At 67.5% G+C, this 115,343-nt stretch carries 92 protein-coding genes and 10 pseudogenes (2 of these 102 only partly in view); 36 read left to right on the top strand and 66 right to left on the bottom strand.

The window, feature by feature from the left end:
- The 14 genes from ABZ848_RS35815 to ABZ848_RS35750 form a co-directional block, all read right to left on the bottom strand.
- Positions 1–2,251, bottom strand: partial view of a BTAD domain-containing putative transcriptional regulator gene (locus ABZ848_RS35815; RefSeq protein WP_360838715.1) — the 5' portion only. It extends 533 nt beyond the left edge of the window; 2,251 of the gene's 2,784 nt are visible here — the first part of the coding sequence; its start codon is at positions 2,249–2,251; its stop codon lies beyond the left edge, outside the window.
- A 43-nt stretch (positions 2,252–2,294) separates the two neighbouring features.
- The gene (locus ABZ848_RS35810) at positions 2,295–2,744 is read right to left on the bottom strand and encodes a pilus assembly protein TadG-related protein (protein WP_360838714.1); all 450 of its coding nucleotides are present in this window, start codon (positions 2,742–2,744) and stop codon (positions 2,295–2,297) included.
- Positions 2,741–3,121: a TadE/TadG family type IV pilus assembly protein gene (locus ABZ848_RS35805; RefSeq protein ID WP_360838712.1), complete on the bottom strand. Its 381-nt coding sequence runs from the start codon at positions 3,119–3,121 to the stop codon at positions 2,741–2,743. Before ABZ848_RS35805 ends, ABZ848_RS35810 begins: the two co-directional genes overlap by 4 nt.
- A 50-nt stretch (positions 3,122–3,171) precedes the next feature.
- Positions 3,172–3,585: a TadE/TadG family type IV pilus assembly protein gene (locus ABZ848_RS35800; RefSeq protein ID WP_360838711.1), complete on the bottom strand. Its 414-nt coding sequence runs from the start codon at positions 3,583–3,585 to the stop codon at positions 3,172–3,174.
- A 3-nt stretch (positions 3,586–3,588) separates the two neighbouring features.
- Complete coding sequence (locus tag ABZ848_RS35795) at positions 3,589–3,786, bottom strand: hypothetical protein (RefSeq protein WP_360838710.1); 198 nt, start codon at positions 3,784–3,786, stop codon at positions 3,589–3,591.
- Between the two features lie 43 nt (positions 3,787–3,829).
- Positions 3,830–4,729, bottom strand: a complete 900-nt coding sequence (locus tag ABZ848_RS35790; RefSeq protein ID WP_360838709.1) for a type II secretion system F family protein — start codon at positions 4,727–4,729, stop codon at positions 3,830–3,832.
- Positions 4,726–5,640, bottom strand: a complete 915-nt coding sequence (locus ABZ848_RS35785; RefSeq protein WP_360838707.1) for a type II secretion system F family protein — start codon at positions 5,638–5,640, stop codon at positions 4,726–4,728. Before ABZ848_RS35785 ends, ABZ848_RS35790 begins: the two co-directional genes overlap by 4 nt.
- Positions 5,640–6,989, bottom strand: a complete 1,350-nt coding sequence (locus ABZ848_RS35780; protein ID WP_360838705.1) for an ATPase, T2SS/T4P/T4SS family — start codon at positions 6,987–6,989, stop codon at positions 5,640–5,642. Before ABZ848_RS35780 ends, ABZ848_RS35785 begins: the two co-directional genes overlap by 1 nt.
- On the bottom strand, positions 6,986–7,843 hold the full coding sequence (locus tag ABZ848_RS35775) for a hypothetical protein (RefSeq protein ID WP_360838704.1): 858 nt from the start codon (positions 7,841–7,843) through the stop codon (positions 6,986–6,988). The genes ABZ848_RS35780 and ABZ848_RS35775 overlap by 4 nt, the downstream gene beginning before the upstream one ends.
- Positions 7,840–8,529, bottom strand: a complete 690-nt coding sequence (locus ABZ848_RS35770; RefSeq protein ID WP_360838702.1) for an SAF domain-containing protein — start codon at positions 8,527–8,529, stop codon at positions 7,840–7,842. The genes ABZ848_RS35775 and ABZ848_RS35770 overlap by 4 nt, the downstream gene beginning before the upstream one ends.
- A gap of 92 nt (positions 8,530–8,621) precedes the next feature.
- Entirely contained in the window at positions 8,622–9,170 is a 549-nt protein-coding gene (locus ABZ848_RS35765; RefSeq protein WP_360838700.1) for a hypothetical protein, read from the bottom strand.
- Between the two features lie 296 nt (positions 9,171–9,466).
- Positions 9,467–10,033, bottom strand: coding sequence for a hypothetical protein (locus ABZ848_RS35760; RefSeq protein ID WP_360838699.1), 567 nt, complete (start codon positions 10,031–10,033; stop codon positions 9,467–9,469).
- Positions 10,034–10,274: 241 nt separating this feature from the next.
- A complete protein-coding gene (locus ABZ848_RS35755; RefSeq protein WP_360838697.1) occupies positions 10,275–10,751 on the bottom strand; it encodes an ATP-binding protein in 477 nt (158 codons plus the stop codon).
- A 390-nt stretch (positions 10,752–11,141) separates the two neighbouring features.
- Positions 11,142–12,080 carry an ATP-binding protein gene (locus tag ABZ848_RS35750; protein ID WP_360838695.1) on the bottom strand — a complete coding sequence of 313 codons (939 nt, stop codon included), beginning with the start codon at positions 12,078–12,080 and terminating at the stop codon, positions 11,142–11,144.
- A 331-nt stretch (positions 12,081–12,411) separates the two neighbouring features.
- Here ABZ848_RS35750 and ABZ848_RS35745 point away from each other — a divergent pair, with 331 nt between their 5' ends.
- From ABZ848_RS35745 to ABZ848_RS35735, 3 genes and pseudogenes are all read left to right on the top strand, one after another.
- Entirely contained in the window at positions 12,412–12,882 is a 471-nt protein-coding gene (locus ABZ848_RS35745) for a hypothetical protein (RefSeq protein ID WP_360838693.1), read from the top strand.
- Positions 12,883–12,907: 25 nt separating this feature from the next.
- Complete coding sequence (locus tag ABZ848_RS35740) at positions 12,908–14,251, top strand: hypothetical protein (RefSeq protein ID WP_360838692.1); 1,344 nt, start codon at positions 12,908–12,910, stop codon at positions 14,249–14,251.
- Positions 14,252–14,660: 409 nt separating this feature from the next.
- Positions 14,661–15,043, top strand: a pseudogene (locus tag ABZ848_RS35735) (hypothetical protein); the annotation flags it as partial.
- Between the two features lie 95 nt (positions 15,044–15,138).
- Here the strand turns inward: ABZ848_RS35735 and ABZ848_RS35730 are convergent.
- Entirely contained in the window at positions 15,139–15,414 is a 276-nt protein-coding gene (locus ABZ848_RS35730) for a hypothetical protein (RefSeq protein WP_360838690.1), read from the bottom strand.
- A 152-nt stretch (positions 15,415–15,566) separates the two neighbouring features.
- Positions 15,567–16,310, bottom strand: coding sequence for a hypothetical protein (locus ABZ848_RS35725; RefSeq protein ID WP_360838689.1), 744 nt, complete (start codon positions 16,308–16,310; stop codon positions 15,567–15,569).
- A gap of 212 nt (positions 16,311–16,522) precedes the next feature.
- Here ABZ848_RS35725 and ABZ848_RS35720 point away from each other — a divergent pair.
- Positions 16,523–16,939: pseudogene (locus ABZ848_RS35720) on the top strand (transposase); the annotation flags it as partial.
- A gap of 54 nt (positions 16,940–16,993) precedes the next feature.
- Here ABZ848_RS35720 and ABZ848_RS35715 read toward each other — a convergent pair.
- The 6 genes from ABZ848_RS35715 to ABZ848_RS35690 all read right to left on the bottom strand — a co-directional run bounded on the left by ABZ848_RS35715 (position 16,994) and on the right by ABZ848_RS35690 (position 25,852).
- The gene (locus ABZ848_RS35715; protein WP_360838726.1) at positions 16,994–18,121 is read right to left on the bottom strand and encodes an ROK family transcriptional regulator; all 1,128 of its coding nucleotides are present in this window, start codon (positions 18,119–18,121) and stop codon (positions 16,994–16,996) included.
- A 215-nt stretch (positions 18,122–18,336) separates the two neighbouring features.
- A complete protein-coding gene (locus ABZ848_RS35710) occupies positions 18,337–19,098 on the bottom strand; it encodes a phytanoyl-CoA dioxygenase family protein (protein ID WP_360838688.1) in 762 nt (253 codons plus the stop codon).
- A gap of 59 nt (positions 19,099–19,157) precedes the next feature.
- Entirely contained in the window at positions 19,158–20,054 is an 897-nt protein-coding gene (locus tag ABZ848_RS35705) for an aminoglycoside phosphotransferase family protein (RefSeq protein ID WP_360838687.1), read from the bottom strand.
- A gap of 111 nt (positions 20,055–20,165) precedes the next feature.
- Positions 20,166–21,419: a 6-phospho-beta-glucosidase gene (locus ABZ848_RS35700; RefSeq protein WP_360838685.1), complete on the bottom strand. Its 1,254-nt coding sequence runs from the start codon at positions 21,417–21,419 to the stop codon at positions 20,166–20,168.
- Positions 21,420–21,586: 167 nt separating this feature from the next.
- Positions 21,587–22,771 carry a cytochrome P450 gene (locus tag ABZ848_RS35695; RefSeq protein WP_360838683.1) on the bottom strand — a complete coding sequence of 395 codons (1,185 nt, stop codon included), beginning with the start codon at positions 22,769–22,771 and terminating at the stop codon, positions 21,587–21,589.
- A 6-nt stretch (positions 22,772–22,777) separates the two neighbouring features.
- On the bottom strand, positions 22,778–25,852 hold the full coding sequence (locus ABZ848_RS35690) for an amino acid adenylation domain-containing protein (protein ID WP_360838682.1): 3,075 nt from the start codon (positions 25,850–25,852) through the stop codon (positions 22,778–22,780).
- 172 nt (positions 25,853–26,024) lie between these two features.
- On the opposite strand from ABZ848_RS35690, the gene ABZ848_RS35685 reads away from it, so the two are divergent.
- Positions 26,025–28,970: a beta-ketoacyl synthase N-terminal-like domain-containing protein gene (locus tag ABZ848_RS35685; protein WP_360838681.1), complete on the top strand. Its 2,946-nt coding sequence runs from the start codon at positions 26,025–26,027 to the stop codon at positions 28,968–28,970.
- Between the two features lie 317 nt (positions 28,971–29,287).
- Here the strand turns inward: ABZ848_RS35685 and ABZ848_RS35680 are convergent.
- Positions 29,288–29,443, bottom strand: a pseudogene (locus tag ABZ848_RS35680) (IS5/IS1182 family transposase); the annotation flags it as partial.
- Positions 29,444–29,641: 198 nt separating this feature from the next.
- Here ABZ848_RS35680 and ABZ848_RS35675 point away from each other — a divergent pair.
- Positions 29,642–30,447 (top strand): annotated as a pseudogene (locus tag ABZ848_RS35675) (IS5 family transposase).
- A 102-nt stretch (positions 30,448–30,549) separates the two neighbouring features.
- Here the strand turns inward: ABZ848_RS35675 and ABZ848_RS35670 are convergent.
- A complete protein-coding gene (locus tag ABZ848_RS35670) occupies positions 30,550–31,740 on the bottom strand; it encodes an IS110 family transposase (RefSeq protein WP_360838679.1) in 1,191 nt (396 codons plus the stop codon).
- A 390-nt stretch (positions 31,741–32,130) separates the two neighbouring features.
- Between ABZ848_RS35670 and ABZ848_RS35665 the strand changes: the two are divergent.
- Positions 32,131–32,819, top strand: a pseudogene (locus tag ABZ848_RS35665) (transposase family protein); the annotation flags it as partial.
- A 76-nt stretch (positions 32,820–32,895) separates the two neighbouring features.
- Here the strand turns inward: ABZ848_RS35665 and ABZ848_RS35660 are convergent.
- Together ABZ848_RS35660 and ABZ848_RS35655 are read right to left on the bottom strand one after the other, a co-directional pair.
- Positions 32,896–33,618 carry a methyltransferase domain-containing protein gene (locus ABZ848_RS35660; RefSeq protein ID WP_360838678.1) on the bottom strand — a complete coding sequence of 241 codons (723 nt, stop codon included), beginning with the start codon at positions 33,616–33,618 and terminating at the stop codon, positions 32,896–32,898.
- Between the two features lie 20 nt (positions 33,619–33,638).
- Entirely contained in the window at positions 33,639–34,997 is a 1,359-nt protein-coding gene (locus tag ABZ848_RS35655) for a coproporphyrinogen-III oxidase family protein (protein WP_360838676.1), read from the bottom strand.
- 362 nt (positions 34,998–35,359) lie between these two features.
- Here ABZ848_RS35655 and ABZ848_RS35650 point away from each other — a divergent pair, with 362 nt between their 5' ends.
- The 3 genes and pseudogenes from ABZ848_RS35650 to ABZ848_RS35640 all read left to right on the top strand — a co-directional run.
- Entirely contained in the window at positions 35,360–36,634 is a 1,275-nt protein-coding gene (locus tag ABZ848_RS35650) for an MFS transporter (protein WP_360838674.1), read from the top strand.
- 12 nt (positions 36,635–36,646) lie between these two features.
- Positions 36,647–37,321, top strand: a complete 675-nt coding sequence (locus ABZ848_RS35645; RefSeq protein ID WP_360838672.1) for an HAD family hydrolase — start codon at positions 36,647–36,649, stop codon at positions 37,319–37,321.
- Between the two features lie 27 nt (positions 37,322–37,348).
- Positions 37,349–37,837 (top strand): annotated as a pseudogene (locus ABZ848_RS35640) (TauD/TfdA family dioxygenase); the annotation flags it as partial.
- Between the two features lie 141 nt (positions 37,838–37,978).
- Here the strand turns inward: ABZ848_RS35640 and ABZ848_RS35635 are convergent.
- On the bottom strand, positions 37,979–38,746 hold the full coding sequence (locus ABZ848_RS35635) for a PIG-L family deacetylase (RefSeq protein ID WP_360838670.1): 768 nt from the start codon (positions 38,744–38,746) through the stop codon (positions 37,979–37,981).
- An 88-nt stretch (positions 38,747–38,834) separates the two neighbouring features.
- On the opposite strand from ABZ848_RS35635, the gene ABZ848_RS35630 reads away from it, so the two are divergent.
- Positions 38,835–39,983, top strand: coding sequence for a glycosyltransferase (locus ABZ848_RS35630; protein WP_360838669.1), 1,149 nt, complete (start codon positions 38,835–38,837; stop codon positions 39,981–39,983).
- A 38-nt stretch (positions 39,984–40,021) separates the two neighbouring features.
- Here the strand turns inward: ABZ848_RS35630 and ABZ848_RS35625 are convergent, their stop codons facing one another.
- Positions 40,022–41,017 (bottom strand): BadF/BadG/BcrA/BcrD ATPase family protein, encoded by a 996-nt coding sequence (locus ABZ848_RS35625; RefSeq protein ID WP_360838667.1) that lies wholly within the window; start codon positions 41,015–41,017, stop codon positions 40,022–40,024.
- Positions 41,018–41,189: 172 nt separating this feature from the next.
- On the opposite strand from ABZ848_RS35625, the gene ABZ848_RS35620 reads away from it, so the two are divergent.
- Complete coding sequence (locus ABZ848_RS35620; protein WP_360838666.1) at positions 41,190–43,148, top strand: translation factor GTPase family protein; 1,959 nt, start codon at positions 41,190–41,192, stop codon at positions 43,146–43,148.
- Between the two features lie 54 nt (positions 43,149–43,202).
- Here ABZ848_RS35620 and ABZ848_RS35615 read toward each other — a convergent pair whose 3' ends face one another.
- The 8 genes from ABZ848_RS35615 to ABZ848_RS35580 all read right to left on the bottom strand — a co-directional run bounded on the left by ABZ848_RS35615 (position 43,203) and on the right by ABZ848_RS35580 (position 52,587).
- Positions 43,203–44,519 carry a condensation domain-containing protein gene (locus ABZ848_RS35615; RefSeq protein ID WP_360838665.1) on the bottom strand — a complete coding sequence of 439 codons (1,317 nt, stop codon included), beginning with the start codon at positions 44,517–44,519 and terminating at the stop codon, positions 43,203–43,205.
- Between the two features lie 15 nt (positions 44,520–44,534).
- Entirely contained in the window at positions 44,535–45,260 is a 726-nt protein-coding gene (locus ABZ848_RS35610; protein WP_360838663.1) for a LamG-like jellyroll fold domain-containing protein, read from the bottom strand.
- Positions 45,261–45,383: 123 nt separating this feature from the next.
- The gene (locus ABZ848_RS35605; protein ID WP_360838661.1) at positions 45,384–46,412 is read right to left on the bottom strand and encodes an alpha/beta hydrolase fold domain-containing protein; all 1,029 of its coding nucleotides are present in this window, start codon (positions 46,410–46,412) and stop codon (positions 45,384–45,386) included.
- Positions 46,409–47,308, bottom strand: coding sequence for a TauD/TfdA family dioxygenase (locus ABZ848_RS35600; protein WP_360838659.1), 900 nt, complete (start codon positions 47,306–47,308; stop codon positions 46,409–46,411). The genes ABZ848_RS35605 and ABZ848_RS35600 overlap by 4 nt, the downstream gene beginning before the upstream one ends.
- Before the next feature lie 23 nt (positions 47,309–47,331).
- A complete protein-coding gene (locus ABZ848_RS35595) occupies positions 47,332–48,687 on the bottom strand; it encodes a thymidine phosphorylase (RefSeq protein ID WP_360838657.1) in 1,356 nt (451 codons plus the stop codon).
- Positions 48,684–50,003 carry an aminotransferase class III-fold pyridoxal phosphate-dependent enzyme gene (locus ABZ848_RS35590; RefSeq protein WP_360838656.1) on the bottom strand — a complete coding sequence of 440 codons (1,320 nt, stop codon included), beginning with the start codon at positions 50,001–50,003 and terminating at the stop codon, positions 48,684–48,686. The genes ABZ848_RS35595 and ABZ848_RS35590 overlap by 4 nt, the downstream gene beginning before the upstream one ends.
- Positions 50,000–50,740: an alpha/beta fold hydrolase gene (locus tag ABZ848_RS35585; RefSeq protein WP_360838654.1), complete on the bottom strand. Its 741-nt coding sequence runs from the start codon at positions 50,738–50,740 to the stop codon at positions 50,000–50,002. Before ABZ848_RS35585 ends, ABZ848_RS35590 begins: the two co-directional genes overlap by 4 nt.
- Positions 50,737–52,587: a non-ribosomal peptide synthetase gene (locus ABZ848_RS35580; RefSeq protein WP_360838652.1), complete on the bottom strand. Its 1,851-nt coding sequence runs from the start codon at positions 52,585–52,587 to the stop codon at positions 50,737–50,739. Before ABZ848_RS35580 ends, ABZ848_RS35585 begins: the two co-directional genes overlap by 4 nt.
- A gap of 509 nt (positions 52,588–53,096) precedes the next feature.
- On the opposite strand from ABZ848_RS35580, the gene ABZ848_RS35575 reads away from it, so the two are divergent.
- The 4 genes from ABZ848_RS35575 to ABZ848_RS35560 all read left to right on the top strand — a co-directional run bounded on the left by ABZ848_RS35575 (position 53,097) and on the right by ABZ848_RS35560 (position 58,269).
- A complete protein-coding gene (locus ABZ848_RS35575; protein ID WP_360838650.1) occupies positions 53,097–55,034 on the top strand; it encodes a prolyl oligopeptidase family serine peptidase in 1,938 nt (645 codons plus the stop codon).
- A gap of 109 nt (positions 55,035–55,143) precedes the next feature.
- Entirely contained in the window at positions 55,144–55,437 is a 294-nt protein-coding gene (locus ABZ848_RS35570) for a phosphopantetheine-binding protein (RefSeq protein ID WP_360838648.1), read from the top strand.
- Between the two features lie 4 nt (positions 55,438–55,441).
- Positions 55,442–56,953 carry an amino acid adenylation domain-containing protein gene (locus ABZ848_RS35565; protein WP_360838646.1) on the top strand — a complete coding sequence of 504 codons (1,512 nt, stop codon included), beginning with the start codon at positions 55,442–55,444 and terminating at the stop codon, positions 56,951–56,953.
- Complete coding sequence (locus ABZ848_RS35560) at positions 56,950–58,269, top strand: condensation domain-containing protein (protein WP_360838644.1); 1,320 nt, start codon at positions 56,950–56,952, stop codon at positions 58,267–58,269. Before ABZ848_RS35565 ends, ABZ848_RS35560 begins: the two co-directional genes overlap by 4 nt.
- Here ABZ848_RS35560 and ABZ848_RS35555 read toward each other — a convergent pair.
- The 3 genes from ABZ848_RS35555 to ABZ848_RS35545 are packed head-to-tail and all read right to left on the bottom strand — an operon-like array spanning position 58,256 to position 60,728.
- Positions 58,256–59,473, bottom strand: a complete 1,218-nt coding sequence (locus tag ABZ848_RS35555; protein WP_360838643.1) for an aminotransferase class I/II-fold pyridoxal phosphate-dependent enzyme — start codon at positions 59,471–59,473, stop codon at positions 58,256–58,258. The genes ABZ848_RS35560 and ABZ848_RS35555 overlap by 14 nt on opposite strands.
- Positions 59,474–59,520: 47 nt before the next feature.
- Positions 59,521–60,258: a thioesterase domain-containing protein gene (locus ABZ848_RS35550; RefSeq protein WP_360838724.1), complete on the bottom strand. Its 738-nt coding sequence runs from the start codon at positions 60,256–60,258 to the stop codon at positions 59,521–59,523.
- A gap of 8 nt (positions 60,259–60,266) precedes the next feature.
- Positions 60,267–60,728, bottom strand: coding sequence for a VOC family protein (locus ABZ848_RS35545; protein ID WP_360838641.1), 462 nt, complete (start codon positions 60,726–60,728; stop codon positions 60,267–60,269).
- 771 nt (positions 60,729–61,499) lie between these two features.
- On the opposite strand from ABZ848_RS35545, the gene ABZ848_RS35540 reads away from it, so the two are divergent.
- Positions 61,500–62,024, top strand: a complete 525-nt coding sequence (locus ABZ848_RS35540; protein ID WP_360838640.1) for a transposase — start codon at positions 61,500–61,502, stop codon at positions 62,022–62,024.
- A 642-nt stretch (positions 62,025–62,666) separates the two neighbouring features.
- Here ABZ848_RS35540 and ABZ848_RS35535 read toward each other — a convergent pair.
- The 10 genes and pseudogenes from ABZ848_RS35535 to ABZ848_RS35490 all read right to left on the bottom strand — a co-directional run bounded on the left by ABZ848_RS35535 (position 62,667) and on the right by ABZ848_RS35490 (position 71,712).
- On the bottom strand, positions 62,667–63,611 hold the full coding sequence (locus tag ABZ848_RS35535) for a phytanoyl-CoA dioxygenase family protein (RefSeq protein ID WP_360838638.1): 945 nt from the start codon (positions 63,609–63,611) through the stop codon (positions 62,667–62,669).
- 700 nt (positions 63,612–64,311) lie between these two features.
- Positions 64,312–64,506: a hypothetical protein gene (locus ABZ848_RS35530; protein ID WP_360838637.1), complete on the bottom strand. Its 195-nt coding sequence runs from the start codon at positions 64,504–64,506 to the stop codon at positions 64,312–64,314.
- 2 nt (positions 64,507–64,508) lie between these two features.
- A complete protein-coding gene (locus ABZ848_RS35525) occupies positions 64,509–65,315 on the bottom strand; it encodes a hypothetical protein (protein ID WP_360838727.1) in 807 nt (268 codons plus the stop codon).
- 63 nt (positions 65,316–65,378) lie between these two features.
- Positions 65,379–65,741 (bottom strand): annotated as a pseudogene (locus ABZ848_RS35520) (transposase); the annotation flags it as partial.
- Positions 65,742–65,809: 68 nt separating this feature from the next.
- Entirely contained in the window at positions 65,810–66,769 is a 960-nt protein-coding gene (locus ABZ848_RS35515; protein ID WP_360838635.1) for a Gfo/Idh/MocA family oxidoreductase, read from the bottom strand.
- Positions 66,770–66,772: 3 nt separating this feature from the next.
- Entirely contained in the window at positions 66,773–67,567 is a 795-nt protein-coding gene (locus tag ABZ848_RS35510; RefSeq protein ID WP_360838633.1) for an inositol monophosphatase family protein, read from the bottom strand.
- 293 nt (positions 67,568–67,860) lie between these two features.
- Positions 67,861–68,344: pseudogene (locus ABZ848_RS35505) on the bottom strand (transposase).
- 368 nt (positions 68,345–68,712) lie between these two features.
- Positions 68,713–69,297, bottom strand: a complete 585-nt coding sequence (locus ABZ848_RS35500; RefSeq protein WP_360838631.1) for a group II intron maturase-specific domain-containing protein — start codon at positions 69,295–69,297, stop codon at positions 68,713–68,715.
- Positions 69,298–69,335: 38 nt separating this feature from the next.
- A complete protein-coding gene (gene ltrA, locus ABZ848_RS35495) occupies positions 69,336–70,571 on the bottom strand; it encodes a group II intron reverse transcriptase/maturase (RefSeq protein WP_360838722.1) in 1,236 nt (411 codons plus the stop codon).
- A gap of 613 nt (positions 70,572–71,184) precedes the next feature.
- The gene (locus ABZ848_RS35490; protein WP_360838630.1) at positions 71,185–71,712 is read right to left on the bottom strand and encodes a reverse transcriptase domain-containing protein; all 528 of its coding nucleotides are present in this window, start codon (positions 71,710–71,712) and stop codon (positions 71,185–71,187) included.
- A gap of 125 nt (positions 71,713–71,837) precedes the next feature.
- On the opposite strand from ABZ848_RS35490, the gene ABZ848_RS35485 reads away from it, so the two are divergent.
- Together ABZ848_RS35485 and ABZ848_RS35480 are read left to right on the top strand one after the other, a co-directional pair.
- A protein-coding gene (locus ABZ848_RS35485) for an IS5 family transposase (protein WP_360838720.1) occupies positions 71,838–72,643 on the top strand; the annotation gives its coding sequence in 2 pieces (ribosomal slippage) (positions 71,838–72,177 and positions 72,177–72,643; 807 coding nt in all).
- A gap of 264 nt (positions 72,644–72,907) precedes the next feature.
- Positions 72,908–73,707, top strand: a pseudogene (locus tag ABZ848_RS35480) (IS21 family transposase); the annotation flags it as partial.
- Between the two features lie 1,092 nt (positions 73,708–74,799).
- On the opposite strand, the gene ABZ848_RS35475 reads toward ABZ848_RS35480, so the two are convergent.
- Both ABZ848_RS35475 and ABZ848_RS35470 read right to left on the bottom strand, forming a co-directional pair.
- Positions 74,800–75,825 carry a hypothetical protein gene (locus tag ABZ848_RS35475; protein WP_360838628.1) on the bottom strand — a complete coding sequence of 342 codons (1,026 nt, stop codon included), beginning with the start codon at positions 75,823–75,825 and terminating at the stop codon, positions 74,800–74,802.
- 487 nt (positions 75,826–76,312) lie between these two features.
- Entirely contained in the window at positions 76,313–77,104 is a 792-nt protein-coding gene (locus tag ABZ848_RS35470; RefSeq protein WP_360838627.1) for a hypothetical protein, read from the bottom strand.
- 71 nt (positions 77,105–77,175) lie between these two features.
- On the opposite strand from ABZ848_RS35470, the gene ABZ848_RS35465 reads away from it, so the two are divergent.
- The gene (locus ABZ848_RS35465; protein WP_360838625.1) at positions 77,176–77,685 is read left to right on the top strand and encodes a hypothetical protein; all 510 of its coding nucleotides are present in this window, start codon (positions 77,176–77,178) and stop codon (positions 77,683–77,685) included.
- 55 nt (positions 77,686–77,740) lie between these two features.
- Here the strand turns inward: ABZ848_RS35465 and ABZ848_RS35460 are convergent.
- The 3 genes and pseudogenes from ABZ848_RS35460 to ABZ848_RS35450 form a co-directional block, all read right to left on the bottom strand.
- Positions 77,741–78,332 (bottom strand): annotated as a pseudogene (locus ABZ848_RS35460) (transposase); the annotation flags it as partial.
- A 56-nt stretch (positions 78,333–78,388) separates the two neighbouring features.
- Positions 78,389–78,751, bottom strand: coding sequence for a hypothetical protein (locus ABZ848_RS35455; protein WP_360838624.1), 363 nt, complete (start codon positions 78,749–78,751; stop codon positions 78,389–78,391).
- 264 nt (positions 78,752–79,015) lie between these two features.
- Positions 79,016–79,258 carry a hypothetical protein gene (locus tag ABZ848_RS35450; RefSeq protein ID WP_360838622.1) on the bottom strand — a complete coding sequence of 81 codons (243 nt, stop codon included), beginning with the start codon at positions 79,256–79,258 and terminating at the stop codon, positions 79,016–79,018.
- A gap of 217 nt (positions 79,259–79,475) precedes the next feature.
- Here ABZ848_RS35450 and ABZ848_RS35445 point away from each other — a divergent pair, with 217 nt between their 5' ends.
- Positions 79,476–79,682, top strand: coding sequence for a hypothetical protein (locus ABZ848_RS35445; protein WP_360838621.1), 207 nt, complete (start codon positions 79,476–79,478; stop codon positions 79,680–79,682).
- 14 nt (positions 79,683–79,696) lie between these two features.
- On the opposite strand, the gene ABZ848_RS35440 is transcribed toward ABZ848_RS35445, so the two are convergent.
- The 5 genes from ABZ848_RS35440 to ABZ848_RS35420 form a co-directional block, all read right to left on the bottom strand.
- Positions 79,697–80,095: a hypothetical protein gene (locus tag ABZ848_RS35440; RefSeq protein WP_360838620.1), complete on the bottom strand. Its 399-nt coding sequence runs from the start codon at positions 80,093–80,095 to the stop codon at positions 79,697–79,699.
- 83 nt (positions 80,096–80,178) lie between these two features.
- Positions 80,179–86,712 (bottom strand): RHS repeat-associated core domain-containing protein, encoded by a 6,534-nt coding sequence (locus ABZ848_RS35435; RefSeq protein ID WP_360838619.1) that lies wholly within the window; start codon positions 86,710–86,712, stop codon positions 80,179–80,181.
- 92 nt (positions 86,713–86,804) lie between these two features.
- Complete coding sequence (locus ABZ848_RS35430; protein WP_360838617.1) at positions 86,805–90,365, bottom strand: LamG-like jellyroll fold domain-containing protein; 3,561 nt, start codon at positions 90,363–90,365, stop codon at positions 86,805–86,807.
- A gap of 226 nt (positions 90,366–90,591) precedes the next feature.
- Positions 90,592–91,179: a DUF2637 domain-containing protein gene (locus ABZ848_RS35425; RefSeq protein ID WP_360838616.1), complete on the bottom strand. Its 588-nt coding sequence runs from the start codon at positions 91,177–91,179 to the stop codon at positions 90,592–90,594.
- Positions 91,180–92,031: 852 nt separating this feature from the next.
- Complete coding sequence (locus ABZ848_RS35420) at positions 92,032–93,420, bottom strand: cytosine permease (RefSeq protein WP_360838614.1); 1,389 nt, start codon at positions 93,418–93,420, stop codon at positions 92,032–92,034.
- Between the two features lie 103 nt (positions 93,421–93,523).
- Between ABZ848_RS35420 and ABZ848_RS35415 the strand changes: the two genes are divergently transcribed.
- The 3 genes from ABZ848_RS35415 to add are packed head-to-tail and all read left to right on the top strand — an operon-like array spanning position 93,524 to position 96,194.
- Positions 93,524–94,114 carry an XRE family transcriptional regulator gene (locus ABZ848_RS35415; RefSeq protein ID WP_360838612.1) on the top strand — a complete coding sequence of 197 codons (591 nt, stop codon included), beginning with the start codon at positions 93,524–93,526 and terminating at the stop codon, positions 94,112–94,114.
- Positions 94,114–95,199, top strand: coding sequence for a 2-oxoglutarate and iron-dependent oxygenase domain-containing protein (locus ABZ848_RS35410; protein WP_360838610.1), 1,086 nt, complete (start codon positions 94,114–94,116; stop codon positions 95,197–95,199). The genes ABZ848_RS35415 and ABZ848_RS35410 overlap by 1 nt, the downstream gene beginning before the upstream one ends.
- Positions 95,196–96,194 (top strand): adenosine deaminase, encoded by a 999-nt coding sequence (add, locus tag ABZ848_RS35405; protein WP_360838608.1) that lies wholly within the window; start codon positions 95,196–95,198, stop codon positions 96,192–96,194. The genes ABZ848_RS35410 and add overlap by 4 nt, the downstream gene beginning before the upstream one ends.
- Positions 96,195–96,443: 249 nt before the next feature.
- On the opposite strand, the gene ABZ848_RS35400 is transcribed toward add, so the two are convergent.
- Positions 96,444–97,358, bottom strand: coding sequence for a LysR family transcriptional regulator (locus ABZ848_RS35400; protein ID WP_360838606.1), 915 nt, complete (start codon positions 97,356–97,358; stop codon positions 96,444–96,446).
- A 527-nt stretch (positions 97,359–97,885) separates the two neighbouring features.
- Here ABZ848_RS35400 and ABZ848_RS35395 point away from each other — a divergent pair.
- From ABZ848_RS35395 to ABZ848_RS35380, 4 genes are all read left to right on the top strand, one after another.
- The gene (locus ABZ848_RS35395; protein ID WP_360838604.1) at positions 97,886–98,623 is read left to right on the top strand and encodes an SDR family oxidoreductase; all 738 of its coding nucleotides are present in this window, start codon (positions 97,886–97,888) and stop codon (positions 98,621–98,623) included.
- Positions 98,624–98,703: 80 nt separating this feature from the next.
- Entirely contained in the window at positions 98,704–100,014 is a 1,311-nt protein-coding gene (locus ABZ848_RS35390) for an FAD-dependent oxidoreductase (protein ID WP_360838602.1), read from the top strand.
- A 225-nt stretch (positions 100,015–100,239) separates the two neighbouring features.
- Complete coding sequence (locus ABZ848_RS35385; RefSeq protein ID WP_360838600.1) at positions 100,240–101,244, top strand: threonine/serine dehydratase; 1,005 nt, start codon at positions 100,240–100,242, stop codon at positions 101,242–101,244.
- On the top strand, positions 101,244–101,612 hold the full coding sequence (locus ABZ848_RS35380) for a RidA family protein (RefSeq protein WP_360838598.1): 369 nt from the start codon (positions 101,244–101,246) through the stop codon (positions 101,610–101,612). Before ABZ848_RS35385 ends, ABZ848_RS35380 begins: the two co-directional genes overlap by 1 nt.
- Positions 101,613–101,775: 163 nt before the next feature.
- Here the strand turns inward: ABZ848_RS35380 and ABZ848_RS35375 are convergent, their stop codons facing one another.
- The 5 genes from ABZ848_RS35375 to ABZ848_RS35355 all read right to left on the bottom strand — a co-directional run bounded on the left by ABZ848_RS35375 (position 101,776) and on the right by ABZ848_RS35355 (position 105,602).
- Positions 101,776–102,489: a GntR family transcriptional regulator gene (locus tag ABZ848_RS35375; protein ID WP_360838596.1), complete on the bottom strand. Its 714-nt coding sequence runs from the start codon at positions 102,487–102,489 to the stop codon at positions 101,776–101,778.
- 80 nt (positions 102,490–102,569) lie between these two features.
- The gene (locus ABZ848_RS35370) at positions 102,570–102,959 is read right to left on the bottom strand and encodes a PPOX class F420-dependent oxidoreductase (RefSeq protein ID WP_360838594.1); all 390 of its coding nucleotides are present in this window, start codon (positions 102,957–102,959) and stop codon (positions 102,570–102,572) included.
- A gap of 101 nt (positions 102,960–103,060) precedes the next feature.
- Complete coding sequence (locus ABZ848_RS35365; protein ID WP_360838592.1) at positions 103,061–103,867, bottom strand: amino acid ABC transporter ATP-binding protein; 807 nt, start codon at positions 103,865–103,867, stop codon at positions 103,061–103,063.
- Positions 103,868–103,872: 5 nt separating this feature from the next.
- Positions 103,873–104,688: an amino acid ABC transporter permease gene (locus tag ABZ848_RS35360; RefSeq protein WP_360838590.1), complete on the bottom strand. Its 816-nt coding sequence runs from the start codon at positions 104,686–104,688 to the stop codon at positions 103,873–103,875.
- Positions 104,689–104,729: 41 nt separating this feature from the next.
- On the bottom strand, positions 104,730–105,602 hold the full coding sequence (locus ABZ848_RS35355; protein ID WP_360838588.1) for a transporter substrate-binding domain-containing protein: 873 nt from the start codon (positions 105,600–105,602) through the stop codon (positions 104,730–104,732).
- 479 nt (positions 105,603–106,081) lie between these two features.
- Between ABZ848_RS35355 and ABZ848_RS35350 the strand changes: the two genes are divergently transcribed.
- From ABZ848_RS35350 to ABZ848_RS35315, 8 genes are all read left to right on the top strand, one after another.
- Positions 106,082–107,131 carry a proline racemase family protein gene (locus tag ABZ848_RS35350; protein ID WP_360838587.1) on the top strand — a complete coding sequence of 350 codons (1,050 nt, stop codon included), beginning with the start codon at positions 106,082–106,084 and terminating at the stop codon, positions 107,129–107,131.
- Between the two features lie 46 nt (positions 107,132–107,177).
- Entirely contained in the window at positions 107,178–108,422 is a 1,245-nt protein-coding gene (locus ABZ848_RS35345) for an FAD-dependent oxidoreductase (protein WP_360838586.1), read from the top strand.
- A gap of 151 nt (positions 108,423–108,573) precedes the next feature.
- On the top strand, positions 108,574–109,491 hold the full coding sequence (locus ABZ848_RS35340; protein ID WP_360838584.1) for a dihydrodipicolinate synthase family protein: 918 nt from the start codon (positions 108,574–108,576) through the stop codon (positions 109,489–109,491).
- The gene (locus ABZ848_RS35335; RefSeq protein WP_360838582.1) at positions 109,491–110,564 is read left to right on the top strand and encodes a proline racemase family protein; all 1,074 of its coding nucleotides are present in this window, start codon (positions 109,491–109,493) and stop codon (positions 110,562–110,564) included. The genes ABZ848_RS35340 and ABZ848_RS35335 overlap by 1 nt, the downstream gene beginning before the upstream one ends.
- Entirely contained in the window at positions 110,564–112,063 is a 1,500-nt protein-coding gene (locus ABZ848_RS35330; protein WP_360838580.1) for a gamma-aminobutyraldehyde dehydrogenase, read from the top strand. Before ABZ848_RS35335 ends, ABZ848_RS35330 begins: the two co-directional genes overlap by 1 nt.
- A 19-nt stretch (positions 112,064–112,082) precedes the next feature.
- Positions 112,083–112,856, top strand: a complete 774-nt coding sequence (locus tag ABZ848_RS35325; RefSeq protein ID WP_360838579.1) for an SDR family NAD(P)-dependent oxidoreductase — start codon at positions 112,083–112,085, stop codon at positions 112,854–112,856.
- Positions 112,853–113,611, top strand: a complete 759-nt coding sequence (locus ABZ848_RS35320) for an SDR family oxidoreductase (protein ID WP_360838578.1) — start codon at positions 112,853–112,855, stop codon at positions 113,609–113,611. Before ABZ848_RS35325 ends, ABZ848_RS35320 begins: the two co-directional genes overlap by 4 nt.
- Positions 113,612–113,674: 63 nt before the next feature.
- Complete coding sequence (locus ABZ848_RS35315) at positions 113,675–114,595, top strand: ornithine cyclodeaminase family protein (RefSeq protein WP_360838576.1); 921 nt, start codon at positions 113,675–113,677, stop codon at positions 114,593–114,595.
- Between the two features lie 9 nt (positions 114,596–114,604).
- Here the strand turns inward: ABZ848_RS35315 and ABZ848_RS35310 are convergent, their stop codons facing one another.
- Positions 114,605–115,343, bottom strand: the 3' portion of a protein-coding gene (locus ABZ848_RS35310) for an SDR family NAD(P)-dependent oxidoreductase (protein ID WP_360838574.1). 113 nt of this gene lie beyond the right edge of the window; 739 of the gene's 852 nt are visible here — the last part of the coding sequence; the start codon falls outside the window, past its right edge — the gene reads right to left on this strand; it ends in the stop codon at positions 114,605–114,607.

Raw genomic sequence — 115,343 nt, 5'->3', positions numbered from 1 at the left:
TTCCGGTCGCGGTGCGCAGGGCGCGGCGTACAGCGCGGCGCAGGTTTTTCAGCGCGTTCTGGTCGCTGCCGGGGGCGAGGTGGAGCTTGTCGGCGATGTCAGAGGCGAGGAGCCCGGTCGGGTGGGCCGCGAGCAGGGCGAGGAATTCGTGGACTTCGCCTCGCAGATTGGTGCCGACGGGGTCTTGGTGGCCGCGGGCGTAGAGGGTGATGGGCCCGAGGACGTGAAGGCGTACCGGCTTGGTCTGCGCCGGCCGCGATGTCTCGACCGCGTGCGGGCGGGCGACCGCGTCATCCGCCTCGGGTTCGGGTTCGGCCGGGCTGTGGGGGTGCTCATCGTCGGAGCGGGGGCTGGGGGTGGAGAGGATCCGCAGGCGGGGGCGCTGGCCGTGGGCGGTGAGGAGGACTTCGGTGACGTCGCGGCCGGCCTCGGGTGTGAGGTGGAACATGCGGAGCGGGCCGTTGCGTTGGCCGGTGGTGGTGCCGTCAACGGCGATGTGCCAGGAAGCGGCGCCGGGCAGCAGGTCCCCCAGGGTGAGAAGGATCAGGGTGCCGGGGCGGCTACGGGCAGCCAGAGCCTGGAGCTGTCCGGTGTGGGCGGCGTCCGGCGTGGTGAGCAGGAGCAGGGTGCCCGGGCCGGTCTCCGGCGTGGTGCCGACGGTCGTCAGCCCGGTCAGTGCAGGGACGGCGTCCTGCTCGTCGCGGGTGCGGGCGTGGGCGATCAGGTGTCGTTCGGCGGCGCGGATGGCTTCGGCGGTATCAGCGCTCTGGGTCAGGGCCGTGAACTGCGTCGGGAGCCCGGGCAGCAGGCTCTCGGCCAGGTCTTCAGGGACGAGTGCAGTGATGCGCGGGGGTGCGGGGCGCTGGCGTTCGGCGGCGGTGAGGATGCCTGCCAACAGGGCGCGGGCGGCGCCCTCGGCGCCGGGACCGGTCCAGGCGCAGCCGCCGGGCAGGGCCAGTTCGTCGAGCGGGACCTCGGCGTTGTCCCGGACGCCGATGGTGACGGTGCTTGTAGGACGGGGTGGTTGGGGCGGGGTGCAGCGGGTGATGAGGGCGTCGGGGTCGTGCGGGCGGCGGGCCCGGGTGGCAGCGTGGGCGGCTTGTGCGGCCTTGTCCACCAGGGGGCTCAGGGCGGGCACGTCCGTTTCCGCGTCGGGCTTCCGCAGTCGGTGTTGGTGCCAGTGCCAGTAGCGGCGCGCGGCCAGTAGGCCCGCTGCCGCCGTGATGCCGATCAGGCTCGCCTCCCCCAGGCCGATGGCGGCCGAGCCCCGATCTGTGTCTGGCTTCCGGGCAGCGGTCTCATCGTGGCGGTCGGCCGCCGCAGGGGTGTGACCACCATCTGCTGACTGGTGAGTTCCCATGTTCTGGTTGGGAGTTGGCCGAACGGGCGCAGTCTTGGTGGGCGGCGGAGAAGGAAGTGGAGACGCCGTATCTGGGGCAGGTGCTGGCGACGGGGTGACGGTCCGGGCAGCGGGGATGGTCAGTTGCCATCCTGGCCGGATCAAGTCGGGGTCGCTCAGCCTGGCTCCGTCGTTTTGGACTCGGTCCTTGTTCAGCGCGTAGATCCGCGGCCACTTGAGGGCATCTCCCATGTGCGTGCGCGCGATCTCCCACAGCGTGTCGCCCGCAATCACCGTGTATTCGATGTGCTGGGCTGCCTCGGTCTTGCCGGACGGGCTTGAGTGCCGCGAGCCCGGTCCGACCGTCGTGGCCAGCTCTTGGGCCGTCGCGGCTGCACCAGGCGGGGCAAGTTGTCGGCCGGGGACGGGGACGAGAGGGGCAGTCGCGGCGACGTTCGCCCGTACCTCAGCTGGAAAGGAGGGCTGCTGGGCGTCGGCCGGCTGCGGGCGCCACAGGCCGATCAGGGCGATGACGAGGGTGCCGACGCACAGTGCGGCGAGCGAGCCCTTCACCGACAGGGCGGCGACATGCTCGTCGTGCGTGTGGCGGTCGCGCAGCAACTGCGGGAGATGCGCCGAGTACCAGACGGTCTCGCGAACCACGGTGCCGACGAAGGCGGCCCAGCACACCCAGCCCGCCAGGGCCAGCAGGTCGATCATCAAGGGGTCGCTGACCGGCTGCATCAGCCGCTGGCCGAACTCGCTGAGGGAGGAGACGTGTTCGGGCCATGGCAGGCCGGCTTGCCACAGGACGTAGGGCATCCCGGCCAGCAGGGCGAGCGTGACGGCCAGGGTTCCGCCCGCCGTGACGGCCGCGGTCAGCCGCTGGCGGAGCTGCGGAGGATGGATCATCGCCTGTTCGCTCTCTCGGCCGGGAGAAGGTGGTGAACGGCCCCTATGGGGCGGTGCGTTCGGCGTGCGCGGAGCCGGTCGCGTGCACGGTGAGGGTGCGCAGGCCGATCAGCTGCAGGATCTGGGTGTGTTGGTGGTGAGTGACCCGGACGGTCACGGCATCGCCCTTGACCGAGGCGGTGCCGCTGTCTCCGGTGGAGGCGATGTACGCGCGGGCCGCCGCCGCGGCCTTGTCGCGTACGAGCCGGACGTCGCCGCCGCGTCGTAGCTGGCCGACGTCCAGTTGCTGGGCACCGGTGCGGGCGGCCTCCTGGGCCGCGTCGAGTGCCTGGGCCTTGCCGGCCAGAGCGAGCCCGCCGTCGACGACGATCCCGGCGAACAGCCACAGCGCGGCGAACACGCCGACGACGAACGCCGTGACCTGCCCACGCTCGTCACCGGCCGTCATCCGGGCGCGAGCCTGGGCCAGATGGCCGCGCATGGCTTGCTTCACGGGCTGCTCCTGAAGGTGTCGACCACGGAGAAGTCCGTGTCGACCAACGTCACGTGGCCGGGCATCCCGCTACGGGTGAGACGCCCCAGGTCCGCGGTGCAGGAGACCCGTGCCGTCACGGTGGCTCCCGGTGTGAGGCCCCCGGTGGCGAGATGGACGCTCGGGTGCGTGCACGCCGCTCCTCCCTCGCGCAGGGCTGTGCCCGCCGCGCGCTCGGCCTGGGCGCGGGCTTCCTTGTCGGTGCGGGCCAAGGAGGCGGCGCGGGCGGCCTGGTGGGCGGCGTCCGCTACGACCAGCCGGGCATCTACGAGCAGGCCGAATGCCACCACGACCAGAAGCACGAGAACCAGGAGCGGCGTGACCAGTACCAATTCCACCGCCGCCGAGCCTCGTTCCCCGTCGTCTCGCCCACGGTGCGCCGACCCGATCATGGCCGCTCTCCGCCGGGAGTAGTGATCTTCTCGGTGGGTCCGGAGGCGGTTCCGGAAGCGTGCAGCACCAGCCCCGGGACGGGGAGCACCCGGATCACCGTCCCATTCACGCGCACAGTGGTCTGGGCAGCGGTGCGTTCGACCGCGATGGACGGAGCGGTCAGGACCCGGCCGCCCAGCGCGGCGAGGCTGTTGCGCGCCTGCGTCCGGCCATCCGCCGCGGTGCCGTCCTCGACGCGGGCAGCGGCCAAGGCCCGCCGGGCGGCGAACTGGGCGATGTGCCGTGCGTGCCAGACCAGCGCGAACTGCACGACCAGCAGGGCCATCAGCAGCAGCGCGGGGACGACGAGTACCAGCTGGGTGCTTGCCGCCCCACGGTCACTGCGCAGTCGGCGAAGGAGGACGGTCACGAATTAGCCGCCCAGGTCGATGCCGTTGGCCTTGGCTGTGACCTTGGCGACGATGATGCCCACCACGGTCAGGGCCAGGATCGCGAGCAGGGCGGTGACCACGATGGTTTCGGTGCTGTAACCGGCGTCTGAGCGGGCGTGCCGTCGGACCTCGGCCAGGTGTGCGCGTACCAGGCGGGCCAGGATGTCGAGTGGGAACATGGCGAGTGCTCTTTCTGCTGGCTTTCGTACGGTTGGGGAGGCGTCAGCTGATCGACATGACGTTGGCGAGGGCCGGGTAGCCGATCAGCAGCAGAAACGCGGCGAACAGCCCGACCACGGGCAGCGACATCTGCTCGGTGGCCGCCTGCGCCGCTCCGTCGGCCTCCGAGATCCTGCGTCGGCGCATCGCGCGCGCCTTCGCCGCGAGCGAGCCGCGGATCTTGGCGCCCTCGCTGCCCGCGAGGTTCAGTGTCGAGGCAAGTTCCGTAAGATCTCCTACGTCCAGTTGGCGTCCCAGATCGCCCAGGTGGGGCCAGGGGCTGGTCCGGGTGAGCTGCGCGACGTTGAGGGCGTGCCGCAGTCTCGCCGCCGCCCACCCCTGAGGCGCGGCGACGGCTTGAGCGAGGGCCTGCTGGATGCCGGCGCCACCGGCGAGCGCGATCATCGTCAGGTCCAGGACGAGGCTGAGGGTGTGGCGCATCTCGCGGCGTCGCCGCGCGGCCTGCTGGCGAACCGACAGGTCGGGGGCGAAGAACAGCACGATAGCCAGTGCGAGTGAGCCGGCCAGCGACACCCACCAGCCCGCCGCGATGCCGGTCCCCAGCCGTAGCAGCAGCGCGGCGGCCCACGGGGCGAAGAGTCCGGCGATGGCGCAGACCGCCTTGCCCGCCAGGTGTTGCTCCTCGTTGGTGCCGCATACGGCCAGGTCCGCGCGCAGCGAGGGGGTGGGGAAGCCGAGCGCCCGCACCAGCGGTACGGCACGAGTGCCCAGCCGGGTGGCCCACTCCGCCTCTTCCGTCTCATGAAGATGCGAACCCTCAGGCAGGGCAGGCGTGTTGAGGAGGGTGAGGACGTCAGCGAGGGTGGCTCGGGGCGGGCGCAGCCCGTATACGAGAGCGGTCGCCCCCGCGCCGAACAGCGCACCGAGCAGCATGACGATCACCGTGTACCTCCCAGCTCGGCGCTCGCCGTGGAGCGGGATGTGGCCGAACCGATGAGGCGAACCGGGTCGTCGATGCGGCCGATTACGGTCAGGTAGGTGAAGCTCGCAGCGAACAGCACGCCGACGACCGCGAGCACCGCCTGCCCCGTCAGCGTGTCGAAGGGGCCCAGATAGGGGCGGTTGAAAACCACGAGCCCCACCACCATGCCCAACGTCACGCTCACCGTGACCCGCACCCCGGTGCGTACGCTCGCTCGTCCGGCGTCGATGCGCTGCCTTATGGCCACCTGCTCGCGCACCGATTCCGCCAACTCACCCAGCAGCGGGGCGAGCTGGCTGGCCTGCTGCTCCGCCGCCATCACCAGCGCGGCCACCAGCACATCGGCCAGTGGATCATCGACGTCCTCAGCGAAGGCGCGCAGCGCGGCCGGCAGAGGGTGCCCCGAGCGGACACCGGCGGCCAGTCGGCGCAGTTCCGTCTCCAGTGCGGCCGGGGCGATGTCCGCGGTCGCCAACACCGCCTGTTCCAGACCGGCCGCCGCGGAGAGGGTGTCGCGCAGCATTTCTGTCCAGGTGGACAGCGCCTCCATCCGTTCCGTACACCGAGTCGCGGCCCGGTCCGGACCGAGCAGGCCGGGCAGAGTGAGCAGGGCGACCGTGGTCAGCACCGCCGCCACCGGCCACGTCGTCAGTGCCCCGGCGACCACTCCGGCCGTCGTCGCGAGCACCACGCGCCGCGTCGTCCATTGCGCAGGCAGCCGCGCTGCCAACGTTCGCCACGGACCGGTCCGCTTCTCGCGCGCCGCGCGCCGCACCGTCCCGTAGCCGATGGCCACCAGGCCGAGGCCGAACACCGCCCCGCACGCCACTGCGGCCCCCGCCCAAGTGGCGGCGCCAAGCTGGCCGCCCATTACGCCGCCCCCCACCGCTGGACAGCGGCGCCGTGGGTATCCAGCCCCGCCGCGATCAGGTCATCGAGGGTTTCGCTGCGCAGTGGTGCGGCGGGCATCGCACGCCCGTCGGGGCCGGGCCGGTAGACCTCGTTGGAGACGATCTGCTGTCCATCCGCGTCGATGACCTCGCGCACCGAGTCGATGACCCGCCGCCCGGTGGCGTCCCAGCCCAGGTGGACGACGAAGTGGACCGCGGAGGCCACCATCAAGTTCGTCGCCTCCAGCGACAGCCGCTCCGGGGACTGCGCCGCGTAGGAGGCGAACTTGGTGAACACCCCGCGCGAGGTGGAGGCGTGGATGGTGGACAGCGAACCGTCGTTGCCCTGGCTCATGGCGTTGCACATCGGGATAACCTCGGCTCCGCGGATCTCTCCGACGATGACCCGATCCGGGGACATCCGCAGTCCCCACCGCACCAGCTCGGCCTGGTCGATGCCGCCCTGGCCCTCGATGTTCGGCTCGCGGGCCTGCATGGCGACCACGTTGGGATGCGCCACCGGATCGGCGTCCAAGCCCAGTTCGAAGGTGTCCTCGATCGTCACCAGCCGCTCCTGGGGCGGGATCTCGTGGGCGAAGGCCCGCAGCACGGTGGTCTTGCCGACATTGGTGCCGCCGCCGATGACGATGTTCTTGCGTGCCCGTACCAGGGCCCGCAGGAACGCGGCGAGCTGCGGATCACACACGCCCAGCCGTACCAGCTCCGCCATGGAGGCGGCCGGGAACCGGTGGCGGCGAATCGTTAGCGACACCCGCCCGGTCACCGCCATCACCGCGAACAGCCGGGACCCGTCCGGCAGTTGCAGGTTCAGGCGAGGCATGCCCCGGTCGAAGCGGCGTTCCTCGCCGCCCGTGCGAGCCGCGAGTGCACGGACAAGCTCCACCAGTTCCTCGTCGGACGCGGCCACCGGTCGCTCGCGGCGCCATCCTCCTGCAGCGTCCTTGACCCACACCACATCGCAACCGTTGATACAGACGTTCTCGACTGCGGCATCGGCCAACAGCCGCTCCAGACCGCCCGTGCCGAACAACTCGTCCTTGACCGCCTGGGCAATTCGTTCCTCGGCCGCAGCGTCAATCACCGGACCGCCTTGAGCCAGGGCATGACGACGCTGCTCCCGCAGTTCCTCGGCCAGCAACAGCCCCACGGTCGCGCGGCGTGCCGTTTCATCCTCAGCCGGCAAACCCGCCGACTCACGCTCGCCCGCGTAGGCGGCCAGCCGGGCCGCCACCCGCTGTCGCACGAAGTACGACAGCTCCCGCTCACCGCCGCCTGGCCCTACGCTCGGTGGCATCAGCTGCTCGCTCATGACCTGCTCTCCTCCGGTTCCGGTACCCGAACCAGATCCGACCGGCTCCGCCCGCCGAGCTGCGGCCCACCGTCCCCTGTCACGCGATCGCCATCCTCAGCCGTCGTCCTCGGCCCGTTTCCCGGCGGCGCGGTCAGCTGACGGGCCAGCGTCCGCGCGGCGGCCACCAGCAGCGGGGGCCGGAACCCGGTAGTGCGCCGCACGCCGTGCTTGGAGCTGTTCATCGCGGCCGCACTCTTGGCGTCCCAGGGCAGGAAGTGCACCCGCCGGATCCCCAGCGTGCTCGCGATCTCCTGTGCCGGGTACGGGCACGGCCCGACCACGGCGAGCGCCAGCCGCCCGGCATACGCGTCAACGTCCAGGCCGTACACCGACACATGGGTCAGCGGCTCGGCTCCGCCTCGCGCCACCAGCACCAGTTGGTCGGCCGCCTCCAGCAATGGCTCGACATCATCGCCAAGGCGGCCGACGTCCAGCAGTACTGTGCCCCGGTCGTGCTCGTCCCCCAGCAGCACACGCTGCCCGGCCACGCTGGCCAGCAGCCTTACGGCTTCCCGGCACGGGCCACGCCCGGGCACCGCGGCCACCACCCTTACGCCGAGGGGCAGTTCAATCGCTGCCCCGAGCAAGGATCCTGGGTGCGGCTTGCCGGCCGCCGCCGCGACATCCAGCAGCGAGGGCGCCATCGGAAGACCGAAGCGGATCATGAGGTCACCGCCGGACGCGTCCGCCTCCACCATCACCGGCCGCACCCCGCCGTCCGCCTCGGGCGGCCACGTGGCGGCCAGGGCCAGGGCCGTCGTCGTCACCCCCGGCGCGCCCGTCACCGACCCCAGAACGACCAGCCGCCTCACGGAGCCTCACGCCCCTCAGCGGGCAGCACCACGACACGCGGATGTTCCAGCTGCGCCGCCCGCCGCGCCGCCCCGGTCTCCACCAGCACCGTCACCACCCGCGGCCCGCCCGCCGACTCGGGCTCGCGTACACCCGTCACCGTCCCCGCTACCGCCGAGGCCGCCTGCTCCTCCTCGTCGTCCGCCACCGCGGCACCGGCCGGACCGGCAAGGATCGCCACGCGCTCCCCGCGAGCAAGATCCGGGGGCGCCCCGCCCGGCTCCACCGCGAGTGCCACTTGCGAGAACCCCTTCGGAGGGAAGCCCGCACTGGCACCCACCTGTCCCGCTGACAGCAGCGACCCGGCCACCAGGGGGACCTTCGCCTCTCGCCCCAACACCGTGGCCCGGTCCGTGACGCGCACCACGCCAGTGTCCGCCGTCACCTCCACCGCGCGCAGATCGCCCGGCCTGAGCACCCAACCGACCGGCACATCGCGGGCCAGCACCAGAACCTGCTGCCGCTCCCCCACCTCCTGCGCGACCAGCGTGAAGCCGACCGCCGAGACCGCCACCGCTCCCACCCCGGCCCACACCCAGCCCAGCCTGCGCCGCCGGACGCCCGTCACCGGCGGCGGCTGCTCCGGGCCGGACCAGCGCGCGCCCGGCACCCGGACGCCGCCGCCCTTCACAGCAGAAGAGGACATGGAGGGATCCACAATTCACCTCACGATCAAGAGAATTCCAACGTCCACCGGCCCGGCCCGCCCGCTCCGGACACGCCGCCATCTGAGTCCCGTCAGCGCGTGACGACGGCCTGCACCTCGTCAACCACCAGCCGCCGCTGCGCGGTCATCACCAGCCCCGGCACCACCCCGGACTGCCCGGCCCCCTGCCACTCGACGTCCCAGGTCACCTGCACCGACACCGTGTACGCCCTGCCCGGCACGGACAGCGACGCCCGCTGGTAGGTGTAGCCGCAGTCAGGCGACGACGCCTTGGGGCTGTACGTGTCCGTATAAGGCGTCCCCGGCCCCCGGCACACAACCTGACCGCCCTCGCCCATCGACCACACCGCCATCTGCGGACGAGCCGTCGCAGTCACTTTCACACCGTCCACCGCAGCCGACGTAGACACCGGCCCCCATGTCCTGCCTTCCACCCACATCCACGTGGGCACATGGACCACCTGCATCAGGTCCTCGCCCGGACTCGTACGGATCACCGGCTTGGGCAGCTTCAGTCGCTTCACCGCCTGTTGGACGACCACCTGCACGTGAACCTGGTGCGCACCGCCCGGTTTCGGTTTCTTCGCCTTGTCGCCATCGAAGCGCGGCAAGATCCCCATGCCACCGCCCAAGTCGTAGTCCCAGCCGCTCGATGTGACGGTGGGCGGCCCCTTCGGCCCTCCACTGCCGCCACCGCCAGGATTCGCCGCCCTTCCATGAGGAACCGGCGGGCTCTTCCGTGAGCTGCGCGGTTTCCTCGTTACGCTCTTGGCTTCCGCATCACAAGCACCTGGGACGCAGGCGACTCCTGCGTACTGCGACCCGGTACCGTCCGCTCGAGCCGGGACGAAGGACGCGACAGCGAGCAGCGCCAGTGTGCCCGCGGCTGCACTCCCGACCGCCACTGGGCTGCGGGTCAACATGACCCGGCCTCATGCATGTATAGGTCCGTGACCTTCCAGACCCCTCGGCTGCGACGAACAGTCGCGTCGGCCTTGAAATGTCCACCCGGGACGTCGTTCTTCAACTCGCCGTTCAGCTTGTACTGCAGCCAGCTCCGGTCGTCCACGCAGTCCACGAGCACCACCTCACGACCGTTCGCCGACACCACCTCGGGATGCACCCTGGGTGCACCCTTGCTGACGACCTGCTCCTCCTTGGACTTCTTCAGCCCGTACTTCATCAGCGCCAGCGCGCCACCGGAAGCGTGATCGTCGAGCATCGGAGAGGCTGCGTCGGACGTCTCGGAGGCTCGGGTCAGGTCCCGCCACATGGCCCGGTAGGCGTCCAGCGCTGCCGCGTGCTCCGCATCCTGCGCAGGAGTCACCGTTGACTCGGCGGTCCCCTCCGGCAGGGGCTTGGCATCGGACGAACCGTCTACGCAGCCCGCCAGTAGCAGCCCTGTGATCGCCGAACTAACCCCGGCTAAAACCATGTTGACTCGCCGTCGCGCCCTCAACTGCCCCTCACCTTCCGTCACCATTCACAATCAGTCGACCACCCTAAGTGATCAGATGCGACTGGAGTTACCCGGTGCTGCGTCGATCAATCGCGACAGGAAGGGTGAATTCCGCCTTACCTCCGTCCCGTTACTTGACGATAGGCGCCCCTAATGCCGGTATCGCCCAGGAAACGGCGGGGTGCTTGTCGCTCGAACGAGCGACAAGCACCCCGCCTTCAAGGACGCCTCTACGGCGAGAGAGTCGGGCACTACGAGAGTCCGACTAGATCGCGGGGGCGGCCGGAAGCGCGAGCCAGGCCGTTTTCGTGCCCCTCCGGCTTCGGAACCCCCATGCGCCCTTGGTCAGTTCGTGGACGATGTGCAAGCCTCGCCCCCGCTCGGACAGCAGCGCGCACAGCGCCTCCAGGCCGCCACCACGGTTCTCCTCGGCCGGGGAGAACGGCGCCTCCTCCGAGAACTCCGGAATCGTCGGGATACGGGGATCATGGTCCTCCACCTCGCAGATGACCGACGCGTCGGTGCGCCGCAGCCGCATCTCGTACGGCCCCACTGCGTGTTCGGTGGCGTTGGCGACGAATTCGGAGACAGCCAGTACCGCATCGCTGATCACCTCGCCGTCGTAGCCGAGCTGGTCCAGGGCGCAGCGCAAGGCAGCGCGAGCACGTGCAGGGGCATCGGGGGTACAGCTTGTCCAGCGCCACACGAGACTCGGGGTTGCACCGAGGTTGTACGCGCTCATGACTGGGCCCCCCGGGCTGCGTGGCGCCCCCGTACGACGCGGCGGTGGCGGCCTCGTCCGGGGCGTACGCAATCGCGCGCCTCGACGAGCGCGAACGAGCCAACCGCCGGCACGAACGGCAGCAACAGCACAGCGGTGAACAACGTCGGCACCACGACACGGACCTCCCCGGTGATCGCGACTGGGACACGACCACGACACCGTGGGTGCGTGAAGAGCGGAACCCCTCTCTGAACAGCGCTTTCGAGGACTCTGCACCCCACTACACGGCTCCGTATGGTGGCGGTTGATCACGGCTTGGACCACGACTCGGAGGCAGGCGAAGAGACGGTACAGAGAGCTCACTCGGCACGATCGGAGAGACGAAAAGCCGCACGGCGGAACCGCTCTTCATCGCACGCCAGGTGATTGACGGGGTTCTACTGTCCGAATGGCGTGCAGGGGTGCTACAGCCTGGGCGCAACCGAGCAGGAGTCGGTTCGCAGCCAGTCCGCGGTCCACATACAGGTCGACTTCACCCAGGGACGCGCCGATGGCCAGCGGGTCGAGTCCGATGGCAACGGCCAGCTCGCCACGCTCGGTCAGCAGCCGGGCGAGCCGGGGATGCGCTGGTACTTGTACACCAAACGGCGAGTCTTCGGGACGCAGCAGGATACGGGCGCCGCGGTGGATCGTGGCCCTCGGCCCGATATCGGTGAGCTGCTTTCCGGCCTCGACGAGACCGAAGGCGTCGGCGAGGGCCCGCATCTGCTGCTCGATCCGCTCGGCGGTCTCGCCGGGGCGCCGGGCCGACGGGTGCGCAAGCAGGACGATCCCGAGCGGGTCGCCGTGGGCGTCGGCGCCGATCCACGTCCAGACGCCGAGGGAGGCAAAGAGTCCAGCCGATACAGGCACCGCCTCAGCGTGGACACGCGTCAGCCGATGATCATCGAACGGTACGGCGGGGGTTTCGAGTTTGAACTCGGCCCAGACCGCTTTGTCAGCCCCTTCACGGGAGGCGCCCCAGTCGTCGGCGAGGGCGGCGACGAGGAAGAGGCCGCGCCCGTGACAGTCGTCGGCGGCGGCGTCCCGCACGGTGGGGATTCCGTCACCCTGGTCGTGCACTTCGACGCGCAGCCTCTCCCGGCCACGTGTGACCCGAATCCGGAACTCCTGGCCGCCGGAAGTGCCATGCTCGATCGCGTTCGTGGCGAGTTCGGAGACGCAGACGCGGACGTCGTCCAGTCGATCGCCGAGCTCCCATGCGATGAGGGCTTCGGCTACGAAGGACCGCGCATGCGCAACGGAGGCCGGCCGGCGGGTGAAGTGTCTCTCGCGTGTCTGCTCCACCGGCCGCTTACCTCCGCCTTGCGGTGTCACGAGAACGGCTGTCACCCGGGAGAGCAAGGAGGAAGGCAAGTCGCTGCGCGGTGCCGGTTTCGTCGCCTGCCTGGCCCAGCTCGTACCCCCAGCAGGTGACGTAGTGTCCGTCGCGGACGCCGACGGCTTCGGCCAGGATCGGATTGAGCGGGTTCATCACGCTCACTGTCCGATCATCTGCGTCTATGACAGTGAGTCCACGTGCCCTGAGGTGCTCCGCGAGAATGGCCGGTGCGGTAGTCGCGTCCATGCTCCGATCTCACCGCAGCCTCGTGCGGTCCGGCGTCTGACAACCTATGACATGGAGTTGATCATGCCTCTGACGGTGACGATTACCGGCACGCGGTCAACGGGTCACCGTGAACTCTCCTGGTACGTCGAGCTGTTCGCGAAGTTTCTGGGCCCCTTCGCTGGCGACCAGGCCCACTTTCACATCGGGGGTGCGAAGGGGATCGACAGTCTGTCCCTGCTGTGGCTCGCGGGAAACTCGAAGGCGAGGATCACGGTTGTTGCCCCGGGCACGGTCGCGCAGCAGCCGGCCGAGGCACGGCAGGCGATCCAGCGCTGCCGGGACCGGATCGCCGAGATCGTCGAGCTGGGGGCCGAAGTGCTGGGGACCCCGGCGTACCACGCACGCAACTGTTGGATGGTCGACCGCTCCGACATGGTCGTGGGCTTTCCGCTCGCAGGTCCCGAAGGTACGTCCGGAACCTGGCAAACCCTCGACTACGGTGCCCAGCAGGGGAAACCTCGCCTGATCGTGCCCGTGTAACCCATACAGCGGGCATTATGAGGGCATGACCGCGCACGACCGGCGCGTCGGCGCCACCACGCTGAAGCGGCTCAGGCTGTCCCGCGGCTGGTCCCTCGCAGACACCGCACGGGCAATCATCGACGCGGCCTCCCGGCTCGGACAGCCCTTCGGCTCCAGCGTCGCCAGCGTGCAACGGTCCGTGGCTCGGTGGGAGAGCGCGACCGCGCCGATCTTGCCCGGCGAGCGGTATCAACTCCTACTTGCCCACGTCTATGCACGCGATCCCGACGGTCAGCACAGCCTCGGCCTTGGCTCGGACTTCGCCGAACTCCTCAACGCCCTTGCCCACCTGGGGGAGAGCGAGCGTCGACTCCACGAACTGCGCGCGCTGCTCGTTCGTACGGCCACCGACGCCGGCGGTGGCTTGCTCGCCCTGCTCGGGCCGACGACGCAGCACGCCATGCACGCGGCGCTCACCGATCCGACCCGCGTCGACGGAGAACTGCTCGCCGGCATGCGCGCGGCCATCGGCGACGTGAACCGGCAAGTCGGCAGCATCCCGTTCGTGCGCCTACAACTGTTGCTCGCCCCCGTCGTTGAATCCTGCCGCCGACTGCTCACGGATACCGTAGCTCCGCCCCTGCTGAGCGAGCTGCGTTCGATAGCCGCGCAGGCTTACACCCTGGCCGGCCGTCTCGCCTTCGAGACCCGGGACGACGAGGCCGCCCGTGCCCTGTACTCCGCGGCCACCGACACCGCTGGCCGCATCGGCGACCCGTGGCAACGCGCCGTCGTCCATATGAGCCACGCCTTGGTCACCCTGTACTCGACGCCCGGCATCGACGCCGCACGCGCCCTCGTCGACGCCGCTGTACGGGACGCACGAACCGGTGCGAGCATCACTGTCCGAGGCCGCGCACACGCACTACAGGCAGAGATCGCCGCGCGCGCCGGGGCCAGGCGCCACGCGCAGGCCGCGCTGTCGCTGGCGTGGTACGACATGGACGGCGACCGGGACGGCGATCCGTCGTCGAGCAGTTTCTCCCCTGCCCACCTGCGCGGCTTCGACGGGCTGTGCGAGCTGTACGTCGGCGATCCAGCAGCGGCGCACGACGCGTTCGCCCGCTCTGCCCAAGCGCTCACCAGGCCACGTGAACGCGTGCAGCGCGCCATCGTCACCACCGATCAGGCGCTCGCCCGAATCCGGCTCGGCGACCCGCGCGCCGCCGCCGAACTACTGCACGAGTGCATCGACGGGGCATCGAGCACAGGCGGGCGAGTCGCGACCATCCGGCTGCGCCGGGCACGGCATGAGCTGCGCACATGGCGCGCCGAAGACTTCGTCGCCGATCTCGATGACCACCTGATCGGTGCTCTTGGCGCGTAGGCCTGCGGGTCGCGCTCCGCCATCGCCCAGGCGATGGCCACGCGGCAGGTGATGGTGTCCCTCGTGGTCCCGGAGCCCGAGCCCGGACACCAGGAGGCAGGAAACCCGCCAGTAGCTATCCAAGCGTCGCGACGGTGGTCTTCGCGGCAGGTCTTCTTTGCCTTGTCCTCTCTGAAGTTCCTGTCTATTAATTAGCCCGAAAAGTAGATGTATGTGACATTCAGCCTGCTGCTTACGCCGGGGGCGGGGACGATCTACCTACCGTCACGCATCCAGCGCCCCGGAGCGGCATTGTCAGAAGCTGTTGTCGTTCCGAATCTGAGGGCGATGTTTTCGCTGGTCAGGCATAGGGTTGGCAAATCGGTGGGAGTGGTGGCGTGTCGTGTCGTCGCTCCCCGGGAGGTCGCTGATGCCGTCAGTGGTCGGACTGCTGGAACAGCATGAGCTCGCTGCTCGACGTCGTGCCGAGGAGTTGCATCAGGAAGCCGATCGCATCCAGGCCGAGCTGGCCGCGGCCGAGGAGGAATGGCAGGAGTGGGCGATCGCCCGCTGGCGAGTGGGCACGTCCTGGCTCCGGACGGCGGCAGCATCACTGTCGAGGAGGTCGTCCCCGGCCCGGTCGCGGGCTCGACGTCCCGGCAGGCGGCGAGGGCGAGGTCGCAGGTGCCGGTGTGGCGTGAGGGGCTGGCCTGGTCTGTGCTGTCGGTGGACTACCAGCGCATTCTTGGGGCGCTCGCCGACCGGGACCGGCTCCATCGAGGGCCGCTGAGCTGCCAGGAGTTGGCCGTGTTGTGCACGAGATCCCTCGCCTGAAGTCCTGGCGAACCCTGGGAAGTTGACTCCGCCGACACCAAGATCCCCGACAGAGTCAAGCTAACGAAGCACCACTAGTTGTTGCTGGTCTGAGGTTGAAGGTGAAGGCCGAGGGCGCCGAGGTGCGCTCCGGCGGGCCATGACCCACCGCCGTACCTGGGCTCGTCGCCGTCGAAGAGCGGGACGGCGGGAAGCTGTGCGGCTGCCCAGTCGTAGACGCGGGGGTCTTTGGCGTCCTCCCCGCACGAGCGCCGATCCCAGGAGTAGCCGGGCTCATCGCCGGTGAGCTGGTCGATGCGCCAGCAGGCGACGAGGGACTGCGCGCCCTGGTCCAGCACGGTTTCACCCACCTGAAGAACTGGCGGACTCTCACCGCCTCCCCATTACCCCGCCCGCGCTACCCACCTCCTTGATCTTCGCGTCCCGACCCGCGCAAGCCGGACATGGTCTACGGAATGCCCGGCCCATCACAGATCACCACGACGGTTGCGTATCTTGCTGCTCATCCTTCCTGGTCAAAACCATGCTCACTGATCAAGGCCTGGATGTCAGCGATGCCAACGTTCCGCCCGGTGCCGTTCGGGCGGAATGTGACCTGCCAGCGGAGGTGCCTAAGCCGCTCAGATTCAGTCTGCACGGAAGTTCGCAGGACAGCTAACGCTGGGTCGAGGACCCATACGCCATCGCGATAGAGCGCGAAGCCGAGCCGAGCCCATGCCTGGCTAAGTCCTGGGCAGCGGGTCTCGTGGGGCATCCCGTCACTGTCTTCAAAGTCTTCAAGTTGGAGCGCATTGGGCAGGAGGGCGATCACGCCCGATTCGCGGCAGAGATACTCCAAGGCTATGCCGGCCAGTAGGGTACCGAGGCCGTGACCACGCAGACGATGATCGATTTCCGCGCGATCTATGATCCAGGCCTTGCCTGCGACGAAGAGGCTCTCCCATAGGTCGTCTCGGAAGTCTCCTGTGACGGGATCGTAGAGGGCCTGACCAATGGTGGAGAGGTCTCGGCTAAGTTCGCTAAGCATGACGGCCGCGTTGTCACACGCATAGTGGTCAACTAGGAGTAGACGGATATGGCCGATGCGCACGCCTGATGCGTCCTTGGACAAGTGCATGCCGACTTCCCATGTCTGTACAGGGCTGCCAGTGCATCCGATCTTGTGCTCACTGGAGTAGGTGAGGGTGAAGTCGTCAATGCCGAGCGTCTCGATGACGGTGAGGGATGCTTCGCTTCGTCTGGTCATGGAAGAAGTCTGAACCATCCAGGGAGAAAGGAGCCTTGGGCTGCCGGGCGGACGAGGGAGCCGCTGTTCGACATCGCCTTGTCTACCGCTCGGTGTGGCGGAGCCGTCTGTGGAGTACGCGGCGGACGGGGGCCTCCCCCTGAATGGTGATGAGGACGGTCGCGGTCATCGAGCAAGGCCGACGTTGCAGCATCGGTCGGGAAGGCACGCCCGTGCTTACGGTAGTCAACGAGGACGGCACCACGCCAAGCAGCAGCTCGCTGCTGGATGAGATCGTCCGAGAAGGCACACGGCAGATGCTGGCCGCCGCGCTGGAGGCCAAAGTCAACGCCTACACAGCCGAGTTGGCTGATGAACGCGACGACAAGGGGCGCCGCCTGGTGGTCCGCAACGGTTATCACCAGCCCAGGAAGGTCACCACCGCGGCTGGCATGGTCGAGGTGAAGGCACCGTGGGTGAACGACAAGCGCGTGGAGGAGGCCACGGGCGAGCGCAAGCGGTTCTCCTCCGCGGTTCTGCCGCCGTGGTGCCGCAAGTCGCCGAAGATCAGCGAAGGGCTGCCGCTGCTCTACCTGCACGACTTGTCCTCGGGTGACTTCGTGTCCGCGCTGGAGCAGTTCCTGATCAGCGCCAAACGCAAACAATTACTTCACCCACCCGGTCGGGGACAATTCGCCTGGGCTTTACCCCTCACCGAGCAGCGCCTCCCGGGCCGCGTCGCGGCCCGACAGACGGGCGCCCTCCAGGACCGCGTCGCCGCCGAGGGTGGTGGCCCTGACCTCCGTGAGCACCGGGGTAAGGGTCGACAGGCAAGCGGCGACGCGAGCGGCTAGGGCCGGGCCGCCCGCGAGACCGAACTCGCCGCCCAGGACGACACAGCCCGGGTCGAGCACCGCCACCACGGCTGCTGCGCCCAGGGCAAGCCGTTCGGCCAGGACCTCCAGGAAGGTTTCGCCGACGGCGCCCGCCACCGCCTCCTCCACCGGCCCCACGAACCCGTGCTCCGCCACCAGCGACGCCACCGCCTCGCGCCCGGCGAGGGCCTGGAAGCCGCCACCGCAGTCGGTGGCGGAGGGCAGACCAGAAGTGCCGGGTACGGGCAGGAAGCCGATCTCGCCCGCACCACCGGACGCACCCTTGCGCAGTCGGCCATCTAGGACCACTGCGGCGCTGACGCCCGTGCCCAGCCAGAGCAGCACGAAGGAGTCGAGGTTCCGGGCGACGCCCCGGCGCTGCTCGGCGACGGCGGCCAGGTTGGTCTCGTTCTCGACCAGGATCCGAGCGGACAGATCCCGCTGGAGCGTGGCCACCAGTTCCCGGTGCCAAGCCGGCAGGCCGCTGGTGTCGCGCAGTTCGCCGGTCACAGGGGAGGCCAGGCCGGGGGCGCCGACTGTCACGGTGTGCAGCTCGGCCGCGCCCACCTCGCAGGCCGCCTGGCGCAGTTCGGCGACGGCCGTCTCGGGCGCGTCCACCGGAAGCGAAGTCCGGGTGAGGGGCCGGCCGAGCAGGTCGGTGACGACCGCGGTCGCGCTGTCGGTGCGTACGTCGATGGCGGCGAGGAAGGCGCGGCGGGCGCCGATGCCGTACAGACGGGCGTTGGGTCCCCTCTGCTGTACGCCGGACTCGCCCACCACCTCGATTATCCCGGCCGCCGCGAGCCGCTCGACCAGGTCTGCGACCGAGGGACGCGAGAGGCCGGTCAGCGTCTTGAGCTGGGCGGCTGTCAGGGGGCCCTGGTCCTGCAGGAGCCGAAGCGCCAGCCGGTCATTGATCGCCCGAGCGGTGCTCGGCGAGGCGGGGGCGGGAACCATTGGAGTCACGGAGGTTCCTCCTAGGCCGCCAGATGGACGGGAGATATCTATCAGGGAAGTTTCCTTATAATTTGAGCCCCATGACGACACCTGGGGAACACGACCTCACCTCTCTGCCCCGGCCAGCCTGTGTTCCCGCCCCGGGGACCGGGGGCACGGCGGACGGTGACGTTCCGGTCACGCCGCGCCGCCCGGGTACTACGTCCTCCGCAATCTCACGCCCGAGCTTCCAAGTGTGCCACGTCGAGGGCGGCCTCACGCAGTCCCAACAGGTCGAACGTCGGCTCCGACAGGTCCGCGGCGAGGGACGAGGGCAGTGTCGTCCAGTCGTAGTGCGTCGGGATGTCCGGGTGGGTGTAGGCCACGTGGATGCTCCGGCGGTCGGATCCACTGCTGTTCGGCCGACCACTGTGGATGAGGTGCGAGTTGTGCATGATAACGGCACCACGTGGCGCCTCGACTATGACCTCGTCCGGATGCGAGTCCATCGGGTCTCCCATCCGGGCAAGTGCGGCGGTGTCGTCCAGGTGGGAGCCCGGGATGACACGCGTCGCGCCGTTCTCCGCGGTGAAGTCATCCAGACACCAGATTGCGTTGCACTTGTCGAAGGGCCGCCCGCGCCGACGGTCGAGGACGTGCAACGGCTGCCCCGCCGCACCCGCCGCGGGAGAGCGGCCGTTGATCAGATTGAGCAGGAGCCGCGGTCCGACCATCAGGCGCGCGGCGTCAAGAATCAGCGGGCGCAGAAGGCCATCCTGCACCTTGGCCGAGTAGCGCAGGGCGTTGTCGACAAAGCGGACGCCCTTCTCGGAGTCACTGATCTCGTCAAGACGATAGGCCTCCCACGCGGTGTCCATCTCGTCGCCCAAGTCGTCGCATTCCTGCGGAGTGAACACGTCGAGGAGGACCACATATCCTTCGGTTTCAAGCTGCTCGCGTTCCCTGGGCGTCAGTGCAGTACGGGTCAAAACGTTCATCCTCCAGCGTCACAAATACACATTGCTGCCGAGCCCCTCGTGGTCGCGGTGCTCGAAACTCAGACCTTGGTGTTCGCGACGATCCGGTCGAGAGTTGTTCGACCCATGTTGTACATCGCCGGATTGGTGTCGATGTAGTACCAGATCGCGCCCATGCACTGTTCGAACGCCCACGCCTTGCTGCGCTCCCATTCCAGGTCGTCACAGCCCAGCTCCTCGCGGAACACCGCGCGGGACGTGTCGTCGAGCAGGTGCCAGGCGGAGATGACGTCCAAGGCCGGATCGGCCGGTGCGAAGTCACCGCTGTCGAGAACGCCAGCCAGCCGACCTCTGTCGACCAGAACGTTGTTGGGAGTCAGATCCCCGTGCGACATCACGTCACCCGACGTTCTGGAAAGTTCACGGAAGTGGCTCCAGAGCCTGCGGAGAAGGGGCACGTCCAGCAGGCCCTCGCTCTTCTCGAAGCAGAGCTCGACCCATTCATCGTGACGGGACAGTTCGCCCCCCCGCTTCTCGCCGTGGAACGTGCGGCCTTCGGTGTCGGCGGTCCGCAGCCCCTTGATGAGACCCGCGAGGTCGCGGGCGAATTCGGCGGACCCGCCGAAGCCGGCGGTGGCGACATCTCCTGGCACCCACGTCTGCACCGACCACGGCAGCGGGTAGCCACTCCCCGGCTTACCGAGAGCGACGGGACGAGGAGCCGCGACCGGACAGTGGTCCGCGAATCGCTGCGAGGCTCGGGCCTCGCGCTGGAGCGTCTCCAGGCACACCTCGGGATCCACCAACCGCAGCGGGAAACGCGCCGCCAAGTCGTCGCCGATGCGGAAGATGGCATTCACTGTACCGCTCGACGTCAGACGCCGGATCCGCAATCCATTCCATTCGGGAAACTGGGTGGCAATGAGCTCTTGGACAGCTTCGTCTTCCATGATGATCTCGCCATCGTGCATGGTCATGCTTTGTGTGTCCGATCTTGGGTCAGTGGTACCGGCCTGCGCCTGGCCATTCCGTCCGATATCGATGAGAGCGGCGCACCCCATGGTGACTGCCGAGTGCGCGGACCGGTTTCAACGAGCCCATGCCAGATGCTCGGCATTGGCCGCGATCAGCTTGTCCGTGAGGACTTCCGCCGCTTGATGCTGACCGATCAGCGGGTGCGACAGCAGGGCAGCGTACACACGCTCACCGCCTCCGCGTATGGCCGCGTCAAGGGCCAGATCCTCGTACGCGCTGACCGCGGCGATGAGACCGGACAGTCCAGGCTCGACTCCGGCGATCGGCCGGGGGTGAGCGCCTTCCGTGTTCACATCGCATGTCACCTCGATCACGGCGTTGTCAGGCAGGAACGGCAGCGTGCCGTTGTTGCACACGTTGACGGCGTGCGGACCCGCCGTGCTCGGATTCAGCAGCGAGGAGAGCAACCCCACTGCGGCCTCTGAATAGTAGGTGCCACCCCGCTCTTCCAGAAGCTTGGGCTTCTTGGTGAGCTGGGGATCGGCGTACATGCGCAGCAGTTCGGATTCGATGGCTGCGACCTGCTCACCGCGAGTGGGCCGACCCGTCTCCTCCCGGACCACCTCATCGTGACAATAGTAGTAGCGGAGATAGTAGGACGGCAAAGATCGCGTGGATCGCAGGATCCTAGGAGGCAGCCCGACCTTGGCGGTCAGCTCGTCGGGCCGGGACTCCAGCAACTCGGGCAGGCGGTCGACGCCGTCGACGTAGACGGCCGTCTCCCACGTCAGATGGTTGAGTCCGACGTGTTCGAGCAGGACCGACGACGGCTCGACATCCAGCAACTGGGCGATCCAACGCTCAAGCCCGATGGCTACGTTGCACAGACCCACCGCGCGGTGTCCGGCGTCCAGCAAGGCGCGGGTGACGATGCCGACCGGGTTGGTGAAGTTGACGATCCAGGCGCCCGGCGCCGCCAGTCGCGCCGCGCGCTCGGCGATGTCCAGCACCACGGGGACCGTGCGCATCGCCTTGGCCAGCCCGCCGAAGCCGGTGGTCTCCTGGCCGACGCATCCGCACTCCATCGGGAGGGTCTCGTCGCTGATCCGGGCCTGCTGCCCGCCGACGCGGAGCTGCAGGATGACCACGGAGGCATCGCTGAGGCCGGCGTCGAGGTCACTGGTCCACGTGACCCGGCCCGAGGCCCCGTAGTCGCCGAAGATCCGGCTAGACAGTCCACCGATGACTTCGAGGCGATCGACGATCGGGTCGACAAGGCATAGTTCCGCTTGCGGGAAAAGGCGAGCGAATCCGTCAACGAGTTCCGGTGTGTACGTCGACCCACCGCCCACAACTGCGATTTTCATTCCTGACTCCTGCAATCTTCACCACGCGGCATGAAGCAGATTCGAACAAGAATAAAAGAACGCCGTTGCCTGTCAAGGCAATTGGGCTTCACATAGCCGTAGTTCGGGCGGTTCCGGCTCCCGTCGTCGGCCGCCGGCTAACCATCCGGATTTCCTTCACCCGACGATTACCTCAGCGCAAGACGCATGGGCAGCCGGGCCGGCCCGTTGACGGCGATCGATGCTAGCGGAGTAACGGGTCCGGTCTGCTCGAAGGCGGCCACGGAGGTAACCAACTCCTCAAGCAGAATGCGACTCTGATGGCGCGCCATTATCTGGCCGATGCATACGTGCGGGCCAAAGCCGAGAGCGAGGTGACGGTTGGGTTTGCGGCGGAGATCAAACTTCTCCGGCCCCTCGAACTCCCGCTCGTCGCGGTTGGCCGAACGCACCCAGAGCACAACTCGCTCACCCTTCCGGATCCGGCATCCTTCCCGTTCCATGTCGCTCGTGGCGGTTCTCATGCTGTGCGTCGCGCTGCTGCCCCAGCGCAGAATCTCTTCCACGGCGCTCGCCTGAATCTCAGGGTGCTCGCGGAGGTCGTGCCACTGCTCGGGATGGGCCACCAGCGCCGCCATCCCCGCGGCCAGCGACAGGCCCGCGTTCTCCGAGGCGCCCAGGAGGTTCTCGCAGTTGAGGAGCACCTCCGTCTCGGTGAGGAGCTCTTCGTCGACCTCACCTTCGAGGAGAAGGCTGATCGCGTCGTCGGACGGTCCTTTGTCCCGCTGCTCCATCAGGTCGATGACGTATCGGGTCAACGGCACATGACTCGTCATCGGCTTGGCCGCGGCGAATGCCTCCTCGATCCACCGCACGGCCGTGTCGAGATCCGCGTCCGGCACACCGAGCAGGCGGGCGATCAGCAGGCTCGACAGTCGCCCGGCGACGTCGTGGACGAAATCGAATTCCCCGCTCTCCGCGGCCCGGAACAGCACGTCGCGCACGTCTGCACGCAGGCGATCCGCCAGGGCGCGCGCATTGCGCTCGTTGAAATGCGGGGCCAGAATGGTACGTAGGCTACTGTGCCGTGGTGGGTCCGTCAGGGCGAGGGTGAGTCCTGCGCCCGGGTCCTCGCCGTTTACGTACGCGCGCAGGAGGACTCCCCCGGCGGAGCTGAATCGTTCGGGGTCGGCGTAGACGGAACGGACGTCCTGATACCGCGTCACCGACCAGAACGCCGGGTACCCGTCGGGCTCGTGACGTACCCATGGGTGACGGTCTCGCATCTCACGCCAGACATCGTCCGCGCTTCCGTCCGCGTGTGTCAGAGGATCGAGCAGCGCGTCGGCTGCCGCGTACGAGGAATGCGTCACGGCGACTCAGCCTTCCATCTTTCGTATGTGGTCGAGGAAGACGCTCAGCAGCGTACGGGCGACCGCGGTCGGCACTGCCGCGATGTGGTAGGTCACCTCGATAAGGACGCTTCCGCCGTCAGCCGGCCAGATCTCGCAGTGCAGTTCCATCGGCACATCGAGGTACGGCAGGCGCAGGCGCGATACCGCGAGTCCGTTCAGGCGCAGGTCGGCCACCCGGTTGTCCTGGAGCGCGAACATCATCTGGAAGATCGGTGTACGGCCGCGAGGGCCCGGTCCGATCAACTCGACCAGCCGGTCCGACGGAGCCTCTTGGCACGCGAGCGCGGACTCGATCCGCCGTGACGTGAAGTCGATGGCCTCACCGAACGAAACGTCATGGCCATCACGCAGGGATGGGCCGTTCAACCGGATGGGGACGATGGCCAGTTGGCAGCCTATTGCCCGCTCGTCCCCTACCGAGACCCGGTCCGCGACCGGGACCCCCACCGCTGTGTCGGTGACGGCGAGCGCCTCGGCGAGTGCCCATCCCCACGCCGTCAGCAGCACGGTGAACGGGGTGGTGGCTCGCTCGCGGGCCACTCGGGACACGGCCGCGTACTCCTTGGAGGTCAGCTGTTCGATGAGGGCCTCGACTCCGAACCCAGTTGTGGGCGGCGCGACTTCAGACCAGGTGATCTCGGGAACACCGCGAAATGTGTATGCCTGTGCCCGTAGTTGTCCCTCGACGTCCGCGCTGTCTGACTTCATACGGCGCAGTTGGGTGAGCTGGGTCAGTCCGGGGGGCGGTGGGGCCTCCACCTCGCCGTTGTAGGCCCGGCTGAGATCGTCCGCGAGGACGGCTTCAGACCAGCCGTCGAATGCCACGTGATGGAAGCTGCACCCAAAGACACTCACGTCGCCGGCCAGCACCGGCACGATGGCCGTGCGCCAGACGATGCCTTCTTCGGGAGCGAACGGCAGGGCTAGTTCCGCCTTGAGGGCCTCGACCGCGGCCTCGAAGGAGTTCGTGGGGCAAAGGACGTTCAGGGGTGGCGCGTCGATGTCGGTGGTCGCCATGTGCGGTCGCGGCTCCAGCGTGTACTCAGCCCGCAGCGGCTCATGGCGATCGTGCACGGCCACCACGGCCCGGTCCAGCGCTTCGAGATCGACCTGACCGGTCAGGGTCCAACCGACCAGGCAGTGGTTCGTGAGTCCTTCCGGCTGGACGATGTCACGCAGGAGGAAGGCAGTCTGCACCTGGCTCAAATCGAGGTCGGCGACCGGCTGCGGCTCGCGCCGCTCCTCTTCGATCGCGCCGCGCAGCCAGGCCGTCAGGCCGGACACGCTCGAGTCCCGGTAGAACTGCGACAGCGGAATCACCTGGTGCGTACGTTGCCCCAGCCTCGCGCAGAGCCGGCCCGCGTCGAGCGACGATCCGCCCATGCCGAAGAAAGATTCGTCGTCGGGGACGTCGGTGCGGCCCAGCACTTGGGTGAACGCTTCAGCGACGACGTCCCTGAGCTCGTCGCTCGACGGTTTCACCGCCTTCGCGACGACGTCCCGCCGCTCCGGTATGCCGGAGGCATCCGGCTCAGGATCGTCCGAGAGCCATTCGAGCAGGCGCGCCTCACTGACCTTTCCCCTGTCGTTCAGGGGAAAGTCGTCGATCACCAGCACACGCGCGGGGCATTGGTACGACGGCAGGTGCTCTTCGATCAGCCTGCGCAGGCCGGGAAGCCGGTCACCCCTTTCACGAGGCACGCAGAACGCCACGAGTTCGCAAGCGTCATCGAGCGCCGTCCGGCGTGCCACGACACGGCAGTCGACGACGCCGGGAGAAATATTGAGGACGGCCTGCTCAACATCCGCCGGTTCGACGCGGTTGCCCCGCACCTTAACCTGCCGGTCGGCACGTCCACGGAACTCCAGCAATCCGTCCGGCGACCGCCACACTCCGAGGTCGCCGGTGCGATACACCCGGGTAGGACGACCGTCGAGGACGTACGTGGCAAAGCGTTCCGCCGTCAGTTCTGGGTCGCCGAGATAGCCGATCGCCAACCCGTCACCCGTGATGCAGATTTCCCCCTCTTCGTCATCTCCGCATTCCCGATCCCCATCGAGTACGTAGATGCGTGTCGCGGGCACGCACAGGCCGAGGGGAATCCCTCCCGGGCGGAGGTGGTCCATGGGCATGACACGGTGGGTACTCGCGAAAATCGTGCTCTCCACAGGTCCGTACCCATTGGTGAGTTCAATTACCGGATGTGCTTCAAGGAACCTGCGCACGTGGTCGACCGACAGCCGCTCGCCGCCCACCATCACCTGCGACAACCCGGAGAAGGAGCTGAGGTCCTCGTCAACGATCATATTGAAGACACTGCTGGTCAGCCAGACCGTGTTCACCCCGTCCTCGGCGACGCCCCGCCGCAGCAAGTCCGGCGTCAGGAAAGGCTCTTCGATGATGACGCTGGTCCCACCCCGCAGCAGGGCGCCCCAGAGCTCCAGGGCAAAGGCGTCCCACGGTGTCGCCGCCGCCAGTGTCATGACCGTCCGCTGGTCGAAGCACGCGAACGTGTCGTCGACGAACAGCCTGGAAATTGACCGGTGCGGAACGACGACGCCCTTGGCCCGTCCTGTCGTACCGGACGTGAAAAAGACACAACACGCCTCGTCCGAACCTACCGCGACGGGACGGAAGTCGACCGGCGGCCGTGCGTCGTACGACGCTCTGCTCCCGGAATCCGTCAACTCCCCGGCAGGCGGGGTCCACACCGACAACCCCAACTCGTTCGCGGGGTCATCGTCGATGACCATCGTCGCTTCGAGGTCGCGGACCACCGACAGAAGACGGGGCTGGGGCCACTGGGGGTCCAACAAGGCAAATGCCGCACCGGCCTTGAGGACCGCCAGCAAAGCCGTTATGAGTCTCATACTGCGCGGCAACAACACCGGAACCAGCGTTCCGGGTCCGACGCCACGCATCGCCAGCTCCGCGGCCCACCGAGTCGAGGCCTCGTCGAGTGCGGCATAAGTCAAGTCGCGGCCATGGGCACGCAATGCGACGCTGTGCGGCGAACTCGCCGCCACGCGCGCCACCATTTCATGGAGTCCGCCCCCCATGACCAATTCTGCCGTATTAGTTGGGACTTGCGCCCCGTCAACCGGCCTCATTGATACGCCCCTCGTGGTATAGCAATGTCGGATTCGACAGTAACTGCCCGATCAGACAAGGCTCGTTGATAGAGTGACAATTTTGGTTACAGTAACACTCATGATGCGCGACACCTCCCTTGATGTTGCTGTGGTTGGCATGGTTGCCCGCTTGCCAGGCCCAACCGACTTCCGACAGTGGTGGGACGGGATTGTCGAAGGCCAGACATTCCTCGCCTCGATACCTCGTGATGAACTGCTGCGGCGTGGCGTTCCGGCCCACCACGTGGACGACCCCGCTTATGTCCCGGTGCACGGCGTGTTGAGGGGAGTGGACAGGTTCGACAACGACTTCTTCCGCATAAGCCCGCGCGAGGCGGAGCGGATGGATCCGCAACACCGACTCGCGCTCGAACTGGCGTGGCAGGCCCTGGAGGACGCCGGCGTGCGGCCGAATGGCGACGCACTCCGGACAGGAGTGTTTGCCTCCAGCACCGGAAGCACGTACCTGCGATGGATCCTAGCCCGACAGCAGCCCGATCCGGGTGCCATGGACGATCTGATCCACGGTACCGAGCCGGACTTCCTCGCCAGCCGGATCTCCTACAAACTCGGTCTCACCGGCCCGGCCATGGCCGTTCAGACGGCATGCTCCTCCTCGCTCGTCGCGGTCCACCTCGCCGTCCAGGCGTTGATCAACGGCGACTGCCGGCAGGCCCTCGTGGTCGCCACGGGCATGAACTATCCGCAGGCCGGTTACATCCACCTGCCCGGAGGCGTCCAGTCCGCAACCGGCCGTTGCCGACCGTTCGACAGCGAAGCCGACGGTGTCGTCGGCGGCTCGGGAGCTGCCTGCGTCGTACTGCGTCTTCTGAGCGATGTGAACGAGGACGAGGTCGAGCCGCATGGTGTGATCCTCGGCACGGCGATCAACAACGACGGATCCGGCAAAGCCGGCTACTACGCGCCTTCACCCGAAGGGCAGGAACGTGCGATCCGGGAGGCGATCCGCACCGCGGACATCGACGCGTCGAGCCTCGGCTACCTCCAGATGCACGGCACCGGCACCGCAGTCGGCGACCCCCTGGAATGGAGCGCGGCCAGCTCGGCACTGACGGCGGAGGGCGCCGCCCCCGGGCAGATCGCGGTCGGCGCCGTCAAGTCGAACATCGGGCACCTGGACGCCTGCGCCGGCCTGGCGTCCCTCGTCACCACCCTGTCGGTACTCAAGAGCGGCACGGTGCCCCCCATCGCCAGCTTCAGCCAGCTCAACCCCCTCATCGCCGACCCGCACTCGCCGCTCTTCGTTCCGGACCGGGCGATGCCCTGGACCGGTACGAAACCCCGTCGGGCCGGGATCAGCGCCTTCGGCATCGGAGGCACCAACGCGCACGTCATCGTGGAAGCCGCGCGCCGATCGCCCGCGGTCACCGCGACGCCCCGGTCCGACAGTGCGGACGGACCACGCGTCCTCCCCGTGTCCGCCGCCAGTGCCGACGCCCTGACGCGTACGACCGAGGCCCTTGCCACCTGGCTCGAAGCGGAGAAGCCGGCGCTCGCCGATGTGGCACGGACGCTGGTGACGGGCCGCGCCGACCTGAGCCACCGACGGGCTGTCGTCGCATCCACGGTTCAGGAGGCGGCGAGTCTGCTGCGCCGGCGGCAGGAAGATGGCTCGCAGGCGACGACGACTCCGCCCGTGATCTTTGCCTTCCCCGGCCAAGGGGCGCAGTCGCCCGGCATGGCGAACGCCTACCACCGGGTGCTGCCGGGGTTCTCCGCCGCGCTCGAATCGTGTCTCCAGACCCTGCCGCTCGGCCTGCGGGACCGCGTGAGCCAGGCCTTGGACAATAGCGAGTTCCCGGCGGACGAACTCAGCCGCACCGAACTCGCCCAGCCCGCCATTCTCTGCCTCCAGGTCTCGGCCGTGTCAGCGCTGCGAGAGCTCGGCGTGAAGCCATCCGCCGTCCTCGGGCACAGCCTCGGAGAAGTGGCCGCCGCCACCACGGCCGGCGTGCTCGACATCGGCGCGGCCGTCGGCTTCGCGGTCGAACGCGGCAAGGCGATGCAGGCGTGCCCGCCGGGCAGGATGCTGGCACTCGCCTGCTCCGAAAGTCAGACCAGGGCCCTCATCGCGGGTACGGAGTTGGAGATCGCGGCCGTGAACGGCCCCGAGGCCTGTGTCGTCGCAGGGACGGAGGAGGAGCTCCAGCTCCTCTCCCAGCGCATCGACACCGGGACCTTCCAGCGCCTCCTCCGTACGACCCGCGGTTTCCACAGCCGGCTCATCGATCCGGCGCTCCCCGCGCTGCACGACGCCGTGTCCGAACTTACGAACATGCCAGCGACGTGTGTGTTCGCCTCCGGCCGTCGCCCCGACGTGTACGAGGTCGGCGATATCCCGGACCCCGGCACGTGGGTCGAAGCGGCCCGGTCGGAGGTGCGCTTCGGGGATGCCCTCACGGCGTTGGCCGCACGATTCCCGGGCGCGGTCGCCATCGACATCGGACCGGGACGCCCCCTGGCTCCCCTGCTGGACGCGGCGGACCTGCGGACGGCCGCCCTCGGCTCACCCAAGGCGGACACGTCCAAGCACGCCATGCTGGCCGGGCTCGCGGATCTGTGGGCTGGCGGGTACCCCGTCGCGCTCTCCGACCTCACTCCCCCGGCCCGCGCCGTCCACCTGCCCGTCTATCCGTTCGCAGGGCCCCGGCACGTCCCGGAGGTGGCCGCCACCGCCCCCGTCACGGTGCCGACCGTCTTCGTCACGACGCCAGGGGCGGACTCCCTCGTGAGCTCCTCGGCCGATGCCGAGCCGGCCGTACCCGCCACCACGGACCCCGGCACCCTCGTCCATACGAGCTGGCGTGAGCTCTTCGGCCACGAGAACCTGACCGACTCGACCGACTTCTTCGATATCGGAGGAGATTCACTGTTGATCACTCGGTTGGTCAGAAAGCTGAACCTCGCCCTCGGCATCCGGATCCCCATCCGCGATCTCCTGCACGCGCGAACGCTGGGCGGGCACGTCTCGGTCGTCGCCGAAGCCCTGCGGGCGCAGAGCTGATGCAGTGATTCCTAATGCTGTTTGTAAAGCCGCGTGAGCGGCGGGAGGCACGGCCTCGTAGGTCCCGTCGTTGGGTAGGAGTGTCCAGAGAACGTTGACGCGGCGGCGAGCCAAGGCGAGGCGGGCCAGGATGTGACGTTTACCCTCGGAACGTTTGTGGCCGTAGAATCGGCGGGAGTCCTCGCAGTGGCTTTGTATCTCAGTGCGGGAGTCGTTTCAAGGTGATGCCGGGAGTCACCTTCTGACCGAGTTTGCGACGTCGGTTTGTTTCGACGTCACCCGGGCCAGAGAACCTCGTACGCCGACAAGGTAGGCCACAGGGTGGAGTGTTCGCGCAGGTACACCAGGCCGCCCAGAGCACGCTGGTGCGGGCGGAGATTGCAGCGCCGGTCGCCCTCACGGGTGACGGCCAGCGTGCTTACCCACTCCACGAGTGCATGGGGCAGGTCGAGTGCGGCAGGATAGATGACCAACGAGGCCCCCGAGCAGCGTGGTTGAGACGTCAGACATCTCGATCATCAGCCCGGGGGCCTCGCTCGTTGTGCTTTGCAGGCCGTCACCTGATAGGAGGCCAGCTCGAAGAAGCTCAATGAACCTCTTTCATCCTGTCTCGCAGGTGTAAATAGGCTGGTGGGCAGGGGCGTGACAGGGCAGGGCCCCTCGTCGTTGGCGTGGTGATCTCACTCATCACACCGGCGACCGAGGGGCCCTGTTGGTTCCGTATCCTTCCATGCTCGATGTCCCGTACGAGCTCGTCGAGCATGTCTCCTGGCTCATCTACGCCCGAAGGCGTGAACTTCGTTCCCCCTGGCGGAAGTTGAGCTGCTTCAGGCAGGCCCTGCTCACCCTGGCGCATCTACGCAAGAACGAGACGTACCGGCAGGTCGGCGCCGGATTCGGCGTGTCCGAGGCGACCGCCTGGCGCTACGTCGACGAGACGATCGAGATACTCGCCTCCTGGGCGCCCGGCCTGCACGAAGCCCTGACCGGACTCGGCGAGGGCGACTTCGTCATCGTCGACGGCACCCTCATCCCCACCGACCGCATCAAGGCCGACGAGCCGTACTACGCCCAGAAACACAAGCAGCACGGCATGAACGTCCAGGTCATCGCACGGCCGGACGGCACCCCGCTCTGGTTCTCCCGCGCGACACCAGGGCGCACCCACGATCTGACCGCCGCGCGAGCCCACGGCATCGTCCAGGCGTGCCTGACCCGGCAGATCCTCGTGCTTGCGGACCGGGCCTATCAGGGCGCCGGCGCCACCGTTCGCACCCCCTACTACCACCACCGCGAACAACCCGAGCACTATCAGCAGTTCAACCGCGATCACGCCCGACTGCGAGCTCCCGGAGAACGCGCCTTCGCACAGCTGAAGACCTGGCGACTCCTCCGACGCGCCAGATGCTCCACACGCCGCATCGGCACCATCGTCCAAGCCGTTCACACCCTGATGACCTGCACGTATTCAGGATGAAAGAGGTTCAATGACGGTCGGCCTGAACGGCGCCTTGGGGCTAAAGGCTGTTTCGGGCCATCGAGCTGTTTCAGAGTGGCCACTGATTCCTAATGCTGTCTGTCAAGCCACAAGGGGCGGTGGAGGTGTCGGTTCGTAGCAACGTCCGTCGCGTAGGAGGGCCCAGAGGACGTTGACGCGGCGGCGGGCGAGGGCGAGGACGGCCTGGATGTGGCGCTTGCCCTCGGCACGTTTGCGGTCGTAGAACCGGCGGGAGTTCTCGCAGTACCGGATGCTGAACAGCGCCGAGATGTAGAAGACACGCTGGAGTCTACGGTTGTAGCGCCGAGGTCGGCGCAGGTTGCCGCTGATCTTCCCGGAGTCGCGGGGAACCGGGGCGACGCCGCCGAAGCCGGCGAGGCGGTCGGCGGTGCCGAAGACGGCCATGTCGCCGCCGGTGGCGGCCAGGAACTCGGCGCCGAGGATGACACCCAGGCCGGGCATGCTGGTGACCACGTCGAAGGTGTGGTGCTCTCGAAACCGGGCTTCGATGGCCTTGTCGAGCTCGGCGATCTGCTGGGTAAGGCTGATCACCTCCGTCGCCAGCGTGCGTACCAGTTCGGCGGTCAGCTTCTCGCCGGGCAGGCTGGTGTGCTGGCGTTCGGCAGCCAGCAGGGCAGTCTCGGCGAGCTGGTTGGCACGGAGGACCTTGCGGTTGCGGAGCCAGGTGACCAGGCGTTTCACGCCGAGCCGGCGAAGGGCGGCCGGGGTCTGATAGCCCGTCAGTAACGTGAGCGGGCCGGTGTTGGTTAGATCCAACGCCCGTTCCAGGCCGGGGAAGATGCCTGTGAGGTGAGCTCGGAGGCGGTTGACGGTACGGGTGCGGTCGGCGACCAGGTCCATGCGGCGGCCAGTGAGGAGCTTGAGGTCGGTGATCGTGTCGTCACTGGTGCGTACGGGATGCAGGTCGCGTCGGACGCGGACCTGGTCGGCGATGACGGCGGCGTCCTTGGCATCGGTCTTGCCTTCGCCGCGGTAGCTCTCGGAGGCGCGATGGATGGTCCGGCCGGAGAGGTAGTGCACCGGCTGGTCGTGATTGAGGAGGAGCGCGATGGTCAGGGCGGCTCCACCGTCGGCCTGGTCGATGCCCCAGGCCACCTCATCGCCCAGAGCCAGGACGTCGGCGAGGAGTTCGAGCAGTTCGGGCTCGTCGTTGGCGACGCGACGTGACAGCAGCCGATGGCCGCTCTCATCGATCGCGACGCAGTGGTGGTGGGTCTTCCCTGCGTCGATGCCGGCCCAGATGGCGATCATGTGGTGCCTCCGTGCGGTGTAGTACTGATCCTTCCCACGGACGACCTCGCTGTCGGGTCCCTACTCAGCGATCATTCGCATTTCCTAATTGGCAGCCGAGTCGTCGTGGAGTGCCGGGCGGCCAATCAGTGGGAGCCACGTCATCGGCTATCAGGTGACAGCCACACCCGGCACTCCTGGGTGGGTGAACCGTACGAAGGGCTCACCGCCTCCCAGAGGAAAACGTAGGGATCGGGTGACGCCGGTGAGGTCGAGTTGAGGGCCGCAACACACAAAGCCCCCGTGCCGTTGGGGGAGGTGTTCGAAGTCTCAACCCACAGGCACAGGAGCCGCGCTGGTTCCGTATTCTGCGCACTCGACCTGCCCCATGCCCTGGTCGAGTGGGTCACCATGCTCATCGTCACCCGTGAGGGTGACCGCCGCTGCAAGCTCCCGCCGCACCAGCGTGCCCTGGTCGGCCTGGAGTACCGGCGCCGGCACGACACCCTCGCCCAGCTCGCGGCCAGCTTCAACATCTCCGTCGGCACCGCTCACGCCTACACAGCAGCCATCGTCGACCTGCTCGCCGACCGCGCACCCAGCCTGCTGCGCGCCCTGCGCGAGGCCGTCCCGGACTACGCCCTACTCGATGGCACCCTGGCTGAATGCGAACGGGTCGGCGACAGCCGCGCCGACTTCTCCTACAAGCACCGTCGGCACGGGGTGAACGTACAGGTGGTCACCGACCCGGACGGGCGGCTGGTGTGGATCTCGCTCGCTCTGCCCGGCCGCGCACGACCTGACCGCGGCCCGCACTCACCGGATCATCCGCACCTGTGAGCGCCAAGGCATCCCGATCCTCGCCGACCGAGCCTATATGGGCGCCGGACCCATGGGTGACGACGGCCTTCAGACACCCGCTGGGCCGTGGCCGCACACCCACCCAACAGACCATCAACCGCGGGCTGTCCGCAGCCCGGGCACCGGTCGAGCGCGGCGTCGCACGCCTGAAGTCATGGCACATCTTCCGCAGATCCCGATGCAGCCCGAATCGAATGACGTCAATTGCCGCCGCCATCCTCACCTTGGAGCGGCAACGCAGAAAGCGCTCATTGTTGGTGACCATGCAGGGCACCGCGCTCTGGGTTGGTCTGAGTGCAGCAGCCCGACAGCAGGTCACGGCTTGCGAGCGTGGAAGCTCCAGTCTCGGTCACGCAGCCCCGGTCGTGCGTTTTCGTCGTAGTTTGCTGTCACTTTCACATCGACGAATCCGACATCCTCCAAGACAGCGGCGAACTCTTCCGGAACCCAGTGCTGTGTCCGGAAGGTATGCAGTTCCGAACCTACGAAGCGACCCGCTGTCCACTTCTCGTACTTCACGTACTCGTGCATCTGATTGAGCGAGGGGTCGAAGGTGGAGTGGATGATCTCCACGGTCAATGCGTCGTCTCCTTTCCGCCATAGTTTAAGCGGCTGAGGCCCTGTCAGTAGACCGGGGATCTCCAGGTCGAGAATCAGTAGGCCGCCGGAAACCAAGGACTTCGCGTAGCACTCGAGCGCCCGACGGGCATCCTCGCGGCTGAGGTTCGTGATAGTCCCAGCGGGAATGATGACAGCATCGTAGGCCTGTATACTGGCAAATGATGCCATATCACCCATGTGTAGCGTCGGGTTCAGGCCGAATGACTCGCAGTAGCGGCGACAGATCCGGATCATGTCAGGAGAGTGCTCGAGGCCTTCCACATCAAGGCCCGCCTGAAGCAGGCGGATGAGAATGCGGCCAGTGCCTGAGCCGACCTCGAGAATTCTGCCCGATACTCCTTGGAGATGCTTCGTATAGTACTCGACGTCTCCGTAGGTATGGCCGAGCGGCGCCTTCGCGTCGTACGCCTCCGCCACCAGCGGTCCGTAAAACCAATTCATTGACCCTCGCTTTGAATGTCGAATGCAACACCGACCAGTGAGGATGGCGCTGCTTCCCGCTCGTCAGCTTCGACGAAAATGTGGACAATGTTCGGAATTAGGACGCGGCCGTGATCGGTCAACTCGAGGATTCCATCGGACTCACTTATCAGGCCAGCGTTCGCCACTGCTTCCAACTGCGTCGGAAATACGGAATCCAGCCGCTCGCCAAATTCCAACTCAAACGCCGCCGGATCGACGTATCCGCGTTTGAATCCTCGGATGACATGCTGTCTCATCGACTGTCCAGGCGTTCTCTTGCATCCGCTGTCGACGGGTGCCCCTCCTCCGTGGATGACGTCCAGGTATCTGGCGATCGATGACACGTTGTTCCATGAGCGATGTCCCACGGTCGACCGAGAGCTGACTCCAAAACCCAAGACCGGACTACCCGACCAGACGGTGTCCAAGTACGAGCTGTAGGGGGCAGTCGTTCGAGGGGACAGCCACGCGCTGGCCGCCCCGGGGCGATAGCCGTGGCTTCGCAAAACATCGAGGGCCTGCAGGTGGAATTTCAGCTCGTCCAGCCGTTCAGGAAGTGGTAGTTCACCCCGTGATCGCCAGTGGTGGAAGACGGTCTTGGGCCAGATTTCTAGCCCGTACAGCGTGACAGCGTCGACATCCAAACCTGCAGCCAAATCCACGCCCTCCAGGAAAGAATTCCCCGATAGTCCAGGAAGGGGAAAAATCAGGTCCAAATTGACGAAGACTTTGTCGTTAATTTCACCCGAAGTGAGAGTAGCAAGAGCCTCCAACGCGCGGGTTGCGTCATGGTCACGATTCGCGCGAGCTAGAACCTCGTCCTCAAAACTCTGGACGCCTACGCTGAATCTGGAGAAACCTACATCGACCAACTCTCTCGCCTTGGCCGGGTTTACAGTCGCGGGATCGAACTCGACCCCAATTTCCGCGTCGGCAGCGACTGGGTACGTCTCACGAAAGGCGTCGAGGATTCTCGCCAGCTGTTCGGATTCAAGCAATGCAGGGGTGCCGCCGCCAATGTTAATCGACTGGAACGTCGACCGCGGCATGGGCAATTTATCGGGCGCCGACTTTATCTCCTGGACGAGAGCGCGGACATAACGCTCGCGAACGTCGTCATTGTGGGTCGTGGTCACTGCGAAGTTACAGAAGTGGCATTTCTTGGTGCAGAATGGTATGTGGGCGTAGAGCGCTGCCGGTGACTCCTCGAAGAAGGTGGTGGGGTCGATCGGCAGATAGCTGACTGGATAGGCGTGAATGTTCGTTGAGGGCCTGACCTGTGCCGCTACTTTACGGTAGGGCGCAGGGCTCTGTTTGGGGGTCTTTATGTCCATTGGATGGCCCCTCAATGCTTGGAAATAGTCCGGCGGAATATAGCCTGGGATTTTCTTAACTTGCTTGCAGTGTCGGGTTGTTGGGCTTGGGGACGGGACAGGCTCCTGGTGAACGGGTGAGCCTTGACTGCGAGTCATCCTGCCACGAGCTTCCACGTGCTTGTCTACCCAGTTCCTTCTAAGGGAGTTCCGGACCGCTGTCGCCCGCGCCATATCGTGCGAGCGGCGGCAGACACGGACGTGCGTGCGTACCTGCGCTTTCCGGGACCAACCTCAAATGGCCCCCATTCCGCTTCAACTGCCCTTTTCAGACAGTCAAATTGGGCAGGACCGTTCACTCACCCCTATGGTTGAATGCCCCCATGACCGAGCAAGATCATGCTGAGCCACGAGTCCAGATCGGGCGGGGAGAGCTCTTCCGTCAGCCACAGTTCCGGATCTTGCTGCTCGCCCGAAGTATCTCGTTCTTCGGTGACTCACTCGCTCCGATCGCCATACCCTTCGCCGTGCTCGCCGCCGAAGGCAGCGCGATCGACGTCGGCATCGTCCTCGGCGCGGGCACCGCGACCAAACTGATCCTCCTTCTGACGGCCGGAGTCATCGCCGACCGCCTGCCCCGGCGCCTCCTGCTCATCACGAGCGACGTGCTCCAGGGCGTCGTCATGACAGCGATGTGCGTCGTCCTGCTAACCGGGAACTACTCACTCTGGCTGCTCGTCGTCCTACAGATCCTCTTCGGTGCTGGAATGGCCCTCAACATGCCAGCGTTCACTGGCATCCTGCCGCAGGTCATCGACCCAGCACATGCCCAGGCCGCGAACGGGTTGCTGTCCGTCACCCAGTCCGCGGCCCAGATCGGAGGCCCGGCGTTCGCTGGCATCCTCGTGGCTGCGGGAAGTCCCGGCATCGCGCTCGGGGTCGACGCCGCCACCTTCTTCGCTTCGGCGCTCCTGCTCCTCGGACTGCGCGTCTCCACCCAGCGCGCTGCCGAGACGATGCACTTCCTTCGCGACCTGAAGGAGGGATGGCGGGAGATGACCGGCCGACGGTGGTACTGGGTATGCCTGTTGGCCCACTCCGGGTGCAATTTCTCGATCGGCGTGTTCTCGGTTCTCGGCCCCGTCATCGTCAGTGGCCACGGAGGTGCAACAGGTTGGGGCCTGGTAAGCACTGCAGGTGCGATCGGCAGTCTGATCGGTGGAGTGGTCGTCATGCGACTGTGGCTGCGCCGCCCGCTGGTCTACGGCAACCTGGCCGTGTTCCTCTACGCGCCGAGCCTGCTGCTACTCGTTCAACCGTCACCGGTCTGGGCCATCATGATCGGCTCCGGAGTCGCCGCCTTCGCCATCTCGATCCTCAACGGCGCGTGGAACTCGGTGGTCCAGCAGCTCATCCCGGAGGCAATCCTGTCACGGCTCTCCTCCTACGACTGGCTCATCTCCTTCGCGACCCTGCCACTTGGCTACACGCTCGCCGGCCCTCTTTCGGAGACGATCGGTCAGTCCAACGTCCTGGTGGGAAGCGCGCTCCTGCTGGCACTGCCGTGCGCCCTCACCGTCTTCGATCCGACCATCCGAGGGATCCGCGCGGACCGCAGCGGACAGATCATCAAAGCCGAGCTCGTCAAGGCAGTTTGAGGAAGGCCGCTCATGACACCCTTCGCGGTATTCGATCTCGATGACACGCTGGTGGATTATGTCAGCGCCATCGACGCCGCCTTCGTCGCACTGGCCGAGGAACGCGCCCTCGGACCGGAAGGCCTGGCGTTCCTCCGTGCCGAGCAGGAGAAACCCGGCACGCCCGAGGAGTCCTGGCAGGCGATAGCGGACCGCTTCGGCTTTCCGGAGTCACCCGACGAACTCACCCGCGCCTTCGCCGAGCGATTGCCGTCACTCTGCCAGCCCTACGAGGGAGCCATCGACGGTTTGCGCGCACTGCGCAACGCGGGATGGCGCACCGCACTGCTGACGAACGGCGCGGAGGCCGAGCAGCGCATCAAGATGAGCACCGGACTAGACGGCCTCTTCGACGCGTACTGCTTCACCGACGCGGAGACCGCCCGCAAGCCGGACCCCACCGTGTTCCAGATCGTCGCTGACCGCGCCGACGCCGAGTTGGAAGGGGCATGGATGGTCGGCGACTCACTGAGTGCCGACATCGCCGGAGGCGCCGCCGTCGGCATGCGAACCCTGTGGGTTTCCGGAGACCGCGTCGCGCCGGCCGGAGGTCCTACGCCGGACGTCACCGTTTCGACCATCGCGGAAGCCTTTCCCCTTCTCCTGCGCATCGACACGCATTCTCGGAGCAACAGGTTCCTCACCTGACCGAATAACCGATGGAGTTCGACGGCCGTGTCACTACTGGACAGTGAATTCACCGACACAGAGAGCTGTGTCGGGCCGATCGTGGTTCGAAGGCTGGCAGGATTCAGCAGCGCTGAGGTGGAGGGCGTGGATGCTGCCGCGCCGCTTTCGGAAGCCGCTGTGGTGGCCGTACGCTCGGCGCTGCTGGCCCACAAGGTGATCTTCATTCGAGGTCAGCATCTCGACTACGAGAGCCTCAGCGCCTTCGCCGGTCAATTCGGTCCGCTCACTCCGGGGCATCCCATTTATCAGGCGTCAGCGGTTCACCCGCACGTGCGGCTGATGGACTCCCGGGGCGACGGCACCCAGGCGAACTACTGGCTCACGGATCTCACCTTCATCGAGGCGCCGCCGGCTTTCGCGTTCCTGCATAACATCGTCTGCCCGCCGGTCGGGGGCGACACGATCTGGGCCAACACGGCAGCCCATGCTGGCGACCTGGCCATCTGGGACAGCCAGGCGACCGTGCGCTACACCGTCCTCTACTACGACACACAGCACCGAAGTGGCTTCCGGGTGACGGTTCAGGGCGAGGCTCCCGTCGAACTCAACGGTGAGGAAGGGTTCGCCCTTCCTCACCCCTCGATCCGGCCGCCGAAGTCTGATGCCGCTGGGAGGTCAGCCCGCCGAAGGACGCCAGACGACCTCCAGGGCGAGGAGGCCGTCGACCCCGAGCAGCGGCTGCGGCACGGCGACCTCGTCCATGCACGCCACCAGCGACAGTTGCGAGGCGTGACACAGTACGGCGCGCCGCTTGGCCTCCCACAGCTTCCCGGTGACCGGGACGCCGCGCGGGAGATCGAGCCCGTGCTCGTAGCGCCCGCCGAGCACACGCACCTCGGACGGCCATGCCTCCGGCGACGTCAGGAACGTGCTTCCCTCGTCGGCGTAACTGGACAGAGCCGCGGCGTACGGCAGGTCGGCGTAGAAGAACGGGCGGACGCCGCTGTCCGTCCCGAGCGCGGCTATCGACTGGTCACGGACTCGGCCGTGGTCCGGCTGGTTGATCCCCGCGGGCAAGTAGAGGTCGGCAGTCGCGGCCGCCCGGCGGACAAGCTCGTCCAGTCCTACGAGCGGCTCGTCCGGCTGGCGGTAGGGGCTGTCCGGGTTCACCAGAAGGATCTGGTCGGCACCCAGGCACTCACAGGCGAGGGCGTCCTCCCGCACCCGCGTCTCGTAGGCGTCCTCGGGTGCCGAGAATCCACAGTCGTAGTCCCACGACGACACCTTCACGCCAGCCGGCGGCCGCCCGCCGTGAACCGTCACCACGGCGACTGGTCCAGGGGCGGTCATCAGAACCGCGCTCAGCGAAAGGGCAGCATCATCGAAATGCGGCGACACGACCACCGTTCGATAGCGGCTGAGATCCACGCTCGGGGCACTCATCATTTACTCCGGATTCACTCATCGGCTTTGAACAGACTGTTTCTACTCACCACTTCGCATACAACTGCGCCCAGGCGAGAGGGAATTGATGAAACTCAGTGTATGCATACCCTATAAGGCGCGACTGGACAATCTCCGTATCGCGCTCGAAGCTCTGGCCCATCAGGCGATGGGCCCGTCTGAGTTTGAAGTCGTCATCGGCGCAATGGAATACAGCACCGGTCTCACCGAATTGTGCGCTCAGCTCGAGGGCCGCCTGGACATCGTCACGGTGAACTCGTCGCGTGATTTTCATATCCCTCTGGCGCGCAACCTCGCCATGCGCAGCGCGACAGGCGAGGTCATCGTCCAGATGGACGCCGACACCCTGCTCCCGCCGACGGCGCTGCGCGATCTGTACGACCGGCATTTCGCCTTCGGTCAGCAGACCTGTGTGGTCGGGCAGGTGGTCGGCTACGCGAACAACGAGGACGGCCCGGTCGAGACCGTCGAACTGCGCCCCTACAGCGACCATCTCGCGGCGCTGGAGGAGCTCGCCTCGGCACCGGGCTGGCCGGCCGACCCGCGTTTCCAGGTCCCCCACAACATCCCATGGGCCTTTGCCTGGACCGGGCTGATCGCCGTGCCGAGGACAGCCGTCGTCGCCCGGAACCTCTACTTCGACGAGACCTTCCGCGGCTGGGGTGTGGATGACCTGGAATGGGGCTTCCGGGTGTGCGCGAGCGGACTGCCGATCACCTTGTCCCCCCAGGTGTACGCGCTGCACCTGCCGCACGCCCGGGATCCGCTGGCCAACCAGCGGACGGAGGGGCGGAATTACGAGCGCTTCCTGGCCAAGTGGCCGCGCCGCGATGTTGAGTTGTGCCGCTTCATCGGCGACACGCGCGCCAACTCGGCATGGCCGGAGTACCTGGACGCGCTGGCAGCCGCCAGTGGCGCCAGAACGCTCGGCCTGGCCGTGGGCACTGTCAAGGGCGAGCGGGCGGCACGCTTCGGCATTCCGCTCGATCGGACCGACAAGCCGGTCGGCGTCGAGCACACCACGGGGTTCGACCTCACCGAGCATGTCACTGTCCTTCCGCTGACGGGGCTTTCGGTGCCCTTCCGCTCACAGGAGTTCTCGACCGTGTGGCTGGAGGAGTCCATTTGGCGACTGCCGGAGCCGTACCTGTCAGGTGTCGTCACTGAAGCCAAGCGGGTGGCGCGCGATGCCGCGCTGCACACCGGCGACCGCTGAGAGGCCCGTCGATCCCGGACAGGACCCGGATTCCGTATTCAGGGGCGTGACACCGCGCTCTGGGCGAAGGCCTGCCGCACCGCCTGCTCCGATTCGGTACCGGCACCCAGCCGGTCGAGCCCGAGCATGACAGCGCCGACCAGGGGATCGGTGTCGATGACGACGATGGTCGAGGAGGGCGAGAACGCCGCGACGCCCTCCTCGATCGTCGACAGCAATACGGGATTGCGCGCGGCCAGCACGCTCCCGCCGAGGAGCACCGTCGTCCCCCGCTCTCTGACGCCGAGGCGGTCCATGGCCACCCGTGTCATGGCGCAGATCTCCTCGCCCTGACGGCGAACGAGAGCCTTCGCCACCGGATCGCCCTTCTCGGCGATTTCGAGGAGGACGGGCGTGCAGTGGCGCACGTCCACGGTGGTGAGCCGCTCGTCGCGCAACCGCACAGCCACCTCGCGCATCGAGTCCAGGGCTAGGTGATCTAGCAGGGCCTGGACGAGCGCTGTAGGCTCGCCCCTCCCGTCCTCGGCCCTCATCGCGTACCACAGGGCAGCCATGCCCAGGTCGTTACCGCCACCCCAGTCGCCGGACCGGTCCCCGAACGCGAGGAACCGGACCTGACGTCCGTTCGGTCCGACCCCGGCACAGTTGATGCCGGTGCCGCAGACCACCGCCACACCCTCGTCCGGTACGCCGGCGCGCAGCACCGCCAGGGTGTCGTTGCGTACCAGCACATCGTCGGCCCAGGGCTTCGCCCGCAACAGGGAGGCGAACTCGTCCTCTTCCTCAGGGAGGTCCAAATGCGCCATACAGGCACTGACGACGGTACGCTCCTGACCGCCGCCGATCCGACCGACGAGGTCCGCGAGACGATCGAGCCAGACAGTCTTCGGCTCCGTCTCCTGCATGCCGGCGCCACGGGCCGTCGCCAGCACGGATCCCCGTGCATCAACGAGAGCCACGTCCGTCTTCGTTCCCCCCGCGTCGATGCCGATCACTTGGCTGAATTCGGTGGGGAACAATAGCGGTTGGGGCACGGAACCATCCTCACAAGGGATCGAAGACGGTTCCGGTGGACACGGAGCATCCGGAACCACCCACACAATACAAAGACCGGAAGGCCGACGAGAAGAGGGAAGGGAACCTCCTTTCAACTACGGTTGTTCTGACGGTATGTGACTGTGAGTTCGCACTAATCGATGGAGCTTTATGCCCCCGATCAATCTCGGAATCCTGGCGCACGTCGATGCCGGGAAGACAAGTCTCACCGAACGTCTCCTGTTCGAGGCGGGAGTGGTCGACCACATCGGCAGCGTGGATGACGGCACCACCCGCACCGACTCGATGGATCTGGAACGCCGCCGAGGCATCACCATCCGTGCGGCGGTGACCTCGCTCCAGATCGGTGACGTTCCCGTCAACATCCTGGACACGCCGGGACACCCGGACTTCATCGCCGAGGTGGAGCGGTCCCTGCACGTGCTGGACGCCGCGGTGCTCGTGCTCTCCTCCGTCGAGGGCGTGCAGTCGCAGACCGTCATCCTCTGGCGGGCACTGCGCCGGATCAACGTGCCCACACTGCTGTTCATCAACAAGATCGACCGTGGCGGCGCCGACGCCAACCGCGTCGTCGAGCAGATTCGCCGCCGGCTCTCGCCGGCCACCGTGCTGCTGAGTCGGGCGACAGGCCAGGGCGGATCGGACGCCAGCGCCGAAGCGCTGCCCTTCGACCACCCGTCCGTGGTGGAGACGGTCGCCGACGTGGACGACGCGTTGATGCAGGCGTGGCTCGACGGTCAGGAGATCGCTCCGGAGCACGTCCACGCGGCGATGCGACGCGCGGTGCCAGCCGGAACTCTGTTCCCAGTGTTCTGCGGCTCAGCCTTCACAGGCGCCGGGATGGAAGACCTCCAGCACGCGATCACCACGCTGCTTGAGCCAGTCAACGAGTCCGGCACCGACCGGTCGGCCACCGTCTTCTCCGTCGATCACGACGAACGCGGCCGACGGGTCTGGATGCGCCTGTGGAGCGGCGAACTGGCAGTCCGCGACACCGTGCCGGTGTCGGCCACCAAGGCGGAACGCGTCACCGAGCTCCGGGTGCCCGGGCCGGGAGGGCTCGCAGTCGCACGCCGGGCGGCCAGCGGCGACATCGTCGCAGTACGTGGCCTGTCGACAGCGCGCATCGGGCACGTCATCGGAAACCCGCCGCCGAGGCGGCTTCCGAAGTTCCCGCCGGCGACGATGGTCGCGGCCCTGGAGCCCGTCGACCCCACCCAACGCGGCGCGCTGTTCACCGCGCTCAGCATCCTCGGCGACGAGGACCCCCTCATCGAGCCGCGGCTCGACGACCTCGACGGCAGCGCACGGATCCGCATCCACGGCGAGGTGCAGAAGGAAGTGGTCGTCACCGTCCTGGAGGAGCGTTTCGGCGTACGCACTGTCTTCCGTGACACCTCGGTGATCTGCATCGAGCGCGTGCTCGGCTCGGCTACCGCCTTCGAGGAGATGGAGAAGGACGGGAATCCCTACCTTGCCACGCTCGGTCTGAGGCTGGAGTCCGACGCTCCCGGCAGCGGGATCACGTTCCATCCGGGCATCGAGCGGGGAAACCTGCCGGCGGCCTTCATCAGCGCCTGCGAAGAGGGCGTGCGGTGGGCTCTCGAGCAGGGCCTGCACGGCTGGGCCGTCACGGACTGCAAGGTGACCATGACGGCGTCCGGCTATTGCCCGCGGCAGAGCCACGCGCATCAGAGCTTCAACAAGGCGATGTCCACGGTCGGCGCCGACTTCCGCAATCTGGCGCCCGTCGTCGTCATGTCCTGCCTCGAAATGGCCAGAACACAGGTCTGCCAGCCGATCGAGCGGTTCGAGCTGGAGACACCGGAGTCGACGCTGCGGGTGTTGATGTCGGCGCTGGGCCAACTCGGCGCGACCATTGAGTCCGTCACGGACTCCCTCGGCTACACCCGCCTGGTCGGCTTCATCCCTTCCGCACATATCGCGGAACTCGCCGCCACTCTGCCCAACATCACCGGGGGCGAGGGCGTGCTGACCAGCCAGCCGGACCACTACACGCCGGTCCAGGGGGATGACGTGCCGACGCGCCCGCGATCCGGGACCGACCCCCGCGAGCGTGCCCTGTGGTTCCAGGCGATGCCACGCTGACCGGACGACAGCCGGGGCTCTGCGCCATGACGGCGGGGAGCCCCGGCTCGGTTCTCAGCTGGTCAGCTGCCCACAGAGATCCACGAGGGTCGAGCACAGCCGGGACATGAACTCCTCGCCCCCGGCCACGTCGAACCGCGTGGGATCGAACTCGCACTCCAGACGACAGGTGTCGTCGTCGTACATCATGGCGACGACCTGGAACGTCCCCATGGACGACTTGTACTCGCTGGACGTCGTTTCGGGCGGCAGCCCGTGGGACGGCTGCTCCCACGGCATGTAGTTAACCAGCCATTGCGCCGGCCGACGCGTGAGCGTGTCGTCGCCAGGCCCGCCGAAGGCCTCCAGCAAGTAGTCCCACGGTGTCGTCTGGTGGGGCACCAAACGCATCCAGGTCTCTCGCGCGTGCCGCACGGCGGTCCGCGGGTCGTTCAGGTCCGGACCGCTCAACCGCACCGGCATGTTGTCGGAGAAGCAGCCCAACGTGTCCAGGTGCGCCATCGGTCGACCGGTCATATTGACGCGGAGGGTGACGTCCGGCTCGGCGCCCATCGCGACGGCCGTGGACGCCACCGCTCCGAGGATGAGCACGAACGGCGTCGTACGGATCCGCGCCGCCGTCCGCTTCAGTCGGGACGCCGGAACCGGTGCCGGTCGCCGCAGGCTCCACACCCGACCGCTCAGCTCACCGTCCGGTGCGATGCAGAAAGGCACCTGGAGAGCCTGGTCGGGGGTGGTGTTCGTCAGACGGCCCGCCCAGAAATCGTGGGAGAGCCCGATCCCTTCGGAGGGATGCGGAAATGCCTCGCGCTGCCATCGCACCCAGTCGTAGTGCGAGCCGGCAGGCACGTCCACGGGCGTCGGCGCCAGCATGAGATCGGTGAACGCCTGCTGGCTCATGCCGTCGGAGATCAGGTGGTCCATGCCAGCCACCAGATACCTGGCCAGCCCGGCCGAGCCGTCCGCGCAGGTGACCAGCGCGGCGTTCCACAGCGGTCCGTTCGAGCAGTCGAAGGCAGTGCGTTCGGACTGGTGGACGAAGGCGTTCAGCTCGTTGCGCGATGCCAGGTCCACCGAACGCAGGGGAAGTTCGATCTCGTCCGCGTAGCGGAGCCTTCCCTCGTCCAGCGACAGGTCGACGATCCGCATGGCGTCCTGTCGCGCTGTGATGCGGTCCAGACGACGGCGGACCTCCTCGTCGGTCAGTTCCTCGTTCAGTGGCAAGGCCATGACGAGGTTCAGCGCTCGCTCGCCGCCGCGCAGGAAGTCCCGGCGCAGCCGGCCCTCTTGCTGCCAGGACAGTGGCCCCTCGCGGCCCGAGGCCGTCGCCCCGCGCGAAAGCTCGGGGCGACGGCCTACGTCGTTCCTCACAGTGAACGGTCCCCGCTACTCGCCCGCGAGCAGGCCGCGCTCGAACAAGCTCGTCGCGTCGGCCTCGGTCAGCACACCGGAGTAGATCCGCACTGGTCCGACCGAACCGGGCCACTGGTCGACGTACTCGTCGCGGAACCAGGCGTGGCCGAGCTGGACGCTCAGGTCGCCGTTCCACTTCGGCCAGTCGGCCGGGAGCTTCTCCTCGCCCCGGTCGGCGTGCGTCGGCACGTAGATACGCGCGGCGCCTGCCTCTAGGTCGTACACGCCCACGACGAACACCCACTGGTCGAGCTCTGCTGACGTGAGTTCCTTGGAGGAATACGCGTGCACCCAGTCCACCGGGCCGTCGTCCGAGCCGTCGATCGGGGCGGCGGTGAAGTTCCAGTGCATGTGGAAGTCACCGGTGCCCTCACCGCCGTACTCGATGTTCCGCACCCCGAGGTAGAACGGGCTGTGGTACGAGCCGCTCTGCGCGACGGCTGTCCAGGCATACCAGTCCGTCGGAAAGCGCAGCTCGGCACCGGTGAGGGCGCTGTCCAGACGCAGCCAGGCGGCCACGCTGAAGCTCTGGTCGGTCACCACAGCACCGTTCTCGCTGGCCAGGCTCAGCGAATTGCCGAAGGAAATGGCTCCCGCCATGCCCTCGGGCCCGCTCACCCAGCGCGGCTCGCTGGTGGCCACGAGGGTGTGACCGTTGCCGGACGAGTCCGCCACACGGCTGCCCGACCCATCGGTCATTTCCCAGAGCCCCTTCAGAACGGGACGGTTTCCTCTGTTCTCGGCGTCGGTCATCGCACTCACTTTCCTGTCGTTCATACGTGCTACTGCCGCCGCGGCAGCAGCCATTCCAGAGAAGAGCGCCTAGCTCTCCTGAGAACTCGGTCGAGCGCGCTCCGCGCGCTCGTCCGCGGCCGCGAACAGCCGCCGCAGCCAGTCCGCCCGTGCGCGCCGGGCCGTGTGGGAGACCCTCGCCTCGGGCACCCACTCGTCGAAGCTGTGGAAGGCCCCTCCCCACACGTGCAGCTCGGCGTCACCGCCTTCGGCGCTGATGCGTGCCGCGTACGCAATGGTCTCGTCGCGCAGTGCCTCGAACGCGCCGACCTCCACGTACGCGGGCGGCAGGTCGGCCACGGAGGCGGCCCGGGCCGGGGCAGCGTAGGGCGACACGTCGGGCCCACCCCTGCGGTCGCCCAGCAGCGCGGTCCAGCCCGTGACGCTCGACGTGGAGTCCCAGATCCCGTGTCCGTCCATCTGGCGGGAGGACCACGAGTCGACCCGGTCGTCGACCATGGGGCAGAGCAGCAGCTGCCCCAGAATCGGCACACCTCCGGAGTCCCGCGCCTTCAGCGCGATGCCAGCGGCCAGAGCGCCTCCGGCGCTGGCCCCGGTGACGACGACGCGGTCCGGGTCGAGCCCAAACCGGGCCGCGTTCCGGATCACCCAGACCAGGCCCGCGTAGCAGTCGTCGACGGGAGTCGGGTCGGGGTGCTCGGGCGCCAGCCGGTAGTCGATGCTCACCACCGCCATGCCCAGTTCCTGAGCCTGGTCGAGTTCGCGGGCGAGCTCGGCACTCCGATTGTGACCGGCGAACATCCCTCCGCCATGAATGCTGTACGCGACGGGCAGCAGCCCGGCCACGCCCGTGGGCCGCGCGATCAGTGCCGCGACCGCGCCCGAGGGATCGCGTTCGAGGAGTTTCTCCGTCGTGATCGTGAAGGCGCCGTCCCGGCTCACCTCAGCGTCGCTCAGCTTCGCCTCGCCGATGCGTTTCCGGTCGGTCAGGATGCGATCGGGGGTGATGGACGACGGACGGCGGCTCAAGATGTCCCGCAGCGGCCCGTCCAGTTCGTCGTCGACCGGCGGGACCCGGAGGTTCTCGACGGCCGTCATGACACCCACGCCGCCTGCGGGTGCCGGACGTGCAGCGTCCGGAACAGGCACCGCCGGTTGCCGGAGGAGTCCTCGTAGGCCGTACGCCCGTGCGAGACCCGTGTGTTGTCGAAGATCACGGCCTGGTTCCCCCGTAGCGTGAGCGTGCGGAAGTACGGCGTTCCCGGCCGGGCCGCCTCGGCGATGGCCGCGAGGCCACGCTCAAGGTCCTCCTGGGACACGTCGTCGACCACCTGGATGGAGTCGGTGTCGGTCATGCAGTAATGACCGACGAGCTGGTCTTCGATCACCGCGTACACGGGACCGGTCTTCGCCTCGTCACTGCCGTTGATGTTGGCGCGCCGCACCAGCACCCGCGGGTTCGCCAAGGCGAGGGCGGCCTGAAGGTCGGTGCGTACCAGCTCGGCGTAGGCCCCCACCGAGTCGAAGAAGGTGTTGACCCCGCCGTGCGCCGCCGGTGTCTGGCAGGACATCAGGGTGGCCTTGATCATCCCCATGGGCTGGAGCGTGCCGTCGACGTGCAGCTCCTGGCCCACGGAGCGGCCGAACGACGGATGCTTCTCCGCCTCGGTTCCGACGTTCGCGCTGGCCGAGATAACCGAGACTCGCGGAGCGACGCGGTTCCCCAGGGTGTACAGCTGCGGGACGAACGGCTCACCCAGGCCGAGCGCCTTGCACGCCAGCAAATGGGTGTCCTGGGTGACCCTCTCGTCGGTGAATTCAATGATCGCGAAGCCATGCGCTCTGTACTGGCGCGCCAGCTCCTCGCCGGGGTTGCCGGACAACTCCGCGGCACCGCGGACCGGCAGCGGCTGGTCCGGCAGGTGGGCGAAAGCCGCCGTGATGCGCGCGGCGACACGTGTCAGATCGGCGATGTACGACTCGGTGTCGTGCATGGTCAAGGCATCTCTCGTCTCGTTCACGGAGCGTCCGCCACGTCGTTCGACCGGATGCGGTCCCGCACCGCGAGGGGTGGTGTGCATTGCTGATCACGGATGACGAAGGCCCGGGCGACCTCGTCGACGGCCTGGCGCGCATCGCCGCCGTTGTGGTGGATCTCTGCCAGCACGGTGCCGGCCGTCACGTGGTCACCGATGCGGTGGTTCACCAGGATCCCCGCCCCGTGATCGAGAGCGGCGTCCGCTGAGATCCGGCCGGCGCCCACGCGCAGCGCGGCTCCCCCGATGCGGCGCGCGGAGACCTCGTGGACCCAGCCCTCGCGGTCGGCACGGACCTCCGTGACGTCGCGCGCGGTCGGCAGGAGTTCCGGGCGTTCCAGGGCGGCTCTGTCCGCGCCCTGAATGCCTGCCCAGCGCAGGAACTGTTCGAGCGCGGCACCGGAGGAAATCGCCTGGGCGATCCGCTCGTCGGCGACCTCGTCCGACACGTCCGGGTGGGCGCTCTGAAGCATGATGCGGGCGAGTAGCGCGCAGGTCTCGGAAACCCCCTTGACGTGCTGTCCTCCGAGCACCGCGAGTGCTTCCTTGACCTCCAGCGCGTTGCCGACCGCTCGGCCCATCGGCTGGGTCATGTCGGTGAGTAGGGCCTCGCACCGGAGGCCGAGGCGCTGACCGAGACCGACCATGGTGCGGGCGAGTTCGGCCGCGTTGTCGTAGTCGGCGATGAGGGCACCGTCACCGTACTTCACGTCGAGGACGACGCAGTCGGCACCCACCGCCAGCTTCTTGCTGATGATGCTGGCGGCGATCAGCGGGATGTTCTCCACCGTCGCCGTCACATCGCGCAGGGAGTACGTGACGGCGTCTCCCGGGGCCAGTTCGTCGCTCTGCCCAGCGATCACCATGCCGGCCTCGGCCGCGATGCTCCGCAGCTCATCGGCGTCCAGCGCGAGCCGAAGGCCGGGAACCGACTCCAGCTTGTCGACCGTCCCGCCTGCGTATCCGAGCCCGCGTCCGCTCAGCTTGACGACGGGCACGCCGCACGCGGCGACCACGGGGGCGACGATCAGGGTGGCCTTGTCTCCCACCCCGCCCGTGCTGTGCTTGTCGACCACCGGACGGGTCAGGTCACCTAGCTGGAGCCGCCTGCCAGTGTCGACGTAGGCGAGGGCCAGCGCGGCCGTCTCGTTCAGGTTCATGCCCGTGCACGCGACGGTCGCCAGCCATGCCGACATCTGGTAGTCGGCGATCCGGCCGTCGATGAAGTCGTGCACCATGCGTCGCACCGATTCCTCGGTCAGCGCCTGTCCGGCACGCTTCGTGCTGATCGCCGCCTGGACGTGGAGCGAGGAATCAGGATCGATGTCTGCGCTCATATGGACAGCTCCGATGCGAGCGACCGGGTCGCGGTGGTGATCCGCTCAGCGATCTCCTTGACCTCGGTGCTCGTGATGGTCAGCGGCGGGCAGAGCAGGACGGAGCCGGCCTGTTGCCGCACCATCAGCCCGTTCTCCTGGCAGCTGACGACCAGAGCGGCCGCGGCGGCCATGTCGGTCATCTCCACCACACCCACCAGGCCGAGCCCGCGCGTGTCCACCACTCCGGGCAGAGAACGCAGCGGCTCGATCAGCTTCAGCAGTTCGCGGCCCCGGTCGTCGGCGTTCTGCACGAGCCCCTGACGTTCCATGACCCCGAGAGTCGCGATCGCGACCGCACTGGAGGTGGCGTGCCCGGCGGTGGTGTGCCCGTACCGCAGACCGCCGATAATCTCGTCGTCGGCGAAGGCCGCGTAGATGTCCTGCCGCGCCGTCACCGCCGAGATGGGCACGTATCCGCCACCCAGGCCCTTGCTCGACACAAGGATGTCCGGTGCAGCGTCCTCGTACTGGAAAGCGAACATCTGCCCGGTGCGACCGTAGCCGGTGAAGATCTCGTCGAGGATGAGTAGAGCACCGCTTCGGTCGCACAGGTCGCGCAGCTCGGTGAGGAAGCCCGGCGGCAGCACGATGCCTCCGCCGACGTTCAGGAACGGCTCGATCACCACCGCGAGAGGGGCGTCGCCAGCGCCAGCGAGGGCCTTGGCGAAGGCGGCCACCAGCGCCTTGGTGGCCTCGGGATGCCTCAGTTCCGCCGCCGGCAGCGGCAGCGTGACCCTGGTGACCTCGATCGGCTGGTGGAACGGGTGGCCGGTCGGCACCAGTCCGCTGAGCGTCCGGGTCAGGACCGTCGAACCATGATATCCCAGCGCGAAGGTGATCACCCGGTTACGGGGGTCACCGGTGATCTGCCGGTAGCACGAAGCGATCATCAGGGCGGCCTCGATGGCCTCCGAACCGCTGTTGAGCAGCAGGGTGCGCGACAGACCCTCGGGCAGGTACCCGGCGATGGCCTCGGCCAGACGGCCGGCGACCGGGTGGTTGGTCGCCGACATGTCGACGCCGTGCAAGGTGCGGAGCTGCTCCGTCGCGGCGGCGATGACCTCTTCGTTGCCGTAACCGACCGTCGAGTTGAGGGAAGAGGCGTCGATGTACTCGCGACCCGCGGTGTCCCAGACCCGTGCGCCCTCACCTCGGGCGATCATCAGTCGGTCGCATTCGACCTCGTTGCGGGACCACGGATGCCATACGTAGTTCGAGTCGCGTACACGCGCCGACGACTCGCTTACGTCTGTGTGGGGTGCGGTGTGGCTCATGCGTCCTGTCCTTCGCTTTGGCCAGCCAAGGCGGCCACGAGGATCTCGTCGGGAGGTGACTCGGAGAGGTAGAAGTGATCGCCCGCGACGGTGCGCTCGGCAAACCCCGAGGGCGCGATCTCCGCCCAGGGACGGATGTCGGCGTTGGCGTCGGCATCGCCGACGACGCAGGTCACCGGGCAGCGCAGCAACGGCTCGGAACTCATCCGGTACGCGTGGAACAGCTTTCCGTCGCCCAAGGCGTAGGGCAGCACGAGTTCCTGGAAGTCGGGGTCCTCGGCGAGCTCGGGGTCGGTGCCGCCGAGCCGGACGAGTTGCTGCATCAGTTCCGCCGGATCCTCCGACGGGGGCGGCAGGGAGCCGGGAAGAGGACCGTTGCGCGATCCGGATGCGAACAGGTGCGCTAGGGAGACATCGGCCGCTTCCAGCGCCCGCGCCGTTTCGAGTGCGACGGCGGCACCCATGCTGTGGCCGAACAGGGCCAACGGCCGGTCAGCAAGCGGTTCGATCGCGGCCGCGATCTCACGGGCCATCTCTACCAGGTCCTCGGCCAGCGGGTCGTCGAAGCGGTGGGCCCTGCCGGGGTAGGCCACGGCGTGCACCTCGGCCTGCGGAAGCCGCGCGCCCCAGGCGGAGTAAAAGGACGCCGATCCGCCTGCGTGCGGCAGGCAGATCAGTCGGACAGCGGCTTCCGGTCGGGGCGTCACGCACCGGAGCCAGTCCTGGGTGACGGTCATATGCGGTCTCCCTCCGACCGCATCCGGCGCCGCGCCTGCCGCCGGACGCGGTCACCGCGGTCAGTCATTCCGGTGCCGCCCCCCTCTAGGAGGACCTTTGCCTGCGCGGTGGCCGTCGTGTGCCGGAAAAGGGACACGACGGTTGCGTGTCGTCCCGTATGGCGTTCAAGCGCGCCCTGCAACTTCATGAGCGTCAGCGAACTTCCGCCGAGATCGAAGAAATTGACGTCCGGCGGAACGCTGTCCACCCCGAGAACCTCTCGCCAGGCCGCGATGACCTGCTCGGTCAGATCCTCGGAATTCTGCGGATACCCCTTCGCCTTCCCCTGCGTCCCGGTTTCCTGGACCGTCCGTTCCAGAAGCGCCAGGTCGACCTTTCCGTTGGTCGTGACGGGGAAGTGAGCGTGAAGGTGAATACGGTCGGGCCGGTACTCCGCGGGTACGACCTCCGCGACGGCCTTTCGTACGGTGGCCTCGTCGGCGCCCTCGTCCACCCGTAGATGCGCGATCAGTGCGGTACGTTCGGCATCGGTGAGCACCGCAGCGTCCGCGACGCCCTCCACGGCGTGCAGAACCAGTTCCACGGCCTCGAGCTGCAAACGCTGGCCGCGCAGTTTCACCTGCCGGTCGATGCGCCCGAGGAAATCCAGCTCGCCTGTCTCGTTCCAGCGTACCAAGTCACCGGTGTGGTAGAGGCGTTCATTCGGCTTACCCCACGGATCCGCGACGAAGGCAGCGTTGGTGGCCGCCGGACGGTTCAGGTATCCGAGCGCCACTCCCGGGCCGGCGATGCACAACTCCCCGGCTTCTCCCTCGCCCACCGGGTTCCGCTGCTCGTCGAGCACGTACACACGAGTGCCGGGCACGGGCTGCCCGATCGTCGAAGGGGCGGGCTCCGAGTACCGGCGGAAGGTCGCCCATACCGTGGCTTCGCTTGGGCCGTATTCGTTCACCAACTCGGCGCCGGGAACGACCTCGAAGTGCCGGTGAATCAGTGAATCGTCCAGCGCTTCGCCAGCCACCGTGACTGTCCGTAGCGAGGCCAGATTTCCCTGGCCGGAGACTGCAGAGTCGATGACCATCCGGTACATCGCGGGAATCATCAGCGTATGACTCACCTCGAAGCGGTCGATCAAAACGGCCAGTTCGGCCGGGTCACGCCGCTGCTGATCGGATGCGACGACGAGGCATCCACCGGAGGTCAGAGTGCCCCAGATGCCCGCCACCGACGAATCGAATGCGAGGGGCGACACCAGAAGGAAACAGGCGACGTCCGGATACACCGCCCGGCGGGCCGACGTCGAGTAGGCGAGCTGACGGTGGCTGACGAGTACGCCCTTGGGCTCGCCGGTACTGCCTGACGTATAGACGACGTATGCGACACCATCGGGATCGGGACTCTTCCATTCCGGCTGACGCCGACTCGCCGCGGCCATGGGGTCGGATACTACGGGCACACCCGAATTCGCCAAATACGGCAGCGCCTTACCCATATCAGACAAGACGGCCACAGCCTCAGAATCCTCGACGATCGCACGGATGCGCGCCTCGGGCTGCGAGGGATCGACGGGAACGTACGCCGCACCAACGGCCATTACGGCGACCACCGACACAATCATCGACGGCGATGGCGGTTGCACCACGACAATACGGTCGCCGGGGCCTACTCCGGTGGCGCTTAGTTCAGCGGCGAGCCTTCCGGAGCGCTCAAGCAGCTCCTCGTAAGTAAGATGCCCCCATTCGCCCGCAACGGCCGAAGAAGCCGGTTGCTGTGCGGCAACTGCCACCAGGATGTCGAGAACCGAGGCTGCGCCAGCGCAGCCCCCCGGAGCCCTACTGTCGGCCATGGCAGTCACACCCCCGTTACGATCCACATTGCCAATGCCAGATCCTAGCGCGCAAGATCCACAGGGCATAGCCGTGATCCTCTCGATCTGAAGCTCTTTCACCGCATGGCCTGTGACGACCCATCAGGACCAGGGAGGAGGATGCGCGTTCGCCGCGATGACGCGAACCAGTGGGCATCAGCGTACTGGTTGAGGTCAAGCTCTACCCTGAAGCCGCAGACTCCGCCACCATCGACAGCATCAACTATGTATACGCACGGGTTACTTCAAAGCTTCACGCGTCAGCTAGCATCCTCAATGAGCGAACATATTGGGGTTTCCGCCCAATTGACCGCCCGACAGATCCTTGGGCTGAATCGAGCGCCTCAACTCGGTGCCCGAGTTGCTGGTTTGACACGAACGCCGCATCCACCGTCCGATGGTCCGCTATGGCAAGCTCGGCTCCCGAAGGGAGTCTTGCTAGCCGCATACGTCCAACAATTATGGTCCAAATGCCATTTGAGGGAAGCATGGAGATCAGTAAGGCACTGCCCTACGGCTCGTGGCCATCACCAGTCAGCCCGCGGGGCGTTGCGGCGGCCTCAGCCTCGCTTGGTGACGGCGCCCAGTACGTACAGGGTCAGCCGTGGTGGGCGGAGAGTCGCCCCGACGAGGGTGGCCGGGTGACGGTCTGCCGCCGGTCACCCGACGGTGCCATCGAAGACCTGCTCGCTCCGCCGTGGGACGTCCGTTCACGAGTCCATGAGTATGGCGGCGGCGCATGGACCGTGGTCGGCAGCACTCTTGTCTTCGTCCAGTACGACGACCAGCGGCTTTACCTCCTCTCCCCGGACGGGTCGCCGGAACCGCTCACCCCGGCCGCCGCTCCGCCGCTCTCGGTGCGCTTCGGTGACCTCTCCGCGAGCCATGACGGATCCCATGTCATCTGTGTGCGGGAAACACACACCTCGGAGGACGTCGTCCGTGACATCGTGGCCGTACCAGTCGACGGCGTCGACGATGTCCGACGCCTGGCCGGAGGCTCCCGGTTTGTCGCCTTCCCCCGCCAATCGCCGGACGGCTCCCGTCTCGTGTGGATTTCCTGGGAACATCCGCAGATGCCGTGGGACGGCACTCACCTGCGGCTCGCCGATCGCGACCACCACGGCCGGTACGGCGAGTCCCGCGTTGTACTCGGGTCGGCGACGGAGTCGGTCCTGCAACCGGAGTGGCTGGACGGTGATTCGCTCGCCGTGATCAGCGATCGATCCGGTTGGTGGAACCTCTATCGGATCACACTCGGTCCTAACGGCCTCGAAGCCCTGCATCCCGGGGAACACGAGGTCGGCGGTCCGCTCTGGAAGCTCCGTCCCCGCTGGTTCGGCGTGCTTCCCGGCAACCGTCTACTCGCCGTTCGCACACAGGGGATCGACAGGCTCTGTCTTATCGACATCGTCACGGGCGCTGTCCGCGACCTTGGACTGCCCGGTCTGGAAACCGTGACACTGGTCGATGTGGAGGCCGACGGAAAGCGGGCCCTGATCGTCGGTGGCGGCGCCCGTCAGCCCCGGGGCCTGCGCCAGGTGGACCTGGAAACGGGTGACGTCTCTCCGGTCCGGCTCCTCACCGAGGGATTCCCATCCGCCGAGTACCTCTCCCCCGCCCAGCCGCGCACGTTCATCGACGAGCAAGGCCGCGAGGTCCATGCCATCGTCTACGGGCCACATCATCCGAAGGTCCACGGGCCGGTTGGCGAGTGTCCTCCGTACGTGGTGATGGCCCACGGTGGTCCGACAGGCCGGTCCACTGTCCTGGGCACCGCGAGCATCGCGTTCTGGACCAGCCGCGGGATCGGCGTTCTCGATGTGAACTACGGTGGTTCCACCGGCTACGGACGTGAGTACCGTGAAAGGCTGCGGGCCATGTGGGGTGTGGTCGACGTGGCCGACACCGCGCTGGCAGCACGGTGTCTCGCCGCCAGCGGCGAAGCGGATCCCCGGCGTCTGGCGGTCCAGGGCCACAGTGCGGGCGGCTGGACGGTGCTCGCCGCTCTCGCCACGACCGACGTGTTCGCGGCGGGAATCTCCTCGTGCGGAGTCACCGACGCCCGGCTGATGGCCGAGCACACGCACGACTTCGAATCACGCTACCTCGACGGCCTCATCGGCCCTCTCCCACAGATGGACAAGCTGTACGAGCAGCGCTCACCGCTTGGAAACGTGGACGGCATGAACGCACCCGTCCTTCTCCTGCAGGGTCTCGACGACCCGATCGTACCCACACCGCTCGCCGAGGCCTTCCGAGCGGAGCTGGGGCGCCACGGCGTGCCACACCAGTACGTCGCGTTCGCAGGTGAGGGCCACGGGTTCCGTCGCGCCGACACGGTGGCCCGATGCCTCGAACTGTCGCTGGTCTTCCTCGGGGACGCGCTTGGGTTCGTCCCCGGAACAGCGGGAAGTCCGGCCTGACCCCCGTTCCGTCCGGGTCGAGCCACGAGAGCTCCTCTCCCGGACGGGACGGTAGTACGCCGCCGCCTGGCGCTCCGTCTCCGCGGCACGACGAAAAGAGAAAACGACCATGCCTGACCTCCGTGACGAACTGACCGACGCCCCATACACGCCCCCCGCCGACGCACTGGAGCAGCAGGTCGCGGAGATTATCGCCTCGGTGCTCGACATCGACAAGGTGGGACGGGAGGACAGCTTCTACGACCTCGGCGGCGGGTCGATGCAGGCGATCCGGATCTGCGCGCGCGCGGAACAGGAGACCGGCCTGAACGTCGACCCCCTCGCACTTCTCGAAAACGACCGACTGGTCGATTTCGTCGCCGAGCTCCGTGGCGCCAACTCGAAGACAGCCGGGGAGAGCTGAAGCAATGTCGACGCGGCTTCCCCTTCACCTGGCCGTCAGCCGTCTCGCCTCGGCGAGCCCCGACGCCACCGCACTGATCCAAAACACCGAGCGCATCTCCTACCGCACGCTCGCCGCGGCGGGCGACAACTACGCACGTCTACTGACCTCATGGGGCGTCCGGCAGGGTGACATCGTCGCGTTGATGCTTCGACGGTCGGCTCAGCTTGTGGCGGTACAGCTCGGGGTCCTCGCGTGCGGGGCCGCTTACACCGGAATCGATCCCCGTTGGCCGGCATCGCGGGTCGCATCGATCCTCGGCCAGCTCGACGCGCCGGTCGTCGTGGGCCGTGCGCCCGGCGACGTCGCGGGCCGACCCATTCGGGTCATAGCCCCAGAGCCCCTCGCGTCCGCCGCTGCGGACCCGGCCCCGTTCGACTCACCCGATGTCGCGCTCGACGATCCCGCGACGGTCTTCTTCACGTCCGGGACCACCGGCGTCTCGAAGGGAGTCGTCACCACGCACCGGGCGGTCACCCGGATGTTCGGGACGAACGCACTGGACGGCTTCGGCCCCGGTCACGTAACCCCTCAGGCGGCACCGCTGCCTTGGGACATGTACGCGTTCGAGCTCTGGGGGCAGCTCACCACCGGCGGCACCTGTGTGATCGTGGCTGAGGACCACCTCATGCCCCGCCGCCTGAGGGCCCTGATCTCGGAGGAGCGGGTCGACACTCTCTGGCTGACGACCTCCTTGTTCAATCTCTTCGTCGACGAGGACATCGACGGCTTGGAGGGCCTGAAGCACCTCTACGTCGGCGGAGAGAAGCAGTCGCCCCCGCACGTGGGCAGGTTCCTCGACCGCTTCCCCGACATCCCCATATGGAACGGGTACGGGCCAGCAGAGAACTGCATGCTGACCACTCTGCACCGGATGGGACCGGCCGACCTGTCGGTGCCAGGAGGCATCCCGCTCGGGCAGGCGGTTCCCGGTACAGGTGTCGTCGTGGTCCGGGACGACGGCAGCCCCGCCGCCACCGAGGAATCCGGCGAGATCCTCGCCACCGGTGCGGGACTGGCGCTCGGGTACGTGAACGACAGCGCCCTGACCCGGACGAAGTTCATCGACATCGAGATCGACGGCGAGTCCCAACGCGCCTACCGCACCGGTGACATGGGGCACTTCGACGCGCGCGGGGTACTGCACTACCGCGACCGCATCGACCGTCAGATCAAGCTGAACGGCAACCGGATCGAACTGGGTGACATCGAGAGCGCCGCCCGGCGCATCGAGGCTGTCCGCGCCTGCGTCGCGGTGGCGATCAGGGGCCGCAACGGCCAGGTCGAGCACATCGCGCTGTACTATAGCATCGACGCGGATCATTGCGGTCTCACCCCTCGCGACGTACGGCGGCAGCTGGGCACGATGCTGCCCTCCTACGCGATCCCCGCCGCGGTGGAGAGGCTTGACGCCCTGCCGATTAGTGCCAACGGCAAGCTCGACGTGCGGGCCTTGAGCGAACGGGGCCGCCGGTGAACACCGAGGCCTTTCCACTCACGTTCGAGGAAGAGTCGATCTGGATCTCAGAGCAGCTTTTCCGGCAGCCATCACCGTATCTGGAAGCCTGGGCCCAGCGGATCGAAGGACCGCTGGACCTCGGGGCACTGTGGCGGGCCTGGAACGCGTTCGTCCAGCGGCACGCGGCGCTGCGTACCCGGTTCCTCCTCGAAGACGGCGGCACAGTACGGCGGTTCGCACCGGACGCGCCCTGCGAGATGGAGCTGGCGCGGTGGCCGGGCGGTGATCTCGAAACGGTGCTGCGCGAGGCCGGGCGCCGTCCGCTGGACCTCACCCGCTCGGCCTATCGCGCCACGCTGTACGAGCGCTCCCCCCTGGACCACGTCCTGCTGGTCCAAGTGCACCACATCATCGTCGACGATGTCTCGCTGTCGATCCTGACCGAGGAACTCGGCACTCTCTACACCGCGCAGGTCACAGGACGTGCCTGCGAGCTTCCTCCGCTCCCTGGTGATCCCGGCGCCTACGCGATCGCCCAGCGAGCCGCCGGCATCGACCCGGAGGCACTGGACTTCTGGGCGGACTACCTCACCGACGTGACGCCGCTGCCGCAGCTTCCGCCGTACCGGCGGCCGCTACCTCCGCGACGGGGCACCGGCAGTGACATGGTGAGCCTGGTGCTGCCGGCGGAGGCGCGCCGGGCGGTGCGGGACACGGCCAGGACACTGCGGACGACGCCTCACGTCGTGTTCGCCACAGCAATGGCCATGACGTTCTCGGCGACGGTGGGGGTCGACGATGTCGTCCTCGGAACGCCTACCTCGCGCCGCGGAGCGGCCGAACTTGACAGAATGTTCGGCTGCCTAACGGATCTCATGCCGCTGCGCGTTCACGTGCCGGAGACAATGTCCTTCACCGATGCCTGCGGAACGACAAAGAAGAACGTCCTCACCACACTCCGGTACCGCCAGACGCCGTACGCGGCTATCAGCAGCAATCTCCGATCCGCTCGCAGTGTGCGCTCCAGCGAGAACCTCGGCCGGGTCGTTCTCGTCGTTGATGACGACCCGGGCGAGCTGACACTCCCCGGACTGCGGTGTGAACGCATCTACGTCGGTGCCGCTTCTCCGAAATTCGACTGGTGCCAGTACGTCGTCGCGTCGGGCGACGAGTACCTGGTGCGTGCCGACTATGCGACCGGCTGCTTCACCCTGGAAGAGGCCCATCAGATGTTGACCCAGTGGGCGACCGTGGTGTGGGCGGTCACCGCCGACACCGACGTGACTCCCGTACAGCTGAGAGAGCGGCTCGGCGTCCGCGCTACGACGCCATGACCTTCAGGGCAATCGCCAGCCGGGCGATGCCCTGACGCAGGTCCGCCTCCTTGGCGCTGAGACTGATCCGCACGCACCGGCGGCCGTGCTCCACGGTCAGCGGCGACGTGGAGCCCGCGAAGAAGTACGAGCCGGGCACCACGAAGGTGTGCTGCTCCTTCATGAGGGCGTACAGACGCAGGTCGTCGAACCACAGCTCGTCGATGTGGAGCCACGAGAACATGCCGCGCGTTCCCTCGTGCAGGAACCAGCGTGTGTGCGGGGGAAAGTGTTCCCGGAACAGCCCGGTGGCCAGGTTCCAGCGCGCCGTGTAGAACGGCTGGATGGTCTCCGCGACCAGCTCACCCAGCTCGTCGCCGCTCTTGAGAGCCTGCGCCACCGCGTACTGGGCGAGCCGAGGGGCGTGGAGGACCGTGTTTCCCAGGAACGCGACCATGTCCTTGATGACCTCGCCCGGTCCGATGGCGATCCCGAGGCGCTCCCCTGGCAGCCCTGCCTTCGAGAAGCTGAAGCAGTTGAGCACGCTCTCGTCCTGAGGCGGAGGCGTGTGGGTGACCGCGATTCCGGGGAACGGCTCTCCGTAGGCGTTGTCCACGATGGTCAGCGCGTTCTGCCCGCCGGCGACCTTGACGATCGCGTCGAGTTCCGCCTGGGTCAGCGAGCGTCCCGTGGGGTTACTCGGATTCGACACGAGGAAGACGCCGACGCCTTTTGTCTGCTCCACCGCCGACCTGTCCAGCTCGTAGCGGAACCGATGGGCACCGGTGTAGACAACGTCGCTGGGTATGCCCACCAGGCTCTTGTGCAGACTCGAGGCCTCGTAACCGGTGTAGTCCGGCAGCGCCGGCAGGACCAGGGACCGTTCACCGGCCACAGACTGCCCCGTGTAGAGCGCTCCAGCGATGAAGCACAGCATCTGGCTGCCCGGGCCGACCAGGACGTTGGAGGTGTCGATGGACCAACCGAGACGCCGGTTGAAGTACTCCACGACCGCGTCCAGGAGCACCGGCAGCCCTCGGGACGGGCCATAGCTGCAGCTGAGCCCTTCGAAATCGGCGTCCAGTGCCTGCCGTACGTGCCGCTGCCAGAAGGTGGTCACCTCGGGGAGGGGCGCGGGATTGCCGATGCCGAGGTTCAGCCAGCCATGAGATGACTGACTCGTCAGCGCCGCGATGTCGTCCATGATGATGCGCAGTCCCGACATCGAACACATCTTGTCCCCGATGGATGACCTCATCGCACAACCTGCCCTCAGCTCGGTTCGACTTGCTTCATCATGTGTGCCTGGACACGAGCCGCGTGTTCGAAAACGGCAAAGTGCCCGCTATCCAGCGGCAGTTGATCGAAGCCGGAAGAGGTGTGCCGGCTCCACGGAGTCATTTCGGCGATCCCCGCCCCGCTGTCACGTAGAGCCGGATACGCGGTGATGGGCACGTCCAGAGGTTCATCGCCGGAGAACTCGTAGGACTCGTTTAGGTGGAAATCCGCGGCCAACAGCGGCTGCAGGTGGCGCAGAAGCCCGTCCTGCGCAAGTACTTCCTCCGGGGTCCCGCCCAGCTTCCGGAGAATCTCACGCAGGCCGTCGACCGAAGCGCTCGCCAGATGCGTACGGGGCATGGGGATGTGCGGAGCACGACGGCCCGCAACGAAGACGTGCCGCGGCGACGGTGCGCCGAGGCGACGCAGTTCGCACGCCAACTCGTAGGCCGTCAGGGCACCTGTGCTGTGGCCAAACAGCGCGAAGGGATGGGGCACCGTGGCCAAGAGGACAGGAGCAAGATCGCGGACGAAGGCGCCCACGTCGTCGTACGCGGCCTCTTCGCCGCGCCCCTCACGGCCGGGAGGCTGGACCGGGCAGACCGACATACCCTCCGGCGCCGTCCTGGCCCACGCCCGGTAGGAGGATGCGCCCGCCCCCGCGTGCGGGAGACACACGAGGTGAAGCGAGTCCTCGCGTATAGGATAGGGGAACCAGGGATTTCTCGGCATCGGCCCCATCACGGCCCTTGGGTCGTACGGGAGCCGCTTGGGTCCCCAGTTTCCTCGTTCGCGGTGCCGAAGTAGCCGCAGCGAGGAAGGCTGAGGGTAGGGCCGGGAGGCACCGCCGGATCGTCCGTGTAGATCTCCAGCCGAATGCCGTCGGGGTCAGCGAAGAACAACTGCCCCGTGGATGCGGCGTCTTCACGGCCGGTGTCGTCGTCCCGGATGGCCACGCCCGCTGATCGGAGGCGCTTCTCGGTCTCCCGCAAGGTCTCAAGCGTGGGTGCCTCGAAGGAAAGGTGATGCAGACCGGCTCGGCTCACCGAGAACGGCTCGGCGGACTGTTCCCATAGGGTGAGCAGGACGGCGCCGTTGGATCCCATGAGTGCATATCGATTCACGGGACCGGTCGATTGCAGAATGACTTCGAATCCCAACGATCGCCGATAGAAGTCGACAGAACGATCGAGATTCGTCACGTTGAGTCCCGCACTGCCAGTACTGAGCGCCGTCATTTCCACCGTTCATGGGCTGTAAGAGTCGTCGATACTTTCAGAATGCCATGCGTTCGATGTGAGCCGATCGAGCTAGGCTGCCACGACCAGGGCGATGCGCCATCGATTCGGGCAGGAACATCACCGCGTCTGCAGCCGATCAGCGTGTGTTTTGGGACCGCACCCCGCGCATACGTTCGCGATCATATGATATGTGGCGATGCCGTGTCAGGTTGCCGAGCCTCGAATTTCCGTGACTTCCGTCCCGGGACAACACGTTCGAGCAGGAGCAACTCCAACTTCCCTGGCTACCGGTAGTTCGTTAAACCCGGCGGTAGCCTGGGTTAACGAAGGGGTCGGTTGGTTGTAGGGCGGTGGTGGGAGTCAACTGCCGTTCTGGGGGCCGAAGATGACCGCCCGCCGCCCGTGTCCGCCCCCGCCAGGGCCGTTGGAGGAGTACGCGGCCCGGTTCAATGACCTCTGCGTCAGCCTGGCTCAGGGCCGGGGATTTCGTGAGTATCTGACTGGGCTACTGGCGCCGCGGGACCGGAACAAGACGATCACATGCCTGGCCGGGGCGGAGCCGGTGATCGGTGCCGGCGACCGGGGAGCGTAGCGGCTGCAGTTCTGCCTGTCCGAAGCCGCCTGGGACGCCGACCAAGTCAACGGCTGGCGGCTTGAGCTGCTGCGCATGCAGGAGGCGACCGCCGCACAAGGGCGGGGTGATCGTCATCGACGACTCCGGGGACCGCAAGGATGGCACGGCCACTGCACACGTGGGACGGCAGTGGCGGCCGACAGGGCAAGACCGACAACGGCATCGTCACGGTGACCCCGGTGTGGACCGACGGGCGGATCTACTACCCGCTGCACGCGCAGCCATACACCCCCGCCCATCACTTACCCCGCGGCCGGGGCGATCCCGGCTTCCGCACCAAGCCGCAGCTCTCCGCCGCCCTCGCCGTGCGCGGGAAGGAAGCGGGCTTCGCCTGCCGGGCCGTGGTGACCGACTGCGCCTACTCCACCAGCGACGCCTGGTACCTCGCCCTGCGCGTCGCCGGGCTGCCCTACGTCGTCGCGCTCAGGCCGCACCGCGGCACCTGGGCCCGCGCCAATGAGCCCCACACCCCGATCGACGCCGCCCGCGCGCTGGCCAGCACCGGCCCCGACCATCCGGGCGACTGGAAGCCCATCGAGCGCCACTTCCGCGACGGGCACAGACCTGGTGGGCCGCCGACGCCCGCCTGGGCGGCTACGGCCCCGACAGTCCCTGCCGCCTGATCGTGGCCACCACCGACCCAGGCAGTCTGCCCTGGAAGGCCACCTGGTACCTGGCCACCAACCTGCCCCACACCGACGCCCCGCAAGCCACCACCAGCCCACACCCGCCCGCCGACCTCGCCGAGGTCGTCCGCCTCTACGGACTGCGGCCCTGGACCGAGCAGAACTACAAACAGATCAAGGACGAACTCGGCTGGGCCGACTTTCAGGTCCGCTCCGATACCGCGATCCGCCGCCACCAGACGCTGGTGAACTGCGCGTTCACCTTCTGCTGGGACCAGTGTTTCGCCCCACCCGGACCGCTGGACGCCTGTCCCGACGACCGGCCAGAGAGGGGGCACCCGCACACCCCACCAGCCCCAACTGCCTTGCTGGCCCAAGGCATTACTGGCCGTCCGCTCCTGGCTCACTCCGGCCATCACCCTGACCCGCTGGTGGCAAGCCTGGACCGACCAGGACCCGCCGCGCGAACTCCAAGCCCTCCTCGACGCAGTCACCGCCGGCAGACTCCTTGACCTCTACCGCCGGGTTTAACGAACTACCGATGACAGGGGCTAACACAAAGAGGTGGACGGCGGGCACGGCGCAGTAGCCGCCTGCCCGGGCGGGCGGGGCGCGCACCTGGTCTGTGGCTCGACCGGCTCACCCGAAGCGGTTCTCCTCCCTCGTCGTGAGCCAACTCGGCCTGGTGTAACCGGAATCGGGTCCGTCGGCACCCCACGGCCAGGACCCGAGGAGTCCCATGAGGGCGCAGAACCGGGAGGGGTTCCGCGCGATCATGTCCGGGGTCGTGGACGCCCAAAAGAGCTCTTGCGGCAGCAGGTGGAACCTCACCATGGGCAGCATTAGGGTGACGCGCGCGCCCGTCGCCGTCCGCGGCACCGCGCCGTGCCACAGCGCGCCGTGGTGGATGATGACCGAACCCGCGGGCGCTTCGACAACCTCCACGTCGGGATGGTCATGCATGCCCAGATGGGATGCGGGGACGTCCGTGGAGAGTCTGTGACTTCCCGGCAGGACGCAGAGGGCGCCGTTCTCCCGGGTGTAGTCGGTAAGTGCCCAAGTGACAGTGCAGAACTGGGCGTCAGCCGACCAGGGTGCGGGAACCTTGCGGCTCTGGTCGGCGTGGAAGTAGAGCGGCTCGGTGGACGCTTCGTCCTTAACGGCCGCGGTGCACTGGCTGAGTTTGGCGCGGTAGCCGAGGAGAAAGGCCACCAGCGCGAGCGGAGCGGGTGCCATAAGCGCCTGTTCAAACAGCCGATCCGTGGGCAGGAGATGCCACAGGAGGCGGCCCCGAGGGCTTCCGTCGCCGACCGCCTTCGGCCGCTTCCGCCGGTCCGTCTCCAGGATTTTCTCTTTGAGGCGTTGGCAGAAGTCAAGCGGTGCCGCTTTTCCGGGCGGAAGGACCGTATATCCCTTCGTTTCCAGGTCGACGGCATTCGAGTCCAGGTCCAATTCGGCGATTTCCTGCCGAATTCTACGCGTAGCCTCTAGTCCCGCCGGAAGCCGGTCTTCCTCGACCTTCTTGGCAGCCAGCTCCCGCAAGAGGGCGACTTCCCGGGACAATGCAACGTGGTCGATAGCCATGCTCATCCTCTTTCCACCTGGTAGCTCGTGGACGCGTCTTCAGCCACGGTGTGGGCATGATCTTTGCGATTAAGGTGCATGGGACTCAGCTCAAGCGTCGTAGCTCTCGTCCGTTTTGGCCCATTTGATACCGCGTCCGACCCGCAGCCCCTCTTCGGCGGGAGGTGGGTTCGCCGACCCTCAGCTAGTCGTCGGCCTCCCGTAGGTCGCACCTGGTCACCAGCTCCGTCCCGCTCTGCTCTGCTGCGTCCAACTGTCTTTGGTACAGCCGACTCGCGGCGTCGTAGAGAACAAGCATGATTTCAGGGAAGTGCTGATCAAATCGTGCCACACGTGTACCTTGAGACACCATCCCTGAATGGAAATAGATGACTTCTGCAGGGGATGGTCGCCGTGGGGCCTTGCCCCAAGGCGGAGTAGAGGGCGTCTGAAAAGCCTGTCAGCAGGCTGGTCTTGCGAGGCGGCGCACAAGGAGCATGGCCATGGTGAGGTAGATGGCGCTCTCCGAACAGACGCGCAGGTACTCGTAGTCCTTCGACAGGCTGTCGGCGTACGAGGTTCTCTCCCCATCTACTTCTTGTGGGACGGTTGCGGAGGGTGATGGTCTTCAATCGGCGAGGAGTATCTGCCAGCGGAGGAGATCGAATCCGGCGCGACCATACCCGTCCCTCTTGATTCGCTTCGCCCGACTTACGTTGCCCTAGACCTTCCCTGAGCTCCACTCCAAGGTCAGGCCGGCGGTGACGGCATCGAAATCCTGACGCAGGCCGCGGGCCAGGCTCTGGAGCGGCTTCATCTCGGTGTCCTCGGCACTGGTGAGCCGTTCTCCAGCTCGCCGCCTCGCCGCCTCGCCGCCTCGCCGCCTCGCCGCCTCGGCGCCTCGGTGCTCGGTCATCGTCACTGCGAAGGCGCGGACGCACGCGGCGACGGCGTCCAGTTGAGGACTGCGCGACAGGAGCTTCTTGAGCTTGAGCACACTGCTCTCGTCCAAAGGTGGTCGGGGTGCGAGGTGATCAGCCAGGTGGCCGTGCGGACCGTCAGTGTTTTGGGTTTGTCGGGCGCGGGTTTGCCGCTGGCCCGGATCTCCTGCAGGTGCCGGCGCATGGTCCGCTTGCTGCCGGTGAAGCCAAGCTCGCTGATCTCCGCGTGGAGGCGTGCCGCGTCCGTGCAGCCCTCGTTCCAACGCCGGTGCAGGTAGGGCGAGTAGGCGTGGACCTGGCCGTAGCGGCGCGATCCGGTGCCCAGCGTCGCCTCCTCGGGCGTGACCGCGTGCGCGTATCGACGCACCGTCTTGCGGTCCAGCCTGAGCGTCTCGGAGATCGCCTGGATCGGGACGCCCTTATCGTAGAGGGCGTGCACGGCGGCGTGACGTTCGCGGCGCCGGATCACACGCATCCCCTCGGGACGCCCTGACACCTCCGGTTCGGCAGTGGCGTCAGCTGGTGTGCCCTCGGTAGGCTCAGCGAGGCAACTGCGGTGCATTGCAACGCACTTCTCGACCGCTTCGCACAGGTTCTTCTTACCGCGCGCGATGGTGGCGGTGCTGGTTTCGGATACAGCGGCGACCAGGGTGATTCCGCCGTGGCCGAGCACGATGGCCTCGCTGGCCAGGTACAGTCGGCGGCGGCGCTCGTCGAGGTGAGGCAGGAGCTGTTCGAATTTGGCCTTCAACTCAACGCCGGGAAGGTGGACTTGGGGAGTCATGCCCCAGCGTCCCACCGCTGGCAGGTCCCGCAGATCAACTCCGACGGTTATTCACGGACAAGCCCCCAGTGCTCCGCAGTACTGCCGGGCCACCCCGACCGAGGCCCGCCCGCACTTGGGAAACGACACATCGTCGATGACCCACACCTCGGGCTGGACCACCTGGACCAGCCGCTCGGCGATTCGCCGCCGCACCGGCGTCCACTGCCACGGGGACTGGTTGACGAACTGCTGCAGGGCCTGCATGTTCCCGTCCGGCAGCCGCTGGGCCATCGGCTGGATCGACTTACGCCGCCCGTCCAGCATCAGCCCGCGCAGATAACACTCGCCCTTGGCCCGCTGATCATTGCGCGGCACCGAGGCGCACACATTTTTCACGAACAGCCCCAACGCCGCCCGTAATCGGTTCACTTCATGCGTGTCCACACTCCCAACATGTCTTGATCAGCGAAAACGCATAGACTTAACGAAGCACTACTAAGGGGTCGGCGTGATCAGCGGATGAGGTCCTGGGCGCGCTGCAGCACGTCCATGGCAGGGAGGATGCTGTCGGGGCTGATCGCCGCGGGACATCCTGCCGCCACCGCGTAGAAGAACTCGCGGTTCTGAAGGACGCGATCTTCGTCGTCCTCGGGGTGCTCGTTCGGGTCGTAGGCGATGCCGTCGCGGTGGCGGACGACGTTCTGCTCCACGAAGACGGTGCGCCCCACCCCGGCTAGGTAGTAGTCGTAGACCTGCGGGGTCTCGTTGGTGTACGAGCCGACGACGGTGCCCACGCGGCCGTCCTCGGTGGTCATCGTCAGAGTGATGTCCAGGGGCTTGCCGGAGGAAGGGTCGGGGTGGGAGTGCGCCACCTGGACGTCGACCGTGGCGGCGTCCGTGACACCCAACAGCCCCAGGGTGATGTCGGTCGAGTGGTTCATGTGGTGCCAGAGGAGGTCGTCGGTCCACGAGCGGACGTAACCACTCGACCCGACGCGGTCCCGGCGCAGGAGCAGATAGCGGGCGAGCACGCTGTCGAAGCGTCGTGTGCCGGCGGCCACATCGTCGAGGAGGCCGCGCAATCCGGTGAGATAGCGGTGTGTGTGTGCGACCATGACAGTGACACCGCGCACCCGGGCGAGGTCCGCGAGTTCGCGTGCCTCCCCGGCCGACATGGCGAGCGGGATCTCGACGAGTACGGGCTTCCTGGCCAGGATACAGCGGCGTGCCTGGTCGGCGTGCGCGTCGTTCGGCGATCCGATGATCACCGCGTCGACGGCGTCGTCCGCGAGCGCCTCGTCGAGCGAGATTCCGTGATGGGCGATGCCGAACTCCTTCGCGAAGTCGGCGGTCGGTTCCGGTAGGCGCCCCACCACACGGTGGAGCACCTGCCCCTCGGCCAAGGTGATCTCGGCGTGGAGGCGGGCAACCTGTCCGTAACCAACGATGGCGATACGCAGTGCGTCGGGCATCTACTAGTACTCCTCAGTGTTGACCAGCGCCCGCAGCTCGGCCGCCAAGGCCGGCCCGGCGCAGAGGACTCCGGTTCCCCATGGGGTGCAGTGAGCGCCTGCCTCACGGGAGATGAGCGCCCCGGCGGCCCAGTCCCAGCGCTCCAGCTCGTCTTCGAGGAACGCGTCGAGGCGGCCGGCGGCCACCCAGGCTAGATTCAGGGCCGAACTCCCGCTCGATCGCACGCTGCGGACGGCGGGTAGCAGCGCGGCGAGGGTGCGCGCCTGCCGGGTTCGGCCCTCGGCGGTGTACGCGTACTCCGTCGCGACGACGGCATCGCGAGCGGGACACGGGGGCCGTACTGAAATTCGTGACTTCCCGAGCCAGGCCCCGCAGCCGTCGATGGCCCAGAAGACCTCATCGCGGTTCGGGTCGTGCACGACGCCGACACGCGGCGCCCAGACATCGCCGACGTGTTCCTCGAGAGCGATACTAACGACGTAGTGCGGGATGCCCAGGGTGAGATTGCTGGTTCCGTCGAGGGCATCGACGACCCACCGTAGTCCGGTACCGCTCGAGCGCTCGGCATCGTCCTCGGACAACAGACTGACCTGGGCACCGGCACGATCGATCACTTTGAGGATCGCCTCGTTGGAGGCGACGTCGGCGGTGGTGACAAAGTCTCCCGGCGCGGACTTCATCTCGATGATCCTGGCCTCTGCGTGAGCCGTCCGCAGGGCTTCCGCACCGGCCCTCGCGGCTTCCAAGGCGTGTGCCAGCCAGGGGTCCCAGTCGCTCACACCGGCGTCGGTCGTCATGGAGCACCCGGTAGGAGTAAGGACGGGACTGTGACGGAAGATCTGGGCGTGCTCATCGACTCTCCTGTCGGTCTTCCAACGGACTCGCGTTCCTAGATCAACTCGCCAGCGTAGACTAGCGCGTGTCTCTTTGAAGGATTGGTCAGTTGATCAGATGCGCCTGTCCGATTAATGATCACCGATGCGATGTGGGACCGGATCGAGCCGCTGATGCCGGCGGATCCGGTCCGCGGCCGGCGGTGGGCCACCACCAACGCACTCTTGAGGCCATCGCGTTTACTGACTTCGGCTCGTCAGGGTGACTTTGGCTCGTCGAGGGCCAGGCCGGTACCTGCTATGAAGCCGTCGAGGATGCCGGACCGGTACCGAAGGCGCTTGAGCCGGTTGCGTACGAGGGCTTCGAGTTGGTCCAGGGCGACGACCGCGAGGTTGGCCAAGCTGCGCTTGACGTGCGCCCACACCCACTCCACGGGGTTGAGGTCGGGAGAGTATGCGGGCAGCAGGAACACCGTCAGCCACTCACGTTCGGTGATCAGCTCACGCATGGCGTGGGAGACGTGGGTGTTCAGCCGGTCCCACACCAGCACGATCGGCGCCTTGACGAGCCGGTGGACGCCGTCGATCAGCGCGATGAAGTCGCGCTCGCCCATGCCGGCGCTTGCCCTTGCCCGCGCGGTGGGTGCGCAGGCGGTGGCACAGCCGGGTGCGGAAGCCGGGCCGCATGGCGATCAGCCCGGCCACGGACAGCCGTCCCGAGCGGCGGCCGCTGACGGTCACGACCGGGGTGTGGCCGCGCCGGCCCCAGGTGCGTCCCCTGGGCGGCCGGCGGGTGAAGCCTGCCTCATCCTCGAAGCAGATGTAGCCTCCACAGGCCGCCCGGGGGTGGTGTCCCCGGCCGTGGTGTAGTCGATCAAGGTCCGTCGCTTCCGTTGTGGAGCCGTCCGGTACATGCCGCGGCCTGCCGTCGTGCGCTCACCACTGGTCCCGACCCGGCGAGCCTCAACAGTGCCTCCGACGAGGGCGATTCGGGCCGCGATCTAGGGCTTCCGTCAGCTTGCCGAGTAGCCGAGGGGGATCTCACCCCTCGGCCCTCACAGAACCGTGCGTAAAAGTCTCCCCTTACACGGCTCTTGCCGTTCTGGCCATCAGACCGTTACGGCGCATGCGGTCAGGCGCCAGTGCGCGAACATGCGGGGGTATCGCTGGGCGATCTCCTGCATCTTCGCGATGGCCTTCCGCTTGGCCGCGAGCCGTTTGTACTTCTGGCGGATCCAGCGCACCAAGTAGGCATTGATGCGCATCGCGAAGGGGATCAACGCCCACGGCCTGAAGCGGCTGTAGTAGTTGAGCCAGCCCGCCACCACAGGGTTGATCCTGCGGGCGAGCTCCTGGAAGGACAGGTCCGAGCGGGTATGCAGGTGCCAGGACCGCAGCTCCCGCCCCATCTTCTTCAGGGCATCCTTGCTGACCGCCGGCTCGAACCCCAGGAACAGATTCCCGTGTCGACTCCGACTCTTCCGGGCGCGGAACGTGTACCCAAGGAAGGTGAAGGCCGTGTGCTCGTACGAGCCTTGGCGGTTGCCTTCCTTGCAGTAGATGATCCGGGTCTTGTCCGGGTGCAGCTGCAACCCGACTTCGACCATCCTGTCCCTGAGCGCGGTCAGGACCTGGCGGGCCTGGCGCTCGGTGCCGCAGTGCAGTACCGGGTGAGTCGGCGTCGGGAATCTCACCCGCCGCCGCTCGCAGAACCGTGCGGAAACCTCTCGGCTTACACGGCTGCCATCGTCCAGCCAGCAGGCTTGAGTCCGAACCGCCAATGGGCGAACAGCTTGGGATACCGGCGGGCCGCGCCCGCCAGCAGTTCCCGCGCCCGTTTCTCCCGGCGGTAAAGCCGTTTGTACTTCCGGCAAGCCCAGCACACCAGGTGCTCGTTGATGCGCCGGAGAAGGGGATGCAACATGGACTTGTAGAAGCGCCCGTAATAGTTGATCCAGCCCTGCACGACGCTGTTGAACATCCGCGCAAGGTCGCCAAGGGACTTGTCACTGCGTTTGGCGATGTGCCAGGATCGGATTTCCTTGCCCATCGCCTTGATCGCCTCCTTGCTGACTGCGGGCAGGAAGTTCACGAAGTGCTTCCCGTGCCGGTTCTTGGCCAGTCTTGGACGGAACGTGTACCCGAGGAACGTGAACGACGTATGCCTGTATGAGCCACGCCGGTCCGCGTCCTTGCAGTACACGATGCGCGTCTTGTCCGGATGCAATTCCAGACCGACCTGCGCCAACCGCTCGGAGAGCGCGTCCCGCACACGGCGGGCTTGCCTCTCACTTTTGCAGTGAATCACCGCATCGTCGCAGTAACGCTCGAAGGTGACCTGCGGGAAGTTCCGCTCCAGCCACACATCGAACGCATAGTGCAGATACAGATTCGCCAATACGGGCGAAATCGCCGACCCTTGAGGAGTTCCGCGATCCCGCTGCTGCACCGTCCCGTCCTCCTTTGCCAGCGGCGCGACCAGCCACCGCTTGACATAGAGCAGGACCCACTTCCCATCCTCATCGATATGCCGCTCGACGGCCCTGAGCATCAGCTCATGGTCCACGCTGTCGAAGAACGCCCGGATATCAAGATCAACTACCCAGCTGCTCCGCCAACAGCGCCGCCGGCACTGCTCCACCGCGTCCAACGCCGACCGCCTGGGCCGGTAGCCATAGGAGTCCGGATGGAACACTGGCTCCACCCGTCTCTCCAGATACATCGCGGCCACCGTCTGAGCGATCCGATCGGACACAGAAGGCACCCCAAGGACGCGAATACCCTTTCCGCCTGCCTTGGGGATCTCGACGGCCTTCACCGCCGGAGGGAAATATGAGCCGGACGACATCCGATTCCACAGCTTGAACAGATTCTTCGAAAGGTTCTGCTCGAACTGCTCGATCGTCACACCGTCCACCCCGGGTGCACCCCGGTTGGCTTTGACCCTCTGATACGCCTCGCACACCATCAACTTGGGAATGTAAAACGACTTGGTCCCGGCCTGCGACCTTGATCCGTTCACCTGGCTCCTCCCGGGAACTCCGGTTCACCACCAAACAAGATCAGGACGACCCGCCCCCTTCGCTCCGCCCCCATTACAGGGGTTTCACCACTACTACGAGGCGGTCCCCCCCCTGCCACGCATCGGCACTCTCCCCCTCACAGTTTCAGCTGCTTGGAGTTCTCCCTTGACGCCAACCATCCCTCAACAAAGACCAGTTGACCGCATCGCGGCGAGGGGTTCCCACGTTCCGCACTGGCGCCTGATACCGAGCTCGCGCCACCTCTATGCCGGGCCGCCGCCTGGCCAGGAATACAGGAACCCGCCAGACTCATCCCGGGGCAACAACTGGACCCCGGTTTCGACAACCACTCATACGCTTACGACACTTCAGCAGTGGTTCACTCGCGTTCGCCTTCTCGGCTCGCACCTGACGCATCTCGTGCGCTTTATCCGCAGTGCTCATCACCCCGGCTCATTCACCAGAGCAACCTGCGGCGGTTTGGAACCTCTCCCTGCGTGAGCGGTCCCGGAGGGCCCACCTCCATCACCAGTGCAGCACCACGTCAGAAGCTTCCGTCTACATCAGTACCTCCTGTTGTGTTCGTGGCGCACCGTCGTCCGCGTAGCGTTCGAACCAGACGGACGGGAACTCCCGGTCCATCCAGGTGTCGAACGCGTAGTGCAGGAACAGGTTCGCCAGGACGGGCGATACGGGGGCTCCTTGAGGAATCCCGCACCCCCGTTCCAGCAGGGTGCCGTCGGGCATGGCGAGCGGGGCAGCGAGCCACCTCCGCACGTACAACTTCGCCCAAACGGCGTCGGTGTGCGCCTCCACTGCCTTGACCAGAAGGTCCCAGGGCACGCTGTCGAAGAACTTGGCGATGTCGAACTCCACCACCCAGTTCCGCTTCCAGCAGCATTCCCGGCATTTTCCTACCGCGTCAAGAGCGGACCGTCCGGGCCGGTATCCATAGCTGTCCGGATGGAAAATTGGCTCCACCCTGCGCATCAGATGCCGGGCCACCACAGTCTGGGCCACACGATCAGCGACAGCAGGAATGCCGAGCATCCTCGTGCCTCCGCCGCGTGGCTTGGGAATGGCCACCGCGCGCACCGGAGGCGGGAGATATGAGCCCGCCGACATCCTGTTCCAGACCATGTACAAATTAGAGGTTGTCTCACGTGGTGATGGTGCGAGCTGCGGCACGATACCTCTTCGTGAGTGCCGAACTGTCGCAGCGGCTGGTTCCTGACGGTTTGTGGGAACTGGTCGCCCCGTTGCTGCCGTCGTTCAACTCCCGTCCGCAGGGCGGCGGGACCGCGCCGCTGGACGAGCGTGCCGTGTTCACGGCGGTGGTGTACGTGCTGACCAGCGGGTGTGCATGGCGGTATCTGCCGGAGACGTTCGGGGTGTCGCCCGCGACGGCACACCGCCGGTTCACAGCGTGGACCGAGGCGGGGTTGTGGCGGCGATTGCACCGGGCGGTCCTGGACGAACTCGGCGCCCAGCGTGAGATCGACTGGACCTCGGCGATAGTGGATGCCGCGTCGGTGCGGGCGAAAAGGGGAGTTCGCTGACCGGGCCGAACCCTGTCGATCGAGGCAAGAAGGGCAGCAAGCTGCACGTGCTGTCCGAGGCCCAGGGCCTCCCTCTCGCCGTCGCCGTGTCTGGCGCGAACATGCACGACAGCCTCGCCCTCAAGCCGCTGATCCGCGGCATCCCCGCCATTCGCTCCCGGCGCGGACCTCGTCGGCGCCGCCCGGTCAAACTCCGTGCCGACAAGGCGTACTTCTCCGCCGACCACCTCTCCTGGCTGCGTGAACGAGGACTGGTCCCGCGCATCGCCCGGCAGGGAATCGAGTCCGGCGAACGACTCGGCCGGCACCGCTGGAAGATCGAGAGGTCGATCGCTTGGCTGTTCGGCTACCGACGCCTCACTGTCCGATACGAGCGAAAGGGCTCCCACTTCCTCGCCTTCCTCGGCCTGGCTGCCGCCCTGACCTGCTACAAGAAACTCGCGAAGATCGCCACGTGAGACATCCTCTTATTCTTCAGGTCCTTCTCGAAGTCGGCGATTCTCTGCCCATCCACGCCTGACAGCGGACAGCGCAAGATCCTGGTAGGCGGACAGTTCGGGTCTTAGCCGACGGACAGCTCATCTCCCTAGTTGTTGGGCCATCCGTGAATGTTCCGAACGTGGTTCCGAACAGATGATCCCTCCGGGGGATTTGCTCGTGATTGCCCATCACATTGAGCGAGTCCTCCCGGAGGGATCGTGAAGAAGAATGCCAGGGAAGTCATGCAGATCTTCGAGGCGCTGGACGCCACCGAGTGCGTGTTCTCGGCCGCTCGGCTGGCCGGAGTGGACCCCAAGACCGTGCGGAGGTACGCACGGATGAGGGACGCGGGGATGCCCATCGACGGGCCGTCGCTGCGGCCGAAGCTCATCGATCCGTACATGCCGAAGATCGAGGAGTGGGTCGAGCGGTCGCAGGGCAACGTCCGTGCGGACAAGCTGCATGAGCGTCTGGTCCTGCTCGGTTTCACCGGGGACGAACGCACGACCCGGCGGGCGGTGGCGAAGGCGAAGGAACGCTGGAAGGCCGGGCACCGCCGAACGTATCGCCCGTGGGCCCCGAGCCGGGCCTGTGGGCCCAGTTCGACTGGGGACACGGGCCGGAAGTACCTGGTCCGGGCGATGGCGAGCCGCGCGAGACGCTGTTGTTCTGCGCCTGGCTGGCTTGGTCGCGCTTCCGCGTGGTGATCCCGACCTGGGACCGCACCTTGCCCACGGTCATCTCGTGTCTGGACTCGACACTGCGGCAGATCGGCGGCGCTCCGACCTACGTGCTCACCGACAACGAGCGCACGGTCACCGTCGACCGGGTCGCCGGCGTCCCGGTCCGCCACCCGCAGGTGGTGAACGCGGGCCGCCACTATGGCCTGCAAGTTCACACGTGTGTCCCGTTCGACCCAGAGTCCAAGGGCGGCTCGGAGGCGACGGTGCGGATCGCGAAGGCGGACCTGGTGCCCACCGATGTGAACCTGCTGGATCAGTACACCAGCTTCGCCGAACTCCGCCTGGCCTGCGCCCAGTTCGGCGACCATCCGCACGCACTCGATGTACTCGCCGACCTTGCGGCATCGACCGGCTTCGGCCCTGCACGCGAAAGGCTTCACACCCCAGGCGTGGATGTGCTCACCGGTCCGCCGCCCCGCGGCCGCACCAGCGGCCGGCTCGCGACGTCCCTCCTCACCCGCCCGCTGACCGGACACGGTCCGGCCGACGACGTCCTGCGTCTGCTCGCTCTGGCCTGCCCGGCACAGCTGCACCAGTCCACCCTGGAGAAAGCGCTCTCGGCCGTCTTCCCCTACGATCCGTGGGAGGCCGGTCCCCTGGTGGCACAAGCCGTCGAGACCCTGCTCGGCTCCGGCGCCCTGGACCCCGACCCCGTCCTGCCGCGTACCTGGACCATCCACCCGTTGCTGGCCCGCGCCGTGCGCCGACACGATGCCGACACCGCCCGCCAGGAGGACCTCCGACGGCTGCTCCTGCACGCCCTGGCTGCCGTCCCCGCCACAACCGCCGGTCCCCCGCTGCCCACCACGCAGGCCCTCACGAGCCCGTCGGCCAAGCGCCGCGGTCCAGGGCCCATCGAGCGTGCCGCGGCCTTCGACCTCCAGGTCGAACTGGTCACCCGGGTCGGCGTCCAACCACTCGCCCCGGAACAAGGCTCCCTACGCGAAGCCCTCGCCTCCCTGCACGCCCTCTTCGGCACTGCCCGGGAGGTCCTTCACCGCATCGCCGACGAAACCGGCACGCCACTCGTCCTGCCCCACATCGCCGCCACTCTCGCGAACGTGCACCTGCGGCCGTTCCTCTCCACCTGGCACCCCGCTCTCCAGCAGCACGAGGCCCAACGCCCTGACGGCACCAGTCCTACAGCGCATGAGCACGCCTGGGAGCGCGCCGCCGAGATGCGCGCGGACCTCGACCGGCTCCGCCTTCCCCTCACACGGATCGCCGCCCGGCTCGCCGAACTGACCGGCGTCGATCTCCTCACCGAACTACCGCAGGACCAGCGATAGGCCACCCACTGCCCACAACCCGCACGCAGTACCGGACACCCGCGACGACCAAGTTGCGGCACCATCGCGCCTCATCGTCTCCGGCACACGCCCGGATGTCCCTCATTTTCCCTCGGCGGCGCCGTCACGCACTGCGTCAACGTCTCCTTCACCGAACACCAGGGCACGCTGCACGCTGGTTGGCAACCGACGCACACACGATGTCCTGACCAGCGCAGCTATCCGATCGTCGCGCCTGCTGGTCAATTGCACCTGCGGCGCGGCCACCCGTTGTACCCGGCCGTCGCCGCAGTCGTACAGGACATGGACCCCGCCGGATTCACCCAGGTGCAAGTACACGCCGTCCTGCCGCTTGGGCAGGCCCTCGCCATGAACGAACTCGGCATACACGTACTGGACCCGAACCCCGAGCCATTGCTCGACCGCACCCACGCGCCCCGTCTCGGCCAGCTGCTCTCCGCGGTAGGCCATGGCGTCCCGGGTCCAGAAACCAGCGGGTGCCGTGATGAGAAGGGCGACCGCAAGGCACGTCACCCAGCGCTTGTGGCGTGCCGGGATCACGGAGATCCGCCGGACCATCCACAGGATCCCACCGGCGATCGCCCAACTCAGCAGGACCATCATCCAGAACGGAAACAGGTACACCGTGTGCGGATCGAGGTCGGTGCTGCACAGTCCCATCCACAATCCGATCGGCAGGGCGGAAGCAGCCCGCCGCAGTTTCCGGCACGCTCTCGGACGGCTCAGCAAGCGGCGTACAAACCCGTGTTCGCCGCGCCCCGGGGAGAGCAGAGTGCGTGCCGGACGTTCCCGTCCGGCCTTCTCCCCAGCCGTGTACGCCAGCAGGATCGGCGTCAACGAGACGGCCAGCGTGACCGTGAGAAAGAACGTTGTCACGCTGAACCGGGTCAGCAGCACTGTCTTGTCTGCGCCGACGTACTCAGGCGGAAGCCCGTCGAACTGGCCGTAGAACTCCTCGATGGCCCAGTACTGAGCGGTGTATGCCCCCAGAGCGAACAACCCCAGAAGTCCACCGAAGATCTGCAGTGCGTCCTTGGCGTCAACCGGCTCCGTCTCGAGTGAGGGAGCGCCCTCACCCGTCAGCTCGGCCTTCTCTGTGATCGTCATGGGCATACCATCGTGGGCACGCGGCTGCCTCTGCCCCGGTCTTGAGCAGGATCTGAGGCGGTCTGAGCATCCAAGCGATCAGGCGCACGTGCCGTACTGTCTCCTTCTCCGAGATACCGAACACTGCGGCGACCTCTTCGCGTGCCCGGTCGGCTCACCCACCACGCTCCGTGCGTCGCTGGATCACGTGTTCGCATCCAAAGCAAGGGCTACCAGCCGAGACCGCCCCTCAACCACCATCGTGGCGCAAATGCGCAGGTCAGCGCCGCGCGCACGACCAGCCATGTTTTGGGGCTCCTGCCGGGGGCGCCCACGCTCCGCCCTCCTTCGGGAGGGCGTTTTTGCTGGTCAGGACGGTTTTCCTCAAGCACGACAAAGCCCCGGACCCTCCCCCAATGATCAAGGGCAGGCTCCGGGGCTGTCCGGCTGTCACCGGGTTTCCGCGGGTGGCTGTGTCGAATACGTGTCGAAGTTCTTTGGCCGAAGATCAACCAGCGTCAGGCAGCTCGGGGAGGTCTCCGGCGGCTTCGAGCCGCTTCTTCAGGTCCGGCAGCTGCCCGTCGACGCACCGGGCGTAGGTGGCGAGCAGCACGGGCACGCTGTTCCCGGCCCACTCGGCCACCTGGGCGGGCGGGATCCCGTCGTTGAGCCACTTCGTCAGGCGGGTGTGCCGGTTGTCGTACACACGCTTCCCGGTCGGCGAGTCGAAGACATGCGGAGCCAGTACCGCCCGGCGAGCGCTGCGCCAGGCCCGGCGGATCACGGAGCCCGCGAGGATGCCGCCGTTCTCACCCTGGAACAGAAGATCACCCGGCTTGAGCTCTTCGTCTTCGATGTGCTGCCGCAGGATGCGAGTCAGGGCGGGATGCCCCGGCACTGTGCGCGTGTCCCCTTCGGCGCGGCCCTTGAGGTCGCGCTGTTCGTGGATCTCACCCGTGTCGGTCCACTGCTTGCCGACTTCAGGAGTTGCCGTGTGAATCATCAGTTCGCACCACTGGTCGGCCGAATCGACATCGGGCAGGCTGAGGTCCGATACCCGCATGGCCACGGCCTCTTCAGGGCGCGGTCCGCAGTAGTACAGCGTCGCGAAGAAGGCATGCAGCCGCGGACCACCACGAGGCCGCACACGGATCCAACCGAGGAGCGCCGCCGCCTGGTCAGGGTTCATCAGGCAGCGCTTGTCGACGGCGTTGGTCGTCTTGGCGGCAGTCGTCGCCTCCTTGCCCTTAGAGGTCGTTCTCTTTCCGAACCTCGTGTGCGGATTCCGCTGGTCAGGCATGGTTTTGCGGCTGCCTCGGCAGGCTCGGCTCGTTGTCGGTCGGGATGTTGTGGGGGTGGCGGATGCCGTCGATGCGTGCGGTTCTGGAAGCGCGGCGGAAGGCCGCGGCGGTGCGGGTGGAGGAGCTCGAAGCCGAACTGGTCCGGGTGCGGGCGGACTTGGTGTCTGCGGAAGAGGTCCTCAGACACCGGGTGATCGGCTTGGAGCAGTATCTGGAGGCGCTGGCCGAGGAGGAGGCGCCCGCCGTGGTGGCCGGCGGATCGTCGCCCAGGAAGCCGGTCGGGCCGCGGCGCGCGGTGCCGCACCGGGAGAACGCGGCCGGTGTCGAGGACCTGTCAATGGACTACCAGGCGTTGATGGCCGCCGCCCTGGACGCGGGAGCCGATGGGCTGGGGGCCAGGCGGGCAGCGGTCGTGCTGGACTGGGACAGCGCGTCTGTCTCCCGGGTCGAGGGGGCGAGGGCCCGGCTGAAGCGGCTGGTAGAACGGGGCTGGCTGGTGGAGGAGAAACCAGGCCGGTTCACGCCGTGCGCGCTGGACCGGGACGCTGCTGATGTCGGGCAGTCAGGCGGCGGCTCATGAGCATGGTCATCGACCACCGGATGACGGCTTCGCTGGTGTCGGGGCGCCGTTCGTAGTCACGGACCAGACGCCGGCTGCGCAGGAACCAGGCGAAGGATCTTTCCACGACCCAGCGGTGGGGCAGGACCTCAAAGCCGCTGACGTCGTCGCTGCGGCGGACGACGTCGAGCACGAGGTGGAGGTGCTGGGCAGCCCAGTCCTGGAGGTGACCGCGATAGCCGCCGTCCGCCCAGGCGCTTGCGTGCTGCGGGCAGCAGGATGCGGGCGGCGTCCCGGTCGGTCGTGGACGCCGCCGTGACCAGCACATCCAGCAGGAGTCCGAGGGTGTCGGTGAGCAGGTGCCGCTTGCGTCCGTTGATCTTCTTCCCGGCGTCGAAGCCCCGTGAAGCGAAGGAAACAGTGGCGGCCGCCTTCACCGACTGCGAGTCCACGACCGCCGCACTCGGCTCCAGTGCACGGCCCTCAGCCCGGCGGACCGCCTGGTGCAGCCGGTCATGCAGTTCGTCCACCAGGCCCGCATCCCGCCAGCGGGCGAAGAAGGCGTAGACACGGGGCCAGGGCGGGAAGTCGGCAGGCATAGCCCGCCACTTGATGCCGTTGTCGACGAGGTAGCGCACCGCGTCGATCATCTGTCGATGACAGTAGCCCTCCGGACGACCGCCTCGGCCCGCCAGCCAGCCGGGAAGAGGCAGCAGATCCCGCATCAAGGACCCGAAAGAGCCAGGGCGGCTGCCGCTTTGATCACCGTGACCTCGGCCCAGGACCGCTTGCCAGCGGGCGTCGGCTCGACGCCGTACCGGTCGGCCATCGCGGCGACCAGAAGTCGGGTACGGCGCATCTGGCTGCCGCCAATGCCCGCCGTCACCCTGGACACGGCGGCCGGACCGCTGCAGGCCACTGCGTCCATCCACCGCAATTCCTGCCGCAGGACCCGGGAGGCTGAGCCGCCGTCGTGAAAGCTATAGCCCGGGAGGTCGGGAGGGCCCAGCAACTCGACGGAGTCCTGGCCGAAGGGCAGGGGCGTGTACAGCGGTCGGTCCCGCAGCTCCTTCAACTGCTCTGGCACGGCAACCTCGTAAACCTCTGGATCCCGTGACCGTCGCGATGCCATCCCAGTAGAGCAGTGCCTGGTGCAAGATCTCCGTGGGCGGCTTCACCAAGGCGTAGGTAGTACGGCAATACGGTCAACGTGCCTCCCTGCCCCGAACTCCCGCCTGCTGGCGGCATTTCACGCTAGCGGAGAGCCCACGGGGCGCGCAGTCGTGGCCAAGACCAGGCGTCCCTCGAATCGAGCGAGCCCTTGCCCGAGCGGCGGCCCGTATCCCAGCCGTCATCCATCTAGTGATAGCGGCCCGGCGTATTGCCTTCCTCCTCGTCTCTCGTCCTCGGCGCGGGCGGCGAGGTACTCCGTCCAGCCGCGTCTGACATGGGCGACCCAGCGGAGTGCGGTGTTGGGGTGCATGCTGGTGAGGTCGGCGAGGAACGGGCCGGGGACATCGCCGCTGAAGGCGGCCAGTGCCGTGTTGCGAGCGGCGTGGATCGTGATGCCATGCCGGTTCAGCTTCTGGGTCATCTCGTGCACCGAAACGGGCTTGCCTGGGAAGAGTCATTGAGGTCCCCGGGGAGGCACGTGAGCGTTGCCGTCGCCGCCCCGCACGGCTGACACAACCAGGCTCCCATAGCGCTTGCGCGGCAACAGGCCGTAATTCGACGGCTGTTGGACTCTGACGACCGGCCTCGGGTGCATGCGTAGTCGTGGACACGGAGTCACCCGTACCCTTCGGGTTTTGATGCCGCGGGCCGGGCGGGCCAACCTCACCACCACCGGAGGGCTCGGCGTCACGGGCACCGGCCTGGCCGATGCGCTCTGCTCGGCGGTCGCCTCCAGGCACCCGAACCTGCTCCCGGAGTACACCCGCCACGTTGGCCAGCTCGACGTTACCCGTGACCTCATCGACGAGAAGAAGGGCGGGTATTACACGCCTCTACCTACTTGATTGCAGGATAGGTTTTAGCGCCCAATCATGGCGCCATAGGCCGCGATTCCGTCCTCCGCTCCATTCTTGAAGCGCTTCATGACTCGCTGAACCGGCCAGATTACTCCACCTTCAGCCAGATGCAGTTCAATGTTGATCTCTCCACGCGGATCGTCATCGTCGGCACGCCAGGTTCCGCCCCGTTCCCGGCGAATGGTCTCACCGACATACGCTCCAAGGGAAAAGAGTTTTTGCCCTAGCCCATCAGCGAGAAGTCCGCCAGGGCGGGCAATCCCGTCGGAGGAGTGATCGTCGATGAAGCGATCGATCTCCGTCAGGCTCTCCGAGGAGAAGTCCGCACGGTAGCCCGAGTGCTGCAGAGCGTTTGCGATCCATTCGGATGAACTGGCTATGTCTTGAAGAAGGGTAGTCATGAAAGAGACCCCTCACCGGGGAGGTTGCGGATAGGGCAGACAGCGGGCTGGGCGCCGATCGGGATCGGCGCCCAGCCTGGATTCTACTCGACCTCTTGGACGGTAACTATCACACCCTTGCCGATCGCGTCTGAAGCTACCTTGTTCAGCACCTTCCACTGATCGGCACTCGTGGTCGAGGGCACCGCTATTTTCAGGCCCCGGACTCTGATGTCGTTACCGTCCACGGTGGTACCACCGTACGAGGCACCATTGAAGTTCTCCATTTTCTTGACGAAGTCGTTTGCCTGCCACTTCAATTTCGACAGTTTCTGGTATGACTTCGCCGAAGTGTCTATCGACTTGTAGCTGACCGCTGCACCAGTATCGGCATTCCAGTAGTCGATGGTGGGGAAATTGTTCGGAAGGTTACTCCCGCCGAACACATCGTCCTCGATTTTGAAGCCGCGCTGGTTGGCCGGGAGGCTCCAGGGGGATTCTTCGGCGGCCCCCGCGAGAAGTTTCTTCCCAAGGGACTTGAGGAGACCACTGAGGCCCCAGAAGAAGGACGCCACGGTCACGGCTCCGTCGCCCGCGTCGAAGGCTTTGTTGTCCTTCTGAAGGTGGTGGTTTTTTACGAATTTCTCGAAGGAGTCACTCGACGGAGAGCAGTCACCGAAGATCCAGCAGGAGGGTGTGAGCTTCACGCCCAGGTCCAGCGTGCCGGCTACGGCTCGTCCAGCGCCCACGAGGGCTCCGAGACCGAAGTCCTTGAACGACCCCTGTGCTCGAGGGTCTTCGGGCTCCGGGCTGTAGCAGCCGGGCTTGTATGCCGGATAGGTCGACCCGCAGTTGGTTCCTCCGCCGGAATTACTTCCGTAGTTGCTGCTCCCCCAGGGGGCCACACTCCCGCCGCCGTTGCTACTGCCGCCTCCTCCGCCGCCGCCGAAGACGATGGCCACCGTGACCAGGATGATGGTGGCAAAGGCCAGGGCCGAGAACGGGTCGAAGAACTTGCCGCTCGGGTCGGCAAAGGTGACGGGATTGTTGTTGCTGTAGGCGTAGCCGTTGGCCTGTTGAGGGTCCTTCAGGTCGACCACGGGGTCGACGCTGACGAAGCGACCTGCGGTGGGGTCGTAGTCGCGGGCACCGAGGTGGGTCAGGCCGGTGGGGTCCTGGGTTCCGCCGACGAATCCCTTCTCGCCGCGCCAGTCGGCCGGCTTGGCCCCGCGCTCCTCGCCGAACGGCTTCATGGACCGGCGAGTCAGGGCTTGCGTTGCCGCGTCCACCTGGAGAGTGCCGGTTCCGTTGTGATCGGTGCACAGCCACGTGAGCGCGCTGGGAGTGCGCATTGCGACCGTCTGGTCGCCGAGGCTGTAGTAGCGCGTAGCCGTGACCTTGCCGCTTGCCTTGTCCAGGCGGAGTTCGGTTTCGCCGAGGTAGAGGGTGGTGCCGGTGTCATCGCGACGGATGAGTCTCTTGCCGTCGGCGTCGTTGAGGAAGGCTGTGGTGTTGCCGTTGGCTTCGCTGACCGTGGCGAGGGAGCCTTCCACGTCCCAATCGAGCGACTGGGTGGTGCCGTCGAGGGTGCGTTCCTTGGTGTGGCCCGCCTCGTCGTATATGTAGTTGTTGGTGGTCTTGGCACCGCTGCTGGTCTCGGTGACGGTTGAGTCCAGGGCGTGCGGACGAGGCTGGTCGGTGGTCTTGTAGGTGTAGTTGGTCGTGGCCGGGCCGCCGGTGGCCATGTGGTCGGTGGCGGTCTTTCGGTTTCCGGCGCTGTCGTAGTCGAAAGACTGCCAGTAGGGGGCACGGCCGCCCACGGTGCCGGTGGTCGGGGCTGTCGTGCAGTCGCCGGTGGTCGTCCAGGCTTCGTTCAGGCGGCGGTGGCCGTCGTAGGTGAAGCATTGCTTGTCGCCCGGGCTGGTGGACCGGTCGTCGATCTCGGTGGGATTGCCGGCCGGGTCGTACTGGTAGTTGACGTCGGCGTCCGTGCCCGTGTGAGTTTCGGAGACGACCGTCTGGCGTTTCAGACGTTTGGTGCCGTCTTCGTAGGAGGAGTTGATCTCCGTCCAGTCAGCCGCCGACGATACGCCGAGCGTGGTGCGGATCTTCTCTCCGGCCGGCAGGTAGTCCGTGTTCTGCACGATGCCGGTCAGGCCCTGCAGGGTGTCCGGAAGCCGGGTGGGGGTGTAGCCATAGGTGAGGGTCTCGGCGCTGAGGCCGCCCATCGCCGGAATGGTGCGCTTTTGCAGCGTGCCATCGAGGTTGTAGCTGTTGGTGATGGCGTAGGTGCCGGTTCCGGCCAGGTCCCCTTCAGCTGTGCTGATCGTGTACTGCTCTTTGAGGACCCGGTAGACCTTGTCGTAGGCGGCGTTGGTCGAGGCGTAGACCTTGCCGTTCTTGCCGCCGACGTAGCGGATGGCCGAGGTGAGGTGCCCCTTCGCGATGGTGTCGTAGGACCAGCGGGCGAGGACCTTGTCGTCGCTTGGTGTGGGTACGCCGTTGACGATCGGGACGTCGCCGTCGACGCGGGCGGTCTGGCGGCCCAAGGCGTCGTAGGTGTAGCCGATGGTCTTGTCCCGGGCGTCGGTTCCCGAGATGACCTGGTCGAGGTCGTTGTACTTGGTGGTGCTGCTGCCTGCGTCGGGATCGTGGGCGCCGACCTGTCGGCCCAGCAGGTCGAAGTCGTAGCTCCAGGTGTTGTTGTCGTCGTCGGTGACCTTGGTCAGCCGGTCGGCGTGGTCGTAGCCGTAGGCGAACTTGGTGTAGGTGCCGGTGGCCTCGTTGCCGTCATACTCTCTCTTCTCCAACACGCGGCCTCGGGCGTCGGCCTTCTCCATGACGGCGGCGGCGCCAACGGGTGGCTCAACGGTGGTGGTGTCGCCGTCGTAGGTGTGGGTGGTGCGGGAGAATTCCTGACCGAGCTTGAGGACCTTTTCTACGGTGGGTCGGCCGGCGCCGTCGTAGGTGGTGGCCGTACCGGCCGGCGCAGCGGTGATCAGATTGGCCAGAGTGCCGGAAGGCGCGGTGGTGTCGATGTAGTCCGCGCTGGTTTCCCCGGCCAGACCGCGACTGTCGTACTTGGTTTCGCTGACGATCCGACCACCGCCGGTGGCGGCGGGCTTCTGGATCTGCCGCGGTCGCAGCAGTGCGTCGTAGATGGCGTACTGGGTCAGGTAGGTGCTGCCGTCATTGTTCAGCGACTTCGTCGCCACCCAGGAAGCTCCGGACTTCTGCACCTTGTACTCGAACTTCTGGCTGGGTGGTTGGTCGGCGGCCCGATCGCGGTCGGCGAGCCAGACGTCGGTGAGCCGACCTAGGGCGTCATAGGCCATCTCGGTGCGGTTGCCGTTGGGGTCGACGCTGGAGGTGTCCACGCCCCAGTCGGGGGCGTGCTCGGTGGTGATCGTGTGGCCAAGCGCGTTGATTTCGACGGTCTTGGTCAGCGGTCCGCCGGCTGCGGGAGTGTAGTCCGCGTGTCGGGTGCGGGTGCCGCGGGTGTCCCAGGCGTCGGTGGGCCGGCCCAGCGTGTCGTAGGCGGCGGTGTTGACGGTCTGGTAGCGCGGCGTGCCGTCGGTGGCGTAGCCGGTGAGGCGCTCATTACGGGTGGCATCACCCTTGGCGGGAGCTTCTCCGTAGGCCTTGTTGTCGTAGGACGTCCGGTTGTCGGAGATGACGTCGGTCGTCTTGGGGTCGTTGGTGCGCTTGGGGGTGGCAGAGCAGGCCACGGCCACCTTCTCCACCCGCTTCGGGTAGATCAGCATCCAGGCGGTGGTGTTGGTGGCGTACTCGGTTCGGGTGCAGTCTTTCTGCCCGGCGGCGTCCGTCTCGACGGTCAGCGGCTGGCCACTGGTCTCGTCGTGAGTGGTGTTCGTGGTCGTTGTCAGCGAGTCACCGCTGCTGCGGTAGGTGCGCTTGACCTCAGTACCGGTGCGCACGATGTATCCGTTGACGGTGCCATAGGAGTGGCTGTCGCTGGATGTCTTCTTCGACCAGGGCGTCTTGATGGTGCCGGAGACCTCGGCGCCACTGGTGCCGTTGTACGTGATCTCTTCGCGGAGCTGGCCGGCGTACTGCTCGGAGTCAGCCTTGGCGACGCCCTGGGAGTCGGTGATCGTCTCGCTTCGCGTGGATCCGTCGGACTGCTTGTCACCGTCCATGCCGCGGTAATACAGGGCGGTGGTCTTGGAGCGGACGCCGGAGGCCTCACCCACGGTAGTGGTGACCTTCTGATAGCCGCGCCAGATGTTCCAGGTGCGGTACTTGGCCGGAGAGATGGGCGACTGATCGTCGTAGGCCCAGGCGCCGCCGCCGTTGTAGGTGTAGTCGGTTTCCTTGAGGGGGGCGCCGCCGGTCGGGTCCGACTCGGTGACCTGGGTGACGAGGTACTTGTGGAAGAAGTCGGTGCGCGGCTGCGGGTCCTCGCCGGGGGTGGGGCTGGTCGGCGGAATCCATTTCACCGGGTAGCAGCGTTTGGTGTTCTTGTCCAGTGCGGTGGGCACGTTGGTGTCGGCCACGCACTCGGGGTCGGAGTAGTTGACGGTCAGCACCGAGCCGGTCTCGCTGGTGACGGTGCGCACGCGCCATTTGATGTAGGGCGGGATGCTGTCGCCGGTCTTGTCGACGCGGTTGGGCATCTGGATGCCGGTGAACGTGACGGCAGGCAGCGTGATGGCGGTGCCGGACTTGCCGGTGTGCTGAACGGACTTCAGCCACATGGCAGGAGCGGAGCCGTCTCCTGGGTCGGGGAAGGAGTGCTCCAGATGCCAGGTGTTCACGTCACGGTAGTCGGTGTCGGCTCCGCTGCCGGTGCCCTTGTAGACCTGGGTGGTGATGTCGGTGAGCCGCTTGCGAGTGAAGAAGGTCGGGGACGGCTGGTCGGTGCAGGGTTTACCAGAGGCGCAGATCTGGTCGAAGGGCACGTCCGGCCAGGCTGCTTTGTTGGTGGAGGTGAGGGACGTGCACGTCTCGCCGCCTGAGACGGGCAGGCAGCGTTCGGCGACGGTGAACTTCACGCGTGCTGCGGCGGGCTGGGTGAAGATGGTGTCGGTGCGCTGTCCGTAGTCGATGCGCTTGAGGTAGCCGCCGCGGGTGTAGCCGGTCCCGTTGCCGGTGCTGCCGTTCTTGGCGTAGTAGTTGGTCTCCTTGGCGTACCAGTAGCTGGTGGCGTTGCCGTGCGGGTCGACGACGTAGTCCAGGTTCCAGCGCCAGGCCTGGGTTTTGGCACGATCGGCGAAGGTGGTGCCGGCGTCGTAGCCGGGCTCGTCCTTGTCGTCGCCGAACACCGGCACAGTCCACACGGAGTCGGTGGTCGGGTCGTCGGCGGCGGTGCCGTGGTCGGACCAGCCTGGCAGGCGGTTCTTGCCGAAGATGTACTGAGTACCGTCCGTGGTCGTGATGGTCCAGAACTCGCCGTTGTCGTCGCCGTTGGTGGCGCCGGTGCCGAGCTCGACCCGCTCGCCGTCGTCGCTCTTCAGGTGCCAACCCTTGGAATCCTTGATCAGAGGGCTGGACTTGCCGTTGAGGACGACGGAGGCGTTGTCCTCTTTCCAACACTCGTCGAACTTGCCGTCCTGACCGTCGTCATCACAGGAGTGATAGGAGCGCTCGATATAGGAGTTGGGCACATCGAAGCCCTCACCGACCCAGGAGGTCTGCGCGGATGTCGCCGAGGTGCGGCCGTCGATGCTCTGGGCGGAGTAGCCGATGGCCAGCGACGGGGCCTTGCCGGCTGGGGCTGGCACCGCATCCAGTGGGTAGTTCCAGGTGAAGTCGCCGTTGGAGCCGCCTCCGGCCCACGTCGCCGACGGTGAGAGCGGCGTGGCCTGGTACGTGCCCTGATCGGATGCAGCACCGGCCGACAGCGCCACCACGCTCATGGCCGAAGTGGCGTTCCTCGCCTTGGGCGTGGTGACCTGGGCAGTGAGCGTGTCGTCCTTGCGGTCGTTGGCGGTGGGCAGAGACGTCGTGGTGCGGCAAGCTGCCTTCTGCGGGGTGGTCAGAGCACAGGCCGGAAGCTGTACGGCGCGCAGCCGCCCCGCCCAGTTGCCGCCGTAGGCGTCGGCGAAGGAGCTGTAGTCGACGGTCATGGACAGGCCGGCCGGGCCGGTGTCGCCATCCGCACGACTGACGGAAAGCAGCACCCCTTCCAGCCCCAGTTTCTTGCTGAGTTTCTGGTCAAGAACGGTGACTTCGGCTTTGTCCGGGGCCTCGAGTGCGGGCGCGGCTTTCGCCTTCTTGCCCTGCGGACGATGCGGGGCGGACAGAGTGACCGGCAGCGTCGCACTCCCACTCGCGGTGCTGCGCTGGACGCTGGTCGTGACCTTGATATCGGCGAGGTCGATGGTGGCAGAGCCAGGTGCAGGCCAGTGCGTCCGGTGCGCCGCGGCAGCGCGGGTCCTGCCTGCGGCCTTGAGTGTCGGATCGTTGATCTTTTTGGTCTTGGTGGTGAAGGTCGTGGCCTTGCCATAGTGCGGCTTGGCCAGCTGGGAGTGGTTGCGGGAGTGGTCTTCCGGCGGTGCGGCTCCCAGCAACGTGGCCACCACGGCCGCCGACACCGGCAGGCTGATCGCTGCCAGCCGGACTCGCCCAGCCCTGCGCCAGGCCCATTTGTGCAGCACAGATCTGTGCCCCGTCACGTGTTGCTCCCCGGTTTCGTGGTGATTGCGGTGTGCCGGACCCGGTCAGGGCCCGGCATACCGTGCTGCCTCGGTGGTGATGCTTGGCGCGGTCAGCCGATGTCGACGGGCGGTTCGTCGACGATGGACAGCTGGGTGATCTCGTCCTCGGACAGCACGCCGGCGTACACGCGCATGTCGTCCAGCTGTCCGGGCAAGGCATTGCCCCATTCGCCGGTGTCGTGCCGACGGGCGCCGCCGATCATCAGCGGGCCGGTTGGTTGGAAGATGTCCTCGACGTAGGCGCCGTCCTCGTCGCCTTGTCGCTCACCGGTCACGTAGAGCTTGGCCGACTGGGTAACCGAGTCGTAGACACCGACGACATGCATCCAACCGCCGGGCGGATTTACCTCGTCGGAAACGGTGGTGGCAGCCGGCCCGTTGAGGACGTCAGTGGCGTACACCCCGAAGTTCCAGTCCCCGACGGACTCACCGGCCTCCTGTCGGTACCACAGGCGGAAGGCATTGCGCTGGCTGCCGGGGTGGGAGAACACCGTGGGCGAGTGTGCGGTAGTGGTGTCCTCGAGCTTGGACTGAGCGGCCAGATTGACCCAGCCGGCCACCGTGAAGCTGCCGCCGTCGTCCAACTTCACGGCCGATGTGGCACGGCCGAGGACGTCCTCGTTCAATTCGAGGACGTTGCCGTGGCCGGCATCGTCGGTGGTGGTAAAGGCAGCGCCGGTCTGCAACTGCAGCATGTTGTCGCGACCTGAACCATCGGAACCAGTGGTCCCGGAGGTTTCGTCCATCGCCCACTGCGCCAGAAGTTCCGCCTGGGGCTTGCCGGTGTCGGCGTTCTCCAGGTTGGCCAGGCTCCACAGTTCGTCGGGGTAGACCACGCGCTTGTACGCCTGGACTTGGTCGATCTCGCCGGTGAAGTAGCTGGAAGGACCATTGGCGCCCTTGAACCGGCCGATCTCGAACGGACCCGAACTGGCCCACGGAGTGGTGAACGCCGTCTGCTGCTGCAGCTCTCCGTTCACATACAGGCGCAGCTGCTGCGCCTGCCGGTCATAGACCGCCAGCAGATGGGTCCAGGCACCGACCACGCCGGGCTTGGTGGAAATGGCCCGCGTGATGGTGGGGCTGTCAGTGTCGGAGTCGGCGGCGTAGCGGTTGAAGACCCACCGGTCGTAGCCGTCGGAGTAGTACAGCTGGAAAGCACCGACCTTGGAGCCATTCTGGTTCGCGACGGTGCTGATCTTGTCGCGGGTCCCGAGGTTGACCCAGGCGGAGATGGAGAAGCTGCCCGTGGTGTCCACGACCGGCCCGCTCGTCGCAGCGTAGCTGGTGGTGCCGTTGGTCTGGATGCCCTTGCCGAGGCGGCCTTGACTGTCCCAGGTCGCATTATTGACCGTCAGCGGATAGCTGGCGCCCTGGGCGTTGGCGGCCGTGGTTCCACTGCCCTCATCAAACTTCCAGACACCCACCGGAACTGCAGGCCTGGCCACGTTGAAGAAGTAGTCGCGGGTCTCACCGGGGTTGCCGGCGGCGTCGTAAGTCTGCACGCGCAGCGTGTTGGTGAGCCGCTTGTCCGGGGTCACCGAAACCGAATGGCTGGTCGTGTTGACGCTGTACGTCTTGTCATCGATCTTCACGCCATTGAGCCAGGTGACGTAGCGCCGCACGTCCGAAGCTCCGGCGGTGATGGTGAATGTGCCGGTCATGCCAACGCTGCCGGTCTCCGGTGAGCCGGCGCAGGTGGTACCTGCGCACTCCGGGTATTGATTGTTGACCGAGGTGATCGTCGGCTTCGGCGGACCATCGGTGTCCACCTTGAAGTAGCAGTTGGACGACCACGGCCCGTACAGGTATCCGGTGGTGCCGCCGTAGGAGTACTTGTACTCGGTGCGAGCCCGGAAGTGGTAGGTGGTGCCGGACTTCAGTGTCGCTGTCGGAACCGTGCCCGCGGTGCCGCTGGCGGTGTACGCGGAGGGCTTGAGGGTCGTCGGGCTGGTGCTGCTGCCCGTGTACAGCTCGAAGTTCGGACGGAGCACCGCGTTCGAGCCATCTGACGAGGTCGGTGTGGCGGTCAGCCTTGGTGTGGCGTCACGAATGACGGCCGGGCTGGAGGAGGAGGAGCACGCAACGTTCGGATCGGACATCTTCACCGACGACGGCTTGCTCGTCGGCGGCGTCACATAAGTGATCGACAGGACCGGCTTGCGCTCGGAAGTGGAGTCGGAGTCCTTGGGCGACATGAACTGCTTCCACGCGATGGGATCGCCCTCATCGGCCCGCAGCCCCAGGGTGGTTGTGGTCGACTTCGCCTTGGCCGTGTACGCCACCGCCGACGTGGCGTCAAATTCCACGGAGGCGTCCTTGCAGTCGCTGGAGAACCCGTTCGCCGTCGAGACGGTGTCGACCTTCGAGGACCATGACGGCTGCTTCCCCCACTTGGTCCCCGAGGAGATTGGGCCAGTGCGATACAGGTCGACGTCCTTCTTGGTGCAGTTCGCCGACCAGATCTCGTACGCCGAGAACTGGGCGTGAAGGATCTTCTTGCCGGCCACCGTCCGAGTGTCGAACTGGAAGAGCGAGCGGGCCTTCTTGTTGTCGACGAACGCGTCGTAGCCCACGCCCAGGGCGTGGGTGGTGTTCCAGAACGAGGTGTCGTTCTCGGTGGACCACACGGTGGTCCACCCGGCCAGCTTCGCCTTGACCGTGGGAGGATCGATCACCACGGGATAGGTCGTCTTGGGATCCTGCAGGAACCGTTGGTCCGGGATGATCTTCAGCTCGTCGTCGGCAGCCGAAACATCAGCGACTGCCGTGCGTGACTGGGCATCGGGGGTCAGCGCGTCGACAGGATCGACCGCCGGTGCATCTTCGGATGCGGTCCGCGCCAACATGGTGTGCGTGCCGGCCGAGTCGCCGGAATCCCACATCAGCGGTGCGCTGCTGATGAACACCGGACGGCCACCGTCGTCGACGAGCGACACTGCGTTGGCGCTTGAGCGTACTTGCAAACCGTCTGCTTTGACGGGGTAGTTGATGGACTTGAGGGCTGGGTTGGCGGCCGCCTCCGAGGTATGCACCACCAGGTTCTGGGTGAAGCCGTCCGGCTGCACCTGGACGACGAGGTCGACGTCGGGCAGGACGGACTTGTAGACGGCGTGCGAGCCGTCCAGCTCTGGTGCGGGCAGTTGCCAGGGCGAGAACACCTGGTACGTGTGGTGGTTTTGAGTGAATCGCACCAGCGGTGCCGTCGTACCGCCGCCCGACAGCGTCAGACCCTGCCCGGCCTTGGGAACCACGGTGCCGTCAGCCCCTGGGACGAGTGTGGTGTCGATGGGCACCCAGTCGTTGCCCTTGCGCACCCGTTGCGGCTCCGACGAGGTTTCCGCGGTGAACGTGCCGTCCGGGTTGGCGAAAACCTGGCCCGTCTCCGTGGTGAGGGCACCGACTTCGACCCGCTGACCACTCGTCACCGCCTTCTTCGACGCCTTCTGCTCGACTGTCTCCGGCGGCAGGACATCGTCCTCCCAGAACTCCTTGCCCCGGGCCGCGTCGTCTGCCGACGCCGACGAAGCGCTCTCGGGCCGCTCCGCCCCGCCACCCTCGTCGGCGGCTGCAGGCTGCAACAGCCCGCCCAGGACAGCGACCGATACCACCAGCCCGATCGTTCCTGCCGCGGAGCGTGGTCTGCGCCCGCGTCTCCCCCCGGTATTCACGTTTTCTTCCCCTCGCTGCCAATGAAAAGGCAAGATCAGGGAGATAATTTAAAGATCCTGTAAAGGGTCGTCTAGACCTCTCGACCTGGGAGGCAGTGACGCAAAAGGGCACCAACAGCCCCGCCTCGGAGCGTGAACTACGCCACAGGAGACACACAGTGGTCTCTCAGATTGCGTTCTGCGTAGGCATTCGCCCCCGCCCGCTACCGTTACTGCTCGCACGCACCACGGCTACCAACCGTCGCGATCGGCCCGCACCAACGCGCAACTCCTTGCGCAACGACTCAGCCGACACCGGCCGCTGGTACAACTCTCGGTGCCGGGTGTCCAGTTGGCGGGCACGCGCCAGCAACGGATTATCATCAACGACCTCGTCCTCAGACTCGTCTGCAGCATCGCCCCCGATATCGTCGCCGGAGCGATGAGCAAGCAGCTCCACCGCGAGCAGGAGCGCCACCGGCGGCCACCCCGCCACCAACACCGGCTTCCACGCCAGCGCCGGCGCCGCCGCGATGTTGGCCGCGAGGGAAACCGCGATCCCGAGCAGAAAGGCCAGCCACACCACAGAGCGCGTGCGCCGGTCACTTCCACGGGAGGGCTTCAGAACGCCGACCGTCGCCAGTAGAAGCAGACCATCGACTGACAACGGCCACAGAGTCGCACTGGTCCGGTCCGCACCACCCTGCAACGCGAACTCACGCTGATGCACATACGAGGCGTACGCCGCGACTCCCGCCACCACCAACGCACCCATCCTCCGCGTCCACACATCGGGATCGGCTCCAGGTCGCACGGCAGGCCGCTTCACCGCCCGCCCCCTCCCCGCGCCGTAGGACAAAAAGTCCCCTCCACGACAAGCTTCCCCGCCAAAACCCCCAGCTCAGACCGTCCACCTTCTGCTGCACGCCCCGCCGGGGGCGCTGCCGCTACTTTGTGTGTTTCCGCAGGTCAGATAGGGCATCCGGTATACCAACCTTGACGGCCGTCCGGACCGATTCAGCATCGATGCAGGTAGAAGCCCAAGTCGCGCCCCTACACCCCCTGCGAAGCCACCGCGGGTTCGAGTCATAGGGGGTGAACTCCGGCAAGCATCACTACCGCAGAGTGACTACGGCCCGGCCACCCAGCGTCCGGTTCCACGTCAACTGCCCGCCACTGCTCAGCGATCCAGAGCAGCACGTCCCGGATCACCACGGCTTGGTGCCGGGCCAACTCCCTGCGCCGCTGCGGTGCGAGACCGCGAACGACTCCTGTAGACACCGGTACGCCAGAGTTCGGCCAAAGTCTGGTCGGAACCGGCCGCAGCCGGCTGACCCACCGCCTCACAACCCGCGGCCAAGTCCACCCTCGCCGCCGACCCTGCCGAAGTGTCCGATGCGCCCCCATCGACATGCGCGACGTTAACGCCGCCAGCTCCCGAACCCATCTGAGACAACTGCGTTCGACGAGCTGACCCACCTGCCTGCCGGGAAAGCCCCCATACGGGTGGAGACGGCCGGGCGACGGTGTCGACGGCGTCGTAGTCGATCGGACAACACCATGCGGATGGGCGGGAGTCTTTACCGGCCTTGCCGACAGAAACGCGCGGACCGGTTTCGGGTCCGTGTCAGTCCGCGGCGATACTTCGCCTGGCGAGCAGGAAGTAGGTCAGGCCGGCTGTCAGAAGGCCGGCAGGGACGCTGAAGTCGGCGCTGCCCGCGGCATCGGCGATCGGGCCGGTGAAGACAGTGGTGTCGAGGCAGAGCAGCGAGGCCGCCCCTCCGGTCGCCAGCGCGATGATGCCCGCCGGACGGAATCTCGACCGGCCCTCGGTCAGCGCGGCGATGTCGTAGCGGCCCCGGCGCATCAGGTAGTCGGTCACGTAGGCGCCGGCCCAAGGGGCCAACCAGACGATGGTGAAGAGCAGGAAGTCGTTCAGGTAGGAGTCGAAGGCGTCGTTGAACACCACGAGCGCGGTGATCGCCGTGCTCAGTACCGCGTCGACGGCCACGGCCTGCCAGCGGCCTATCCGCAGACCGAGCGCCTGCAGGCTGACGCCGGAAGAGTAGAGGTCGACGGCGTTCACCGCGAGCATCTGCACGACCACCATCAGCAGGTACGGAACGAGAAACCAGTCGGCGAACGCGGTCGGCAGCCCGCTGATCGGATCGCCGGCCGTCGCGACGACCGTGCCGACGGCGGCACCGAGGGTCATCAGCAGGATCTGCGGAATGCCGCCGCCCAGCACGACGGCGAGGACGAGGCGGCGGCGGTTGACGTCGCTGGGCAGGTAGCGGGAGTAGTCCGCGGCGTTGCCCGTCCAGCCGAGACCTGAGCTCGACGCGCTGAGCGCGACGCCGATGAAGAACAGGGGCCAACTGCCGGCATGCCCGTCGGTGAAGTGCACCTTCTGCGCCGTGAGCACGGCCAGGAGGGCGAACAGCAGCAGAAACGGAATCGCGAGGAGCCTGAGCGCGCGGGTGATGGCGGCATGACCGAAGATCGGCAGCACGCTCTGTGCCGTCGCGAGGAGCAGGAGGACGACGATCTTGACGGGTGTGCCGACCGTGATGCCCGCCTTGTCGATCAGGACGTCGGCGGCCAGGACGGCGAGGGCGAGGCCGACGACCTCGTAGCCGACGTTGCTGATCCAGTTGAAGAAGGCCGGGATGCGGTTGCCGTCGCGGCCATAGGCGGCTCGGCTGGTGATGAACGCCGTCACTCCCGCGGCCGGCCCGGGCAGGGAGCCGAGTCCGGTGATCAGCCAGGTGAGATTCCCGACGAGAATGGCCAGCACCGCCTGCCACAGGCTCAGCCCCATGGCGGTCAGCAACGCGCCGTAGGTGACGACCGCGACGTTCAGCACGCAGCCGCTCCACAGGAGCGCGAGGTGCCGGACGCGGCCGTGCCGCTCCCCTTCCGGGATGTGATCGATGCCATGGCGCTCCACCGTGAATGCGGCGGAGGCGGCGGAAGCGGTGTCGGATCTCGGGTCGGCACGGTCGGCGATACTCATGCGAAGGCTCCTCGGGTCGCGCCGGAACACACGGGCGATAAGTGGGAGCATTCAAATGAGGAAGTGTTTCGGGCGCCGACGCGTACGATGAACGGAGTGTCACATGGAGTCTCACGACGAGGCCGGCCTGAACCGGCTCGTGGGTGCGACAGTGAGGACGTTGCGCGACAAGGCAGGGCTGAGCACCCGGGCGCTCGCCCTGCGGGCCGGCGTCAGCCAGCCCTTCCTCAGCCAGATCGAGCGCGGTGTGAGTGCCCCCTCGATGTCCACGATCTACCGGCTGGCCGAGGCCCTCGGCGTGGTTCCCGGCGATCTGCTGCCGCGTCCGCCGCTCGACCAGGTGACGGTGGTCCGGGCGGACGAGGGGCAGGAGCTGCCGGTGTCCGAACGGGAGGACGCGGCCGTGGGGCGCATCCTGATGTCGCGCTCGGACCGGATGCTGGAGGTCATCGAGTACCGGATCGAACCCGGCCGCTACGTGCAGGAATGGTTCGAGTCCTCCGGGGAGATGGCCGTCTACGTCATCGACGGCGCCCTGGACATCGAGTTCGAGGGTTCGCGGACCTGGCGGCTCGGCCCGCGGGACATGCTGCACCATCCGGGCAGCGCGCGGCACCGGTGGCTCCTGGTCGAGGACCAGCCGGCGTACGTCCTGCTCATGGTGGGCCGGGCGCAGGCGGAACCCTTGCCTTGATGATAAGTGACACCTATCGTGATGGCCGTCAGAGGAAAGGCATCCGAAGGGAGCACGCCATCAGTACCGCCCGGATCAGCGACGTACCCGTCATCGACATCACACCGTTCCGCACCGGCACCGACCCCGCGAGCGTCGCCGCCGCCGTCGACCGGGCGGCCACGCACGTCGGCTTCATGCAGATCGTCGGCCACGGCATCCCCACCTCGGCGACCGCGGCCCTGTCCGAGGCCATGGACGCGTTCTTCGGGCTGCCGCTGGAGGAGAAGCTCGCCACCCGCCCGTCTTCGAGCTCCATCAACCGCGGCTACAGCGCTCGCAAGACCGAACGACTCAGCCACAGCCTCGGCGTCTATTCGCCTGACGACCTGTTCGAAGCCTTCAACTTCGGCAGCCAGGCGGCCGATTACCCCATGCTCGACCTGCCCACCGAGCTGTACGCCGCCAACCTGTGGCCGGGAGGGGTGCCGGTCCCCGGCCTCACCGAGTGGTTCACCCACGCCGGGTCGCTCGCGCGCACGATGACCGAGATCTTCGCTCTCGCGCTCGACCTGCCCCGCGACTATTTCCGCGCGTACCAGCACCACTCCATCGACGTCCTGCGGCTCAACAACTACCAGGTCCCGCCCGACGACACCGTGCTGGAGCCGGGCCAGGTCGGGATGGGCGCGCACACCGACTTCGGCATCGTCACCATCCTGTGGGCGGACGCGGTGCGCGGCCTCCAGATCCTCGACGACGAGGGCGCCTGGCACGATGTCGTCCCCGCCGAGGGAGCGTTGCTCATCAACCTGGGTGACCTGCTGGCCCGGTGGACCAACGACCGATGGATCTCCACGATGCATCGCGTCCTCGCGCCCGTCGACGACGACGGCCGGCTGTACCGCCGCCGCTCGGCCGCCTATTTCCACGACGGCGATCACGACGCGGTCATCAGGGCGCTGCCCGGCACGGGAGAGGCGCGTTACGAGCCGACGACCGTGGCCGAGCATCTCGCCCAGAAGCTCGCCGGGTCCCGCGGACTGCGGCTGAACACCTCCGCGGAACGCGAGGCGTCCCGGCTGCTCGGGACGGGGCGCCAGTGAGCCAGTTCCTGCGGGCGCTTCCCAAAGCCGAGTTGCACGTCCACCTGGAGGGTTCGGTCCCGGCCGAGCTCGCCGTCAAGCTCGCCGCTCGCAACGGGACGCCGCTGCCCACGTCCGACCCGGCCAGGCTCTACCGCACCTGGGCCGGCCTCGCCGACTTCCTGGTCACGTACGAGGCCGTGTGCGCGGCCATCGTCACGCCGGCCGACATGGCCGAGGTCGCCTACGAGGCGCAGGCTCAGGCCGCCAGGCTCGGCAACGTGCGCTACCGGGAGATCTTCTTCAACCCCACCAACCATCCGTCCATGACCTATCGGCAGCAACTCGAAGCGGTCCTGGACGGCTTGGCGAGCGCCGAGACCGACTTCGGCATCGTCGGGCGACTCATCCCCGCGATCAACCGATCGCAGCCGGTCTCGGTCGCCAACGACCTGGTCAGAGAGGTCATCGCGCACCGGCGCGACGAAGTGCTCGGCATCGGCCTCGACCACGACGACTCGGTCGGTCCGGCTCCGCTGTTCGCCGAGGCGTTCGCTCTCGCCGCACGCAACGGTCTGCGCCGGACCGCCCACGCGGCAGAGGCGCATACGCCCGGCCAGATCACGGACAGCCTCGATGTGCTCGGCTGCGACCGCATCGACCACGGTTACCTCGCGCTCGCCGACGCCGCGATCACGGCGCGCCTTCGCGACGAGGGGACCCATGTCACGACGTGCTGGGGCACGTGCTGCGCGCACAACCCCGGCCGGAGTCAGGCCGACCAGCCCATTGTCGAGATGACTGCCGCCAGCCTGAACATTTCCATCAACTCCGACGACCCACCCATGCTGGGCACCGATCTGGGATCGGAGTTCGTGGCGGCCGGCCTCGCCATGGGCTGGACACGCGAACAGGGCATCGCCATGAGCCTCGCCGCCCTTGACGGCGCTTGGCTGGACGATTCCGACCGTGCCGCGCTTCGCCGTTCCTTCGAGGCCGAGATCGCCGCTCTGTGAGAGAGCCGGGTCCTTCATCGACATCGTGACGATGTGTTGGGGACGAGCGACGCGTGGGTGCGGGCGCCACCATCAGATGCCCGCACCCAGGTCGCCGCATCCCGGCCGGTCGCCCTACCGCAGCTCGCAGTTCTCGCTCCTCCAGCCCATCAGGCCTCTGTGAAGGCGCCGTCCCGCTGCAGGGCAGCCCTGGTGGCCCTCTTCCACGAGCCCCCAGCGCGCTGAACTCGAAGCTCCCGTCGGCGACGTCTAGGCGGGCTGATACTCGGTGTGGAGCCTGCCCATGTGCTCTTCGACGAGTTTGATCATGGCTTGGGTGCCGGGGGAGAGACTTGTGGGGTCTCGGGTGATGATGGCGAAGGTCTCGATCAGGGGCGGGTCGAGGCTGGTCCAGCTCAGGCTCTTGGTGTAGCCGAGGGCCTCGGCGACGGGCACGGAGGCGACGGCGCCGGCGACGCCGCTGGCGGCGATGTCGAGGGCGGCGACGCAGCTCTCGACCTCGATGTCGGGCACGAGGGCCTGGCCGAGCTTCTGGGCGCGGTCGCTGAGCTGGCGCCGGGTCGGGTCGGTCTGGGCCCATCCGGACTCCGGCAGGACCAGGGGGCGCTCCAGGAGCTTGTCGATGCCCACCGGGGCGGCGGTCGCGGCGGGGTCGGTGTGGAAGTAGGCGGCCTCGCAGGACCAGAGGACCTCGCTGATCGTCAGGCCGCGGGCCTCGATCGGCAGCGCCACCACCCCCGCCTCCAGGCGGCTTGAGCGGACGAGATCCGCGACCTGTGCGGAGTTGGAGCCGATGATCCGGACGGTGATCTTCGGGTACAGGGTCCGGAAGGCCGGCACGAGCCCGGAGAGCACGTACTGGCCGCTGTTGAACATCCCGAACGCCACCGTCCCCTCCTCGTGGGCGCGGATGCCCGCGATCGAGTCCATCGCGGCCTCGTAGTCGCGCGAGACCTTCCGCGCGTGGGGCAGGAAGCGGTGCCCGGCCTCGGTCAGGGTCAGCCCCTGCTTCGCCCGGGTGAACAGGGCCACGCCCAGGCCCTGTTCGAGCTTGCGGATCTGCTCGGAGAGCGTGGGCTGGGAGATCCCGAGATCCTCCGCCGCCTGGGTCAGCGACCCCGCCTCCACAGCCGCCAGGAAGTAGTTGATCTGAATGATCGTCATCGGGCCCCTGTTTCGCGGAAGTACACGAATGTTCCGTAAAAGTCAAAAATGACCCAGTTCGCGAAGACCCCTTGCGATCTCTAGGTCATCCTGCTGAGATGTCGACAGTCCAAAGCTTACACCTATGGATACTGAGGGGCTATGCGGTGGACCACGCCAAGGTCCAAGTGGCCGCGGTCAAGGGCCCGTCCGGGCTGTCGGCCCATCCGAGCAAGGGAGTCTCGTGAGCACCAGATTCTGATAAAGCCCGACCGCGCACATGCCGAGCCCGAACCGGCCAACGCGAAACCGCGGACACCTTGGGCCTGAACTACCTGCAGCAGCTGCGCAGGCCATGCGGTTCATCACTCCGCCCTCGCGGCCACCTGCGGAATCGCCTTCGCCATTTGGTTCCCGGCGCATACGCAAAGACCCGCTGTCTCCAGGTGACACCTCGACTCAAGGCCCGACTTTCTCCAGGGCGCCGACTTGGGCCCTCATCGCCAGCTCCGGACTCCAAAACCCACACACAGACAGGAAGGACCCAGATGAGCCAGCACACCGACACGGTCGCCCTTGTCACAGGCGGCGCCCGGGGCCAAGGAGCCGCGCATGCACAGGCCCTCGCCTCGGCCGGCATGCGTGTGGTCATCGCCGACGTCCGCGACGAGGACGGGCAGAAGACCGCGGCAGCCCTCAGCGAGAAGGGCCTTCCGGTCCGCTACCTCCACCTCGATGTGACCGACGAGAACGCCTGGGCCGCGGCCATGGCCGACATCGAAGGGCGGGAGGGCGGCCTCGACGTCCTCGTCAACAACGCGGGGATCATCCGGGTCACCCCTCTGGCAAGCCTGGACGCTGCGGAATGGGAGCTGCTGCAGAGGGTCAACACCACCTCCGTCCTCTTCGGCATCAAGGCCGCCGCGCCGGCCATCGCCCGCCGAGGCGGCGGCTCCATCATCAACGTCGCCTCCACGGCAGCACACCGAGGAGCCGAAGGCTACGGCGCCTACTCCGCCTCCAAGGCCGCCGTGCTGGCCCTGACCCGCGCGGCAGCTCTCGAATACGCGCCGGTGGGGATCCGGGTCAACTCCGTCAGCCCCGGAGGGGTGGAAACCCCCATGATCGACGACGAGCCCCCCGGCGGCACCTCCTCAGGGGCTCCGCTGGGCCGCCGCGCCCAGCCCGAGGAGATCTCGCCCCTGATCGTGTACCTGGCCACCGAGGCATCCTCCTTCGCCACGGGCTCCGACTTCCTGATCGACGGTGGGGCGACGGTCCGCTGACGGAGACCGGCGAGCCCCCCCCTCGGGGCGACGACGCCATCCGGCCGATGTGAACGACCGCTGAAAGGAAGAACACCGCCATGACCCGCTACTGCGTCATCGGTGCCGGCGCCGCCGGCATCTCCGCCCTCGAGCAGCTCCGCAAGGCCGGCTACGAGGTGGACTGCTACGAGAAGACCGACCGCGTCGGCGGCCACTGGCACACCGACTACGACGCGCTCCACCTGATCACCGCGCGGGACATGACCCACTTCGAGGACTTCCCGATGCCCGCGGACTACCCCCACTTCCCCCGCCGTGACCAGGTGCGCGCCTACATCGAGTCCTACGCCCGCACCCACGGCCACTACGACATCATCCGCTTCAACACGGCCGTCGCCTCGGTGGTGCCCATACCCACGGACGGGGCCGTGGGCTCGGCGGGCTGGACCGTGACCCTGGACACCGGAGAAGTCATCGACTACGACGGGGTCCTGGTCGCCAACGGGCATCTGTGGGACCAGAACATCCCCACCGTCCCGGGAACCTTCACCGGCAAGCAGATCCACTCCGGCTCATACCGCAACACCAGCGAGATCGACGGGACCCGCGTCCTGGTCGTCGGCGCCGGCAACTCCGGCTGCGACCTCGCCGTCGACGTCGCCCAGAACCGGCTCGAGGCCGACATCGTGATCCGCAAGGGCATCTACTTCCAGCCGAAGACCTACTTCGGGGTGCCGCGCCAGCAAGTCGGATTCCTCGGCCAGTTCTCCGCCGACGAGCAGGACTTCGCCTACCGGCTCCTGGCACGGGTGTCGATCGGCGAATGGCACAACTACCCCGGCATGCCCGAACCGAAGCACCGCACCCTCTCGGACGGTCTGGGCGGCGGGACCATCGTCAACGACCTCCTCCTGTACTGGATCCACCACGGCCGCATCCGCGTCGTGCCCGCCATCGAGCGCTTCGACGGCGACACGGTCCACTTCACCGACGGCGCCTCCCGCGCGTACGACACCGTCCTGTGGGCCACCGGCTTCCGCCCGAGCCTGCCGTTCATCGACGAATCCCTCATCAGGCGCCGCCGCGGTGCCCCGCTGCGCTACGCCGGCGGGATCGTGCCGGCAGGCCTGGAGAAGCTCTACCTCATCGGCATGAGCGCCCCCCGCGGCCCGCAGATCCCCGTCTACGGGGTCCAGACCAAGCTCGCCATCCGGATGATCGCGCTCCACGAAGCCGTCGGCGGCCCAGGAGCGGGGATCGAGGCCTATCTGGCCGCGCTCCAGGAGGCCGACGACCGGATCGACATCGTCCGGGCCGTCTGGGAAGACCAGATGGCCGACACCGCCCGCCTGCTCGACGCCTACCCGCAGGCCCGCAGGCTCGCCGCAGCCGAGAAGGCCACCGCCTGAGCCCCAGCCCACTCCCGACGGTCTGCCGTCGGCACCCGCCCATCCCCAGAGAGCCAGGGGGCCGGCAAGCACCTCCAGCGATCGCCTTCGGGCAAGGCCCGTCGAACCGGAGGCACTTCGGCCACACAACGCAAAGGAGAGCCAATTGAGCACCCTGACATTCCCTCTCGATCCGTTCAGAGCCGAGAGCGCTGGTTCCCGCACCGGCGGACTGCGGACGGCGTCATGACGACCGACGCAGCGGAGGAACTCGTGGGCGAAGGGTCGTTCAGCGCTGACCTGGTCCGGGAAGCGGCCCGGCGGCTCCACGGCGTCGCGCACCGTACCCCGGTTCTCACCTCCGGCACGCTCGACCGGATGAGCGGCGCGAGCCTTGTGCTCAAGGCCGAGAACTTCCAGCGGACCGGCTCCTTCAAGTTCCGTGGTGCGTACAACGCTGTCGCCGGTCTCAGCCGGGAGGAGCGCGAACGCGGGGTATGCGCCTTCTCATCGGGCAACCACGCCCAGGCGGTGGCGCTGGCGTCGGCGCTCCTGGGCACCCGCGCGACCGTTCTCATGCCCGATGACGCCCCCCAGGCCAAGCGTTCGGCCACAGAGGGGTACGGCGCGAGAGTGATCGCCTTCGACCGCTACCGGGATGACCGCGCCGCGCTCGCGGCGTCGCTCTCCGAGCGCGAAGGGCTCACGATGGTGCACGCCTTCGACGACCACCGCGTCATGGCCGGCCAGGGCACGGCTGCCCTCGAACTGATCGAGGACGGCGGGCCGATCGACGTCCTCATCGTGCCGATGAGCGGCGGCGGCCTCATGGCCGGATGCGGGACCGCGGCGCGGGAGCTGCTTCCGGGCGTCGAGCTGGTCGGCGTCGAGCCGGAGACCGCGGACGACACCGCCCGCTCCCTCGCGGCCGGGCAACGGGTGCAGATCCCCATCCCGCACACCATCGCCGACGGTCTCCAGGCCGACATGCCCGGGGAGCTGACCTTCGCCGTCAACAGGCGCCAGGTGGACGAGATCGTCACGGTCTCGGACTCCGAGACCGTGGAAGCCATGCGGCTGCTCTTCGAGCGGCTGAAGTTGGTGGTGGAGCCCTCCGGGGCCACTGCGCTGGCCGCGGTGCTGGCCCACCCTTCCCGTTTCGCCGATCGGCGCGTCGGAATCATCGTCAGCGGCGGCAACGTCAATGCCGACACGTTCGCGACGCTCATCGCCAGTTCCAAGGAGAAGTAATGGCAGCCACGCACTACGACACCGAAAGCCGCCCCTACCGAGGGTCGGTCGCCGCGCACGGCCTCGTGTTCCTCTCCGGCCGGCTCGGCATGCGGGACGGAGTCCTGCCCGAAGGCGTTCCCGAGCAGACACTGCAGGCCGTTCGCAATGTCGAGAGCGAGCTCGCGGCGCAGGGCCTGACACTCGCCGACCTGGTCAAGGTCACCGTCTTCCTCGACGACATGGCCGACTACGACACCATGAACAGCGCCTACCTCCAGGCCATGCCCACGCCTCTTCCCGCGCGCACCTGCATCGGCGTGGACGCGCTGCCGTACGGCGGCCTGGTGGAGATCGAAGTTGTTGCCGCGCGGCAGGCCCCGGAATGAGCGCCAATTGGTGAACGCCCAGTTCAACCACGAGGACGATGGCCCATCCAGTTCCAGGCGCTGCGCAGGCACCTGAACCGCGCCGAGACCTCCGAGCAGCTGCACGCCGCGCTCAGCCCCGCCGGCTGCTCGTCGACGAGCAGCCGGCGAGCCCGGTTCCGTCTCAGGCGACAGGGTTCTGGGCCTGCTTCTTCCGTTCGGCGAGCAGTTCGATGAGTTCGCCGGCGCTCGCCATGGTGTGGCGCTCCACCTCGGCGTCGATGGTGGCCGGGTCGCCGTCGAGGATCGCGTCGATGAGCCGTTCATGGACGTGCAGGGCGCGGTCGGGATCGGAACGGGTGCTCTCGTCGACCGAGATGGCGATGTTTATCTGCGCTTCCACGGTCGGCCACAGGCGTTCCAGCATGGTGTTCTCGGAGGCGGTCCACACGGTCCAGTGCAGGTTCACGTGGGCCTGGTGGAGGCGGTCCGGATCCTGGGCGTCGTGGGCCGCCTGGTACTCCTCCCAGCTGCGCCGGAGTGTCTCCTTCCGGGAGCCGTCCGGATCGTCGGCCAGAGCCCGGGCCGCCAGTTTTTCCAGGGCGACGCGGACCGCGGCCACGTCGGTGATGAACTTCTCGTCGATGTCGGTGACGACGACTCCGCGGTACGGCTGCTGTTCGAGGAGTCCCTCGTGGGTCAGCTGGTAGATGGCCTCACGCAGGGTCGGACGGCTGACCCCCATCTGCTGGGAGATCTGGACCTCCCGGAGCCGTTGACCCGGTCCCAGTTCTCCGGCCAGGATGGCCCGCCGCAGCTCGTTCACCACGGCGTCGCGCCGGGTCTGGTTGTTGACCGGCCGGGGCCCGGTGGTCGGCTGGGGGGCTTGGTCACTCATTCGGTCCTCCGCAGATTGTCAGACCACATAGTAGCCGTCGCCGTGGCCCTGGCCGTCGCCAGGCCCTCGCCACGGCTGTTTCAGCCGCCGTACTCGGTGACGCGCTCGGCACTGATGGTGACGACCACTCTGGGCGACGCCGCGGTCTCCTGCCAGGGCTCGCCCTCGTACTTGTGGGAGAGTTCGTCGATCAGCTCCGGCCCGCCGTCCCGGGTGATGGTGACCGGACCGCGGACCACGGCGTAGACGTAGGGGTTCTCGCGGTCGGTGATGAGGATGCCGGCGCGGGGGTCGCGCAGCAGGTTGAGGTGTTTCACGCGGCCCTCGACGGTCGAGAAGGCGATCCCCTCGTCGGTGGGCTTGACCCAGACCACGGTCTGCTGTGGCAGGCCGTCCTTGCCGATCGTGGCGAGCGTCGCGAAGTTCGGCGCGGCGGCCAGCTTCCGTGCCAGCTCGGTGAGTTGGGGCATGTCGGTGACCTTTTCGGTGGGGGCGGGGTTTCCGGAGCGGGGTGGTGGCAGGCCCCCGGGGGGAGGAGTGTACGAGGGCCTGCCACCGGTCCCGGAGCCGGTCAGAAGCGGACGGCGTCGATGAAGGCCCGGAGTCCTGGTGTCTGCGGGTCGTTGAAGGCCTGCTCCGGCGGCACGTCCTCCTTGATCAGTCCGTCCTCGAAGAAGCAGATACGGTCGGCGGCCTTGGACGCGAAGGCCATGTCATGGGTGACGATGCCGCAGGCGATGCCCTCCTCCTCCTTCAGCTTGGTGAGGACACCCAGCACCTCGGCCGCCACCGGCGGGTCGAGCGCGGAGGTGATCTCGTCGCACAGCAGCAGCCGTGGGCGCATCATCAACGCCCGTGCGATGGCCACCCGTTGGCGCTCGCCATCGGAGAGCTGGGTGCAGCGGCTGCGCAGGTGGTGGGCCATCCCCACCTCGGTCAGGGCCTGTTCGGCCCGCTCCAGCAGTTGCGCCTTGCTCTCGCCGAGGGTGAGGCGAGGGGCGATGATGAGGTTGTCGAGGACGTTCATGTGGGGCCACAGGGTGTAGCTCTGGAAGATCATCCCGACCTGGCCGCGGAGTTCCTTCCACGCCTCCTGGTACTCGCCGTCGCGGACGACGGCCTGGCCGGCGAGGTCGATGTCCCCGGCGTCCGGCTCCTCGAGACCGGCGATCACCCGCAGCAGCGTGCTCTTGCCGGAGCCGCTCTTGCCGATGAGGACGGCGATCTCGCCGCTGCCGATCCGGAAGTCGGCCTCCTTGAGGACGGGCCGGCCGTGGAAGGACTTGCACACGCCGCGCGTGCTGACGAACGCGCCGTCGGGCTCCGCGGCGACCGCCGTCTCCGGTGTCTTGTCGAGGATCGGGTTGGTCTCTGTCATCGTGATCAGACACCTTCCGGCTTGAGAGCGGACTTCGCCACGGACTTGAGGGCGGGGTTGGCCAGAGCCGGCGGCCGCTGCCCGGGGCGCAGCCGTCCGAGTGTGCCCCGCAGCCCGGGAGTGGGCGGCTGGGCGCCGCGCGAACCGCTGGTGAGCAGTCGGCGCTCGATGTAGCTGGTGAACAGGGTCGCGGGGAAGGCGATCGTGAAGTACATGACGGCGACCAGGGTGAAGATCTCCATGGGCCGGTAGGTCTGACTGGAGAGGATGTTGCCCTGGAAGGTCAGGTCCGCCAGGCCCAGCGCGGAGACCAGGGAGGTGTCCTTGAACATGCTCACGTTCAGGGACAGGATCGTGGGGATCTGCTGGCGGAAGGCCTGCGGCACGATGATGTGCCGCAGGATCTGCACCCTGTTCAGGCGCAGCATCTGGGCCGCCTCGACCTGCTCGACCGGCACGGACTGCATGCCGGCGCGGTAGGTCTCCGACATGAACGCGGTCAGGTGCGCGGTGAGCGCGATGATGATCGAGAGCTTGCCGGGCAGGTTGACGCCGAGGAGTGCGGGAAGGCCGTAGAACACCCACAGCAGTTGGACCAGCAGCGGCGTACATCGGAACACTTCGATGTAGAGCTGGGCCGGCCAGCGGATGACCTCGATCTTCGACATGCGGGCCACGGCGAGCGGGAAGCCGAGGACGGTGCTCGCGAGGATCACGATCGCCGAGATCTCCAGGGTCAGCCACAGGCCGTCCAGGAGGGTGGGCAGGGCGGGCCCCCAGACGCTCCAGTCGGGCGAGTAGGCCAGGTTCAGGGAATCCACGGATTGCATCACGGGCTACCTCCGGGAGGACGTCGGCCGGTTCAGGGCTTGATCTGGAGGCTGCCGAGGGCGTCCACCTCGCGGTAGCCGGCGTCGGCGAAGGCGCGGGCGATCTCGCCGCTGGCCACCGAGTTGTCGACGGCGACGTTGAGGATGTCCATGGAGCGGGCGTCGATGTCGGCGGGGACGCCGTAGGCGACGTGGTGGACGAAGATCGCCGGGTCGGGGACGACGATGCCGAAGGACTTGTCCTTGGTCGCGATGTCGACGGCGGTGCCGAGGTCGGCGAAGACGGAGATGGCCTTGCCCGCCTTCACGGCGGCGGCGGCGTTCTGGTTGGTGTCCACGCGCAGTTCCTCCGCCTTGGCCTGCTGCAGCGCCGCGTCCAGCGCCGAGCCCTGCGTGGTGGCGATGGGCTTCTTCGCGTCGAGGATCTGCTGGCCGGTGGTGTAGTCGCTGTCACGCTCGACCAGGAACACGCCCGGGTAGGACCACGAGCCGTTGGTGAAGCGGATCGCCAGGCTGCGCTCGACGGTCTGGTCGAGGTCGGCGGCGACGTCGTACTTGTCCGCCTGGAGTCCGGCGACGATGTTCTGCCAGGTGGTCGCCACCGTCTTGATCTTCACGCCGATGCCGTCCGCGAAGTTCTGCAGGGGGATCAGGTCGGGGCCGGTGCAGGTGCCGTCCGCCTTGACGGTGACGGTCGGCGGGGCGTCGGCACAGCCGACCCGCAGCACGCCCGCCTTCTTGACCTTGTCGACCCAGGCGGCCTTGGAGGAGTCGCCCGAGCTGGCGACGGTCTGGGTCGAGCCGCCGTCCGAGCCGGTCTTGCCGCCGAAGTAGCCGGCCAGCCAGGCCAGGACGAGAACTCCGATCACGTAGAAGGTGTACCTGCTCTGCTTGGTGAGGGCCATGGCTGGTGCTCCAGTGCTAGGGCTGAGTGATGCAGGGGTGCAGGAGTGCGGGGTGCGGGGGCACGGCAGGGGGTCCGGTCGGTCCGGGGTGCGCGGCGTTGCGCCACACCATGTGCGAGCGAGCCGTAGATTGTCAGACACGCAGCAAGATGCCGGAAGGTTAGGAACGTGACTGGCCGGTGTCAATAGCCGAAATCGTGATGTTCCGATCCGGCGATCAGCGGGCGGCGGGGCCGACGACAGCAGCCACCCCCGTCCCGATCATGGGCTTGACCTGGACGTAAGGCGCGATCCCGGCGACACCTCCGGCGCCGGGCGGCACAGCGCTCCGTACGCGTGAACAGGTCGGGAAATGAGTGGGTGACCGTTCCGGATCGGTCGATTCATCCGCCGTCGGGCATTGACCGCACCGCGGCGCCCGGTCTAGCGTCAGCCCCACCGCCGATTGTTTGACAATCTGCGATCTCGAAAGGAACGCCATGAGGTTCAGCCGTACCTTGAACGTGGTGGACGCGCATGCCGAGGGCGAGTCCGGCAAGGTCGTCGTCGGCGGGGTCGGCCAGGTCCCTGGAGAGCGTGTCTTCGACAAGATGCGCTACTTCGAGGAGCACCACGACCAGCTGCGCAAGCTGCTGCTGCAGGAGCCGCGCGGAGCGATGTGGCACAACGCCAACGTCGTCCTGCCGTCCAACGACCCGGCGGCCGACATGGGTTACATCATCCTGGAGTCGACGGAGTATCCGGCGATGTCCGGCTCCAACACCATGTGCGTGGCCACGGTGCTGCTGGAGACCGGCATGCTGCCGATGACCGAGCCCGTCACCCACCTCACGCTGGAGGCACCGGCCGGCCTGATCCGCGTCGAGTGCGAGTGCGCCGACGGCAAGGTGCGGCGGGTGAAGTTGGTCAACCAGCCCGCCTTCGTCTACCACAAGGGCGCCGACCTGGACGTCCCCGGGCTCGGCCGGGTGACCGTGGACATCGCCTACGGCGGCATGACCTTCGTCTTCGTGGACGCCGAGGCGCTCGGCTTCAAGCTCGACGTGAGCGAGGAGGCGGAGCTGTGCGAGCTCGGACAGCGCCTGAAGAAGGCCGCCGTGCACCAGCTGGACGTGAGCCACCCGGAGAACCCGCTGATCCCCGGCATCACCAACACGACGTTCACCGGCCCGCTCCACCACGAGCGGGACGAGACCGGCGCCGAGATGATCCGCTCCAGGAACGCGACGATCGTCTCCCCCGGCCGGATCGACCGCTCCCCCTGCGGCACCGGCACCTCCGCCCGCCTGGCCGTCCTGCACGCGTACGGCCTGCTGGAGCAGGGACAGCTCTTCCGGCACGAGTCGCTCATCGGCAGCCGCTTCGACGCACGTATCGAGTCCACCACCACGGTCGGACCGTACGACGCCGTCGTACCGAGCATCGCCGGACGCGCCTGGATCACCTCCTTCAACCAGCTGGTCCTCGACCCGACGGACCCGTTCCAGAACGGCTTCGTGGTGGGGCGGCCCTGGGCGCCGGAGGTCTGACCGTGCCGCCGATCATTCGACACTTTGCAAGGAGGGACGCGACCCCATGCGGACCATCGTTGTAGGAGCCGGCGCCGTCGGCCTGGCCGCCGCCTACCGGCTGGCCGCCAGTGGCTGCGAGGTGACGGTTCTCGACGCCCGCCGCGCGGGCTCCGCCGCCTCGCACGGCAACGCGGCCAAGATCGCCCTGGCGGAGAGCGGCCCCGTGCCCGCGCCGGGCGTGATCCTGCAGTCCCTCAAGTGGATGCTCAAGCCGGACAGCCCGCTCTACGTCAAGCCCTCGCTCAACCCGTCCTTCGTGAAGTTCATGCTCACCATGGCCCGGCACTGCACCACGCGCGACTTCCGCGCGGGCCTGCAGACAACCCTGCGCCTCGCCGAGGGCACCATGGACCTCCTCGACGACTGGGCCAGGGACGGCGTCGCCTTCGAGATGCACAAGGCGGGCGTCCTGCTGGCCTTCGAGACGCGGGAGCGTTACGAGGAGCAGCTGGCCTCCCTCGACATCTTCGAGGCCTTCGGCATGGTCGCCGAACACCTGCACGGAGACGCCGTACAGGCCAAGGAACCGGTGCTGAACAGCCGTACCAAACACGGCCTGTTCTTCCCGGACGACCGCCAGGTCGAGCCCGACTCCCTCACCCAGGGCCTGCTCAAGCGGTGCACCGAACTCGGCGTCGAGATCCACGAACACACGCCCGTACGCCGTTTCCTGCGCCAGGGCCACGCCGTCACCGGCGTGCTCACCGACAAGGGCGAGTACTCCGGCGACACCCTGCTGCTGGCCGGTGGCGTGTGGACCGCCCGGATGGCCGCCCAGCTCGGCGTGCCGCTGCCGATCCGGCCGGGCAAGGGCTACAGCGTCGACTACGTGCCCTCCCCTGTGCCGCTGCGCACGCCCCTCACGCTGGAGGACGCCCGGGTCGCGGTGACACCAATGAACGGCTTCCTGCGGCTCGCGGGCACGATGGAGTTCGGCGGCCTGGAGGAGAACGTCAATCCCAGGCGGGTCGCCGCGATCAAGCAGGCCGCCGCGGACTCCCTCGTCGGCTGGGGCGACCCGCCGGGAGAGACCAGTCCGTGGGCCGGACTGCGCCCGATGACCCCGGACGGCCTGCCGGTCATCGGCCGTCTGAATCCCCTTCCCAACGTCTACGTCGCCTCCGGCCACGGCATGCTCGGGCTCACCCTCGCCCCGGTCACCGCCGAGATCATCGCCGAGGCGATCACCACGCGCCGGCTTCCGGCGGTGGCCGAACCCCTCTCACCGAGCCGCTTCACCCGCCGGTGACACGCACACGCCCGCAGTGGCCGGCGCCGAGCCGCAGTGTCCGCCGGAGACCCGCGAGGGCGCCGTGGCCGCAGGTGACCTGCCAGGTCCCAGAAGCCCCCGGCTTCCCCGTACCGCCCCTTTCCCCCATGCTGACCCCAGGAGTCCCTTCATGAGCGCCCCCCAGTTCACCGGCATCCTCGCCGCCGTCGTCACCCCGCTGACCCCCGACGGTTCCGCCGTCGACGCCGAGGGCGTGCGGCGCCAGGCCGAGCACATCATCGGCGGCGGCATCCACGGGCTCGTGCCCGGCGGCAGCACCGGCGAGTTCACCACGCTGACCCTCGACGAGCGCAAGCGGGTCACCGAGCTGTACGTCGAGGCCGCGGCCGGACGTGTCCCGGTCGTCTCCGGGACGGGCGCGCTCAGCACGGCGGACACCGTGGAGCTGAGCGTGCACGCGGAGAAGGCGGGCGCCGCCGCCGTGATGGTCGTACCGCCGTTCTACGACGCCCCCAGCTTCGACGAGCTGCTCGGCTTCTTCGGCGCGGTGTCCGACGCCGTCGACATCCCGATCATGTACTACAACATCCCGTCCGCCACCGGCGTCAACCTCGCGCCCGAGGAACTCGCCAAGCTGGCCCGGGAGACCGCGGTCACCTCCTACAAGGACACCGGCGGCGACTTCGCGTGGTTCTCCGCCGTCCAGCAGGAGCACGCGCGGGACATCACCGCCCTCAACGGCTGGGACACCCTCACCTTCGCCGCGCTGGCGAGCGGAGCGCAGGCGGGCGTGTGGGGCACGGCCAGCGTGATCCCCGCGCTCTGCGCCGAGCTGTACGACGCCCTCGCCGTCCGGGGCGACCTGCACGCCGGCCGTGAGCTGTGGGCGAAGATCTTCCCGATCTGCCGGTTCCTGGAGTCCCACAACTACGCGTGCGGCATCAAGACCGGCCTGGACCTGGTCGGCGTCGGCGCGGGCCCGACCCGGCGCCCGGTGCTGCCGCTGGCTCCGCAGTACCGCGCAGAGTTCCGGGACCTGCTCGTCGCCGCCGGTGTCGCCGTGGCCGAGGAGAGCGTGGCCGCCTGATGTCCTCCTACGGCCGCATCCACGCGATCGACGTCCATGCCGAAGGCGAGCCGGGCCGCGTGCTGATCGGCAGCCATCTGCACGTCAAGGGCGCCACGATGGCCGAGCGGCTGCAGTACTGCGAGAAGCACCTCGACGACCTGCGCCGGCTGCTGCTCCAGGAACCGCGCGGCTACCCGGCCCTGTGCGGCGCCCTGGTGCTGCCGCCGGCCGACCCGGCCGCCGACTTCGGCCTGGTCGTGCTGGAGCAGGGCGGCTACCGCCCGATGTCCGGCTCCAACCTCATCTGCGCGGTCACCGCGCTCGTGGAGACGGGCGCGGTGCCGGTGAGCGAGCCGGTCACCGAACTCACCGTGGACACGGCCGTCGGCCTCGTCCGGGTCCGCGCCGAGGTGTCCGGCGGCAAGGCCACCCGGGTCACCTTCGCCAACGTCCCGGCCTTCGCGGTGGCCCTCGACCACGAACTGGACCTGCCCGAGTACGGCCGCGTCCCGGTCGACATCGTCTTCGGCGGCCAGTTCTTCGTGCAGGCCCGCGCCGCCGACCTCGGCCTCACCGTGGAACGCTCCTCGGCGAAGCAACTCGCGCGCGCCGGGGCGGTGTTGCGTACGGCGGCCCAGCAGCAGTTCCCGGTCAGCCATCCGCTCAACCCCGGCATCGACCAGATCTCCCTGACGATGATCCACGGCCCCTCGCCCACCCCCGGCGTCTCCGGCCGCAACACCGTCGTCCTGCCCAACGGCCCGGTCGACCTCGCCGACCCGGCCACCTGGACCGGCTCCCTGGACCGCTCCCCGTGCGGCACCGGCACCTGCGCCCGCATGGCCGCCCTGCACGCACGCGGCGAACTCCCCCTCGACACCCCCTTCGTCCACGAGTCGATCATCGGCACCACCTTCACCGGCACGCTGCTCGACACCACCCAAATCGGGCCGTACGAGGCGGTGCTGCCGACGATCAGCGGACGCGGCTGGATCACCGGATTCAACCAGTACGTCCTGGACGCCACCGACCCCTTCCCGCACGGCTACACCCTCGGCGACCTGTGGGGCGCCGCCGAACAGGAGCGCTGATGGACACCCCCGAGACCACCGGAACGCAGTTCATCGCGGGCAAGCGCCGCCCCGGCACGTCCGGCGAGGAGTACTCGGTGACCGACCCGGCCACCGGGGAGGTCCTGGCGACCGACACCCTGGCCGGCGCCGAGGACGTCGAGGAGGCGGTGACCGCCGCCCGCACGGCCTTCGCCGACTGGTCGCGCGCGACCCCCGTCGACCGCTCCGAGGCGCTCCTGCGCTGGGCGGATCGACTGCAGGCGCGGGCCGAGGAGTTCGCCGAGGTCGAAAGCCGCAACGCCGGCAAGCCGATCCGGCTGACCCGTGACTTCGACGTCCCCGGCACCATCGACAACGTCCGCTTCTTCGCGGGCGCCGCCCGCAACCTGGAGGGCCGCGCCTCCGGCGAGTACTCCGGCAACCACACCTCCACGATCCGCCGCGAACCCATCGGCGTCGTCGGCTCCATCGCCCCCTGGAACTACCCGTTGCAGATGGCGGCCTGGAAGATCCTCCCGGCCGTCGCCGCGGGCAACACGGTCGTGCTGAAGCCGTCCGAACTCACCCCGCTCACCTCGGTGTTGTTCGCCGAGGCCGCCCAGGAGGCCGGCATCCCGGACGGTGTCGTCAACATCGTCACCGGCACCGGACCCGTCGCCGGACAGGCCCTGATCACCCACCCCGACATCGCCATGGTCTCCTTCACCGGCTCCACCGCCGTCGGCCGCCAAGTCGCCGCGCAGGCGGCCGGGTCGGTCAAGCGCGTCCACCTCGAACTCGGCGGCAAGGCGCCCTTCGTGGTCTTCGACGACGCCGACCTGGAGGCCGCGGCGCGCGGTGCGGTGGCGGGGGCGCTCATCAACGCGGGCCAGGACTGTACGGCGGCCACTCGCGCGTATGTCCAACGGCCGCTGTACGAGGGGTTCGTGGCGCGGGTCGCCGAGCTGATGGACGGCGTGCGGCTGGGCCCGGTCGGGGACCCCGCCACCGACATGGGCTCCCTGATCTCGCTCCGGCAGCGCGACAAGGTCGCCGGCATAGTCGAGGAGGCCCGCCGGGCCGGAGCCACCGTGGTACGCGGCGGCAGGATCCCGGACGGCCCGCTCGGCCGGGGGGCCTACTACGAGCCCACCCTCATCACCGACGCCGCCCAGGACTCCGCCATCGTGCAGCAGGAGATCTTCGGCCCTGTCCTCGTCTGCCTGCCCTTCGACGGCGACGACGAGGCACTCCGCCTCGCCAACGACACCCCGTACGGACTCGCCGCCTCCGCCTGGACGACCAACGTCTACCGCGCCGGGCACGCGAGCCGCGAGATCCAGGCGGGCTGCGTCTGGATCAACGACCACATCCCGATCATCAGCGAGATGCCGCACGGCGGCTACAAGGCCTCCGGCTTCGGCAAGGACATGTCCGCGTACTCCTTCGACGAGTACACCAACGTCAAGCACGTCATGGCGGACATCACCGGCGCCGCTCACAAGGGCTGGCACGACACGGTCTTCACCAGTGACTGAGACGGCGGAGGGAAGGGTCGTGACCCACTCCGTAGCGGCCTCCCGCTTCAGGGGGAAGGTCGCCGTCGTCACCGGCGCGGGCGGCGGCATCGGATCCGCGATCGCCCGGCGGCTGGCGCGCGAGGGGGCCACCGTCGTGGTCTGCGACGTCGACGGCGCCTCTGCGGACAAGACCGTCGCGGAGATCACCGGGGAGGGTGGGAAGGCGGAGGCCGCGTGCTTCGACCTCGCCGACGCGAGCGCGTGCGCCCGGGCCGTCGAGGACGTGGTCGCCCGGCACGGGCACCTCGACGTGCTGGTGAACAACGGGGGCGTCAACCGGCGCGGCGACCTGCTCGCCCTCTCCGAACAGGACTGGGAGACCAGCTTCGCCGTCAACGTGCACGCGCTGTTCCACCTGTGCCGGGCGGCGCTGCCGCACATGGCGGCACGCGGCGGTGGGGCCATCGTCAACACCGCCTCGCAGTGGGGGTTGCAGCCGGCGCCGGTGCACATCGCGTACAACGTGACGAAGTCCGCCGTCGTCGCCTTCACCCGCAGTCTCGCCCGGGACCACGCCCACCAGGGCGTGCGCGTCAACGCCGTCTGCCCGGGGGAGATCCGTACGCCGATGGTGGAGGCGCATCTCGCCCGGACCGGACGCACCGTCGCCGACCTCGATGTCCTGGTGCCGTTCGGCCGCATCGGGACGCCGGAGGAGGTCGCGGCGCTGGTCGCGTTCCTCGCCTCGGACGAGGCGCCGTACATGTGCGGGTCCATCGTGGAGATCACCGGAGCGCAGGCGGTCGCATGAGCGGAACGACATCCCCCAGCGGCCTTCTCCTTGCCGGCAAGACGGTCCTCGTCACCGGTGCCTCGCGCGGTATCGGCCGGGCGACCGCGCTCGCCGCCCACCGCGAGGGCGCCCACGTCGTCGCGCACTGGGCCAGCAGTGAACAGGCCGCCCGTGACCTCCGGCACCAACTCGGCGACCGGGGCTGCCTGGTGCGCGCCGATCTCCGCGACCCGGGCCAGACGGAGGCCCTGTGGCAGGAGGCCGTCGCCTGGCGCGGCCAGGTCGACGTGCTGGTCAACAACGCGGGGGCCTGGCTCGGGTCGCCGCTCGACGACCCGGCACAGTGGCGCCAGGGGTGGGCCGACAACCTGGCCCTCAACCTCACCGGCCCGGCCGACCTCAGCCGCAACGCGGTGCTGCACTTCCGTGAGCGCGGCGGGGGCATCGTCGTCAGCGTGTCCAGCCGTTCCGCACACCGGGGGGACGACGGGGACCACTTGGCCTACGGCGCCGCGAAGGCCGGTCTGCTGGCACTGACCAAGGGCATCGCCCGGGGCTTCGCGGCCGACGGGGTGCTCGCCTACTCCGTGGCCCCCGGGTGGGTCGCGACGGACCTCGCGGAGGAAGGCGAAGTGGACGCGTCGAGCGTGCCGTTGGGCGAGATCACTCCGCCCGGGGACGTGGCCGAGATGATCGTGTTCCTGGCGTCCGGCCGTTCCCGCCACTCGACGGGGGCCACCATCGACATCACCGGCGCGGACTACGTCCGTTGAGACCTTCCCGACATACGGGTTGACCCGGGCCTGGTTCAGGCCCGACGACGAAGCGGAGCTGTCATGACGACCATCACCCTCGGCGAGCGCGAGATCCGTGAGGCCGTGACGATGCACGAGGTGATCGACGCCGTACGGCGGGGGTTCGTCGACCTCGCCGGCGGAGAGTTCGAGATGCCCGTCCGCACTCCGCTGGGGGACGGGAAGTTCATGGTGATGTCCGCGCATCACCGGTCGACCGCGTCAGCGGTGATCAAGACGCTGAGCCTGAACTCCGAACGCAGGCCGGTCATCGCGGGCACCGTGGTCTGGAGCGAGACCGGCAGCCTGGACCACCTGGTCGCCGACGCCGGCGTGGTGACGACCCTGCGCACCGGAGCGGCGGTCGGCGTCGCCACCGACCTCCTCGCCGCGCCGGAGGCCGGCCGGCTGACCCTGATCGGTGCCGGCGCGCAGGCCCCCGACCAGGTCCGCGCCGTCCACGCGGTCCGGCCGCTGTCCCGGCTCACCGTGGTGGGCCGCGATCCGCGACGCACCCAGGCCCTTCTCGAAACGCTGGCACCCGAGTTGGCGGGGGTGGAGCTCCTGGCGTCCACCGACGCGGAGTCGGCCGTCGCGGAGGCCGAGATCGTCTGCTGCGCGACCAACGCGACCAGCCCGCTCTTCCGGGAGTCGGCGCTGCCGGCCCGGGTGCACGTGAACGCCATCGGTTCCTACCGTCCCACCATGCGCGAACTGCCCGACGAACTGCTCGCCTCCTCCACCGTCGTCATCGACGACCTCGACGCGACCCTCGCGGAGGCCGGCGAGATCATCCAGGCCCTCGACGCCGGTGTCATCGCCAAGGACGACCTCACGGAGCTCGGCACCGCGCTGACCGACACCGCCGCAGAGTACGGCGAACGGACGGTGTTCAAGACCGTCGGTGTCGCCGCACAGGACTGGGCCCTCGCCCACCTCCTGGCGGACAAGTTCCTCCCCTGAACCCGCTGCTCACTTCACGCCTGAAGGCTTGCGTACCGCCAGGGGCTCGCCGGTCTCCATGGAGTGCAGCCGGGCCCTGAGGGCCGCGATGCTCTCCTCGGGGTGGGTGAGGACGAAGAAGCGCTCGTTCACAACGGCGTCGACGACCTGGCCCGCGGTGACCGCCGGGTCGAGCGCGTTCTCCTCCATCGCGGTGCGGATCATGTCGAGGACCCTCCGTCGCCGCGGGGACTCGGAGACGCTCACGCCCTGCGGCCGGTTGCGCTCGGAGTCGGCCATACGGGACTTCGTCATGCCGGGCACCAGCAGCGACACCCCGATCGGCTCGCCGCCACCGCGCAACTCGATGTCGAGGTTCTCCGAGAGGGAGTGGACGGCGAACTTCGAGACCGAGTACGGGGTGAACGTCGGCAGGCCCGTGGCGAAAGCCGCGGTCGAGGCGGTGTTGACGATGTGGCCCTCGCCCTGCTCCCGCAGTAGCGGCAGGAACGTCCTGCAGCCGTGCAGGACACCCCAGAAGTTCACGCCCATCACCCATTCCCAGGTCGTGAGCGGGATCTCCGAGAACGTCTCGCCGCTCTCGACACCGGCGTTGTTGCAGACGACGTGGACGGCGCCGAACCGGTCGAGCGTGGCCTGGGCCAGCGCCTCGACGTCCTCCGGGCGCGACACGTCGGTGCGCACGCCGAGCACCTGCGCTCCGCCGGCGGCCAGGGAGTCGACCGCCTTCTCCAGTGTCTCCTCCTCG

It is taken from the genome of Streptomyces sp. NPDC047081 (assembly GCF_040643775.1).
Taxonomy (GTDB): domain Bacteria; phylum Actinomycetota; class Actinomycetes; order Streptomycetales; family Streptomycetaceae; genus Streptomyces.
This window is presented reverse-complemented; position numbering and strand designations above follow the sequence as displayed.

Coding starts and splice junctions, on each gene's coding strand:
- ABZ848_RS35385 (WP_360838600.1), top strand. CDS start 100,240: ATGACGACCGACGCAGCGGAGGAACTCGTGGGCGAAGGGTCGTTCAGC.
- ABZ848_RS35415 (WP_360838612.1), top strand. CDS start 93,524: ATGGAGTCTCACGACGAGGCCGGCCTGAACCGGCTCGTGGGTGCGACA.
- ABZ848_RS35645 (WP_360838672.1), top strand. CDS start 36,647: ATGACACCCTTCGCGGTATTCGATCTCGATGACACGCTGGTGGATTAT.
- ABZ848_RS35445 (WP_360838621.1), top strand. CDS start 79,476: ATGCCGCGGGCCGGGCGGGCCAACCTCACCACCACCGGAGGGCTCGGC.
- ABZ848_RS35320 (WP_360838578.1), top strand. CDS start 112,853: ATGAGCGGAACGACATCCCCCAGCGGCCTTCTCCTTGCCGGCAAGACG.
- ABZ848_RS35605 (WP_360838661.1), bottom strand. CDS start 46,412: ATGACGGCCGTCGAGAACCTCCGGGTCCCGCCGGTCGACGACGAACTG.
- ABZ848_RS35550 (WP_360838724.1), bottom strand. CDS start 60,258: ATGCCGAGAAATCCCTGGTTCCCCTATCCTATACGCGAGGACTCGCTT.
- ABZ848_RS35315 (WP_360838576.1), top strand. CDS start 113,675: ATGACGACCATCACCCTCGGCGAGCGCGAGATCCGTGAGGCCGTGACG.
- ABZ848_RS35630 (WP_360838669.1), top strand. CDS start 38,835: ATGAAACTCAGTGTATGCATACCCTATAAGGCGCGACTGGACAATCTC.
- ABZ848_RS35440 (WP_360838620.1), bottom strand. CDS start 80,095: ATGACTACCCTTCTTCAAGACATAGCCAGTTCATCCGAATGGATCGCA.
- ABZ848_RS35755 (WP_360838697.1), bottom strand. CDS start 10,751: ATGAGCGCGTACAACCTCGGTGCAACCCCGAGTCTCGTGTGGCGCTGG.
- ABZ848_RS35705 (WP_360838687.1), bottom strand. CDS start 20,054: ATGACCATGCACGATGGCGAGATCATCATGGAAGACGAAGCTGTCCAA.
- ABZ848_RS35335 (WP_360838582.1), top strand. CDS start 109,491: ATGTCCTCCTACGGCCGCATCCACGCGATCGACGTCCATGCCGAAGGC.
- ABZ848_RS35745 (WP_360838693.1), top strand. CDS start 12,412: ATGGAGTTGATCATGCCTCTGACGGTGACGATTACCGGCACGCGGTCA.
- ABZ848_RS35740 (WP_360838692.1), top strand. CDS start 12,908: ATGACCGCGCACGACCGGCGCGTCGGCGCCACCACGCTGAAGCGGCTC.
- ABZ848_RS35425 (WP_360838616.1), bottom strand. CDS start 91,179: ATGGGTGCGTTGGTGGTGGCGGGAGTCGCGGCGTACGCCTCGTATGTG.
- ABZ848_RS35400 (WP_360838606.1), bottom strand. CDS start 97,358: ATGACGATCATTCAGATCAACTACTTCCTGGCGGCTGTGGAGGCGGGG.
- ABZ848_RS35785 (WP_360838707.1), bottom strand. CDS start 5,640: ATGGGCGGCCAGCTTGGCGCCGCCACTTGGGCGGGGGCCGCAGTGGCG.
- ABZ848_RS35555 (WP_360838643.1), bottom strand. CDS start 59,473: ATGTCGGGACTGCGCATCATCATGGACGACATCGCGGCGCTGACGAGT.
- ABZ848_RS35725 (WP_360838689.1), bottom strand. CDS start 16,310: ATGACCAGACGAAGCGAAGCATCCCTCACCGTCATCGAGACGCTCGGC.
- ABZ848_RS35450 (WP_360838622.1), bottom strand. CDS start 79,258: ATGACCCAGAAGCTGAACCGGCATGGCATCACGATCCACGCCGCTCGC.
- ABZ848_RS35345 (WP_360838586.1), top strand. CDS start 107,178: ATGCGGACCATCGTTGTAGGAGCCGGCGCCGTCGGCCTGGCCGCCGCC.
- ABZ848_RS35795 (WP_360838710.1), bottom strand. CDS start 3,786: ATGTTCCCACTCGACATCCTGGCCCGCCTGGTACGCGCACACCTGGCC.
- ABZ848_RS35570 (WP_360838648.1), top strand. CDS start 55,144: ATGCCTGACCTCCGTGACGAACTGACCGACGCCCCATACACGCCCCCC.
- ABZ848_RS35650 (WP_360838674.1), top strand. CDS start 35,360: ATGACCGAGCAAGATCATGCTGAGCCACGAGTCCAGATCGGGCGGGGA.
- ABZ848_RS35565 (WP_360838646.1), top strand. CDS start 55,442: ATGTCGACGCGGCTTCCCCTTCACCTGGCCGTCAGCCGTCTCGCCTCG.
- ABZ848_RS35590 (WP_360838656.1), bottom strand. CDS start 50,003: ATGAGCCACACCGCACCCCACACAGACGTAAGCGAGTCGTCGGCGCGT.
- ABZ848_RS35465 (WP_360838625.1), top strand. CDS start 77,176: ATGCGTGCGGTTCTGGAAGCGCGGCGGAAGGCCGCGGCGGTGCGGGTG.
- ABZ848_RS35690 (WP_360838682.1), bottom strand. CDS start 25,852: ATGGTGGCGCGCGTGGCGGCGAGTTCGCCGCACAGCGTCGCATTGCGT.
- ABZ848_RS35340 (WP_360838584.1), top strand. CDS start 108,574: ATGAGCGCCCCCCAGTTCACCGGCATCCTCGCCGCCGTCGTCACCCCG.
- ABZ848_RS35765 (WP_360838700.1), bottom strand. CDS start 9,170: ATGGGGATCTTGCCGCGCTTCGATGGCGACAAGGCGAAGAAACCGAAA.
- ABZ848_RS35540 (WP_360838640.1), top strand. CDS start 61,500: ATGGCACGGCCACTGCACACGTGGGACGGCAGTGGCGGCCGACAGGGC.
- ABZ848_RS35580 (WP_360838652.1), bottom strand. CDS start 52,587: ATGGCCGACAGTAGGGCTCCGGGGGGCTGCGCTGGCGCAGCCTCGGTT.
- ABZ848_RS35600 (WP_360838659.1), bottom strand. CDS start 47,308: ATGCACGACACCGAGTCGTACATCGCCGATCTGACACGTGTCGCCGCG.
- ABZ848_RS35510 (WP_360838633.1), bottom strand. CDS start 67,567: ATGACGACCGACGCCGGTGTGAGCGACTGGGACCCCTGGCTGGCACAC.
- ABZ848_RS35620 (WP_360838666.1), top strand. CDS start 41,190: ATGCCCCCGATCAATCTCGGAATCCTGGCGCACGTCGATGCCGGGAAG.
- ABZ848_RS35710 (WP_360838688.1), bottom strand. CDS start 19,098: ATGAACGTTTTGACCCGTACTGCACTGACGCCCAGGGAACGCGAGCAG.
- ABZ848_RS35375 (WP_360838596.1), bottom strand. CDS start 102,489: ATGAGTGACCAAGCCCCCCAGCCGACCACCGGGCCCCGGCCGGTCAAC.
- ABZ848_RS35595 (WP_360838657.1), bottom strand. CDS start 48,687: ATGAGCGCAGACATCGATCCTGATTCCTCGCTCCACGTCCAGGCGGCG.
- ABZ848_RS35715 (WP_360838726.1), bottom strand. CDS start 18,121: ATGGTTCCCGCCCCCGCCTCGCCGAGCACCGCTCGGGCGATCAATGAC.
- ABZ848_RS35390 (WP_360838602.1), top strand. CDS start 98,704: ATGACCCGCTACTGCGTCATCGGTGCCGGCGCCGCCGGCATCTCCGCC.
- ABZ848_RS35670 (WP_360838679.1), bottom strand. CDS start 31,740: ATGATCGCCATCTGGGCCGGCATCGACGCAGGGAAGACCCACCACCAC.
- ABZ848_RS35635 (WP_360838670.1), bottom strand. CDS start 38,746: ATGAGTGCCCCGAGCGTGGATCTCAGCCGCTATCGAACGGTGGTCGTG.
- ABZ848_RS35395 (WP_360838604.1), top strand. CDS start 97,886: ATGAGCCAGCACACCGACACGGTCGCCCTTGTCACAGGCGGCGCCCGG.
- ABZ848_RS35585 (WP_360838654.1), bottom strand. CDS start 50,740: ATGACCGTCACCCAGGACTGGCTCCGGTGCGTGACGCCCCGACCGGAA.
- ABZ848_RS35350 (WP_360838587.1), top strand. CDS start 106,082: ATGAGGTTCAGCCGTACCTTGAACGTGGTGGACGCGCATGCCGAGGGC.
- ABZ848_RS35420 (WP_360838614.1), bottom strand. CDS start 93,420: ATGAGTATCGCCGACCGTGCCGACCCGAGATCCGACACCGCTTCCGCC.
- ABZ848_RS35530 (WP_360838637.1), bottom strand. CDS start 64,506: ATGACCGAGCACCGAGGCGCCGAGGCGGCGAGGCGGCGAGGCGGCGAG.
- ABZ848_RS35575 (WP_360838650.1), top strand. CDS start 53,097: ATGGAGATCAGTAAGGCACTGCCCTACGGCTCGTGGCCATCACCAGTC.
- ABZ848_RS35700 (WP_360838685.1), bottom strand. CDS start 21,419: ATGAAAATCGCAGTTGTGGGCGGTGGGTCGACGTACACACCGGAACTC.
- ABZ848_RS35685 (WP_360838681.1), top strand. CDS start 26,025: ATGATGCGCGACACCTCCCTTGATGTTGCTGTGGTTGGCATGGTTGCC.
- ABZ848_RS35365 (WP_360838592.1), bottom strand. CDS start 103,867: ATGACAGAGACCAACCCGATCCTCGACAAGACACCGGAGACGGCGGTC.
- ABZ848_RS35410 (WP_360838610.1), top strand. CDS start 94,114: ATGATAAGTGACACCTATCGTGATGGCCGTCAGAGGAAAGGCATCCGA.
- ABZ848_RS35760 (WP_360838699.1), bottom strand. CDS start 10,033: ATGGTGACGGAAGGTGAGGGGCAGTTGAGGGCGCGACGGCGAGTCAAC.
- ABZ848_RS35470 (WP_360838627.1), bottom strand. CDS start 77,104: ATGCCTGACCAGCGGAATCCGCACACGAGGTTCGGAAAGAGAACGACC.
- ABZ848_RS35770 (WP_360838702.1), bottom strand. CDS start 8,529: ATGTCCTCTTCTGCTGTGAAGGGCGGCGGCGTCCGGGTGCCGGGCGCG.
- ABZ848_RS35380 (WP_360838598.1), top strand. CDS start 101,244: ATGGCAGCCACGCACTACGACACCGAAAGCCGCCCCTACCGAGGGTCG.
- ABZ848_RS35655 (WP_360838676.1), bottom strand. CDS start 34,997: ATGGACATAAAGACCCCCAAACAGAGCCCTGCGCCCTACCGTAAAGTA.
- ABZ848_RS35330 (WP_360838580.1), top strand. CDS start 110,564: ATGGACACCCCCGAGACCACCGGAACGCAGTTCATCGCGGGCAAGCGC.
- ABZ848_RS35475 (WP_360838628.1), bottom strand. CDS start 75,825: ATGACGATCACAGAGAAGGCCGAGCTGACGGGTGAGGGCGCTCCCTCA.
- ABZ848_RS35355 (WP_360838588.1), bottom strand. CDS start 105,602: ATGGCCCTCACCAAGCAGAGCAGGTACACCTTCTACGTGATCGGAGTT.
- ltrA (WP_360838722.1), bottom strand. CDS start 70,571: ATGGTGTGCGAGGCGTATCAGAGGGTCAAAGCCAACCGGGGTGCACCC.
- ABZ848_RS35370 (WP_360838594.1), bottom strand. CDS start 102,959: ATGCCCCAACTCACCGAGCTGGCACGGAAGCTGGCCGCCGCGCCGAAC.
- ABZ848_RS35780 (WP_360838705.1), bottom strand. CDS start 6,989: ATGAGCGAGCAGCTGATGCCACCGAGCGTAGGGCCAGGCGGCGGTGAG.
- ABZ848_RS35525 (WP_360838727.1), bottom strand. CDS start 65,315: ATGACTCCCCAAGTCCACCTTCCCGGCGTTGAGTTGAAGGCCAAATTC.
- ABZ848_RS35610 (WP_360838663.1), bottom strand. CDS start 45,260: ATGACCGATGGGTCGGGCAGCCGTGTGGCGGACTCGTCCGGCAACGGT.
- ABZ848_RS35535 (WP_360838638.1), bottom strand. CDS start 63,611: ATGGCTATCGACCACGTTGCATTGTCCCGGGAAGTCGCCCTCTTGCGG.
- ABZ848_RS35515 (WP_360838635.1), bottom strand. CDS start 66,769: ATGCCCGACGCACTGCGTATCGCCATCGTTGGTTACGGACAGGTTGCC.